The sequence below is a fragment of the Firmicutes bacterium HGW-Firmicutes-1 genome (assembly GCA_002841625.1).
Classification (GTDB): Bacteria; Bacillota; Clostridia; order Lachnospirales; family Vallitaleaceae; genus HGW-1.
Window position 1 is genome coordinate 115,343 of the sequence record PHAG01000003.1, and the last position, 115,343, is coordinate 230,685.

Annotated in this window: 107 protein-coding genes (2 of these 107 running past the window's edge); 15 read left to right on the top strand and 92 right to left on the bottom strand. The window is 33.6% G+C overall.

Translation table 11 applies throughout. From position 1 onward, the window contains the following. From CVU84_05210 to CVU84_05250, 9 genes are all read right to left on the bottom strand, one after another. Positions 1–839, bottom strand: partial view of a glycine--tRNA ligase gene (locus CVU84_05210; GenBank protein ID PKM95466.1) — the 5' portion only. 550 nt of this gene lie to the left of the window's left edge; only the first 839 of its 1,389 coding nucleotides appear in the window; its start codon is at positions 837–839; its stop codon lies off the left edge, out of view. Between the two features lie 359 nt (positions 840–1,198). Beyond that, positions 1,199–2,077 (bottom strand): hypothetical protein, encoded by an 879-nt coding sequence (locus tag CVU84_05215; GenBank protein PKM95467.1) that lies wholly within the window; start codon positions 2,075–2,077, stop codon positions 1,199–1,201. Position 2,078: 1 nt separating this feature from the next. After that, complete coding sequence (locus tag CVU84_05220; GenBank protein ID PKM95468.1) at positions 2,079–2,633, bottom strand: hypothetical protein; 555 nt, start codon at positions 2,631–2,633, stop codon at positions 2,079–2,081. Positions 2,634–2,719: 86 nt separating this feature from the next. After that, positions 2,720–3,460: a DNA repair protein RecO gene (locus tag CVU84_05225; protein ID PKM95469.1), complete on the bottom strand. Its 741-nt coding sequence runs from the start codon at positions 3,458–3,460 to the stop codon at positions 2,720–2,722. 380 nt (positions 3,461–3,840) lie between these two features. Next, a complete protein-coding gene (locus CVU84_05230) occupies positions 3,841–4,749 on the bottom strand; it encodes a GTPase Era (GenBank protein ID PKM95470.1) in 909 nt (302 codons plus the stop codon). Between the two features lie 204 nt (positions 4,750–4,953). Next, positions 4,954–5,466: a hypothetical protein gene (locus CVU84_05235; protein PKM95471.1), complete on the bottom strand. Its 513-nt coding sequence runs from the start codon at positions 5,464–5,466 to the stop codon at positions 4,954–4,956. Between the two features lie 79 nt (positions 5,467–5,545). Next, on the bottom strand, positions 5,546–6,511 hold the full coding sequence (locus CVU84_05240; GenBank protein PKM95472.1) for a hypothetical protein: 966 nt from the start codon (positions 6,509–6,511) through the stop codon (positions 5,546–5,548). Between the two features lie 60 nt (positions 6,512–6,571). Then, complete coding sequence (locus CVU84_05245; GenBank protein PKM95473.1) at positions 6,572–7,096, bottom strand: hypothetical protein; 525 nt, start codon at positions 7,094–7,096, stop codon at positions 6,572–6,574. A 73-nt stretch (positions 7,097–7,169) separates the two neighbouring features. Next, the gene (locus CVU84_05250; GenBank protein ID PKM95474.1) at positions 7,170–7,754 is read right to left on the bottom strand and encodes a methylase; all 585 of its coding nucleotides are present in this window, start codon (positions 7,752–7,754) and stop codon (positions 7,170–7,172) included. Between the two features lie 109 nt (positions 7,755–7,863). On the opposite strand from CVU84_05250, the gene CVU84_05255 reads away from it, so the two are divergent. Then, positions 7,864–8,757 carry a hypothetical protein gene (locus CVU84_05255; GenBank protein PKM95475.1) on the top strand — a complete coding sequence of 298 codons (894 nt, stop codon included), beginning with the start codon at positions 7,864–7,866 and terminating at the stop codon, positions 8,755–8,757. Between the two features lie 39 nt (positions 8,758–8,796). Beyond that, entirely contained in the window at positions 8,797–9,654 is an 858-nt protein-coding gene (locus CVU84_05260; protein ID PKM95476.1) for a hypothetical protein, read from the top strand. A gap of 102 nt (positions 9,655–9,756) precedes the next feature. Here CVU84_05260 and CVU84_05265 read toward each other — a convergent pair whose 3' ends face one another. From CVU84_05265 to CVU84_05295, 7 genes are all read right to left on the bottom strand, one after another. Then, the gene (locus CVU84_05265) at positions 9,757–14,097 is read right to left on the bottom strand and encodes a 2-hydroxyglutaryl-CoA dehydratase (GenBank protein ID PKM95477.1); all 4,341 of its coding nucleotides are present in this window, start codon (positions 14,095–14,097) and stop codon (positions 9,757–9,759) included. A gap of 252 nt (positions 14,098–14,349) precedes the next feature. Continuing rightward, positions 14,350–14,937, bottom strand: a complete 588-nt coding sequence (locus tag CVU84_05270) for a hypothetical protein (protein ID PKM95478.1) — start codon at positions 14,935–14,937, stop codon at positions 14,350–14,352. Between the two features lie 17 nt (positions 14,938–14,954). After that, positions 14,955–15,479: a hypothetical protein gene (locus CVU84_05275; protein PKM95479.1), complete on the bottom strand. Its 525-nt coding sequence runs from the start codon at positions 15,477–15,479 to the stop codon at positions 14,955–14,957. A gap of 377 nt (positions 15,480–15,856) precedes the next feature. Further along, positions 15,857–17,050 carry a tryptophan synthase subunit beta gene (gene trpB, locus CVU84_05280; GenBank protein ID PKM95480.1) on the bottom strand — a complete coding sequence of 398 codons (1,194 nt, stop codon included), beginning with the start codon at positions 17,048–17,050 and terminating at the stop codon, positions 15,857–15,859. Positions 17,051–17,494: 444 nt separating this feature from the next. Beyond that, positions 17,495–17,986 (bottom strand): hypothetical protein, encoded by a 492-nt coding sequence (locus CVU84_05285; GenBank protein PKM95481.1) that lies wholly within the window; start codon positions 17,984–17,986, stop codon positions 17,495–17,497. 105 nt (positions 17,987–18,091) lie between these two features. Next, complete coding sequence (locus CVU84_05290) at positions 18,092–18,559, bottom strand: hypothetical protein (protein ID PKM95482.1); 468 nt, start codon at positions 18,557–18,559, stop codon at positions 18,092–18,094. Positions 18,560–18,624: 65 nt separating this feature from the next. Then, entirely contained in the window at positions 18,625–20,028 is a 1,404-nt protein-coding gene (locus CVU84_05295) for a hypothetical protein (GenBank protein ID PKM95483.1), read from the bottom strand. Between the two features lie 122 nt (positions 20,029–20,150). Here CVU84_05295 and CVU84_05300 point away from each other — a divergent pair, with 122 nt between their 5' ends. Next, positions 20,151–20,921, top strand: a complete 771-nt coding sequence (locus tag CVU84_05300; GenBank protein ID PKM95484.1) for a hypothetical protein — start codon at positions 20,151–20,153, stop codon at positions 20,919–20,921. Here the strand turns inward: CVU84_05300 and CVU84_05305 are convergent. The 4 genes from CVU84_05305 to CVU84_05320 all read right to left on the bottom strand — a co-directional run bounded on the left by CVU84_05305 (position 20,896) and on the right by CVU84_05320 (position 24,592). Further along, positions 20,896–21,222, bottom strand: coding sequence for a hypothetical protein (locus tag CVU84_05305; GenBank protein ID PKM95485.1), 327 nt, complete (start codon positions 21,220–21,222; stop codon positions 20,896–20,898). The genes CVU84_05300 and CVU84_05305 overlap by 26 nt on opposite strands. Next, a complete protein-coding gene (locus tag CVU84_05310; protein PKM95486.1) occupies positions 21,219–21,701 on the bottom strand; it encodes a VanZ family protein in 483 nt (160 codons plus the stop codon). Before CVU84_05310 ends, CVU84_05305 begins: the two co-directional genes overlap by 4 nt. Before the next feature lie 363 nt (positions 21,702–22,064). Next, complete coding sequence (locus CVU84_05315; protein ID PKM95487.1) at positions 22,065–23,186, bottom strand: hypothetical protein; 1,122 nt, start codon at positions 23,184–23,186, stop codon at positions 22,065–22,067. Beyond that, positions 23,183–24,592, bottom strand: a complete 1,410-nt coding sequence (locus CVU84_05320) for a spore germination protein (protein ID PKM95488.1) — start codon at positions 24,590–24,592, stop codon at positions 23,183–23,185. The genes CVU84_05315 and CVU84_05320 overlap by 4 nt, the downstream gene beginning before the upstream one ends. A 148-nt stretch (positions 24,593–24,740) precedes the next feature. Here CVU84_05320 and CVU84_05325 point away from each other — a divergent pair, with 148 nt between their 5' ends. Then, positions 24,741–25,859 carry a spore gernimation protein gene (locus tag CVU84_05325; protein PKM95489.1) on the top strand — a complete coding sequence of 373 codons (1,119 nt, stop codon included), beginning with the start codon at positions 24,741–24,743 and terminating at the stop codon, positions 25,857–25,859. 81 nt (positions 25,860–25,940) lie between these two features. On the opposite strand, the gene CVU84_05330 is transcribed toward CVU84_05325, so the two are convergent. The 6 genes from CVU84_05330 to CVU84_05355 all read right to left on the bottom strand — a co-directional run bounded on the left by CVU84_05330 (position 25,941) and on the right by CVU84_05355 (position 31,627). After that, positions 25,941–26,642, bottom strand: a complete 702-nt coding sequence (locus CVU84_05330; GenBank protein PKM95572.1) for a hypothetical protein — start codon at positions 26,640–26,642, stop codon at positions 25,941–25,943. A 172-nt stretch (positions 26,643–26,814) separates the two neighbouring features. After that, positions 26,815–27,879 carry a hypothetical protein gene (locus tag CVU84_05335; GenBank protein ID PKM95490.1) on the bottom strand — a complete coding sequence of 355 codons (1,065 nt, stop codon included), beginning with the start codon at positions 27,877–27,879 and terminating at the stop codon, positions 26,815–26,817. 92 nt (positions 27,880–27,971) lie between these two features. Further along, a complete protein-coding gene (locus CVU84_05340; GenBank protein PKM95491.1) occupies positions 27,972–29,570 on the bottom strand; it encodes a sodium:solute symporter in 1,599 nt (532 codons plus the stop codon). A 36-nt stretch (positions 29,571–29,606) separates the two neighbouring features. After that, a complete protein-coding gene (locus tag CVU84_05345; protein ID PKM95492.1) occupies positions 29,607–29,786 on the bottom strand; it encodes a hypothetical protein in 180 nt (59 codons plus the stop codon). A gap of 28 nt (positions 29,787–29,814) precedes the next feature. After that, positions 29,815–31,422 carry a sodium:solute symporter gene (locus CVU84_05350; GenBank protein ID PKM95493.1) on the bottom strand — a complete coding sequence of 536 codons (1,608 nt, stop codon included), beginning with the start codon at positions 31,420–31,422 and terminating at the stop codon, positions 29,815–29,817. A 25-nt stretch (positions 31,423–31,447) separates the two neighbouring features. Continuing rightward, entirely contained in the window at positions 31,448–31,627 is a 180-nt protein-coding gene (locus CVU84_05355) for a hypothetical protein (protein ID PKM95494.1), read from the bottom strand. A gap of 377 nt (positions 31,628–32,004) precedes the next feature. On the opposite strand from CVU84_05355, the gene pyk reads away from it, so the two are divergent. Then, the gene (pyk, locus tag CVU84_05360; protein ID PKM95495.1) at positions 32,005–33,423 is read left to right on the top strand and encodes a pyruvate kinase; all 1,419 of its coding nucleotides are present in this window, start codon (positions 32,005–32,007) and stop codon (positions 33,421–33,423) included. Positions 33,424–33,970: 547 nt separating this feature from the next. Here pyk and CVU84_05365 read toward each other — a convergent pair. From CVU84_05365 to CVU84_05420, 12 genes are all read right to left on the bottom strand, one after another. Further along, a complete protein-coding gene (locus CVU84_05365; GenBank protein ID PKM95496.1) occupies positions 33,971–35,146 on the bottom strand; it encodes a YibE/F family protein in 1,176 nt (391 codons plus the stop codon). Positions 35,147–35,148: 2 nt separating this feature from the next. Then, positions 35,149–35,763 (bottom strand): V-type ATP synthase subunit D, encoded by a 615-nt coding sequence (locus CVU84_05370; protein PKM95497.1) that lies wholly within the window; start codon positions 35,761–35,763, stop codon positions 35,149–35,151. Between the two features lie 42 nt (positions 35,764–35,805). Beyond that, positions 35,806–37,185: a V-type ATP synthase subunit B gene (locus CVU84_05375; protein ID PKM95498.1), complete on the bottom strand. Its 1,380-nt coding sequence runs from the start codon at positions 37,183–37,185 to the stop codon at positions 35,806–35,808. Continuing rightward, a complete protein-coding gene (locus tag CVU84_05380) occupies positions 37,185–38,972 on the bottom strand; it encodes a V-type ATP synthase subunit A (protein ID PKM95499.1) in 1,788 nt (595 codons plus the stop codon). Before CVU84_05380 ends, CVU84_05375 begins: the two co-directional genes overlap by 1 nt. Positions 38,973–38,999: 27 nt before the next feature. Then, complete coding sequence (locus CVU84_05385; GenBank protein PKM95500.1) at positions 39,000–39,599, bottom strand: hypothetical protein; 600 nt, start codon at positions 39,597–39,599, stop codon at positions 39,000–39,002. Positions 39,600–39,609: 10 nt separating this feature from the next. Further along, the gene (locus tag CVU84_05390; protein PKM95501.1) at positions 39,610–39,918 is read right to left on the bottom strand and encodes an ATP synthase subunit F; all 309 of its coding nucleotides are present in this window, start codon (positions 39,916–39,918) and stop codon (positions 39,610–39,612) included. Between the two features lie 21 nt (positions 39,919–39,939). After that, complete coding sequence (locus tag CVU84_05395; protein ID PKM95502.1) at positions 39,940–40,365, bottom strand: ATPase; 426 nt, start codon at positions 40,363–40,365, stop codon at positions 39,940–39,942. Between the two features lie 67 nt (positions 40,366–40,432). Next, on the bottom strand, positions 40,433–42,361 hold the full coding sequence (locus CVU84_05400) for a V-type ATP synthase subunit I (protein PKM95503.1): 1,929 nt from the start codon (positions 42,359–42,361) through the stop codon (positions 40,433–40,435). Positions 42,362–42,376: 15 nt separating this feature from the next. Beyond that, the gene (locus CVU84_05405) at positions 42,377–43,444 is read right to left on the bottom strand and encodes a hypothetical protein (GenBank protein ID PKM95504.1); all 1,068 of its coding nucleotides are present in this window, start codon (positions 43,442–43,444) and stop codon (positions 42,377–42,379) included. Beyond that, entirely contained in the window at positions 43,425–43,736 is a 312-nt protein-coding gene (locus tag CVU84_05410; GenBank protein ID PKM95505.1) for a hypothetical protein, read from the bottom strand. The genes CVU84_05405 and CVU84_05410 overlap by 20 nt, the downstream gene beginning before the upstream one ends. Positions 43,737–43,818: 82 nt before the next feature. Beyond that, positions 43,819–47,235 (bottom strand): helicase-exonuclease AddAB subunit AddB, encoded by a 3,417-nt coding sequence (gene addB / locus CVU84_05415; GenBank protein PKM95506.1) that lies wholly within the window; start codon positions 47,233–47,235, stop codon positions 43,819–43,821. A gap of 138 nt (positions 47,236–47,373) precedes the next feature. Then, positions 47,374–48,447, bottom strand: coding sequence for a hypothetical protein (locus CVU84_05420; protein PKM95507.1), 1,074 nt, complete (start codon positions 48,445–48,447; stop codon positions 47,374–47,376). A gap of 110 nt (positions 48,448–48,557) precedes the next feature. Between CVU84_05420 and CVU84_05425 the strand changes: the two genes are divergently transcribed. Further along, positions 48,558–48,992 carry a hypothetical protein gene (locus CVU84_05425; protein ID PKM95508.1) on the top strand — a complete coding sequence of 145 codons (435 nt, stop codon included), beginning with the start codon at positions 48,558–48,560 and terminating at the stop codon, positions 48,990–48,992. A gap of 2 nt (positions 48,993–48,994) precedes the next feature. Here the strand turns inward: CVU84_05425 and CVU84_05430 are convergent, their stop codons facing one another. The 7 genes from CVU84_05430 to CVU84_05460 all read right to left on the bottom strand — a co-directional run bounded on the left by CVU84_05430 (position 48,995) and on the right by CVU84_05460 (position 56,134). Continuing rightward, positions 48,995–49,270 carry a hypothetical protein gene (locus CVU84_05430; protein ID PKM95509.1) on the bottom strand — a complete coding sequence of 92 codons (276 nt, stop codon included), beginning with the start codon at positions 49,268–49,270 and terminating at the stop codon, positions 48,995–48,997. A gap of 51 nt (positions 49,271–49,321) precedes the next feature. After that, positions 49,322–50,230, bottom strand: coding sequence for a diacylglycerol kinase (locus CVU84_05435; protein PKM95510.1), 909 nt, complete (start codon positions 50,228–50,230; stop codon positions 49,322–49,324). A 160-nt stretch (positions 50,231–50,390) separates the two neighbouring features. Further along, positions 50,391–51,035, bottom strand: a complete 645-nt coding sequence (fsa, locus tag CVU84_05440; GenBank protein ID PKM95511.1) for a fructose-6-phosphate aldolase — start codon at positions 51,033–51,035, stop codon at positions 50,391–50,393. Between the two features lie 55 nt (positions 51,036–51,090). Then, positions 51,091–53,067 carry a transketolase gene (gene tkt / locus CVU84_05445; protein ID PKM95512.1) on the bottom strand — a complete coding sequence of 659 codons (1,977 nt, stop codon included), beginning with the start codon at positions 53,065–53,067 and terminating at the stop codon, positions 51,091–51,093. A gap of 126 nt (positions 53,068–53,193) precedes the next feature. Continuing rightward, positions 53,194–54,396: a hypothetical protein gene (locus CVU84_05450; GenBank protein PKM95513.1), complete on the bottom strand. Its 1,203-nt coding sequence runs from the start codon at positions 54,394–54,396 to the stop codon at positions 53,194–53,196. 101 nt (positions 54,397–54,497) lie between these two features. Further along, positions 54,498–55,163, bottom strand: a complete 666-nt coding sequence (locus tag CVU84_05455; GenBank protein ID PKM95514.1) for a YigZ family protein — start codon at positions 55,161–55,163, stop codon at positions 54,498–54,500. An 11-nt stretch (positions 55,164–55,174) separates the two neighbouring features. Further along, complete coding sequence (locus CVU84_05460; protein PKM95515.1) at positions 55,175–56,134, bottom strand: hypothetical protein; 960 nt, start codon at positions 56,132–56,134, stop codon at positions 55,175–55,177. Between the two features lie 246 nt (positions 56,135–56,380). On the opposite strand from CVU84_05460, the gene CVU84_05465 reads away from it, so the two are divergent. Then, on the top strand, positions 56,381–56,635 hold the full coding sequence (locus CVU84_05465; protein PKM95516.1) for a hypothetical protein: 255 nt from the start codon (positions 56,381–56,383) through the stop codon (positions 56,633–56,635). A gap of 139 nt (positions 56,636–56,774) precedes the next feature. On the opposite strand, the gene CVU84_05470 is transcribed toward CVU84_05465, so the two are convergent. The 7 genes from CVU84_05470 to yunB all read right to left on the bottom strand — a co-directional run bounded on the left by CVU84_05470 (position 56,775) and on the right by yunB (position 65,617). Beyond that, on the bottom strand, positions 56,775–57,902 hold the full coding sequence (locus CVU84_05470) for a peptidoglycan-binding protein LysM (GenBank protein ID PKM95517.1): 1,128 nt from the start codon (positions 57,900–57,902) through the stop codon (positions 56,775–56,777). Between the two features lie 145 nt (positions 57,903–58,047). Further along, positions 58,048–60,141: a glutamine synthetase type III gene (locus CVU84_05475; GenBank protein ID PKM95518.1), complete on the bottom strand. Its 2,094-nt coding sequence runs from the start codon at positions 60,139–60,141 to the stop codon at positions 58,048–58,050. A 230-nt stretch (positions 60,142–60,371) separates the two neighbouring features. Then, positions 60,372–60,944 (bottom strand): hypothetical protein, encoded by a 573-nt coding sequence (locus CVU84_05480; protein ID PKM95519.1) that lies wholly within the window; start codon positions 60,942–60,944, stop codon positions 60,372–60,374. Between the two features lie 148 nt (positions 60,945–61,092). Then, entirely contained in the window at positions 61,093–62,421 is a 1,329-nt protein-coding gene (gene glnA, locus CVU84_05485; GenBank protein PKM95573.1) for a type I glutamate--ammonia ligase, read from the bottom strand. A 129-nt stretch (positions 62,422–62,550) separates the two neighbouring features. Next, positions 62,551–63,789, bottom strand: coding sequence for an aspartate aminotransferase (locus CVU84_05490; GenBank protein PKM95520.1), 1,239 nt, complete (start codon positions 63,787–63,789; stop codon positions 62,551–62,553). Positions 63,790–63,952: 163 nt separating this feature from the next. Then, positions 63,953–64,786: a diaminopimelate epimerase gene (locus CVU84_05495; protein PKM95521.1), complete on the bottom strand. Its 834-nt coding sequence runs from the start codon at positions 64,784–64,786 to the stop codon at positions 63,953–63,955. Positions 64,787–64,870: 84 nt separating this feature from the next. Further along, entirely contained in the window at positions 64,871–65,617 is a 747-nt protein-coding gene (gene yunB, locus CVU84_05500) for a sporulation protein YunB (GenBank protein ID PKM95522.1), read from the bottom strand. A gap of 205 nt (positions 65,618–65,822) precedes the next feature. Here yunB and CVU84_05505 point away from each other — a divergent pair, with 205 nt between their 5' ends. Next, the gene (locus CVU84_05505) at positions 65,823–68,435 is read left to right on the top strand and encodes a glycosyl transferase (GenBank protein ID PKM95523.1); all 2,613 of its coding nucleotides are present in this window, start codon (positions 65,823–65,825) and stop codon (positions 68,433–68,435) included. 35 nt (positions 68,436–68,470) lie between these two features. On the opposite strand, the gene spoVAE is transcribed toward CVU84_05505, so the two are convergent. The 10 genes from spoVAE to CVU84_05555 form a co-directional block, all read right to left on the bottom strand. Beyond that, the gene (gene spoVAE / locus CVU84_05510) at positions 68,471–68,827 is read right to left on the bottom strand and encodes a stage V sporulation protein AE (protein PKM95524.1); all 357 of its coding nucleotides are present in this window, start codon (positions 68,825–68,827) and stop codon (positions 68,471–68,473) included. Positions 68,828–68,844: 17 nt separating this feature from the next. Next, complete coding sequence (spoVAD, locus tag CVU84_05515; protein ID PKM95525.1) at positions 68,845–69,852, bottom strand: stage V sporulation protein AD; 1,008 nt, start codon at positions 69,850–69,852, stop codon at positions 68,845–68,847. A 57-nt stretch (positions 69,853–69,909) separates the two neighbouring features. Then, complete coding sequence (gene spoVAC / locus CVU84_05520; protein ID PKM95526.1) at positions 69,910–70,362, bottom strand: stage V sporulation protein AC; 453 nt, start codon at positions 70,360–70,362, stop codon at positions 69,910–69,912. A gap of 24 nt (positions 70,363–70,386) precedes the next feature. Next, positions 70,387–70,818, bottom strand: a complete 432-nt coding sequence (locus CVU84_05525; protein PKM95527.1) for a stage V sporulation protein AB — start codon at positions 70,816–70,818, stop codon at positions 70,387–70,389. Then, positions 70,818–71,438, bottom strand: a complete 621-nt coding sequence (locus CVU84_05530) for a hypothetical protein (GenBank protein PKM95528.1) — start codon at positions 71,436–71,438, stop codon at positions 70,818–70,820. The genes CVU84_05525 and CVU84_05530 overlap by 1 nt, the downstream gene beginning before the upstream one ends. Before the next feature lie 524 nt (positions 71,439–71,962). Further along, positions 71,963–72,691, bottom strand: a complete 729-nt coding sequence (sigF, locus tag CVU84_05535) for an RNA polymerase sporulation sigma factor SigF (protein PKM95529.1) — start codon at positions 72,689–72,691, stop codon at positions 71,963–71,965. Continuing rightward, positions 72,675–73,133, bottom strand: coding sequence for an anti-sigma F factor (locus tag CVU84_05540; protein PKM95530.1), 459 nt, complete (start codon positions 73,131–73,133; stop codon positions 72,675–72,677). The genes sigF and CVU84_05540 overlap by 17 nt, the downstream gene beginning before the upstream one ends. 19 nt (positions 73,134–73,152) lie before the next feature. Beyond that, positions 73,153–73,515 (bottom strand): anti-sigma F factor antagonist, encoded by a 363-nt coding sequence (gene spoIIAA, locus CVU84_05545; GenBank protein ID PKM95531.1) that lies wholly within the window; start codon positions 73,513–73,515, stop codon positions 73,153–73,155. Positions 73,516–73,742: 227 nt separating this feature from the next. Beyond that, complete coding sequence (locus CVU84_05550; GenBank protein ID PKM95532.1) at positions 73,743–75,113, bottom strand: hypothetical protein; 1,371 nt, start codon at positions 75,111–75,113, stop codon at positions 73,743–73,745. 150 nt (positions 75,114–75,263) lie between these two features. Continuing rightward, on the bottom strand, positions 75,264–76,562 hold the full coding sequence (locus tag CVU84_05555) for a bifunctional folylpolyglutamate synthase/dihydrofolate synthase (protein ID PKM95533.1): 1,299 nt from the start codon (positions 76,560–76,562) through the stop codon (positions 75,264–75,266). Positions 76,563–76,812: 250 nt separating this feature from the next. Between CVU84_05555 and CVU84_05560 the strand changes: the two genes are divergently transcribed. After that, positions 76,813–78,198 carry a protease gene (locus CVU84_05560; GenBank protein ID PKM95534.1) on the top strand — a complete coding sequence of 462 codons (1,386 nt, stop codon included), beginning with the start codon at positions 76,813–76,815 and terminating at the stop codon, positions 78,196–78,198. Between the two features lie 516 nt (positions 78,199–78,714). Here CVU84_05560 and CVU84_05565 read toward each other — a convergent pair. The 5 genes from CVU84_05565 to CVU84_05585 form a co-directional block, all read right to left on the bottom strand. Next, positions 78,715–81,357: a valine--tRNA ligase gene (locus tag CVU84_05565; GenBank protein PKM95535.1), complete on the bottom strand. Its 2,643-nt coding sequence runs from the start codon at positions 81,355–81,357 to the stop codon at positions 78,715–78,717. Positions 81,358–81,394: 37 nt separating this feature from the next. Then, entirely contained in the window at positions 81,395–81,613 is a 219-nt protein-coding gene (locus CVU84_05570) for a hypothetical protein (protein PKM95536.1), read from the bottom strand. A gap of 359 nt (positions 81,614–81,972) precedes the next feature. Further along, positions 81,973–82,566: a biotin transporter BioY gene (locus CVU84_05575; protein ID PKM95574.1), complete on the bottom strand. Its 594-nt coding sequence runs from the start codon at positions 82,564–82,566 to the stop codon at positions 81,973–81,975. 151 nt (positions 82,567–82,717) lie between these two features. Next, on the bottom strand, positions 82,718–83,128 hold the full coding sequence (locus tag CVU84_05580; protein PKM95537.1) for a low molecular weight phosphatase family protein: 411 nt from the start codon (positions 83,126–83,128) through the stop codon (positions 82,718–82,720). Between the two features lie 95 nt (positions 83,129–83,223). Continuing rightward, positions 83,224–84,498, bottom strand: a complete 1,275-nt coding sequence (locus CVU84_05585; GenBank protein PKM95538.1) for a hypothetical protein — start codon at positions 84,496–84,498, stop codon at positions 83,224–83,226. 834 nt (positions 84,499–85,332) lie between these two features. Between CVU84_05585 and CVU84_05590 the strand changes: the two genes are divergently transcribed. The 3 genes from CVU84_05590 (at position 85,333) to CVU84_05600 (ending at position 89,184) form a co-directional block, all read left to right on the top strand. After that, on the top strand, positions 85,333–87,507 hold the full coding sequence (locus tag CVU84_05590; GenBank protein PKM95539.1) for a DNA topoisomerase III: 2,175 nt from the start codon (positions 85,333–85,335) through the stop codon (positions 87,505–87,507). Between the two features lie 224 nt (positions 87,508–87,731). Beyond that, the gene (locus CVU84_05595; protein ID PKM95540.1) at positions 87,732–88,604 is read left to right on the top strand and encodes a pyridoxal 5'-phosphate synthase lyase subunit PdxS; all 873 of its coding nucleotides are present in this window, start codon (positions 87,732–87,734) and stop codon (positions 88,602–88,604) included. 4 nt (positions 88,605–88,608) lie between these two features. Next, complete coding sequence (locus tag CVU84_05600; GenBank protein ID PKM95575.1) at positions 88,609–89,184, top strand: pyridoxal 5'-phosphate synthase glutaminase subunit PdxT; 576 nt, start codon at positions 88,609–88,611, stop codon at positions 89,182–89,184. Between the two features lie 54 nt (positions 89,185–89,238). Here the strand turns inward: CVU84_05600 and CVU84_05605 are convergent, their stop codons facing one another. Continuing rightward, entirely contained in the window at positions 89,239–90,438 is a 1,200-nt protein-coding gene (locus CVU84_05605) for an aspartate kinase (GenBank protein PKM95541.1), read from the bottom strand. A 254-nt stretch (positions 90,439–90,692) separates the two neighbouring features. On the opposite strand from CVU84_05605, the gene CVU84_05610 reads away from it, so the two are divergent. Next, entirely contained in the window at positions 90,693–91,529 is an 837-nt protein-coding gene (locus CVU84_05610; GenBank protein PKM95576.1) for an EamA family transporter, read from the top strand. 182 nt (positions 91,530–91,711) lie between these two features. Here CVU84_05610 and CVU84_05615 read toward each other — a convergent pair whose 3' ends face one another. Both CVU84_05615 and CVU84_05620 read right to left on the bottom strand, forming a co-directional pair. Beyond that, complete coding sequence (locus CVU84_05615) at positions 91,712–91,933, bottom strand: hypothetical protein (GenBank protein PKM95577.1); 222 nt, start codon at positions 91,931–91,933, stop codon at positions 91,712–91,714. A gap of 529 nt (positions 91,934–92,462) precedes the next feature. Further along, positions 92,463–93,131: a deoxyribose-phosphate aldolase gene (locus tag CVU84_05620; protein PKM95542.1), complete on the bottom strand. Its 669-nt coding sequence runs from the start codon at positions 93,129–93,131 to the stop codon at positions 92,463–92,465. A 312-nt stretch (positions 93,132–93,443) separates the two neighbouring features. Here CVU84_05620 and CVU84_05625 point away from each other — a divergent pair, with 312 nt between their 5' ends. Then, entirely contained in the window at positions 93,444–94,706 is a 1,263-nt protein-coding gene (locus CVU84_05625) for a peptidoglycan-binding protein (protein PKM95543.1), read from the top strand. Positions 94,707–94,780: 74 nt separating this feature from the next. Here the strand turns inward: CVU84_05625 and CVU84_05630 are convergent, their stop codons facing one another. Together CVU84_05630 and CVU84_05635 are read right to left on the bottom strand one after the other, a co-directional pair. Further along, positions 94,781–94,936, bottom strand: coding sequence for a hypothetical protein (locus CVU84_05630; protein PKM95544.1), 156 nt, complete (start codon positions 94,934–94,936; stop codon positions 94,781–94,783). Positions 94,937–95,092: 156 nt separating this feature from the next. Next, a complete protein-coding gene (locus CVU84_05635; protein ID PKM95545.1) occupies positions 95,093–96,121 on the bottom strand; it encodes a thiamine biosynthesis protein ApbE in 1,029 nt (342 codons plus the stop codon). A gap of 233 nt (positions 96,122–96,354) precedes the next feature. On the opposite strand from CVU84_05635, the gene CVU84_05640 reads away from it, so the two are divergent. After that, the gene (locus CVU84_05640) at positions 96,355–96,765 is read left to right on the top strand and encodes a CBS domain-containing protein (protein ID PKM95546.1); all 411 of its coding nucleotides are present in this window, start codon (positions 96,355–96,357) and stop codon (positions 96,763–96,765) included. Positions 96,766–96,821: 56 nt separating this feature from the next. Here CVU84_05640 and CVU84_05645 read toward each other — a convergent pair whose 3' ends face one another. From CVU84_05645 to CVU84_05740, 20 genes are all read right to left on the bottom strand, one after another. After that, a complete protein-coding gene (locus tag CVU84_05645) occupies positions 96,822–97,517 on the bottom strand; it encodes a hypothetical protein (protein PKM95547.1) in 696 nt (231 codons plus the stop codon). Between the two features lie 89 nt (positions 97,518–97,606). Beyond that, positions 97,607–99,250 carry a hydroxylamine reductase gene (locus CVU84_05650; GenBank protein PKM95548.1) on the bottom strand — a complete coding sequence of 548 codons (1,644 nt, stop codon included), beginning with the start codon at positions 99,248–99,250 and terminating at the stop codon, positions 97,607–97,609. Positions 99,251–99,609: 359 nt separating this feature from the next. Continuing rightward, positions 99,610–100,098, bottom strand: a complete 489-nt coding sequence (locus CVU84_05655; GenBank protein ID PKM95549.1) for a hypothetical protein — start codon at positions 100,096–100,098, stop codon at positions 99,610–99,612. A 200-nt stretch (positions 100,099–100,298) separates the two neighbouring features. Then, positions 100,299–100,691 (bottom strand): CopY family transcriptional regulator, encoded by a 393-nt coding sequence (locus CVU84_05660; protein PKM95550.1) that lies wholly within the window; start codon positions 100,689–100,691, stop codon positions 100,299–100,301. 16 nt (positions 100,692–100,707) lie between these two features. Further along, positions 100,708–102,312, bottom strand: coding sequence for a hypothetical protein (locus CVU84_05665; GenBank protein ID PKM95551.1), 1,605 nt, complete (start codon positions 102,310–102,312; stop codon positions 100,708–100,710). Between the two features lie 346 nt (positions 102,313–102,658). After that, positions 102,659–104,062 carry a PTS mannitol transporter subunit IIBC gene (locus CVU84_05670; protein PKM95552.1) on the bottom strand — a complete coding sequence of 468 codons (1,404 nt, stop codon included), beginning with the start codon at positions 104,060–104,062 and terminating at the stop codon, positions 102,659–102,661. A 516-nt stretch (positions 104,063–104,578) separates the two neighbouring features. After that, positions 104,579–105,013 (bottom strand): hypothetical protein, encoded by a 435-nt coding sequence (locus CVU84_05675; GenBank protein ID PKM95553.1) that lies wholly within the window; start codon positions 105,011–105,013, stop codon positions 104,579–104,581. Between the two features lie 135 nt (positions 105,014–105,148). Beyond that, the gene (locus CVU84_05680; GenBank protein ID PKM95554.1) at positions 105,149–106,465 is read right to left on the bottom strand and encodes a hypothetical protein; all 1,317 of its coding nucleotides are present in this window, start codon (positions 106,463–106,465) and stop codon (positions 105,149–105,151) included. A gap of 73 nt (positions 106,466–106,538) precedes the next feature. Further along, entirely contained in the window at positions 106,539–107,354 is an 816-nt protein-coding gene (locus CVU84_05685; protein ID PKM95555.1) for a 2-amino-4-hydroxy-6-hydroxymethyldihydropteridine pyrophosphokinase, read from the bottom strand. Between the two features lie 26 nt (positions 107,355–107,380). Beyond that, positions 107,381–108,199 carry a dihydropteroate synthase gene (folP, locus tag CVU84_05690; GenBank protein PKM95556.1) on the bottom strand — a complete coding sequence of 273 codons (819 nt, stop codon included), beginning with the start codon at positions 108,197–108,199 and terminating at the stop codon, positions 107,381–107,383. A gap of 20 nt (positions 108,200–108,219) precedes the next feature. Continuing rightward, the gene (locus tag CVU84_05695; GenBank protein PKM95557.1) at positions 108,220–108,711 is read right to left on the bottom strand and encodes a hypothetical protein; all 492 of its coding nucleotides are present in this window, start codon (positions 108,709–108,711) and stop codon (positions 108,220–108,222) included. Next, on the bottom strand, positions 108,689–109,465 hold the full coding sequence (locus CVU84_05700) for a 4-amino-4-deoxychorismate lyase (protein ID PKM95558.1): 777 nt from the start codon (positions 109,463–109,465) through the stop codon (positions 108,689–108,691). Before CVU84_05700 ends, CVU84_05695 begins: the two co-directional genes overlap by 23 nt. 11 nt (positions 109,466–109,476) lie before the next feature. Further along, the gene (gene pabB / locus CVU84_05705; GenBank protein PKM95578.1) at positions 109,477–110,841 is read right to left on the bottom strand and encodes an aminodeoxychorismate synthase, component I; all 1,365 of its coding nucleotides are present in this window, start codon (positions 110,839–110,841) and stop codon (positions 109,477–109,479) included. Beyond that, entirely contained in the window at positions 110,841–111,428 is a 588-nt protein-coding gene (locus tag CVU84_05710) for an aminodeoxychorismate/anthranilate synthase component II (protein PKM95559.1), read from the bottom strand. Before CVU84_05710 ends, pabB begins: the two co-directional genes overlap by 1 nt. A gap of 25 nt (positions 111,429–111,453) precedes the next feature. After that, positions 111,454–112,113: a 7-cyano-7-deazaguanine synthase QueC gene (gene queC / locus CVU84_05715; protein PKM95560.1), complete on the bottom strand. Its 660-nt coding sequence runs from the start codon at positions 112,111–112,113 to the stop codon at positions 111,454–111,456. Positions 112,114–112,165: 52 nt separating this feature from the next. Further along, entirely contained in the window at positions 112,166–112,753 is a 588-nt protein-coding gene (folE, locus tag CVU84_05720; GenBank protein PKM95561.1) for a GTP cyclohydrolase I FolE, read from the bottom strand. Positions 112,754–112,755: 2 nt separating this feature from the next. Further along, complete coding sequence (locus CVU84_05725; GenBank protein ID PKM95562.1) at positions 112,756–113,424, bottom strand: putative 7-carboxy-7-deazaguanine synthase QueE; 669 nt, start codon at positions 113,422–113,424, stop codon at positions 112,756–112,758. A 12-nt stretch (positions 113,425–113,436) separates the two neighbouring features. Continuing rightward, a complete protein-coding gene (gene queD / locus CVU84_05730) occupies positions 113,437–113,859 on the bottom strand; it encodes a 6-carboxytetrahydropterin synthase QueD (protein PKM95563.1) in 423 nt (140 codons plus the stop codon). Continuing rightward, positions 113,859–114,632, bottom strand: coding sequence for a 2-hydroxyglutaryl-CoA dehydratase (locus tag CVU84_05735; GenBank protein ID PKM95564.1), 774 nt, complete (start codon positions 114,630–114,632; stop codon positions 113,859–113,861). The genes queD and CVU84_05735 overlap by 1 nt, the downstream gene beginning before the upstream one ends. After that, positions 114,633–115,343 carry the 3' portion of a 2-hydroxyglutaryl-CoA dehydratase gene (locus CVU84_05740; GenBank protein PKM95565.1) on the bottom strand. The gene runs 288 nt beyond the window's last position, so the window shows 711 of its 999 coding nt (coding positions 289–999); its start codon lies off the right edge, out of view; it ends in the stop codon at positions 114,633–114,635. It abuts the gene before it with no gap.

Genomic DNA, 115,343 nt, shown 5'->3' on the forward strand with positions numbered 1-115,343 from the left:
ATATCACTTGTAGCGTTGCTATAATGAGATAATTCTTCTGCGCTATGATCTCTTACTCTTATGCTATCTTTCTTAAGTCCAAGATTTAGCAACCAATTTGTACAGAAATCTTTCCAGTATGAAAACCACTCTAGATCTTTACCTGGTTCACAGAAAAATTCTAACTCCATTTGTTCGAATTCTCTAGTTCTAAAAGTAAAGTTACCTGGCGTAATTTCATTTCTAAAAGACTTGCCAATTTGACCAATTCCAAATGGTATTTTCTTTCTTGATGTTCTTTGAACATTTTTGAAGTTAACAAAAATCCCTTGCGCTGTTTCTGGTCTTAGAAATACTGTATTTTTTGCATCCTCAGTTACACCTTGAAAAGTCTTAAACATTAAATTGAATTGTCTAATGTCTGTAAAATTCTTTTCTCCACAAGTTGGGCAAACAATGCCTTTTTCATCAACAAAATTCTTCATTTTTTCATTTGACCAAGAATCTACTGCATCCTCCGCCACTTGATTTTGTTCTTTTAAATATGCTTCAATAAGTTGATCCGCTCTAAAACGTTCATTACATGACTTACAATCCATTAACGGATCACTAAAGCCTCCAACATGTCCTGATGCAACCCAAGTTTGTGGATTCATAAGGATAGCACAATCCACCCCCACATTATAAGGGCTTTCCTTAACAAACTTCTGCCACCAAGCTTTCTTCACGTTATTCTTAAGCTCTACACCAAGAGGACCATAATCCCAAGTATTTGCTAGACCCCCGTAAATTTCTGAACCAGGATATACAAAACCTCTAGCCTTTGCCAAAGCAACAACCTTTTCCATTGTTTTTTCCATAATGACCATCCTTTTCCCATTTAATTTTCTATACAATTATCTACTAACATTCAGTGCAAATTACTTAGCGATTTTCTTTCTTAGACAATAAAAAAGCATTCTTGTGTCCCTAACAAGGGACGAAAGAATGCTTTCTTCCGCGGTTCCACCCTCTTTGATACAAACAACTTGTATCCACTCTATGCTACCTATGTTTAAGGTATTAAACTGCTCCAAAGTGCCTTCATTAATTCCTTCGACTTAGCTTCCACCATCCTAAGTTCGCTTAAACGAAATGAATATAATTACTCTTCTTTATCAACGCAAATATCATTTAATTTTCGGAAAAATTATACCAAATATAGATTATTGTGTCAAGTCTATTCTAGTATGTCAATTGCCTTTTCCCACTCTTTCATATCCCTAGTTATACTTTGCTTTTGAACCTCTGCATAGTCTGAAAAACTTTTATATTGATTGCTCCATTCAATTATTTCTTTATGATTCAATGTATAATCATACATATCTAGTATGCGTTCGTACATTTGAATTAACAAGTTATGAATGATACCATCTGTATGATTAAACGTCTGAATAAGCCTCAAATCTTCTATTAGGTCTCTAGCTTCTTTTATTGAAACAATCATTGATTTTTCATCTAACGAAGCCCCACTTAAAACAGCCTTAGCATATTCATTATCAAACAATTTCAGCAAGTCATGATTCGCTTTTACAAAATCTTCAAGTGCTGTTTTATACTCTATAGAAGTTGGTTTTCCCGATAAGGTAACTTCAAGAATTTGATCATTAAAACTTTGAACATCATAATGCATTTTAAGTATATCCTTGTTTGCCTTTGCTACTTCATCTAAATAGTAAATTTCTTCCTTATACTTCGATAATATATCAAGAAGCATTTGATGTATTGCAATGTATTGATCTGTGATTTTCAGTTCCTCACAACTTAGAAGCGTTTTTTGTAAAAGGTCCTTTAGATTGTTTATACTCGTTTCTAGATCATGATAACCTAAGAATTCTAATTTTTCATTAAAATCGGAAAACTGTTGAGAAGAAGAATCTAAAATAATGTCATTCAATCTCTGCGTGCATTCACTCGAGAGCACTTCCATCTCTTCTAATGAATTAGGAATTGCAATCTTATGGATATCCTGCTTATAATTCTTAATGGGTTGATAACATCCAGCAAGAAGTACCATTAGCATCAAAACTGATGTCATTAAAACCATATGCTTTTTCATATTAGTTAACTTTTCTACCACATTGCACGCAAAAAACTGTACCAGCAGGTAACGTAGCCCCACATTCACAAGTGATATCCTCAGATACAACTTCTTCTTGTACGTCTTCTTCATTCACCACTTCAACAACAACCTCTTGCTCTACATAATCCATCTTATTACCACATTTGGGGCAAAATTTCACTTCCATAGCTACAGACGCTCCACAACTACATATAATCTTATCTTCATCGTCGCTTTCTTCATCTAGTGAATTTAAGGTATCTTCTTGTTTTTTAATAGCTTCTTCGATTCCATGCTCTTTTTGTTCTATTAACTGGTCAATCTCAAATGATCTAGCAATTACTGTCTCAAGCTCTTGAATATTCACGCTACCTTCTTTTTTCATCGTGTAAAACTTTTCTCCAGTAGCTGTAAAAATCTCAGTCTTTTCTTTCTTTAATGATGAGATTTCTCCTTTTAACTTGTTGGTTTCCATCATTGTTGAGGATTTAACGCTAATAACGGTAGTTCCTTTGTTAAAACCTTTTTTTACTTTATTAAAAAAATCAGCCATCCTTTTCCCTCCTAATATAATCTAATAATATGAGTATTCGTAACATAAATACTCTGATATATATGACCATTGGTGATTGACAATGGTTAATATTCTAGTTTCAAAAAATCCAAGGTCTTGAACTTCTTATTTAAATTATAATCAATAAATTGCTTCATAACAAGTTTAAATTGATCAAATGTAACGTGATCTAACTCAAACTTAAACAATTGTTCAATTGGATATTCCAAAATATACTCAAGTGTATATTGGGTACCCTTATTGATTAAAATGGCATTCTTATCATTCATACATTCATCGCACAAAATACCACCGTCTTTAGAGTTAAAGAAGTTGAGGTTCTCAGTTGAATTACATATAATACAATTGGTTACCCACGGTGAAAGTCCCATATAGCTCATTGCTTTTAATTCAAAGATCTTCACTATAAGTTCTAAATCAATATGACCGAGTTCTAATTGTTTAAGGGTTTTTAGTACTAGTTTCATAATCTCATGATCCGTATTGTTTTCAACAGAAATAAATTCAATGAATTCTAATATATATAAGCCGTATGTAAGTGCATCAATACTTTTGCGAAGATTGTGAAAAGGTTCAATTAAGATTACTTGGTTGACATTATAAGTATTCTTACCCTTATAAATATGAAAGTCTCCGTAACAAAAAACCTGACTACCGGCTAATAACTTGCTTTTAGACTTTTTAGCTCCCTTAGCAAAAGCAGTAATTTTACCATAGTCCTTAGTTAGCAGAATCAATCGCTTATCATAATCCCCAATAGGCATTTCATGCAAAACCAAAGCCTTCGTTACTATCTCATTTCCCATATTATCCCTTCTCTCTAAACTGTATATATTATATCACAAGAAAAACGGCTGTGCTAATAAAAATACTTATCATAATAATATAACGCAAGCTGTTTATTAAGCTTGCGTTATTCCATGGATATTTTATTTAACTTGACCTAAGGTAATTTTTCTATATTCTTGTAATTCACGCTTACATGCTGTGTAGGATAAGTAGTCTTCAATCTTCCCAGTTTTTTTAAATCGTTCCCATAAAATTCTTTCATTCATGACAATGCCCCCTATTTACATAATTTATTCTAACTATGTTTATAGGTTGTCCCGACATGAAATATATATACTGTGTAAAAATTACTATATACTTTTCTAAAAAATAGCTTGACATGATAAAACCGCTATTTCTAGTTCCTATTGTTATGACTATAACCAAAATTACGTAATAAAAAATCACTATCTCGCCAATCTTTTTTGATCTTAACCCAAATTTTCAGATTCACTTTTGTTCCTAACAAAGATTCCATATCTCGTCTTGCCATAGATCCTATTTTTTTTAACATTTCGCCGTGCTTACCAATAATCATCCCTTTATGAGAATCTTTTTCGCATACTATGGTAGCATCTATATCCATTATATTTTGATCTTCTCTATCCTTCATTTGATCAATAACAACAGCAATACCATGTGGTATTTCCTGTTGAAGTAATTTTAAAGCTTTTTCTCTAATTAACTCTGCAACAATTTGTCTCTCTGGCTGATCTGTAATCATATCCTCAGGAAAAAACTGTGGTCCCTCTTCAAGATACTTAAAAATCGCTTCTGTAATGGCTTCAACATTTTCAGTTTTCAAGGCAGAGACAGGGATTATTTCTGCAAAATTATATTTATCCTTATACGCATTCATTACTTCTAATATTACTGGTTTTTCGATCGTATCAATTTTATTAATCACTAATATAACCGGCGTTTTCACATTTTTTAGCATGTCAATAATATGAGAATCACCTTTACCAATTTTTTTATCAGGTTCTACTAACCATAAGATAATATCTACTTCATTCATAGTAGATTCAGCTGTCTCATTCATGTAACTTCCAAGCTTATGTCTGGCTTCATGAATACCTGGTGTATCTATAAAAATAATTTGTCCTTGTTCTGTAGTAATAATCGTCTGAATTCTATTTCTTGTTGTTTGTGGCTTATTTGACATTATGGAAATTTTCTGGCCTATCAATTGGTTCATTAAAGTTGATTTACCAACATTTGGTCTTCCTATAATTGTTACGAAGCCTGATTTAAATATATCTTTCACGTATATCCTCCTAAAACTTTAAGCTCATTTTAGACCCCCTTAAAGCAAGTCCTAATATGCCTTTCAATCAAAAATTATTAAACACTTTTATTTATTATTTATTAATAACAATAAAATATTCGTTAATAAAAAAAGTAACCTTTCAATTATAGCATACATTCATAAGAGGTGACAAGAAAAAAGCACCCTATTGGGTACCTATGATTAAAACCTTTCAAGCATTTCATCAACATTCCTTCGAACGTATTCATTTCCTGGAGAATTTCCACATACTCTGCAATGCATATCATAAGCTGAATTAATGGCGTTGCACGCGTCACATGCATAATGACCTGTCATCTTTTCGAACCATTTTTCAAACCCAATCTCTTTAATTGTTGCTTGAGAATCATGCACTTCAATTCGATGTGGTAAAACAGCTTGAAATTCATCAATCACATAACAAGGATAATCTTTACATTCAACACAAAACTCAATACCTTTCATGGATGCACACTCAATAATTTTACACGTTTTACAATGTCCTGTCTTATTTTCCGAATGACAACCTTCACAGCTAAATTCATCTGGATTGACTCCATTGCTTTCGGCAAGGTTTTTCAATCTTTCAGGGTCGTCATGGGTTCCAATAAAAATTGTACAAGATGGACAGAACAGCCCACAAACAGCTGCATATTTCTTCATTGGTTGTAGCGTGTGTTTTTCTTTTAAATCCATTTTATCCTCCCATTATTCCCAAGATATCCTTACTACTATATTATTACATTCCTTATCTTTTTTCAACAATTTTATTAAATCATTCAAAAAAAATTTCTTTTTTCTCTTTCCTGCTATTTGTGGCAAAACTATGTAAAATCATACCTATAATTACAATAATCATTCCGACAATTGAAAAACCAGAAGGTAACACACCTTTCAATATAAAGATTTCTCCCATGAGTGCAAAAATGACTTCTCCAGCTTGTGTTGCCTCAATTGCAGCAAGTTTATGAACTTCACCTTTGGCTAAATCTGTAGCTGAAAAAAATAGCAGTGTAGCAATAACTCCTGAACTCACAGCAACAATGATTGATTGGCTCATCTGAGAAACACTTGGTGCTCCAACCCTAGCAAATCCAATAATAGCTAAAACAATCCAAAAAGGCATACTTGCAATCGTCATACCAAGAACTCTTTGAAACGTATCAAGTTGATGATTACACACTTCCATCATTTTACGATTACCCAAGGGATAAGAAAAAGCCGCAATAACAACTGGAAATATTCCAAAAAGCAATTCTTTTAAAGAAAGAGTATTCATTTGTTCTATTTGTATCACTGCAATCCCTAATAGAATAATCGCCGAAAACAGGAGACCCTTAATCGGAATTTTCTGTCTATACTTTATAAATTGCCCATTTACTTCACTTTCTTTATAAAAAAAGGGGACTAATAAAGTACCCGTAATAATTGTTAATTGCCACATACTCGCTACTAACCATGATGGCCCATATGCAGCCGAAAAACATAGTGGCGCATAAAATAACCCAAATCCTATTGTACTCCAAATAATCCACTGAAATAATTGTTGTCTCATATGTATGATTAGTACTTTCAAATTTCCCCTTACTACTACTAAAACTACAAGAAACGGCAACATAAAAAAGTACCTAAGGGCGGCACTCCAAATCCAGTTACCGCCCGAAAGTTCCATTGCTCTATTCATTATAAAAGACATTGCAAAAAACATTGATGCAAAAATCCCTAGTATTATGGCTTTCAAAATATTCTCCTTAAAAGTGATCCTTCCTATCGTCTTTAGATTACTTAGTTGTATTTGCTATCAAAATTTATCTTTATATTTATCCCACCACTTCAGTGCTACTTCTGTAAATTCAGCTTGTTCTTTTTCATTAAAGGTTAACCCTGCTTCTATATATTCCCCATTTGTTATTTCTCTTAAGCTTTCATCTTGAGACGCTAGAAGTAATGCATAGAGAGTTAATCCTTTTTCATATGTGTCTGTAGTCTCTAAATTTTCAATCAGATATGGAATCGAAGGCTTTCCAATTGTGCCTAATTCCTCTGCAGCTGTATACCATACACTTGGTTCCTGTTCATCTCCATAGGTAGAAACAAACTTTTTGTCTTTAAGCTTATCTATATAATAAAGAACATTTTCTTCTTCCTTTGTACCTTCCTCCGAATCTTCACCTTCTTCAATTACTTCATCTTCTTTAACTTCATCTTCACTTGACGTATCTTCATTCTTTTGTTCATCAACATTGACTTTTTCTTTTATGTCATTTGATCTACATCCGACAACGATGAATGCGCATAATAGAATACTAACAATCAGCTTTTTCATTAAATCATCTCCTAATAGTATTTTTCTTCAAAGCACTTACATATATACTTCTATATAATAATACAATATACTCTTAATTTATGTCAATGATGTGATGGAAGATGGTTTTTTTATGATCTTTCTTCCACGGAATATTCACCGCTTCATAAGTATGCTGAGAAATAAGTGGTTGACGTAGGCCTTCCACAATCTCAAATCCTGTTATAATTGCAGAATGTTGAATGCGATTTTTTCTATTAAGATATTGTATTACGTCTCCTGGCATTAGTAGCTCAGCAATACTAGCAGAATATGCATCATTTCCTTCAATAATTATAGTTTTAGCTTTAATTCCAAAGCTATTCTCTTTTGTACATACCTTAATGTACCAATATAAAGATGCTGCAACAGACCAACAAATCGAGGTTTTTTTACCAATACACCACCATGGATGTGTAGCATGAAAATGATTTTTACACCCACCTGCCTGCAAGCATTGGGATACAAAATTGGTACAGTCATCTCCTTTATAGTACGGATATCGTGGATTTGCATTCATCCCATATGTAGTTGCATAAATAACAGCATTACGGCGATTATACTCGTTTTGCATTACAATCATATGAATTACTCCATTTTTATTATTATAATCCATTTTATTCGCCAAATCAAAAAACATTTCTATAACTTTAAATCAAATAATTTGACATTTAATTATTATTATCTTAAGATAATAATATGGAAATAACTATTTCCAAATATTAACATCTAATTAGGGGGTTTATTTTATGAAAAAACTTGCATTGCTTTTACTATGTATGATTTTAGTATTATCATTCTCTTCATGTAATAAGGATAAAGCTAAGGATAAGGATTCAGATGAAGAAGATCGTGTTGAAGAAAACCAAGACGATGATGAAGAAAGTGAAGACGAAAACCAAGATGATGATGATGATGAAAGTGAGGATAGTTCCTCTAGTCTTAGCATTTCAAAAGGTGATTATGATTTTAAAACTGGATTATCCACTTTTATTACTGACTATTTAAACACAAAGACACCTACCATCGATCTTATCGACGAGTCTGAGCAACCAGATGCTGTTATTTGGGATATCATGGGATTGTATACTGCTGACTTAACAATTATGGAAATACCTGCCTATGATGCACTTGATTTAACTGGATCAAAGGATAAAAAAGTAACTGGCAACCTCATGTTTAGTGGGTTTGAAGCAACAAAAGAACTCGATGGAGACAAAATTAAATTTGGTTATACGAATACATACGAAGAAGATGGATTTGGTAGTTTAAAAGGTGATACTGTTACATCAACAGGATATTTAGATACTAAAAAAAATATTCTCGTTTCAGAAGATACCACTACAAGAGAGGGCAATCTTATTTCAAAAACTGTTATGGAAATTGCTCGTTTAAAGCATGGAACGTTTTTAGTTCAACACATTACTTACAATAGTGAAACTTCATCTGACGGACAAAGTTGCTTGTTCTTACGCTCAACTACAGATTCTTTAACTGCGATTATCGCATCTGGAGAACCAGTTGTGGACTTCAACTACACTTCCTTGTTTGATCATGGTGATGTATCTGCTGAAGATTTGGCAAAAGACTTTACTACTGCTTTAACAATAAAGGTTGCAGATGGCGAAGTGACATACGAGTAAATATAAGTGAATCAATTTACCAATGAGGAGGATTGTTTAGTGAAAAAAATAACAGTACTATTTCTTTGCACACTTTTGATATTCATGTTAACCTCTTGTGGTCTTAAGGATTTATTAGAAGAAAAGGATAAAGACAAAGAAGCTAGCTTGGATCTTGGTGGAAACTCTAGCGACGATGAAGATGAAGGCCCTGGTGATGGCGACGAAGAGGAAGATGAAGAAGATAAAGATAAAGATGAAAATGATGACAAGGATAAGAACGAAACTTCTGGCCAACATGCAATCTATTGCAATGACACTGTTACCGTTACTGACAAAACGAGTGGATTTGAAACCAAATACACACTTGTTCTATTTGCCACAAATGAAGATGGACTAGAAGGTACCTATCACGGTAATATATCCTTAAATTATGGATTAGATGCATCTCAAATAAGCGGTCTTACTGATGCTCCTATCCAAGGATTAGGTGGTTTTAGCGTTTCTCTACAAGCTCAAGATGTTGAATTTGATGTAGTAAACTTAGATTTAGATAAATATGCAAATTACGGTACTGATGCTACTGGCGATGCCAAAGTAGTACCCTTAATCAATGGCACATCGATGGCATTGATAACAGCTAACATGAGTGGCTCCGGTCAACTAGGGATTGAAATAACCGGTAAAACCGATGCAAATGGTGGTACGATTACTGCAACTCAACCCAATGTATCAGCCGATGGCTCTGGCCCATTGGTAATAAAAATGTATATGAAAGATGGATTAGTTACAATTCAAATTCCTTCATTACAAAAAGCAATGGATTACCAATCCTTTGATGCAATATTGACCAGTAGCTCTGATATTATTAGTCAAGCTGAAGAACAAGCAAATGAAGCTTTTAATGGTGAGGAGTAAATTCTTTAAGCTAACTACTCAAATGACCGATTAAGATAGCCACAGAAAAAAGCCGCAAATACCAAGTAAAAAGAAGGCCCACCATATTTGTGAGCCTTCTTTTTATGCTTGTACTCTTTGCGTTGTTTCTTCGAGATTTGTTTCATCTAAATTTATTTCTTCGAGATTTGTTTCTTTAATAACTGGTGGTAATACTGCTTCTTTAATGATATTCTTTTTCTCTAAATTTGAAAATGCTACAGATAACATTAGCTTTATCCTATTTAATTGATTAACCTCACTTGCACCTGGATCATAATCTATCGCAACAATATTAGCATATGAATATTGCTTTCTTATTGGTTTAATCATTGACTTCCCAACAACATGATTCGGTAAACAAGCAAAGGGTTGAACACAGACGATATTTTCCACACCATGTTTTACAAGCTCTACCATTTCACCAGTAAGAAACCATCCTTCACCTGTTTGATTTCCTAAAGATATTAACTCTTGCGCATGTTTTGCTTTCTCTTCAATTGTTGTCGGTGCATTAAAATGCTTGCTCGATTTGAGAGCTTTTTTTGCAGGGCTTCTGTAAAGCTCTGCAATTTTAATAAATAAATTTGAATATACCCAAGTTTTTTTCTTACCATTTAGCTTTTCATATTTAAACTTTGCATTATATGCACTATACAAGAAAAAGTCCAACAAATCCGGCACACATACCTCAACGCCTTCAGCTTCTAGTACTTTAACGAGTTCATTGTTGCCAGTAGGATGATACTTAACAAGAATCTCTCCAACAATACCTACTTTAGGTTTAATAATATTCAATCTCTCCAGGTTATCAAATTCTTTAACAATAGCTTTCAAATTTTTCTTAAATTCAAATATGTTCCCATTTTTTAAATTTGCAATAGCCTTTTGTAGCCATTTTTTATGAAGTGCTTCTGTTGCCCCAACTATTTTTTCATAAGGTCGAGTAGCTTGAGTTACTCTCAGAAAAAGATCTCCATAGATGGTTGCAAGTGCAGCAGAATGAATCAGCTTTAAGTCAATCGTAAATCCAGGATTAGATTCAAGACCTGAGGCATTCACCGACACAACTGGTACAGTATCTATTCCAGCATCCTTCATTGCCTTTCTAATAAAGCCAATGTAATTTGATGCTCTACAACCTCCACCTGTTTGACTAATGAAAACAGATGTATTATTCAAATCATACTCTCCTGATTTTAATGCCTTCATTATTTGTCCAACTACTAAAATTGATGGGTAACAAGCATCATTATTTACATATTTCAAGCCTTCATCAATTGCACCTGTGTCCACATCAGGTAGAATAACAACATGATATCCTTCCTTTTTGAAGGCAGCTTCATATAAATCAAAATGAATTGGTGACATTTGAGGTGCAATAATTGTATGCGTTTCTTTATGCAGTTTCGTAAATATGAGCTTATCAGATTCAATTTCTAACTTCTTCGGAATAACTGCTCTTTTAATTCGTTCATCCATTGCAGCCTTTAAAGAACGCATCCTAATTCGAATCGCACCCAAATTATTCCCTTCATCTATTTTAATTAGGGTAAATATTTTACCATGTCGATGTAATATTTCATGAACCTGATCGCTTGTAACAGCATCAACTCCACAGCCAAAGGAAGTTAATTGAACTAGCTCTAACAGGTCATTATTTCCGACAACCTCAGCAGCAGCATAGAGTCTTGTATGATACGCCCATTGATCAAGAACCCTTAACGGTCTTATGGCATCATTTAAATGTGCAACTGAATCCTCTGTAAGAACGGCCATACCCAAAGTAGTAATAATGTTTGTAAGCCCATGATTGATTTCCGGATCAATATGGTAAGGTCTTCCTGCTAAAACAATTCCTTTTTTCCCTGTTTGTTTGAGATATTCAAGGACTTCCTCACCCTTTAATGCTAAGTCAAGATTAAATGCCTGCTTTTCCTGCCATGCAGCTTTTGCGGCATCAAAAATTTCCGTCTTACTAATCCCTAAATCTTTGAATTCTTCATATAGTCTCTGCGCTAAACGTTCATCCTCATCCATAGGTAAAAATGGATTCATAAATAAGATATCTGAATGCTCCACTTCATCAACATTATGCTTAATTGTTTCCGGATAGGAGGTGACAATTGGACAATTATAACTATTGTCAGCCCCTTCCTTTTCTTTTACTTCATATGGAATACAAGGATAGAAAATAAACTTAACGCCACGTTTGATCAAATGTATAATATGACCATGAACAATCTTTGCAGGATAACAAGCAGACTCGGAAGGAATCGTTTCAATACCTTCTTCATATATCTTTTTATTAGATGTAGGAGAAAGCTCAACTCTATATCCTAATCGAGTAAAAAATGTATACCAATAAGGATAGTTTTCAAATAGATTTAATACTCTCGGAATGCCCACAACTCCTCTAGGCGCTTCGCTTTCTTTTAAAGGCTTATATTTAAAAAGACGTTTATATTTATAATCATATAGATTAGGCAAATCCTTATTTGTAATTTCTTCTCCGGCACCTTTTTCACAACGATTACCGGATACAAACCTACTTCCATCAGAAAATTGATTCACTGTTAACAAGCAATGATTTCCACATAATTCACAACGCTCCATAACTACATTAAAGTCAAATTTTCCTAGTGTATCTACTTCTAATAATGTAGTTTTATAACCTTCCTCATAACGCTCCATTGCAATAATGGCAGCGCCAAACGCACCCATTATACCTGCAATATTCGGTCTTACTACTTCTCTTTCTGATATGATTTCAAAAGCACGCAAAACAGCGTCATTATAAAAGGTACCCCCTTGAACAATGATTTTTTCTCCCATTAGCTTAGGATCTCTTATTTTAATAACCTTTTGAACTGCATTTTTTATTACGGAATAAGAAAGACCTGCAGAAATATCACCTACGGTAGCTCCTTCTTTTTGTGCTTGTTTTACTCTTGAATTCATAAAAACAGTACATCTAGAACCAAGGTCAACTGGATTTTCTGAAGTTAGAGCTGCTTGAGCAAAATCTTTTATATCCAATTTAAGAGAATGCGCAAAAGTTTCTAAGAAGGAACCACAGCCTGAAGAACATGCTTCATTGAGCATGATATCGTCAATAATTCCATCCTTAATTCTTAGGCACTTCATATCCTGACCACCAATATCCAAAATAAAGTCAACACCCGGCAAGAAAAATTCTGCTGATTTATAATGGGCTATCGTTTCAATTTCTCCAATATCTATTTTAAGTGCTGCTTTAATAAGCGCTTCGCCATAACCTGTAACAGTTGAATTTAATATTTTGACTCCACGTGGAAGCTTACTATAAATATCCTTAATAATTCCTACAATTAATTCCAACGGCTTACCTTCATTACTTCCATAATGAGAATACAAAAGCTCTCCATCTTCGCTAATTAAGGCAATCTTTGTTGTGGTTGAACCTGCATCAACACCAAGATAACAGCCCCCTTTGTAGGAAGCTAGCTCCCTAGTCTTCACAACATTTTTTTTGTGTCTAGTCATAAATGCGTTATATTCATTGTCATCTTCAAACAGTTTAGGTAGTCTGTTCACCTCATGATTAGACGCTGTTTTCAGAACTTCTGCTTTGTGTAATACCTCAACAAATGGAATAGGCTCTTCCGTCATTGATTCCAGTGCAGCACCAACAGCAACAAACAGTTGAGAATGCTCAGGAACAATCGTCTGTTCTTCTGTAAGCTTAAGTGTTTCAACAAAACGAACTCTAAGCTCAGATAAAAAGTATAAAGGACCTCCTAAAAAGGCAACATGTCCTCTTATCGGCTTTCCACAAGCTAATCCACTAATTGTTTGATTTACCACAGCTTGAAATATGGAAGCAGCTATGTCTTCCTTTGAAGCCCCTTCGTTAAGAAGTGGCTGCACATCTGTCTTTGCAAAAACACCACAACGTGCAGCTATTGGATAAATTTGTTTGTGATTTCTTGCCATTTCATTAAGTCCCATAGCATCTGTTTGCAGCAATGCTGCCATTTGATCAATAAAGGCTCCTGTACCACCTGCACAGGTACCATTCATTCTTTGATCAATTGAAGACTTCTCAAAATAAGTAATCTTTGCATCTTCTCCACCCAATTCAATGGCTACATCTGTTATTGGAATTCTCTTTTCGATTGTTTTTGCACACGAAATAACCTCCTGAACAAAGGGTATCTCTAACCATTTTGCTACAGAAATTCCACCTGATCCCGTTACGGTTATTGTAATTAAACTATTTGGAAATAGTAAATAAGTTTCTTTAATGATTGATAATACTGTTTCGCGAATATCAGAATAATGCCTTTCATATTTGCTGTGTAACAGTTTACCGTCTATATTCAATGCAACAATTTTTACAGTTGTAGATCCAACATCTACACCTAAATGTATGAGTTCTTTCATAATTTTGCGCAAAAAAAGCGCTTCCCTCCTAAATCCATGATGTCAAGGATACTCGACTTTTACGTTTGTAAAAGTCTCGTAACCGAATGGAAGTTTCAGTTTCCGTTCGGTTAAATTAAGCGTCATTGTTCAGTCGTTAAAATTCTATTTCTTATCATACTACTTTGAACTATACTCGTCAATCAACAACATTTACAAATTTGTCATATTATTGTAAAGTTTTCAGCACAATATGTCAAGTTTTCCGGACAATTAACTTGTAAGATATTCTTTCGAAACAGCCTTGTCCATAATTTCAACAACATAATTCCATAGTTCCTGAGAACCTTCCTTCGTATGTTCATTTCTCTTTTCCACTTGCGTTCTTGATATTCCATGATGAATCCAAGCTTTCCCTTCACTCATATAATTCAAGATAATTGGTTGAACACGGTCTAGTGCTGCTGAAAACTTAGCTTCGTTCGTCTCTCTCTCTTCAAATTCATCCCAAAGGGCTCTCATTTCTAGCGCTTGATCCTTTGGTAAAAGGTTGAAAATTCTCTCAGCCGCTTTAACTTCTCTACTATACTTATCTTCATTTCCTATTTCGTCATACGCATAAGTATCCCCAGCATCAATTTCTACTAAATCGTGAATAATTACCATCTTTATTACTTTTAATACATCTATTTCCTTATTTGAATGCTCCGACAAAATAAAAGCCATCAAGGCCAAATGCCAAGAGTGCTCCGAATCATTTTCTCTTCTAGAACCATCTACTAAATAGGACTGTCTTATTATACTTTTTAACCGATCTACCTCAATAATAAATTCTATTTGTTTCTCAAATCTCTCTGTCATCATTATAGTCTCCTATCTTATCCTTTAAATTTAACACCACAATTTTTACAATATTCTGCATTCAACTCATTCTTAACACTGCAAAAGGTGCATTTCAATCCATCTCCAAATAATTCACCACATATCTCGCAATATTTAATTGGTTTCGTATGAATCGTTCTACAAACCTCACATTTATTTGAGTTATTTTTTTTGATTAGAATAGGGGTTACTGTCTGCTCATACGTATTCTTAATATTCTTGTAGTGAGAATAATTTTTTTCATCTTCCTTAGACATTCTTTCAAATGACTCTTTTGTTCTATTATGTTTCATGATAGAGCCTTCCGTATCTAATTTCCTAGCTGCTCTTTGATGAAGGAGCTCCGAAATCGTATCTTCACCATTTTCATCCGCATGTTTCCTGCCGCCCTTTTGAATCGCTGCATAAATTAGAGATCCAATTATAATTGCTATCCCAACAAAAAACAAAGGTGTAAATAAAATAGCAAAGCCAGTGATCAGCCCAATTGAAGCCTTCTTTTGATTTCCTAATGTGTTCATTCAAAATTCACTCCCTATTATTTCTACTAAATTTCTATATATTTATATTATATCATATTTTTTAAAAAAGCATCAGTATGTTTTATATACAATACTAATGCTTAAGGTTGTCGACAATCTAATTAATTAACAATTAACGAAACAGAGATAAAAGCATTTTTTCTTCTAGATGAATACAAAAGGCAGTAAGTGTTCATTTTTCGCTAGACCGGCCGAAGGGTAAGGCCAGAAAAATGAACACTTACTGCCAATAAATGATACACCTATCAGAAAAAATGCTTTTGTCGACAGTTGGAATCATCAGTATGTATATAAAACATACTGATGATTTTTTATCTAATATAAACTTAAACCTTTAGTATTAAATACCATGTTTTCTATTTTTGAACTAAACTAATATTGTTGTTTTGAATATATTGTTCAATTGCTTCTACATCTTTATCCCCACGTCCTGAAACATTTAAAATGACAACTTCATCTTTTGATAAGGTAGGAATAAATTTTAATGCATATGCAATAGCATGTGAGCTTTCGATTGCTGGAATAATACCTTCAACTTGTGACATTAGTAAAAATGCTTTTACAGCCTCCTCATCGGTTACTGCTTCATATTGAATTCTACCAATATCTTTGTAATGTGCATGCTCTGGCCCAACACCTGGGTAATCCAAACCTGCTGAAATCGAATATACCGGTTTCACATTTCCATCTTCATCTTGAATCATGATCGTATTCATACCATGAAGAACACCTTCTTTACCAAGTGTCATCGTAGCTGCATGCATATCCGTATCTAAACCTTTTCCAGCACCTTCAACACCAATGAGTTTCACCTCAGAATGAGAGATAAATTCTGCAAACAAACCAATTGCATTACTTCCACCACCTACACATGCTATACAGTAATCTGGAAGACGATTTTCTTTTTCCATTATTTGTTTGATTGCTTCTTCACCGATTATTTTTTGAAATTCTCTTACCATCGTTGGGTATGGATGAGGTCCAACTACTGAACCAATTATGTAAAATGTATCATCAATTCTACCTACCCATTGTTCAATTGCTTCATCTACAGCATCACTTAAGGTTTGTGTACCTCTTGTTACTGAAGTTACCTTTGCACCAAGAAGCTCCATTCTAAAAACATTTAAACGTTGTCTTTCAGTATCTTCTTTGCCCATAAATATTTCGCATTCCATGTTAAACATAGCTGCAGCAGTTGCAGTTGCAACCCCATGTTGTCCAGCACCTGTTTCAGCAATTATTTTCTTTTTTCCCATTCTTTTTGCTAATAAAATTTGACCAATTGTGTTGTTAATTTTATGTGCACCCGTATGATTTAAATCTTCGCGCTTTAAATAAATTTTCGCACCACCGAGGCGCTTCGTTAAATTCTCAGCGTAATAAAGTGTGCTTGGTCTACCAACAAAGTCTTTCATGTAGTACAGATATTCTTTTTTGAACTCCGGATCAGCAATAGCTTCATTAAAAGCTTGTTCAACCTCATTTAAAGCAGTAACAACAACATCAGGTACATATTGTCCTCCAAATCTTCCAAATTCATGTTTCATTGTAAAATCCTCCCTTTATTTTATAGTAAGAAAATCGGTGTCCTAGTGTCCTACCGTTTTCTAGGTTCCCAGGAAAATCGGCTGTTATTCCAAAACCCTCGTTACATATCCGCCGCTTTTCCAATTTGCAATAAAAAAACCCTCACAGAAAGCATATGAGGATTATATTATTTAATAAAAAACACACTCCTTCCTTATTGGGACGAAGTGTGTAACTCGCGGTACCACCCAACTTAAGCCAATAACTAGTAGCTTATCTTGATTAGATATTAAATATCCTATCTCTTAACGCGAGACTTACGATAACAGCTACTCTAGTTCACTGTACTCCTTAAGAGCCCATTCAGCATTGGTCTTGTATCGAGCTTCCACCACCCTCGAATCGCTATAAACAATCACAATAATGCCTACTATTTCTATCATCGGATTTAAAATTTATATATTTTATTTGTCATGTAATTCATCCCCACAGAAAGGGCAAAATACAATATTCATACTAAACGTTGAAATATCCTGATTGCAACTATCACAAAAACGTCCAGAAGCTTCAGTATTACTTGTCTTTAACAAATCATCATCTAGGTTAACAGCACCAAGTCTATGCAGTGTATCTTTCAAACTAAAAATTGAAATTGGCGTATGCAATAAACCATCAATTCGTTTTCCATTAAAGTCACTCAATTTAACTGTATTGCTTGAAGATAAAACGCATTTAGCCGATGGTTGTCCTAACTTAATTTGTTGAATAAGCTCATCACCAGTTGTTTCCTGCATAATATAATTCACAATAATAATATCTGGTCTAAACTGTTCAACTTCATATATAGCATCAAATTCATCTGCAATTTCAACTTCGAAGTCTAACTTACTCAACATGTCTCTTAGTATTAAACTCTCAAATTTGGAATCGTTTACTAGCAAAGCTTTTTTTTTCATGAAACCAACTCCTTGATTTGCATCCCCCTTTTATTATATCATAGAACAAAAAAGATATAAACATGGATAACACATGTATTTAAAGTTTCTCCAGATACACTCATATTAATACAATGTATTTGTTGGAACAATAAACAACCATGGTGCTGATAGGATGCTCATAATAATAGCCATTTTAAAAGCAATTTTTGTTGAAATTGCAACTCTTTGGAATAAAAATCTAGTCAAGAAAAAAGTGAGAACGGCACTTATTATGACAGTTGCAAGGTGTACGATAATTGAAATTCCATTAGAATACATATTATAATAATCCATGTCCTTTAAAGCTCTTGCAGTTAGCTGTAAAAAAACCAAAGAAACAATGTCAGCTGAAAAGCCCAAAATCCATGCCATGGTAATTGTTCTAATAAAAACCTCCGTTTTCATTTTAATACCATAACACTTGAAAATTATGTATATAAGGCAAGCATCGAACAATAAGGTTAAAATCAGAAAAAGAAAGATGAATTTACTCAAATACATTAGCATCCACATTGGTAAAACTGTATGCAACTCTATCTGACCATTTGTCATATACTTTACCTACTTCATTCATTTTTTGACCTTTTCAATCTATATTCAATATATCATAATATTGTTTAAGTATCAAGAATATTGCTAATCTTTATGATTCCTTCCTTAATTTTATCTTGATCAATACCTCTAAAGCTTAATATAAGGATAGGATTGTCATTTTTTGCTAATTGCATTCTATATTCAGAAATTCCAGCTATATGAACACCTTCTTTTTTCAATTTCTCGATAATCAACCTTTCATCTTTATTACTCTTTAGTTTCAGCAATATATTTAAACCCGAATTCATTCCTACAATTTCTACTTTACCCTGGAGCGTACTCTCTATACATTTAATAGTATACTCATTTTTTTTAGAATAATTAATCCTAATTTTTCTAATATGCTTCTCGAAGTCTCCAGTATCCATCATATTAGCCAATGCAAGTTGTTCAAGTTTTGATGCTGTTTGTGCATACTTATTCTTATCTTTATGATAACAATTCATTAACTCATCTGGTAAAATCATAAAACTAATCCTGATTGCCGGAACCAACACCGTTGAAAAAGAGCCTAAATAAATTACTCTATCATGCTGGTCCAGACCTTGCATTGCAGGAATGGGCTTTCCTTCATATCGAAGCTCACTATTATAATCATCTTCAATAATATATCCTTTATTCTCATTTGCCCATTTTAACAATTTACTTCTGGTGTCAATGAGCATAACTGTGCCCGTAGGAAATTGATGAGATGGACTTACATAGCAAAGCCTAGTATTCATATTTTCTAATTGCTTAATATGAATACCCTTTTCATTCACCTCTAAAGGAAGTATTTTAATATTATTATCTAAAAAAACATCTTTTGCTCTGCTAAACCCTGGGTCTTCCATCGCAATTTCATGAATATTATCTTTTTTCAAAATCAGTGATAAGATATTTAGTAATGGTTGAACGCCTGCACCAATAATTATATTTGATTCACTTGCATTCACTCCTCTTGTTCTATGAACATATTTTACGATTGCTTGAATGAGTGCTTCTTCCCCTTGGACTGAACCAAAGGTATATAACTTCTCTTGTTGGTAATTTATAATAAAATTAAGATGTTTCTTCCAATTATTAAAATCAAAATTTTTCTCTTCAACATACTCACTTTTGAAATCATAAACATAAGAATGCATTTCCTCCTGATTTTGTAAAAAGTTAACATTCTTTTTTGTTGTTTGGGTAAATATACCTTCTAATTGATTCACATAGTATCCCCTTTGAGGCATACTATAGATATACCCTTCAGCTAATAACTGTTGGTAAGCATTCTCTACAGTTGTTCTACTAATCCCTAAATGTGATGATAGTTTTCTCACTGAAGGCAATTGATCATTTACCGTCAATCTATTGCTGATTATTTCGTTTTTCATATACTGATAAAGTTGCATAAACATTGGTACTTTATCTTGATAATTTATAAGTGGTGTAAGCTCCATCTTTTCTACTCCTTTATCATCACTGAACTGTCCCTCTTGATTTCTAATAATCTGACCCTTTCACAAAGGACACTATTCCTTTATAGTATATACAAATAATATTAACGAAGCAAGGAGAAAAAATGAATAGAATTAATGTAAAAACAATTGCCTACACCGGTATTATGATGGCTTTGGTATTTCTTGGAACATCATTTATTAAAATACCAACACCAATAACAGGTGGTTACATTCACCTTGGTGATGGCTTCGTATTACTTTCAGGCTTAATACTTGGACCAGTTTTTGGAGCTTTTGCTGCAGGAATGGGCTCTGCTCTTGCAGATATTATGGGCGGTTATGTTCCTTGGGCATTGCCTACCTTCCTAATCAAAGGTTGTATGGCTGCAATTATTGGCTATACCGCAATAAAAAAAGACAACATAAAAGTTATCTTATCGCTTACTACTATATTTGCATTTATTTGGACTGGCTTCAATTTCTTATTAAGGTACTTTCTTTCAACTCAAATATCAGTCAATTCTGTAGAGTTAGCTAGCCAAGTCAATGCGGCTAATACGTCTGAATTAATTAAGATGTCCGCCTCACTTCAAGACAAACTTCTCATTGCAGGCTTATTGATACCCTTGATATTAGTCATTCTATTATTGGCCTTAGGAAAGTTATCATCAATTCGCTTTACACCAGCATATAGTTTAGGCTTTATTATATCAGGCTCCTTAATGATTGTTGGTTATTATTTTGCAACCAATATTATGTATGGCAATTACATTTTACCAATCTTTGATATTCCTTTGAATATCCTTCAATTCCTTGGTGGTATTATCATTGCTCATTTATTATTACCAGTATCCCTGATCATTCAAGCTACAATGAAAAAACAAGTACTATAATATGTAGAACGATTGCAATTGCATTTAATACGATTCCCAAATGTGAGAAAAATTTAAATCTATCTTTTTGGGTTTCTCCGATAATACCATAAACTATTCCCACTAGGCTTAGTGCAATTGCAATCGTTTCTAATATGCCAATCTTATTTTGTATAGCGATTATGCTTCTGTCCTCAAACGCAGACGTCCATACAGCTAAACCAAAAAAAACAGCCGATAGAAATCCTAGTATAGAAGATACAATTCCATGACCGTTATGAATTTTTGTTGTTAATCTCAACAGATTTTTTTTGTCTTTCATGTCTTTCCTTTCTTAGGATGTCGTAACAATTCATATATCCTATATAATAAGTTATATATTACAAACCCAATCGCACCTCCAAAAGTATTCAGAATAATATCATCTACATCAAAACTACCTACTACGAATTTAAATTGTAGTAATTCAACAATCAAGCTCACGCATGCAGAAAATAAAATAACCTTCCAAAAAGATCTTTTCTTTCTAAAAAGAATGGGTACAAAAAATCCCATAGGCATAAAGGCTACTACATTCCCGATAATATTGATAATCAAAGTCTTTGTATTCACATAGTCTCTATAAATAATATAATTCGAAATCGTTTTAAAGGGTAGCAAATTATATTCTCTAGGCACTCCAAGCGTTCTACCAAAAGATGGGGATAGAAAAAGCAAGTATGCTAAAAAGAAAAGATATAAATAAAACAACAAAACGCAAAGCATCCTTGCACTTTTTTTAAATTGAACTGAAAAAATCATGTATTTCCTCCAACACTTCAAGCCTATCCAATAAGATGATTTTTTGCACGTAACGCCTTCGCACCGAATACGATGGAAATTGTTCCGACTGCTATTCCAATTACGATTAAGATAATGCCCACTACAATGCCTGCCGCACCAGCATCAGCAATCTTTTTATATATTTTTTCGTTATATTCTACCACTCAAATTCACCTCTCTTACGTATAATCAATCATAAGCCTTCATTCATCATTCTATTATAGCACTTTACAAATGAAATTCAATTTAATTTTTTATTATTCACTAGAGAATCATAATTCATATATACTGATATCTTAACATATTCGAAGTATTGATACAACGGCATATGTGTTTTGTAGGTTAATTATCATTAAAATTCTGTGTATTCGGACTACCTTCAATATACACCTCTACTTTAATGTCTATCTTGGTTCTTCCAAGAACATCTTTACTAGATTCCTTTGGATATTTTCTCATAAACGTTGCTTGTACGTCAAACACATCAATACCCTTATTTTTATATTCCTGAAACAAAGCCTCACTCTCTTCGGTAATCTTTTTCTTCACTTCAGCTTCTAGTTTTTTCCGAATTTCTTGATCTGTTAAATCAATGATCTTTTGAGTCTCATTAAAGGATAATTTAAATGAAAGCTCTTTACTAAAGTGAATCACATTTTCTATTTTTCCATCATATTTGATCTCTGTTTTTATTTTGTTTTCAAGTAATGTTAAGGATACATACTTCCCCTTCATCTGCGGATTAGGTATCGTGATAAATCCATTTGTCTTTTCTTCCATGGTAAGAGTATACACTCTCATATCATGTTTTGTTAATTTATCTACCATTTTATCTTCTACAATAACAGCTCCTTCGTATATCACAACCTCTGATGGCTCTTCTCCCTCCATCTTAATTATATTTAAAATATCTGTTTTAGCTCCAATCGTTCTTAAATTGGCATATTCAAAAAGTCTTTCCGGATAATGAATAGAAATGGCAAACTCATTTCTTACCAATTCTTCTAAATATAATCCTAAAAATTCTTCTTGTCTAATTTTGGTATCCATAAGCTTTTTGGGATCCCCTTCATAAATCATTACATAAGGTCTTAATAGAAATTCTTGATCCCTAATAAACATACCCAAGAAATTGTCTATTCCATACTTTGCAGCCTTATCGGTAAAAATAAGCATTTTATTATGTATGGTATTCACTCTATAAGAAGCCTTTTGATTAATATCTGATATGGCTTCTGATATCGTATCTCCTCTTCCTTCAAGTATAAATCGGGCACCCATTTCACCCGCTTTCTCTTGACTATAAAGCGAACGAAATAACTCCATAGTAACAATAGGCTTGTTATTCTCATCTATATCAATTATCGTTACAAGCGTAAACATGGTAAGGTTGGCATCTTCATAACTCGCGCACCCTACAAAATAAAATGTTAAAATTATCATAAAAAATATTATTTTTTTCATCTTTTTTCATCCTTTGTTAAGCTCGAATTAGAAATGTTATGCAAAAATCCTCGACTCATAACATCTTTTTTCTTATACTTACTTAGAGTACCTAATGGAAATAAATAAGGATAGCCACAAGTTGTAATCCCTGCAAGATGAGAACAATAAATTGCAAACATAATATAAAAACCTGGTAGCCCGAATATTGTTGAAGCAATAATGAATAAATTAGCCCATAAAACAATTGCAAGTGACATGGTGGGAATCAAAAATGTTGTAATCGCAGATAAAGAGACAACTAATACAGTGATTGTAGACGCAAGCCCCGATGCAACAGCAACATCTCCTAAAATTAGTGCTCCAACAATACTAATGGATTGCCCAATTGGTTGAGGAAGTCTAATACCTGCTTCTCTTAACACTTGAAAAAAAAACATGAGTAAAAGAACTTCTATAAATGTAGGAAAAGGGACACCGGCTCTAGCAATCGCTAATCTAAAGATCAGCATTCTAGGTATAAGACTAAAATGGTGGGTGGTAAGTGCAATATATAAGCCAGGTAAAAGCAATGCAATTCCAAAGGCTATCCACCTTAAAGCTCTGATGTAATTTGCTACATATATATTCAAATTATAATCATTAGGAGATTGAAAGTTTTCCAAAAAAAAGAAGGGTGCTGTTACAGCAGAAGATTCCCCCTGCATCAAAATTCCAACTCTACCTTCGGAAACTTTGGATACAAAAATATCCGGCTTTTCCGTATATCCTATCGTATCAAAGGAAGAACTTCTAGTTTCCAATTGCTCAATGATGTAGTTGCTCTGGAAAGTAAAATCAATTTTCATTTTATTGATTTCAGATCTAATATATTGTACAAGTTCCTCTTGGGCCACATTTTTAATATAGACAATAATCACATCAAATTCAGCTTTTTCTCCAATATAAATTTTTTCAAATTTTAAATCTTTGTCCTTAAGTCTTTTTCTTATCAGTGAGACATTAATTAAAATATTCTCAGTAAATCCTTCTCTTGGCCCTTTTAATACCGCTTCTGCTGGAGGGATTTCAATATTCCTAGAGGCAAGCTTTTTAACCTCGCAACAGATAACATCTTCCAGAAATTCAAAAAGAATTACCGCATGTCCATTTAATAAATGTGTCACAGCATCCTTCTCATTTTTGATATTTTCTACAACATTATTCGTAATAACTTGGCTTTTATAGACCTCAATGTCTCTAGAATTTATTTTTTTATCTAGCAATGGTACTATAATATTCTTACTAATTTCTTCTCCATCACAAATTGATGTCATGAATACTACATACACACCCCCAAGTTCTAGTTCAAGTGGTCTAAAGGTAAGATCAAAATTACCTCCCAGTTGATTATTTATATAGTTTATATATTGTTTATAAATTTCCATCACCCACTTCAATTAAATTAAGTAACCTCCTTGGAATTGGCTACACCTTACATCAAACATAAGATTATTGTTTCTCTATCATAAGAATAATATTCAAATATTGGGAAATGATTTAAGCAGTATTAAATTTTATTGGGGGTACTCATTCATGGATAAATTTACTTCTAAGCATTTAGGATTTGTTATCGTTGGGGTTGCTGTTGTTTCTTTAAAATCCTATCCATCTTTATTCACTAGAAATGGTGGCAGAGATACCTGGATCGCTATGGGAGTAGGATGTATATTGTCACTCTTTTATCTTCTATTTATGTTGCATATTTTTAAAAAAAGCAACTATCTCAGTCTAGTTGACATTTATACTGCTGCTGTCGGCAAATGGATCGGCCGTTTATTCTTATTTTTATTTATAGGGACTATTTTTTTAACTTTAGTTGAAAGTGCAAGTGTTGAAGCCAACTCTATGCATACCAATATGCTCCTTGGAACCCCGAGTTGGATGTTGCTATTGTTCTTCATTCCTCCAGCACTCTACACCGTGAAAAAAGGTATTGCTTCCATAATGACCATTACCTTAATTTCAATGGTTTTAGTCAGTTTATCAGGAATAAACCTATCCATTCTAACTGCCTCCTATAAACACTTTAATTATATATTACCTATATTAGAAAATGGAGTTACAAAAGGGCTAATTCTTTCCATGTTACAGATTTTAGGTGTTTATGGTTGTGTCTCTATAATATTCCCCTATATTACTGATATAAAAGATCGAAAGCATATGATCAAACATCAAATGATTGCTATGATCTTTGTAATTCAAATGGAATTTGTAGCAATGGCTGGGGTTATAATGACTTTTAATATTGATTTGCTCAATACGATGTCCTATCCTAAACTTCTTCAAACCCAACTAATCAGTCAATATCAATTTCTAGAGTTTGGAGAGCTTTTTGTTATGCTCCAAATGGTTGGTGGCTGGTTTATTAAATATGTTCTAAGCTTTGTTGCACTTGTTAAACTAATCGAATCCATAAAACTCGAAATTAAATATCTCTCCTACTGGGTTAGTGTTTTGTGTTTTGTTTGTTCTTCTTTTATTTCACGCAATTTATTTTTACTTTTTGAGTTTTTAAATTATTATTCCTATATTTGTCTTATCAACTTTATTATTATTCCATTTCTTATATTTATGATTTATGCTTTAAGAGGCTTTCCGAATGCTGCACCTCTCCCGGCTCCAGAAACGCATCATTCAAAAAAACTCCGTTGAGCATTCAGTTAAAAAAACAAACAACGTTACTCACGTTGTTTGTTTAAATTTTATTCTTGTTATGCTATTCATTCTTTACTACTATATCGTCCATTGATCATGAATAATCCCTACTAAATACCAAGTGCCATCCACATCTTCAAATACTAGCCTTAAGCTTTTCCAGTCCATACCTGCATATTGGGCATCAAAACCAGCAAAATGGAATTCAACAAAGCTCTCATTTGGGTATGCTTGATTTAGATTATTAACCATGTTACCTGAAGTACCAATAATTGTATTGTTTCCTATCGTATTCGCATTTACAAAATCAACATCATAAATAAATTCATCATAATAATCACTAAAGGTAGCATTGATTGGATCTCCACTACCATCATATTCACCCCAAGTATAAACTTGAGTGTTTTCTAGAAGTCCCACCATATCTTGAGCAGTAAAAACCAAATTGGTCTGTATTTCTATATACGAATAGGGTGTAATTCTTACCCCTTTATCCGGGTGAATATAGTTGGCTAAGCTATTCATATCCTTGTTCTTCAATATGTTTATTACTGTGAAGGCTTGATTGAGCACTGAATTAGATCCAGTATTTAATTGCACTTCATATTCAGCTACTTTCTTTTCTAAGGCCTGCATTTTTTCATCATTTGTTTTAATCATTGTATTTAACGTATCCACTTGCTCTTCTTTAAGCTTAAGTTCCCCTTTTAAGCTTTTCACTTCATCTTTATTGGTACATCCAGCCAAATACATACTGATGAATAATAACACTAAAATCATATAATGCACTTTAAACTTCACATCAATTCCTCCTAATAGTTTCACTGTGTATGATAACATTCTAAGCATTTTTTGTCGAATTGTCTAGCTTAACTTTATTTCTTTAATGCTAATATCACCTTAACCCAAAAAAATTATCCCCCGAATTGAAAGATAATTTTTTATAGCAACATTACTTCACTAAAATATATTCATCGTTAACCAAATCCCATTCATAGATTTCACCTGATAATCGGTCAAAATAATACCATCCTAATGTGGCAATATGATCTTCATAATTTTCAAATACTCTAAGCACATAAAAGTCTCTGTTATTCATCGTTTCCATTCGATCTTCTGATACACTAAATTTCTGATATTTCCCAACCAACTTATCAGCAAGTATGTTGATTGCTTCTTCTGAGCTATAGCCATTTCCATTATTTGAAGAAGTCGTACTCTTTGAGTCAGTATTTCCAGAAAGTGTATCGTCATTAGAATTGGCGTTTTCTTTCGTCCATTTGCTGGAAAAATTCTTACCTCCAAAATCTTGAATGCAAGTCAATGAATCACCCTTTACGATAATTTTCATCAAATAATCTTCATCGACGCCTTCAAGCTCCTCGAAGTAAATATGAAATGTCATTGCATTTTCATTTTCATCATATGTAGTAGAATCATAGGATGAAATGGATAAAAATTCGCTTTGCATTACCCCGACCAAAACTTTGCCTGGTTCAAAAACAAGAATATTACCATTACCATCCACCCATGGTTGGTTATTTAACGATTTAATAAATTGATCTTCTTTCATCCTAGAAGGTTCATTTGCATTAAGTTGTGCTTCTTCGGATTGTTCAGCCTTCTCTTCATCTGCCACATTTTCGGATTCTTTTTGCTGTAATTCTTCCAGCTCAGCTTTTATTTTGCGACTTTTTGTTTTGCTGTAGCCTTCTTCTAATAATTGAATTGCTTCATCAAAGTCCCCGTCTTTCACTAACTGTTTTGCAAAAGCAGTATAGGTATCTTCTAGACCCTCTAAGGCTTCACCATTTTTGTTCTCAACGTCTAAGACCTTTTCAAATGCAGGTATTGCTTCTTTATAATCCTCTTCCAATAAATATTGATTCGCTCGATCAATAGCTTTATCAATTTTAACTGTTTTAATAATAGATGGAATAAAGAATGCTAATCCGATACCTACTGATAGGCAGACTCCAACTAATACAAATATAATAATTAATTTCTTGCTTTTCATTACAACCCTCCTCAATAATCAAAATTAGAATGAGTTTATTATATTATACAACTAACAAATATAATACAAGTAATCGGGTTATTTTGCAATCTTTATTTGATTCCATTAAAGCAAGTATCAATATGCTTGTTTTCGAACTTTGACTTCGTCATGAACGCCACAACTAAGGTTACTAAAATCGAAATAGCAAGTGAGATAATAATTGGATCTACAACAGCTAAATTATTGCCAGCAGGAACTAAAGTATCTTTACCAAATAATAAAGAACAAATCTTTAACACCGCAGATTCCTTCGTATGTATAAACATCATCCATAAAACACTTGTTATAAATCCAGCACACATTCCTGAAACTGCTGCTACTTTAGAAAGCTTTTTAAAATATAACGCTCCTACATATAAAGGTAAAAAGGCAGCGGCACATACTCCGAAGAAGAGTCCAGTACTTATGGCAATCGCACCATCCCAAATGGTTGGCAAAATATATGCTAGAAGCATAGTGATTAATATTGCTACTAACATACCACCTCTCATTACAAGCATCAATTTCTTTTCATCATCATCTTTTGGTGGAAATAAATCTCTTCCAACCGCAGTACCAATGGCATGGAACTGTGAGCTGATTGTAGACATTCCCGCAGCAACAACTACAACAAAGAAGACAGCCATAAACCATTCTGGCATAAAGGTTTGTAAAAATACTGGAATAACGTTATCAGTTCCTTTGGCTGCAACTACAGCTATTTGGCCAAATTTTTCGAAAAAATATACATTTGAAAGTGGTCCAACTATAAAAGCAACACCTGTCATCATCAATATAAAAACACCACCCGCTGGAACAGCTCTATTGATTTCGCGATTGCTTTTTACCGTCATAAATCTTACAACGAGCTGTGGTTGTGCTAAAACACCAATTCCTACTCCCATAACAATAGAAGAAACAACAACCCACCAATTTGTTGATAAGAAGGTTGGCATCGCAGTCCAACCATTGAATCCTGGTGGAACTTTTAATTGTTCAAGCACAGCTGGATTGCTCATTAAGTTGGTCAACTTTTGATGTGCTGCACTTACACCACCTAATCCATGATAAACAGAAATAAGCAATATTGCCATACCTATAAACATAAGACTACCTTGGAAAGCATCAGAATACATAACGCCTTTTATTCCACCAAAGAAAACATAGATTGCAACAACAATTGCAAAGAAAAAAAGCGCAGCGTTATAGTTAACGCCAAGACTCCACTCAATGAATTTTGCCGCTCCAATCATAACCGCAGCTGTATAAACTGGCATAAGGAAGAATATAACCGATCCTGCAAACTTTTGAATAAATACAGATTGATACCTTCTACCAATAAATTCTGGAAAAGTATGCGCATCTAAATTGTGTCCCATTTTCCTTGTTCTTTTTCCAAACAATATAAATGCAATCATGATTCCAAAAAAGATGTTCATAAAGGTTAACCAAAGTAAACTCATACCAAATAATGCTGATGTACCTCCGAATCCAATGATGGCTGAAGTACTAATAAAAGTAGCACCATAGGACAAGGCCATTACCATTGGATGTATTTCTCTTCCGCCAATCATATAATCTTTAGAGTTTTTGGTATGCCTATAGCCTAAGTACCCCAGATATCCAGTAACACCTAGATATAAAAATGTAAATAGTACCTTCAATGTCATAATAATAATCCTCCTATGATCGATCCCTTTCTTTTATTATAATAAATCATTAATTTTGTTCTCATTTTCTTCCCAGATTAACTCCTCATTAATCTCATCAGTTTCTTTTTCTTGCCCCTTATTCCAATTTATTACCCCATAAATAACACAAAATAATGCACACAATACACATAAAGTAAACACGAGGAAAATATTAAAATCTTGAATACCTAACATAATCTTTCCACCTTTCAAATTAAACTCATTATTTTATTCCATTAAAACAAGTCTCAATATGTTTATTTTCAAATTTCGACTTAGTTATAAGAGCTACCACAATTGTTACTAAAATTGAAACGGTCAGAGAAATAATAATAGGATCTACAACTGCTAAATTGCTGCCTACAGGAGTTAAGGTATCTTTGCCTGTTAAAAAAGAACAGACCTTTAATACTGCTGATTCCTTCGTATGTATAAACATCATCCAAAGTATACTTGTAGTAAACCCAGCACTCATACCTGCTATTGCAGCGTATTTCGAAAGTTTTTTAAAATACAAAGCGCCTATATATAAAGGTAAAAATGCTGCAGCACATACACCAAAAAATAGTCCTGTACTGATTGCTATAGCACCATCCCAAATAGAAGGCAAAACAAAGGCAAGGAGAACCGTCATCAATATGGCAATTAGCATACCAATTCTCATAACCAGCATCATTTTTTGCTCCTTTTCTTCTTTGTTTGGAAATAAATCTCGGCCAACTGCAGTACCTATCGCATGAAACTGGGAACTTAAGGTTGACATTCCAGCTGCTACTACTACCACAAAAAATACTGCCATAAACCACTCTGGCATAAACGTTTGAAGAAATAATGGTATAACATTATCTGTTCCTTTTGCAGCAACTACTGCTATTTGTTCATATTTTTCAAAGAAATAGACATTTGATAAGGAACCTACTATATATGCAACTCCAGTCATTATTAAAATAAAGACTCCTCCTGCAGGAACGGCTCTATTGATTTCACGATTGCTTTTCACTGTCATAAATCTTACAACCAATTGTGGTTGTGCCAATGCACCTATACCTACCCCTAAAATAATAGAAGATACTACAATCCACCAGTTCGTAGAAAGAAAGCTTGGCATTGAAGTCCAACCTCTAAAACCTGGTGGTACCTTTAGTTGTTCTAAGACAGCAGGATTACTCATTAAATCGGTCAATTTTTGATGTGCCTGCGATATTCCACCCAATCCTTGATAAACCCATACAAGTAAAATGATCATACCAACAAACATAAGCCCACCTTGAAAGGCATCTGAATACATTACCCCTTTTAGTCCACCAAAAAAAACATATACACCTACAATGATTGCAAAGAAAAACAATGCTATATTATAGTTGACACCTAAACTCCATTCAATAAACTTAGATGCACCAATCATTACTGCTGCTGCATAAATTGGCATTAGAAAAAAAATGACTAAGCCAGCAAATTTTTGAATGAAAACAGATTGAAATCTTCTTCCAATAAATTCTGGAAAAGTATGCGCATCTAAATTGTGTCCCATTTTTCTAGTCCTTTTTCCAAAAACAATAAATGCAATGATAATTCCAAATACGATATTCATTAGCGTTAACCAGAGCAAGCTCATCCCAAATACAGATGATGTCCCACCAAAACCGATGATTGCAGAAGTACTGATAAAGGTTGCTCCATAGGATATAGCCATAATCATTGGATGGATTTCTCTACCCCCAATGAGGTAGTCATTCGAATTTTTGGTATGCTTAAAACCTAAATAACCAAGAAATCCTGTAATTCCTAAATACAATATTGTGAAAATAATTTTTAAAGTCATAACAATAATCCTCCCATTTTATTGCCTTATTCTATTATAATAAATCATTTATTTTGTTATCTTTTTCTTCCCATAATAACTCTTCCTTTATTTCATCCATTTCTTTTTCTTGACCTTTATTCCAGTTTAATACACCATAAACAACACAAAATAACGCACTTATTACACATAAAGAAAATACTAGGAAAATATTCAAATCTTGAATGCCTAACATAATCTCCCCACCTTTCGAAATTAGCTTTACCGCTTTTTAACTACGTCACTTTAAAGCACTATATTATTAAATAGTATATATGAATTCCCATTTTATGTCAATAACTTGAGAAATTTCTATCCAAAAATAAATCTCAATTGAATCGACTTTTTAAGCAAATTATCTTATGTTTTTTTCCTTGGATTTGCTTTTCATGGCAGATTTTAAATAATGTCTAATTTAGTAAGTAAAAACAATATCAATTAGGAAATTTCTTACAAAATACTTTCCAAATCAACCGTAACCACTAATTGAATTGCTACTAATGTTGATATAAATATGGTATAATAGTACTGAGCGCGTTGCTCTATTACGTTTTTAAAGGAGTAAACATTGTTATGCATAAAACCAAAATTATTTGTACTATAGGGCCAGCCAGTGATACACCGGAAATTTTCAGAGAACTCGTATTAAATGGTCTTAGCATTGCAAGAATTAACTTATCTCATGGAGATCAGCCTTATATTCAGCATAGAATTAATGTAATAAAACAAGTTAGAGAAGAACTTAATATTCCTGTAGCCATATTATTAGACACACGTGGCCCAGAAATCCGAACAAAAAGTTTTGTCGACGGTAAAGCTACGCTTGTAGCTGGCAAAGAAATCACCCTATATAATGGTGATTTTGATGGAACAGAAGAAAGCTTCTGCATTACCTATAACAAATTATATAAAGACGTTTCTAAAGGCAATATTATTTTATTAGACGATGGTTTAATTGAACTGGAAGTTATCGATGTGAAAGACAAGGCGATTCATTGTCTCATCAAAAATGGTGGCGTTTTAAAAAATAAAAAAGGCATTAATGTACCAGGTGTTTTCATTAATTTACCTGCATTAACCCAAGACGATATTGATGATATCCTTTTTGGAGTTAAGCTTGATGTGGACTTTATTGCTGCTTCTTTTATTCGAAAAGCAAGTGATGTTCTTGAAATCAAAGAGCTTTTAACAAAAAATGGTGGCGAAGGCATCCAAATTATCTCTAAAATCGAAAGTCAAGAAGGCGTAGATAATATTGATGAAATCATTGCTGTTTCAGATGCAATTATGATTGCTAGAGGTGATTTAGGAGTCGAAATACCAACCGAACTGATTCCTTTAACTCAGAAAATGATTATTGAAAAATGCAACATTACTGATGTACCTGTAATTACTGCAACTCAAATGCTTGATTCTATGATTGTAAATCCTAGACCAACAAGAGCAGAAGTATCTGACGTTGCCAATGCTGTACTTGACGGGACAGATGCCATCATGCTTTCTGGTGAAACAGCTGCTGGCGCTTATCCAATAGAAGCTGTAAAGGTTATGAGAAAAGTTGCTCAGGCTTCAGAAGATTCCCTAAACTATAAACAAATGCTAATAAGAATCTCTAAAGTTCAAGACAATAATATAGCAAATGCAGTAAGCTACTCTACTTGTAGTACAGCTATGAATTTAAATGCGAAAGCAATCATTTGTCCGACACATAGCGGAAAAACAGTTAGACTGATTGCGATGTTTAGGCCAAGTGTTCCTATCATAGCTTTAACAACAAACGAGAGAACACAAAGACAAATGCAGTTGAGTTGGGGCGTTATTCCTATTCTTATTGCAGAAGAAACTTCTTCTGATGTTTTGTTTTATAAATCTATTCAAAAGGCAAAATCTATGGGCCTAGTGGCTCCAAAGGATTTGGTTATTATAACTGCTGGTATTCCTCTTGGGGTAGCTGGTTCGACGAATCTTATGAAGGTTCAGGAAGTTGAGTAAAAAGTGATGAAGTAGTTATAAAGTAAAGTTGTCGACAAAAGGGTTATATATACATGTTTTTTCCGCTCTGTTGCACCATCCTGGTGCAAAGTCGCGCGCTGCGCCATCCATGGCTCCGCTGTCAAACATATATATATAACCCTTTTGTCTCTGTAATGTTTCCTATTAAACAAGAAAATCGGCTGCGCAGCGTTAAATAACATTGTTATTTATACGCCGAGTTAAAACTCTCGTTACCTATCTGCCACTTTTCCAATTGCATATGCATATCTATCCTTGTAAACAAAAAAATAGCTAGCTATTAGCATAAAATATTACTAGTAAAGAAATCATTATGAAATAATGATACCGGTTTTTGACAATTCAATGAGAAGCAGAGACAAAAGCATTTTTTCTTCTAGATTAATACAAAAGGCAGTAAGTGTTCATTTTTCGCTAGACCGGCCGAAGGGTAAGGCCAGAAAAATGAACACTTACTGCCTAATAATGAATACACCTATCAGAAAAAATGCTTTTGTCGACAGTCTAACTCATTATGTTGTCTATTCTATTGCTTTACCTCTTCAATGGTATTAGGTGCGTTTTTTGATTTGATTGCTCTGTTAAGATAAGCGGCAACGATGGCGGTGAAAGGTATTGTGATAACAAGACCAATGGTGCCTGCGAGGGCTCTTACGATTTCTACTACGATCATGTCGTAATTTATAGTTTCTATCAGTGGCTTATTATAAGCAAGTATTAAGATTAATATGTTTAGGGAGGAGCCAGTATACGCTAGAATTAAGGTGTTTACCATTGTACCCATGATGTCTCTGCCTATATTCATACCTGATTGAAATAGTTGCTTGATTCCCATATTAGGATTTGCTGCTTTTACTTCAACAATTGAGGAAGATATGGACATACTAACATCCATGACTGCGCCTAAAGCACCTAATAGGATTGATGCAAAAAGAAGGCCACTAAAATTAAATTGCGTACCTTGGGGGATAAATGTAAGTTGTTGAACCTCTTCATAGGTAAAACCAATTAGCTTTGCATAATTGCTGAAGGTATATGCTAAAACACCTGCTACAAGCACACCTGCTAGAGTACCAAGGATGGAGGTTAAAGTTTTTTTGCTAAAACCACTTATAATCATGATAGTCGTAATTGAAATTAACGTAGCAATCAGAACTGACAATATAATTGGGTCATCTCCCAATAATATTCTTGGCAAGAAAACCTTTAGTACCAATACTACAGTTAATATAAGTGAAATCAATGCTTTTAAACCTTTTAATCTTCCTATAGCTACTACCAATATTATAAAAATCGCAATTAAGTAAATAATAAATCTGTCTCTTTTATAGCTTACTATGTAGGCATTGGATACGATGGTTTTACTTTCATCCAATTCAAGATATAGCAAAACCTCATCACCTACATGGGCTTCAATATGAGGCGTGGAACTTTCAAAAACATCCTCAATATTTATTTTTTGATCTTTATAACGTGCATCTGTTATGATCGCAACATATTTTATGCTTGTGGTTTCATAGCCCGTATTGTTCTTTGTTGTTTTACCTAATTCTTCAGTTATTTTCGCGCTATACAGTTCGCCCTCTGGGTTCAAATGGTTCCCTTTGGTTGGTTGTATTAGAACCCACACTAAAATACCAACAGCTAAGATAGCAATTCCATATTTCATCCATTCTTTTTTTAGATTCATTCTCTTCACCATACCTAACTGCTGTGTCTTTTGATAATTTTAAGCCTTGTAAATTCTTCTCGTTCCTTTTCTTCTAAGGCATTTTGTATATCTTTTGTTAATTTCTCATAACGTGGAATCATAATATTTGTTAAGGCATTGGCTCTTTTTTGAGTTCTCTTAATATTGATTGCCAATCTATAAATAGCATTTTCAAACTCAGCCAAATCTATTGATAAATGCTTCACTTTTTCAAACTTATGATAGGCATCGTCCAAAGAAATGGTGGTTCTTGCAAATCCATACTGTGGTTTTAAAGACTCTTTGGGCATGCTCAACATTGGTATTTCTACCCCCATTATACTTCGAACCTTTATTTCCACTCGATCTTCTTCCTCAACTGATTGTCCAATTTGTTCCACAGTATTAATACCAATAGCAATATTTGCTTGTTGTAAGGCTTGATATGCCTGTCTAAAAGTGGTATCAATTTGAGCTTGAATTTCTTCAGCCTTAGCTATCAATGCCATCATTTCAGTAACCAAAATGGTTCTTTTTTTGTCTAATAAGTCATAGCCTTGTCTCGACAAGGCAAGTGTATTTTTTGCAACTATTAAATTACCCTTGGTTGGAAATAAAGTGTTTTCCAAAATGCATCACTTTCCTTTTTATAACGGATTGGGTTAGTTCATTTAAGCTTTGGGTTTATAATATTTATCAAGCACTTCCTCACCCATTCGGTCTAGCTCTTCTCTTGGTAAGAGTCCTAACAACTCCCAACCAATGTCTAAGGTACCATCCATAATTCTATTCTCATCTTTTGTTTGAGCTACAAATCTTTCCTCAAAATTTCTGCCAAAAGTCATATAGCGTTTATCCATTTCAGATAATTCATCTTCCCCGATAACGGATGCCAATGCCTTTACTTCCTGTACATGGGCATAAGAAGCAAAAAGTTGATTCGCGATTTGCGGATGATCATCTCTTGTAAATCCATGACCTATACCATCCTTCATAAGCCTCGACAAAGAAGGCAATACGATAATCGGTGGGTAAACACCTTTTTGATGTAATCCTCTGTCTAGAACAATCTGTCCTTCTGTAATATATCCTGTTAAATCAGGAATAGGATGCGTAATATCATCATTTGGCATAGTGAGTATTGGTATTTGTGTAATAGAGCCTTCTCTATCCTTTAACATACCTGCACGCTCATATAAAGAAGCTAAATCACTATACATATAACCTGGAAAGCCTTTTCTACTAGGAATTTCTCCTTTTGAGGACGAAATTTCTCTAAGAGCCTCACAGTAAGAAGTCATATCCGTTAAAATAACCAAAACATGCATATTATGTTCAAAAGCTAAATATTCTGCAGTTGTAAGAGCACATCTAGGTGTAACAATTCTTTCAACTACTGGATCATTTGCTAGATTTAAAAACATAACAACCTTTTGTAAAACTCCACTTTCTTGAAAGCTTCTTTTAAAGAAGTCTGCAACGTCGTTTTTAACTCCCATAGCAGCAAAAACGATGGCAAAATCTTTATGCTCATCAGAAGAAAGTTGGGCTTGTTTTACAATTTGAACAGCCAATTGATCATGTGGCAAACCATTACCTGAAAAAACAGGTAGCTTCTGTCCACGTATCAGTGTCGTTAATCCATCTATAGCAGAGATTCCTGTCTGTATATAATTTCTTGGATATTTTCTGGAAATTGGATTAATGGGATTTCCATTTACATCCCAGTAAACATTTGCCATAATATCGCCTAATCCATCAATAGGCCTTCCAAGTCCATCCATTGTACGTCCAAGTAACTCTTTTGATAGCCCCATTTCTAAAGCTTTTCCAACAAATCGTGTGCGAGTATTAGAACTAGACATACCTGTGGTGCCTTCAAAAACTTGTATAACGGCAATATCATCTTTGATTTCGATGACTCTACCTGCTCTTCTTTCACCATTTTCAAGGGTAATTTCAACCATCTCTTCATAAGAAGCGTCTTTAACACCTTGAACGATTACTAAGGATCCTGTAACTTCTTTGAGACCTAAATATTCAATATTCATCAGCTCTTCATCCTTTCGAAGCTTCTGTAACTTTCAATTAAACCATTACATAAGTCATCAATTTTAACATAAAGCGTATCAAAAGCTTCTAAATGTTCGTTGTCAAAATTATATTTCATTTTTACAAGTTCATCAAAAATACCAGTTTTTCTAAGCTGAGATACTGGAATACCTTTCATTAATAAATTTGCACCTTGTTCATGTAGGTATAAAATTGCTTGCATCATTTTAAATTGTTTTTCTAATGGTACAAAAGTATCCACATCATGAAAAGCATTTTGTTGTAAAAATCCTGTCCTAATTAGTTTAGATGTTTCTAATACTAATTTTTGCTCTTCAGGTAAAATATCTGCACCAATGAGCTTAACAATTTCCATGAGTTTGCTTTCTTCCTGTAATAGTCTTGCTATTTCATTTCTTACCTTGAAAAATTCAGGTGAAACTTGTTTTTCATACCAAGCTTCTAAATCATCTGTATATTCACTATAACTATTCAACCAGTTAATCGCTGGATAGTGCCTTGAGTAAGCCAATTGTCGATCAAGTGCCCAAAAGCACCTTACAAATCTCTTTGTATTCTGTGTAACAGGCTCCGAAAAGTCTCCACCTTGAGGAGATACTGCTCCGATAATGCTTACAGAACCTTCTGATTGGTTTAAGTTATCAACATATCCCGCTCTTTCATAAAATTGTGATAATCTAGATGGTAAGTATGCTGGGAACCCTTCCTCAGCTGGCATTTCTTCAAGTCTACCCGAGATTTCTCTTAGGGCTTCTGCCCAACGTGATGTTGAGTCTGCCATAACAGCCACATGATAGCCCATATCTCTAAAATATTCAGCAATTGTAATCCCTGTATAGATAGAAGCTTCACGAGCAGCTACTGGCATGTTTGAGGTATTAGCTATGAGAACGGTTCTGTCCATTAAGGGTTTCCCTGATTTCGGGTCAATGAGCTTTGGAAAATCTTCAAGTACTTCCGTAATTTCATTTCCTCTTTCACCACACCCAATATAAACAATGATATCCGCATCGCTCCATTTTGCTAACTGATGCTGCGTCATTGTCTTACCTGTACCAAAACCACCAGGTACAGCAGCTGTACCCCCTTTGGCTATAGGAAACAGTGTATCAATAATACGTTGTCCTGTTACTAAGGGTTTATCTAATCTTCTTCTATGTGCGAAGGGTCTTGGCTTTCTTACTGGCCACAGTTGAAAAAGCTTCAAATCAATAACCTCATCAAATTGGTTTTTAATTTTTACGATAACATCTTGAACTGCATAAGATCCATTTTCAGCAGCAAAAATAACTGTACCTTCTACACCAGGCTTAACCATAATTCTATGTTGTACTAGGTCAGTTTCTTGTACCAGAGCATAAATATGTCCACCCTGAACTTGATCTCCTTCATGTACTACTATGTCAACATCCCATTTTTTATCTAAATCCAAGGATTCTGTGTCCAATCCTCTACTAATAAATGATCCTGATTTTTCTTCAATTTTCTTAAGTGGTCTTTGAATCCCATCAAAAACACCACCTATAATGCCTGGCCCTAATTGTAAGGACAAAGGTTCTCCACTCGAATAAACAGGTTCCCCAACTTTTAATCCAGTGGTTGACTCATATACTTGAACAATAACATTTTCATTTTCTAGGCTGATAACTTCACCAATCAATTTCTCATTGCCTACTAAAACCATTTCAAGCATTTTAAATTGATTGCTACCTCTCACTGTTATAACTGGTCCGTTAACGCCTGCGATTTTTCCTTTTTGTTCCACATTCACACCTTCTTTGTTTCATACTTTTTACATTTCCACTTGAATTTGACAACGCTGCAAAAATGATGGTTTTTGATCTTCTAATCTCTTTGCATAAGAGTCATCAATAAATAACCGCTTGGTTTTATTCATAACCTTGCAACCCCCAAGCATTTCAATGTTTTTATTTTCTATCTTAATTTGTTCAGTAAATATCTCTTTTAATCGCTCAAGAAATTGTTCATCAGAGTAGCTAATGATGATCTCAATCTCTCCTTGTCCAATTGCTTCAATATTTTTTTTAATTGTATCAACTAGCTCATCAAAGTAACCTTCACTTTGCGTATGCGTTTTTAATTTTTCTTTAGCAGACTGAAAAACAGTATGAATAACTTCTGTTCTTTTGTTTAATAATTTCATTTTATTATCCATAATTACCTTAGACATGATTTCATTTTTTTCTTTATCTATTTTCTTCAAACTATTTTGGATAAGCGAATAGTTTTCAGTTAAGTACTCTGTCTGCCTTTTATCATATTCTATTTTATTAGCATGAATGATGTCTCCAAGCAACTCTTTTTTTTGAGCTGCGACATCCTTCATAATATCATTTGCAAAGCGTTCTAATTTTTCTTCTATAATTCTCATGATTTACACCTCATATCTTGAGTCCGATCGCTTCTCGAACATATTTAGTAATAGAATCAGGTGTTCTACCCGTTCCGTGTCTATCAGGTATTTCAACCACTAAAGGTATATGATAATTCAACTTAATATCACCAATAAGATCAGGAACCATCTTGCCTAACTTTTCGGTAATCATTAACACACCCACTTCTTTGTCTACTAGCACCTTAGCAATGGCTTGTCTAACCTCTTCAAGTTCATGAACCACTACGCCTTCAACGCCCGCAAGTCTAAAGCCTGTTCTTGTGTCAACATTATCGCTGATTAAGAACATTTTCATAAAATCACTCCTATTTTGTCATTATTGACCTAAAATCATAATAGATATAATTAATCCATAGATTGCAATACCTTCTGCAAGACCAACAAAGATTACTGTTTTACCAAGTAATTTTTCGTTTTCGCTAATTGCACCGATTGCTGCAGAACCTGAAACAGCTACTGCAATACCTGCACCTATTGATGCTAACCCTGTAGATAAAGCTGCCGCTAAATATCTAAACCCATCAATATTTGGTGTTCCTGCAAGCTCAGATCCTGCTGCTGATGCTGTTCCACCCCCAAATAAAGCCACTGCTGCTACAATCATAAGAACAAAAAAGGTTGATAAATTTACTCCTAAAAACTTTTTGACTCTATTCCCTTTTAATTCACGTTTAATACCATAGATTCCTACTCCGATCGTACTTAAAACCAATACAACTGCTAATACAATAATGATTTGCATTTACTTTTCCTCCTTGATATCTTAAGTCTTTCATTTTTAATTTTTATGTTGTTCAAATTTCTTTTTCTTAGATTTTCTTTATAGCTAAAAAGGGTTTGAATTCACTTCCTTCACCTTCAAAAAATCTACTAAATAGTTCATAATATTCAAGCCTTAATCCTTGTATCCCTACAATTAAACCTTCTAGCGCAATGATTAGAATATTACCAAATACCATGACAGCGAATTTTCCTGGTCCTCCCGCTGCCTCTGCAACCATATCAGATAACATATGAAAAGCAATGATTAGTCCGACGTGATTTAAAGCAAAAGCCCCAATTCTCATAAAGGAAATGGTGTTACTTAGTATAGCTAATATTGTTTCTATGAGTTCAAATATGGATTCTATGAAAAATCCCGTTTTATCCTCAGGCAAAAATTCTTTTCTCGTTTTGAGAAATTTTTGCAGCGGATGAGACATTAAAATAATTGCAAAAGATAGTACAATCAATAAAATCGCCGGTACTACTGTAGTTTTTAGTGCCAATGCTTTGCTCAAAACCACAAACATAATAGAGAAATAAGCAACAATGCCCACTACCCCATTTCTGTCAAAAAGCAATCGACCCATATCCTTTTTCTTTATGGCATTTATAACATTTAACACCATAGCAATTACTAAAAGCAATGCTCCAAATCCAATAGCGATAATTAGTATTGGTATTTTGTGATCCATTGGATTAATCATTGGTATGAAAGGCAATGTATGCCGTAAAAACTCTTCGTTTCCAAACAAAGATCCATAAAACAAACCTGAAATCATAGAACAAACCCCTAAGTAAATAGCTATATGTCCTAACGCAGATCCTGATTTTTTATATATATAATAACCTAATAGGGCGATCACTAGACCCTGACCCAAATCACCAAACATTACTCCAAACATAAACAAATAGGTTATCCCAACAAATACTGTAGGGTCAATTTCATGATAAGAAGGAATACCGTACATAGATACCAAAGCCTCAAAAGGTTTGAAAAATCGATTGTTCTTAAGCTTGGTAGGTGGTTTCAACCTCTTAACTGTTTCTTCCTCTTCTACTAAAAAGGAATATGCATCTGATGTCTTCATTTGTTTCACAAAAGCATCTAGATGGCTATGTGGAATCCATCCTGTAATATAAAAGGTTTCTTGTGAATGTACCGCATAATTACGTACAGTAAAAATATGATTCAGTTTAGCTATAATCCCATATAGTTTGGAAATTCTCAACTGATGATTTTGATTAAAGATATCAATCTTTTCATTAACCTGATTCAGTTCCTCCCTTAACGTCATTAGATCACTCTCAATGCCTTGGAGTGCTTCTTTAGGGTGGCCTTGCACCTCATCAGAAATCCTAATTCTAGTAAAATATAAGGAAGCAAACAAGCTATCAATTTCACCTCTAACCATATTAGGCATAAAATACATGAGAAAGACATCATCAGCTTCTCTAAACACCTCAATTACAATAAGATCTAAATTATCATTATACTGTAAAATACGTTGAAAGGATTCTTTTGGCATTTTCCCAAATCTAAATTTCATATAATCTAGCTCAAATAATTTATCAACTTCAACATCAAGATTTTGAATTGGTATGATTTGTTTCTTGATTTGTTCCTTATGTTCTACTCTTGCTTCTAAAGCTCTTTTTCTTTGAATTAAGCTATCAAAAACTTCAATATGTTCATCAAGGTCTGCCTCAACTGTCTCAAAGTCCAAAGAATCATGAACATCTTCATCAATGGAAGTTATATTAATATTCAAATCCTTACATAGTACTGATGCTTTTTTCAACAACACATCATATGGATTATATACGTCAAAAGGCATCAAACCTTTTACAGAATCTAATATCGAAAAAGCTTTAACCAGTTGAATCTCGAATGGTGTGATATTGTTCATTACAAAAGCATCGATTTCCTTTAGCGGTCCTGCGACGTTAATAAAGTACATTTTTTCTACAGCCACTATTTAACCTCCTTTCTATAATTTATGCCCAATCAATTGTTTTCTGATCTCATCAGGTGACACTTGGTAACGTACGCCCTCAATAATAGCAATGATATTATCAATTTCCATCTCTTTTATTACAATATATCCAACAATAGGTGCTAGCGAGTATGGAAAACTCTGTATGTTTTTGTACTGTACCTTTAACAAATACTTGATAAACTCATGTTCCCATTGATTAGGATCATTGCCTATATAATTTTCATAATAGGTTGTTTGGACGATTTCAATAACTTCTTGACTATTGTTTGCTTCGACCATCTTAATCAATTCTTGTTTGTTTAATTTAAAGGATAACGGAATTAAATAACGATAAAGTATTTCCTTATTAAGATCATAGTATTTTTTACCTCTATAGATCCATAGAATATTCCTCAAATCAGCTTCTGCTCCAATAATCGAACCAACGATCTCACGGTCCTTACCCTTAACTTCTTTGCTAAGCTGACTCTTTAATTTATTATAGTAATACATATCTAAAGCCATTTCTGCAGAAAACAAATCAATATGAGTTTCATCAAGTAACAATGGTTTTAAGATATCATAAAAATTCGTTCCTTTAACGCTTTGTACCAGCTCACCCACTGTTTTAGCCTTTAACGTTTCATTAAAATTGATTTTACTATACTTGCTAATAAAAAGTGTTAGTTTATCAATTTCTTCAAGTTGTTTACCCATTTGAAGCGTTCTTAACATTTTTTTTAAATCTTCAATCTCTTGCTTCCTATATACATACCGATAAATTAATTTGTCGTTTCCTTTTAGATATCTTGCGATTTTTAAAGAGTCAGAAATTTCAGCTCTATATAGGAGCATTTCGAGATTCCCTCTATGAATGTTTTTTTCATTCAAGTCCTTTAAGCTTTCTCCATAATAGGTATTGCTTTTAAGGTAAGAAGCAACTTCTGAAACACTACCTTTAACCATCATATTTTTATAATCATCTTCTGAAAGCATCTTACCTTTCATAGCTCTAATTTTAGAACTAAGATGACTATACTTAAAAATCTTTATCATAAAATCACCTCTTAAGAACGGCATCTACTAGGCTTACAGCCCATTCTTCACTCTTTTGTTCATATAACTTTTGAATGTCTTGCATTTTTGAAACACAAAAAGCTTCTTTCACTTGGGCTTCTTTTTTTACTTCATTTATTTCTGCTTCCCTTATGGTATTTATCTTTTTGTTGGTATCCTGAAGTAAGGACTCTTTCATTTTTTTTAAGCTTTGTTCTAATTCATTTTTTCGATCTAACTTCTCCTGCTCTGCACTGTCCATTACTTTTTGAGCTTGATTTTCAATATAGATAATCTTTTGAATCACTTCTTCCAAGAATTTTCAACTCCTTTTACGGTTAGATTCTTTACACTATTTATTATCATATCAAATTTCGACAATGAACTCAACAAAAATATCAATTTTTTTGTAACTTTTCCCATATTTCTGTTTTGGTTAATTCTTTAAGCTGTCTATACTCGTTTCCTTTTATTCCCTTTTCAAATCGACAAATTGATAAATACTTGCAAAAATCGCAACCTGTTTCAGTCTTTCTTTTGTAGGGATGAACAGCTAGATTGCCATCTACAATTGATGTACCTAATTCTTTTACTTTATCTGATACAAATTGTTTCAGAAGATCAAACTGTTCAAGGGAAGCAACTGAAGAGTTTTTTGTTAACTCTCCATTTATTGTTAAAGCTACTGGAATGATATCCGAGGCTTTTTCAATGCTTGCATCTATTTTTTTGATGATGTGTTGTTGATCAAGTACCAATCCCTTAAGCTTTAATTGCTTCATAATCATTCTTTCGATTTGCTTCTTATTTCGATCAGTAACATCTTTGATAATTGGATCATCGATATGAAAGTAAAAAACACCTGCAGGAATGACCCTCTTATGATCATCTTCTGCCTTTTTTAGTGATGTAACCGAATTTAAATATACAAATAATTGAAGCTGTAATCCATAATATAGAGCAACAAGATCAAAGTTCTGATTTCCTGATTTATAATCAACAACCGTTAAATAAAGAGCATCGTCCTCTTCATATCCATCTACCCTATCTACTCGTCCATTCAGCTTCATTGTTTTATTATTCGAAAAATCAATCGTCAGGGCTTCAAGCTTATCAGCATCAAATCCAAGCTCATAATCGATAGGCCTAAACTCCCCTTTGGCTATTTGATTTGCAATTGCCCATAAGGCTCTTTTGGTTACTCTAGTTAATCGTTTTACTAAGTACGTGTTTCTAGAATTACTTGTAAAAATCCCTCTGCTTTCTGCATCAATCACTTCACTCACTGCTTCTTCAACGAGTGCATCTCTCATTTCGTCTTTAAGGCCTTTCCAGTCCAAACCCCTACCTTCAATTTTTCGTGAACATTTATCGATTGCCTTATGAAATAGAATTCCAATATCTGGCATTTTTATGGAATAATCTAATCTTTCTTGCAGCCTAAGACCATAATCCATGAAATGTGAAAATGGACATTTTGCAAAAGCCTCTAGTCTTGATACACTATTATTTAGCTCATTACCGTAGATCGCTTCGACTGCTGTAGGACACAAATCAAGCTCATCATTTTTATCCGTTAAAGCTTGTTCAAAATAGCGAATAATATCGTTCCAATTTTCTTTTTTATAATACCAGCCATATAACTGTTTCAATTGCGTATCATCGGTAATAGATTCAATACTTTTTAGTTTATCAACCATTTGATAAAAGGTGGGCTTGGGTTTATTAATGATACATCTATTCATATAAATCTCGTCAAGATCAAATATTTGCATCTGTGGATACATTTTTTTAATAGAATAAAATAATAAGGATGGGCGCATTGGCTTACCTTGTAAATCAGACTTTGAATAGCTTAAATAAAGTTTTTCACTCACTCTTGAAAGTGCCATATATATGCTAAATTGTTCTTTAAAAACATTTTCCTTATTGTCTGGGGCTAATTGAATGCCTAATTTCTTCAATTGTACCCTCTCAGAATCCGAAATAATATTAGGTTTGTCTATTGTTTTAGGTACTTTACCTTCATTGAATCCTATCACAAATAGAGCCTTTGTTTCTTTAAGCCTTGTTCTTTCTAAGTCTCCAACAACCACTTGATCTAATCCTGGTGGCACTAACCCCATCTCGCATTCTTCTAAACCAGCTTGAAACAAGGCTGAATATGTCTTTGTATTCATTTTTTGATCACCTAGTATTTCTACTGTTTGATCGAGTATTTCTATAACCATTCTATATATTTGGGCGTATTCCTTTTGATACAACAATTGTCCTTCTTCTTCAAAATTGGCTTCTAGCGTATTAATTCTATTCTCAATATCAAGTGATCTCATAAATTGGAAAACACCCTTCGTTATTGTTTCAACTGTACTTTCTTTTGAATGAATAGCTTCCTTGAGTTTTATGAGTGGTATTACTATTATATCCTTTACGTTATTAATAGTGTCCATTATGCTTTTTGCATATTCAGAATCTTTGTTTATGCCGAGAAATGGGCGTTCCCAGGTTGTTATCCAAGCTTTTTGCCCTCTTATTCCATAGGCTAAAACATAATTTTCAATACGGTCCATTGCCTCTTGATCAATATTCAAAAAACCAGTTTTAATATATCTAAACATATTTGCATAATCAAAATTCTTATTGATAATATCAAAGGCTGCTGTTAACAGTTCTACTAATGGATGAAGCAATATAGCTTTCTTTTTATCCATAAAATATGGAATATCATATTGAGAAAACATTTGTTTTATAATTGTTTCATATCCGATAAGATCTCCTGATACTACTGCAATATCCTTATACCTATATCCTTTTTCATAGACTAGTTTCATAATTGAGTCTGCTACATATTGTATTTCTTTTCTCATGTTAGAAGCTTGACACATCATAAGTCCATGAGGCTTATGTAAAAAAACTTCATATGGATATCTATATATGTTTTTTTCTAAATGTGCTATTTCAAAATTGTTTTTATATCTATAAGGTTTCTCATCTTCAATCCACTTGATTGGTGCAATTTCAATGTGTTCTTTTGTCGTTATTTCAAGCAGCTGATGAAACACTTTCTTACTTTCATAAAACAATTGACTTTCATCTTCAAGATCATCTATTTGTTCTCTTGAATCAAGGGTAAGTACAATATTTACATTCTTAGACTTTTTTAATAATTCTCCAATAACCTTAACTTGGATAGGTGTAAATCCGTAGAATCCATCTATGAAAATATCAGCATCTTTTAACCATTCATTTTTAAAAATCCCTTCAATAAGTAGATCCATTGTATTTTCAGTCGTTATATATTTCTCGTTCAAATAATCCTTATATTCTTGTAGTAAAATTCCTGCATCCTTGATTTTTTCTTTGAGTAAGGTACTTGTTACTTCTTCTTTTACCTTTTCGAAACTATCATCCTGCCAATTATATTGATATAACTCTGTAAGCAGTCCCTTTAATTCCTTAACATAACCCTTTTTTCTTATATTACTATATGCGATGGTATATTTTTCTTTAGATTCTTCAACAATTTTTCTAATTACCATGCTCTTACCTGTTTCTTTTAAAAGAGTTTTATTCGCTAATGCAAGATCATCATATATTCTATAGGCAAGTCTACCAAAACTTAACACCTCAATATTCATGATACCTTTTCTTGGATGAAGCTGAATGAAGTCTTGTTGCGTCTGAAGTGTAAATTGTTCAGGAACAATAACCAAAAAGGGTGAACTTGTCTCTATCAAAGACTTTTCAATCATTAAATTATGAATATAATGCGTTTTACCTGCTCCTGAACTACCTAAAATAAATTGTAATCCCATTATTTCACCTCATAATGCATCATTGGTTTATCATTTGTTTTTCTTCAAAGTTTTCAAAAAACAATAGGGCACAAGGCTAAACACTGTTGATTAGCTTCGTGCCCCTTTGCACCTATAATATACTATTATATTCTTATTTTAGTATAAATACAACTCATAGTCGTTTAATTTTTCTACATTGACTTTATCTTTACTCTCACTTGGTACAGCAATTCTATTTGGATTGCCATCTGAAATATATTTTACGTCCTTATGGTTTTCATAGTAATTCAACCACCATTCCAGATCACCTTCTTCACCTTCTGAACCTCTAACTCTTGGACAATTATAAGGATCAAAATCAATGTGTATAGGTGCTACCATAGGACCACTTGGCCCTTCTCTAAAGCCTAGAGAATATTGATAAGGATTCCCTTCATAGGTACCATTAACAACAAATTGCCTATATGCATCTTCTGGTCTAATTCCATGAGGATAAGTAATGGTATCTACAACATAACCTGGTAGAGCACTCTTAATTAATGTATCTACCTTACCAATTTCTTCTTGAACTTGTTCGCCTGTAAGTTGAGATAGCTTAGGGTGAGTATTGGTATGGTTCCCAATTTGATAGCCATTGTCTACCAACCACTTTAAGCGTTCCTCATAGGTTCCAGCTCCTTCAAAAGCACCTTTGCCTCCGTTAATAAAAAGAATAGCTTCTTTTCCAAAATCTGGATGCGCTTTGCTAAATTCTTCAATTAAATAGATTGCGGTACCTTTTTTGGGAACCAAGTTACCACCAACCTCTTCTAATGAAAAAGTTGAGCTTAGTCCATCATCAAAAGTCAAAACGATTGGTGTAAATCCTGCTGGAATACTAATATTACTATTTTTATAATCCTCCATAGAAATCAAACGATAACCGTGATCGTACATAAAATTAAGATCTTTTATAAAATCCGCTTCTGTTCTATGATAAGGGGGTCTATCTTCAATACCATGATACATAACAACCATAATGTGTCCAGCCTCATAGGGCATAACTTCTTCATAATTAATCTCTACTACTGGTTGACTAGCCTCTTCTTGTTGAATATTCTCTTCTTCAGGAAGCGCTTCTTCAAATGTTGTATCATTTTCCTTTGGTGTTATCTCTTGCTGTTCCTTTGAACAACCCATTAATGTGAAAGCAAGTATTATTATTATGCTACTAATTATTTTCTTTTTCAAGATAATACCTCTTCTGTATTTTATTTTTTTGACTTAATGACTTTGTTCATATTTTCATGTCCCTAACAATACACTATAGTAATTAGAAGTATTTAAGTTAAGGAGGCTTTATGGGTTCAACTAAAATTTTAGTATTTCGTTTGAAGGAAATCATTTATACCGTTTTGTTCATTGCCTTGGGTGTACTCTTAATATTGTTATTGGTTTTTATGTTCTCTAAAAAAGAAAAATCTACGCCTACACTCGAATACGTACCAGGAGTATATTCCTCATCAGTTTTACTCGATAATCAGCCCATTAATGTTGAAGTTATTGTAGATAGAAATCATATCAATTCTGTGAAATTAATTGATTTAAATACTACTACCGAAACATTATTCCCACTACTAGAAGAAGCAATGAGCAACATTGAGACTCAATTAACAAGCGATGCAACAGTAGATACTTTGGAAATCAAATCTGAATTCAAGTATACCTCAGCATTGCTTCTCGAAGCCATTAATGGAGCACTGTCAAAGGCGTCGGTTGAAGCTGTACATAAATAAGGCTATAACTTCCAATTAGCCCAGTATAAATCAAGTTCTTCATTAACGATTGCAGCAAAATAACGGTCAATAATATCAAATAGCTCAGATTCATCTTCTAGCTTTATTGTAATAGAATTAGCACTCTTGCTGATTCTTTTATTTTTATCATTTGTTGTTGTAATATACTGATCAAGCTTTGCTAAAAAAACGTCTTTATGTTCCTTTGTGATTTCTTCATAGCCATTCATTTCACCCATTAATTCTTCGATAAATTGTTCTTGTGTAAATTTTATCATATAATACCACCTCGTATTCATCAATTATCTATAGCCACTAAGGTGTAGCTATCATGTTACATTGCAATTGCCAATTACCTTAAGCTTTTTTTGCAAAACATCAATTCTTAAAGGAAACTTTGGTCCAAGTTCGCCATCAATATCTGATTCTTCAAAAGATTCTAAACCTTCAAGACATTCAATATTCATCTTTTTGATTTGACAAAACACTACGTTTTTATCATCTAAATGTTCACCTGTAATTATTTTTCGAAATAAAGTTGGCAAGTAATTAAGAGCACATTCTTTTATGCCAATAAAATCCATATAACCATCATCTAAAACTGCATCCTTGGCTAGTTTATTAAAGCCTCCAGCACTTGAACCATTTAATAATAGAAATAAGAAAAAATAATCATCTATAATTTCGTCGCCAGTATCAATTTTAAACCTTATTCTTGTGAATTTAGGTAATTGTTGTACGCCTTTAATGTAATAAGCCAACTTACCTATAGTGTTTTTTAATTCAATGTCTATGTTTTGGGATATATTCGTAAACAAACCTCCACAACAAACATTAATAAAATACTCTCCATTCACCTTTCCAACATCAATTTCTCGTATGTTCATTTCGGCTAAAAGCTCAAAACACTCCGAGAAATTAAACGGAATACCTAAATGATTTGCAAAATCATTGGCAGTACCAGCCGGAATGACACCTAATGGTAAATCAATATCATTTTTCATCATTGAGTTAACAATTTGATTTACAGAACCATCACCACCTGCTACTATAATAGCTTCACATTCCGTTAGATCCTTTTCAAGTAAGCAAGTTGAAAAATCACTTGCATCTTTCGTTCTTTGTATACGAACATCGTAACCTTTATCTTGAAATACCTCAATAAAATAATCTATTTTGCTCGGAAAAATTCTTGCTCCAGCCATTGGATTATAAATCAACTGCACAAACTTACCCATTCGTTATCCCTTCTTTCTATAATATCTATAGGTTAAAAAATAAGGGTATACCTTCTCTCACCCTAATCATTATAACATATTTCCCCTAAAATCCAAAAAAATTTTTATGCTGAAAAAGCCTAAAACCATACTTGCATTTAGGCTTTTCTTCATATTTATATTATTTTGGAACGCTTTCCCAGTCCTTGAGGAATCTTTGTATACCTGTATCAGTTAATGGATGTTTAAGCATTTGCATAATTACGCTATAAGGAATTGTAGCAATATCAGAGCCCGCTTTAGCTGCATCTAAAACATGAATCGGATTTCTGATGCTTGCAGAAATGATTTCTGTTTCAATTCCATGGATATTAAAAATCTCAGCAATATCAGCAACCAAATCCATACCTACTGAACCGATATCATCAACTCTACCTAGAAATGGACTTACATAGGTTGCTCCAGCTCTAGCAGCCATGAGTGCTTGAGGAGCTGAAAAAATCAAAGTTACATTTGTTTTAATTCCTTCTTTTGAGAAAATTTTAACTGCTTTTAAGCCCTCCTGCGTAATTGGGACTTTGATAACAATATTTTTATGAATTTTACATAGTATCCTACCCTCACGTACCATACCTTCTGCATCCAAGCTTATCACCTCGGCACTGATAGGCCCCTCTACAATTCCAACTATCTCTTTCACAACTTCTTCAAAAACTCTTCCTTCTTTTGCAATCAAAGAGGGATTCGTTGTTACTCCACAAATAATTCCCATATCATTTGCTGCTCTAATTTCTTCAACATTTGCAGTATCAATAAAAATTTTCATATTAAACTCTCCTTTCGATATTTATTTATTGTGATCAAACAGAAATATGAGTAACCTATAGATTAATCAATAATTCAGCTTGTTTAACTACGTTTTCCACCGTTAATCCCATCAATTTATATACTTCATTTGCTGGTCCCGAAGCTCCAAAAGTATCAATTCCCATTACTTTTCCATTACTTCCCACATATTTATGCCAGCCCATTGTAGATCCAGCTTCAACTGCCATGATCTTACTATTTCTTGGTAAAATTGCCTCTTGATAAGAACTATCTTGTTCCTCAAACAACTTCCAAGAAGGCATACTAACTACTCTTGTAGAAATACCTTTTTCTTCCAATACTTTTGATGCTTCATAAATCAATTCAACTTCTGATCCAGAGGCTACTAAAATCAATTCTACATTTCTACTTTCTTCTTTAATGGTATACGCTCCTTGATAGAGACCTACTCCAGTCGTAGCATATTGGGTTAAATTTTGTCTTGATAACACAAGTGCAGTAGGCGTTGATTTACTTGTTAAAGCGCTATACCAGGCTGCTGCTGTTTCATTCGCATCTGCTGGCCTAATCACATTAAAATTTGGAATGCTTCGTAGCATCATAAGTTGTTCTATTGGTTGATGAGTTGGTCCATCCTCTCCAACTCCAATGCTATCATGTGTCATAATATAGATAACAGGTAATCCCATTAAAGAGGCTAGTCTCATAGATGGCTTCATATAATCACTAAATACAAAAAATCCAGCTACATATGGAATCAACCCTCCATGTAGAGCAATCCCATTTGCCATAGCTGCCATAGCATGTTCCCTTACACCGAAATGCAAATTAGAACCGCTATTGTCTTCTTTAGCAAAGTGTCCCCTATTTTCCATAATTGATTTTGTTGAAGGAGACAAATCAGCAGAACCACCAATGATATTTGGTACTATTTTTGATAATTTATTTAACACTTCATAAGAAGATACTCTAGTCGCTTTTGTACCTTCATATTTCCAGAAATCTTCATTCTTTGCTATATCTTCTAAATATTCATTATTTAGCCATTTTTGCAACTCATTTGCAGCGTCAGGATGCGCTGACTCATATTTACTATATAATACATTCCAGGTAACTTCTTGTGCTTCTAAATTAGAAATAACCTCATTCATATGTTGCTTCACCGCAGCTGGGATTGTAAACGGTTCCTCCGTCCAGCCAAAAAATTCTTTCGTTGCTATGATATTAGCATCTCCAAGTGGTTCACCATGCGCTGCTGCTTTTCCTTGCTTAGATGGGCAACCATACCCAATTAATGTATTTACCTTTATTAATGTAGGCTTATCAGTTTCTTTTTTTGCTGCTTCAATGGCTTTTTCTATAGCGTCTGTATCATTTCCATCCGTTATTTCAATTACTTGCCAACCATAAGCCTCAAATCTCATTGGTACATTTTCTCTGAAAGCAATATCTGTATTTCCTTCTATCGAAATTGAATTAGAATCATAAAATAAGATTAGTTTTCCGAGTCCAAGGGTACCTGCTAAGGAAGCAGCCTCACCTGATATTCCTTCCATTAAACATCCATCACCACATAAAGCAAAGGTATAATGATCCATAATGGCAAAATCTTGACGATTAAATTTACTTGCTAGATAACTCTCAGCCAATGCCATTCCTACTGCAGTAGCAATGCCTTGACCAAGTGGCCCAGTTGTCATCTCAACACCCGTGGTATGTCCAAATTCTGGATGACCAGGTGTTTTACTTCCAAGTTGTCTAAACTGTTTGATGTCATCCATTGTAAGACCATATTCAAATAAGTGTAACAATGAATATAAGAGCATTGAGCCATGACCTGCTGACAATACAAATCTATCTCTATTAATCCACTTAGGATTTTTAGGATTATGTTTCATTTGTTTTGCCCATAGGGTGTATGCCATTGGTGCAGCTCCCATTGGTAATCCTGGATGCCCGGAATTGGCTTTTTGAATAGCTTCCACAGATAAAATTCTGATAGCGTTTATCGTTTCTTGATCTAGATGCATTTGTTATACTCCTTCTGATATGTGAAGCTTTCTGTATTAGAAAGCTAATAATAACAAGTTTTAATAGGAAATAGTTTACAGCTGTATATTAATACACTAAAGTTTCGCTGTCAACCTTTTTATGGACTAATGCCTTATGATTCCAGAGACCTTTGTTTTAAATATTGGCAGATCTGGATTTTGTTCAATCAAATCTAAAATCTCTAAAAGTTTCTTAGAGTAGTTTCTAACAGTTGTACCTTGTTTATCCGTTTTGCTACATTCAATCATTACTAAATTATAAATTGTAGTTACATCAACTGGTGCTCTATAATGATAATGGCTACCATGAATTGCCATAATTTTTTCAGTAATTTTAAAGTAATCCTCTTGTTCAAAAGCTTTTAATTCTATGACTGGTTGTCTTAAGTTTGCAATCTGAACTTTGCCCCCCGTAATTGTTGAACCAATACGTTGGTTTAAAGCATCATAGCTTTTAAAACCTTTTTCCTCATTCATAAAAAGCTCTTTCGTACCAGCAAAAACAAACCCACATTTTTCGAGTTCTCCTGTTCCACAGGCGTCCATAATGTATCTAATATTCGCATAGGTTTTCAGTCTTGTATCTGACCTATTACCCATTACCATTTCAAGCTCGTCTACAAATACCATTATTCCAGTATATCCTATTAAGGTTAATAGTGAAATAAACCCTCTAAATACATTAATTGCATTTTCAATATCAACAGAACCCTTTACATTAAGGCGCTTTTTAAGCTCATAGGAAACATTTTTGTCTCCCTTAATCCAAGAAGCTGCAATATTTGATAGTTCATAATCATTGTTTATTTTAGCTCTTATATAAGTTAGTAATACCATGGCAAAAGCATTGTTATAATCATTTAAGGTTGCAATTACGCCATAGATGTCTTTTGTTGCAGAATTTATTTCTTTTTCCTTTTTTATGTTTTTAAGCCAGCTTTCAAAGATTTCTTCAAAACTTGTTCCTTTGCTTAAATGGTCTGACTTAATCTCAAGGTTACTCATTATTGCAGTATATAAGCCATCAAATTTGCTGAAATTAAAGCCACCTGTAATAGATAAGGATGCCACTACAAAGCCTTCACTTAATGCTTTTTGTTTTAAATAATTAAGCATAAAAGACTTTCCTGTACCGTATTCACCTTTGATAAACTTTACAGCGCTGAAACCATCATTTTTAATTCCCTCAAGTAAATAAGTTAGTTCTTCAAGTTCTTGAGTTCTTCCAACAATAAGCTCATCAAGTACAGTATCTGGTATAACGCCCATTCTTAATGCATTTAGTATTTTTGGTGTCTGATCCTTCATATGATTACCGTCCAGCTTTTTAGATTTGCTTTATCAACACTAACTGATTATACCAAAAAAAAGGCAACATTAATAGTTGCTTTCATAGTTTTTTCTAAAAATCATGTCAAATTATTTACTATTAATAATTTCTCATTTACTGTTGAAACATACCGATAACCTTCTGAGACAATGTGACATTGCCCACTTGTAAGCTCAATTATGTCATTTTTTATTTTTTCTGAAAGACTGTGGTCTAAAAAAAGCTTCACTATAACTTTTTCTGAATACAAAGTATCCTGAATGATTTGATTGCTCGTATGTAATAAGTATTCCACCTTAGGCAGCAGGTTATAATCAATTTCTAAATGAACCTTCTCACACAAAGCACTTTCATATATGTTTGCTTCCTCTAGACATGTCTTAATGGCTTCCGTATAAGCCTTAATTAATCCACCTGTTCCTAAAAGGACTCCACCAAAATATCTCGTTACTACTGCTACAACATTTTTCAGTCCTGCACCTTTCAGTACTTCAAGCATTGGTTTCCCTGCTGTACCCGATGGTTCTTTATCATCATTGAACCTTTCAATAGACTGCTCATTTAATCCAATAATATAGGCGAAACAATTGTGATTAGCATCATAATATTTCTTTTTAATGCTTTGAATATATTCTAATGCTTCGTCTTCAGATTTAACTTCTATAAGGCTGCACAGGAATTTGGATTTTTTATGAACAATTTGTTGTTGGGTTTCTTTTAGTACTGTCTTGTATTTATCAAGCATACCTTCATCCCCTATTTATCTTGACTATTATATATTTCTACCAATTTCATTTTATTATATAGATCATCAACTTCTTTTCTTTGACAGATCCTTGGATAATTTGAATATTGTGTAGCGCCTTTCACAGCTGCAATAAGTTTTATCAATTTTTCTGGTTCATATTTTCTTGCAACACCCATTGCTAATACTCCAGCAATTAAATCTTTACTTTTTGAATCATCAGGTTCTTTAACGAATATGCCATATTTTGCACTACATATTTTGTTTTTAGAGATTAAATATATATTTTTATTTTGATTATTATCATAAATCAAATATTTTATTTTATAGGTTAATGCAATCCCTCTTAGCGCTATTAATAGCAATTTTTCTTCATGAATATCCTCAAGCTCTAGTTCAGTTAAATCATTGCTATTGATTACCGCTGCATATGGATGTAGCTCTAATGTTTTCCTTAGTTCTATTCCTGATAACGAAATCACTATTTTTTGATTGTTAAGCTTTGATATAAGCATGATATCTTCAATGATTTTATTTGTAGAGCCATCTGGTATCATTTTGCTACTAATAAGAACTGTATTCGCATCTTTAATATTATTTTGAAACTTATGTTTAAGGTTCTTCATGTCGTGATCGTCAAAACCAAAATTATCATCTATAAAGGTTGTTTCTGTCATATTTATAGAATCAATTATTTTAAGCTCGGAACTTGTTTCTGTCTCTTTCCATAGTAAATCCGATTTAATTCTGCTTTTATCCATGTAATTTTTAATATAACGACCACCAATACCTCCTGCGATACCTAATACATAAGGTTCACCCTGGAGCAGTTTAATGATATATGCTGAATAAACCGCACTATCGCCTACTACTAGCCTGTAGTCTTGAATGTTGTTTGCTCCATTTATTTCTAGGCCGTCGACTATGGCTGTTTTATGAACAAATAAATTTAATGCTACTATCAGAACCACTTTTCTTCACCTCGTGTAAAAATTAATAAATTATCAATGTTACAAACCTCCGCATTTGCTACGGTTAAAATTATTATAGCTTAGTCGTTATGGAAATACAAGTGAATAACATTTTCTGTTTTGTAAATATTGGGAATTGAAAATTATGTGCTTTATGTATCCAATGTTACAAAATCTTCGCATTCGATTAAAATGGTACCTAAAAAATAGAATGATTACGTATTGTATATAAAGGACGGTGATTATATGGGTTTTGAGACTTGTAAAAATTGTGGAACTCTATTGAAAAATTCTAGAAAAGAGATAGGATATTGTAGAGATTGTCATATGAATCATATAAAAGAATATGTGATATTGAGAGAGTATCTTGAGACTCATCCAAATGCTTCGGTTATGGAGATCGTAAATCAAACAAATCTCTCTTTTCCAGTAATTAGTAGGTTTATCAAAGAAGAAGCGGTAGATATAAGCTCTAGTAAAAACAAAAGAATTATTATATAGACTAAGATTCAACCTCAAAATATGGCTAATTTTTAGTTAAATTTTATTGCATATATATTTTTTAGGTGTTTTATGCTAGTTTGTTAAAAAGACTATCTTCCCAAAGAATTTTCTTCTTGGAGAGATAGTCTTTTAAAGATTATTTCATGCCTGCGGCAGTTTTAATATTTTCTTGGTGCTTTTGATCTATTAATCCATCCTTATGTCTCGTACTGTTTTTATAATGGATATCAAAATGTCCATGCATATCATTTCCTTTTATGTAATCATAGTTTGGACCTGCACCATAAGCATCGCTTCTCCAGCTGGTTTGTACACCACCTGCTGAGTAATCGTTGCCTGCATGTGGCATTCCTGATACACTTGCTGCTACTCTTCTATTTTGATATTCAATAATTACAGGTCTACTTGTCCAACTAAAGCTTCCACCCCAGATTTCGCGCATGATTTTTGTATCGTTTGCTGTTAGCGTTTCTACATCTGCGTGATTCGCTCCAATCGTTCTTTTGGCCATAAAAGATTTTCCTGTATAAAAGTCAATTATTTTGAATTCAGCGCCAATAGGTATTAAATATTGGACAGCTGTCCACCAGTCTAAATACTCCCCATAATTAGAGCTTACTACGTCCATTTTAGGGATTTGATAAATAGGTATGGATACTTGTTGACCAATAGATAGGACCGTACTTGTAGTAGCTTTATTGAGTCTCATCAATTCGGTGGTGGGTATTCCATATTTTACACCTAAAGACCAGAAGTTATCTCCAGCCTTAATCGTATGTGTTAAGTAGGTAACTGTTATTTTTACATCTTTTGGAGCAGGATTTATTGGAGTTGTTATGTTCGGTGATGAAATTTGAACCGTTGAAGTTTGATTCGGTGAAAAACTAGGTTCTTGAATAGGGATACGAAGTTTTTGACCAATGTTGATTACTGATGATTCAGATAATCCATTAAATTTAAGAAATCCTTGTAAAGATATTCCATATTTCTTGCTCAATAACCAGGGAGTATCCCCAGATTTTACTTCGTAAATAAAATAATTATCTCCGTCAGGTATTTTAATTTGGTTGCCAGAATATAAAACTGCCTGTTCATTTGCTTGATTCAATTTCATTAACTGACTTAAATTAACTCCAAATCTTTGACTAATCTTCCAGTAAGAGTCTCCATGCTGTACCTCATATGTTGCAGCATAATTTGTATTTGTGCCTAAAATAGAAACAGTTGCCGCCAAAATCAAAAACTTTTTGAATCTTTTTTTCATAATCGGTCCTCCTTTGATGTCGTGATTATTATTTCGACATGAGAACCATATTTCTCCTTGCACAAATAATGGCAAAAAGGACATAAAAAGGGACCTGAATATTACTTAGGTCCCTTGAAAAGCTAAAAACATTTATTAAATTTTATTATACTCTAAATAATAAATCTGTATATGTTGGGTATGGCCAGTAAGCTTCGCCTACTAATGTTTCTAACGCGTCACATGGTACTCTTAAAGCAGACATAGCAACGAAAACTTTTTCTCTAAATGCAAACGCTTGATCTTCCATATGAGATATACTTGTTGCTGCTTCTATAACTGCTTCTAAATCCGTTACTTTATTTTGAGCATCAGCGATTAATGAAGATATTTTTACTAGTGAATCTTCTTGTGCTGTAGTGACTGCACTTGCAACTGCCGCTTTGATTGTGCAAATTGAATCAGCAAGTGTTGTAACATATTCGATACAAGCAGGAATGATTTCTTTTCTAGCCATTTCTATCATTGTACGAGCTTCAATGTTGATTGTTTTTGCATATTCTTCGAACATAATTTCTTGTCTAGCATCAATTTCTTCTTTGGTAAAAATTTTATGAGAAGTAAATAGCTTAACGTTTTGTTCGCTATCAAAGTAAGTTAATGCTTCAACTGTAGATTTGATATTTGGAAGGCCTCTCTTCTCTGCTTCAACAACCCAATCTTCTGAATAACCATCACCATTGAAGATAACTCTTTGATGTTCTTTGATTAACTTTGTAATGATTTCAATTAATTTTGCATTGAAATCTTTAGCTCCATCTAGCTCATCCGCAATTCTCTTTAAATGTTCAGCAACAATTGTATTTAATACAATGTTACAACCTGAAACAGATTGAGCTGAACCAACCATTCTAAATTCAAATTTATTACCAGTGAATGCAAATGGTGAAGTACGGTTTCTATCAGTAACATCTTTTGGTAAGATTGGAAGTGTAGAAACTCCAATGTTTAATACGCCTGCCTCTATACTTGCGCTTAACTTTCCAGCAATAATTTGTTCAACGATATCGTTTAACTGCTCTCCTAAGAAAATGGAGATGATAGCTGGTGGCGCTTCATTTGCACCTAATCTATGGTCATTACCTGCATTCGCAGCTGACATTCTTAGAAGTGGAGCATATTCATCTACAGCTGAAACAATTGCTGCTAGGAATATTAAAAATTGTGTATTATCATGTGGTGTTTTTCCTGGTTCAAGTAAATTCACACCTTCAACAGTTGATATTGACCAGTTATTGTGTTTTCCTGATCCATTCACGCCTGCAAATGGTTTTTCATGTAATAAACATACTAAGTCATGATGATTTGCAACCTTACACATTGTATCCATTACTAAATGGTTGTGGTCTGTTGCAATATTTGTTGTTGAGAAGATAGGCGCCATTTCATGTTGAGCAGGTGCAACTTCATTATGTTTTGTCTTTGAGGTAACTCCAAGCTTCCAGAGTTCTTCATCTAATTCTTTCATGTACGCAGAAATTCTTTCTTTGATGCTTCCAAAATAATGATCGTCTAACTCTTGGCCTTTAGGAGGCATAGCACCAAACAATGTTCTTCCACTGAAAATCAAATCTTTTCTGTCTTGATATAATTTTTTATCAATTAAAAAGTATTCTTGTTCAGGTCCAACTGTTGTCAATACTTTTTTTGTAGTTGTATTTCCAAATAATCTTAAAATTCTAAGTGCTTGTGTAGATACTGCTTCCATTGAACGTAATAATGGTGTTTTCTTATCTAATGCTTCTCCTGTATAAGAACAAAAAGCTGTAGGTATACATAATGTGTCATCTTTAATAAACGCTGGTGAAGTACAATCCCAAGCTGTGTAACCTCTTGCTTCGAAAGTTGCGCGGAGTCCACCATTTGGAAAGGATGAAGCATCTGGTTCCCCTTGAATCAATTCTTTTCCTGAAAATTCCATAACAGCTCTACCATTGCCGTTTGGAGACAAGAAAGAATCATGTTTTTCAGCAGTTTTCCCCGTCATTGGTTGGAACCAATGTGTATAATGTGTTGCACCTTTTTCAATTGCCCAATCTTTCATTGCATTTGCAACAACATTTGCAACCTCAAGCTTAAGTTGCTCTCCATCGTCGATAATTCTTTTTAATGCCTTGTAAGTATCTTTAGGAAGTCTTTCCTTCATTACTACATCACTAAAAACATTTGATCCAAAAATTTCACATACATTTGTACTCATAGTTCGTATCCTCCTTAAAATCCTAAAATTAATCTAGTTTCATATATTTGAGTGTGCTTGTTATATTTAATAGAGCACAATTCAAGACAAAATCCAAAAAAAAAAGCACTCAAGCAACCCTTGAGAACCCCATTGTTCTTAAAGTATAAAATCATCACCGATAATACTTCCTCGATAATATAGTAGTACTATATCATAATACTAATAAAAATGCAAGCATAAAAATCAATTTAATCATCATACATAAGAATAATTGCTTCAGCAATTTTAATCATTGAAATACCTTTGTCCATACTTTGCTTTTGTATTCTTCTATGCGCCTCCTCCTCTGTTAATTGCATATTTTCTATTAATAGCTTCTTTGCTTTATTAACCAGCTCTCCTTTGTCACGACCGCTTTTAAGACTCGCCACTTCATTTTCTAATTTATAAATGCTTTTTGAAGTCTTAATAAGAAGCGAAATTGTATTTAAAAGAAGTTGCTTATTACTTGGCTTAATCAATGGTGCAAAGGTAGGCTCTTGGCTAAGATTTACAAAATAGTGCAATTCATTAGATGAAATCAAAGCTATTACAGGGCAAGTTTTTTCTGAAATAAGTACTTCTGATATTTCATATCCACTTATCCCTCTCATTGAGTAATCTACTACCACTAAATCTGGATACACCGTATTCACGCGTCTTAAGAGTTCATATCCATCCTTAGTTTCTCCGATTACATTAAATCCATTTTCTATTAAGAACTGCCCAAGTTGCCGCGAGATCTTCTCATTTGAAGATCCAATAATGACTCGTATACTCATTAGCAATACACCCTTTATCAGTCTTTAGATACTTATAGTCGTCTTATTTCCATTCGCCAATTATAAAACTTCTTAGAATCAATGTTACAAAACCTCCGCATTCGCTACGGTTTCGTAACCGAATGCAAGCTTCGCCCATTCGGTTAAATCAATAACTCGAAATATACTTTTCTATTTCCCATTCATGTACCTGCGAAGAATACTCTCGCCATTCTATCATTTTTGCTTTTTCAAAGCTTTTATAAACATCACCTAATGCTTCTTGAATCACTTCATCATTTGAAAGTTCAATAATTGCTTCTTTTAAATTACTTGGCAAATGTTGATCGAGGTCGATTAGCTCCTTAACTTTTGTCAAACGTTCTGAACCTTTTATTTCTGGTGGTGCTATTTTATTTTTAATACCATTTAAGCCAGCTTTTAATATTACAGCTATAGCTAAATAGGGGTTACATGATGGATCAGGACTTCTAAGTTCTATCAATGAATTTTCGTCATTCGTGCTTGGAATTCTAATCAATGGACTTGTATTTACTTTAGACCATCCAACATAGGTAGGTGCTTCAAAACCTGGAACCAATCTTTTATAGGAGTTAACTGTTGGGTTTGTAACTGCAGTAATTGCCTTAATGTGATTCAGCAGTCCTCCTACGAAATAATAAGCTGTTTCAGATAATTTGTTTTCATCTTTAGGATCATAAAAAACATTCTTACCATTTAAATCATTTAATGCCAAATTACAATGCATTCCCGAACCATTAACCCCATATATTGGTTTTGGCATAAAAGTCGCATGAAGACCATGCTTTTGAGCTACTACTTTGACTGCAAGTTTGAAAGTAATGATATTATCTGCTGCTTCTAATGCATTACTAGCTTTAAAATCAATCTCATGTTGGCCATGTGCTTCTTCATGATGGGAGGCCTGAATTTCATAACCCATTTCTTCAAGAGTTAAAACCATGTCTCTTCTTACATTCTCTCCTAAATCAATTGGTCCAAGGTCAAAATATCCAGCTTTGTCATGAGTTTCCGTTGTTGCATGACCACTTTCATCTGTATGAAAAAGAAAAAATTCAAATTCAGGGCCTAAATTCAATTCAAAACCCATATCATTGGCTTCTTTTACAACATTTCTCAATGCTCCTCTTGGATCACCACCAAATGGAGTTCCATCAATTTTATAAATATCGCAAATAAGTCTTGCAACCTTTCCTTGATGTGGTCTCCAAGGGAAAATAGTAAAGGTAGATAAATCTGGTCTCAAATACATGTCAGATTCTTCCTCTCTAACAAAACCAGCAATAGATGAGCCATCAAAAATGATTTCATTGTTTAGAGCTTTTTCTAATTGTTCAACAGTTATGGCAACATTTTTAAGTGTACCTAAAATATCAACAAATTGAAGCCTAATAAATTTAACATCTTCTGTTTTAACTAATTTTCTAATTTCATCTTTTGAATACGAATTCTTCAACACTATTGTTTCCTCCTTATTGTGCTATTACCTAGTAAACTTTAAACCAAAAGGCATTTCATTTCTTACTAACAAGAAATCATTGAAATGCCTTCGTTTGTATTCGGTACAACCTAATTTATGTTAATGTTAGAAAACAAATTCAACATCTGATAATCTAATGTGAATTTCTTCAATTACGTCTTGTTCTTCTTGAAGATCATACGCTAAAAATGTCACGGAGAAGCGAACAAATGCTCCTGCATCATCCCAAGGAACAGTGGAAATCAATTTTTCTTTAATTAAATATTGTGAAAAGTCTTCAGCAGTTTTAAATTTAGGACCACCTTTCACACCTTTAGGAATGGATACATATAAGTAAAATGAACCTTTTGGCTTTTTAACTTCAAATCCTAATTTTTTAAGAACATTCACCAACATATCATGTCTTCTTGAATATTTAGCTGAAGTTGCTTCCGTAATCCAATGATTCTCAAGGGCATAAATTCCAGCTATTTGTATTGCTTTAAATTGACCTGAATCATTATTATCCTTAACTGCTGCAAACGCACTCACTACAAGTGGATTGCCAACAACAAAAGCAATTCTCCAGCCTGTCATATTAAAGGCCTTTGATAAGGAATGAATCTCAACACCAACTTTTTTTGCACCAGGAATGCTTAAGAAACTTAATGGCTTAACTCCATCAAAGGTTAATGCTGCATAAGCGGCATCATGAACAACAATAAGATTGTTTTCTGTTGCAAATGCTACAACCTCTTTAAAGAATGCTTTAGTAGCTGTTGCACCTGTTGGATTATTAGGATAGTTAAGATAAAGTAACTTAGCTTTTTTTAGTATTTCTTTTGGTATTGCTTTTAGCTCAGGTAAAAAATTATTTTCTTTAAGCAATGGCATGTTATAAACATCGCCACCTAACCATTTTGTCATTGTGCCCATAATAGGATAACCTGGAACTGTCATTAGCGTGATATCTCCAGGATTGATGAAGGCTTGGGCCATCATTGCAAGAGCAGGCTTAGATCCAATTGCATGGTTCACCTCAGTTTCTGCCTTTATACCTTTAACACCGTAAACATTATCTAAGTATTGTGCTGCTGCAAGTTTAAATTCGTTAATACCATTGTCAGCATAATTTCTATTTTCCCACTTTGAAGCTTCAATTGCCAATGTTTCTACTACACCAGGATCAGCCATAGCATCTGGTTCACCTACACCCATATCAATAATATCCATTTCAGGGTGAGCTAGCATTGCTGCTTGTCGTGCTCTTTTAATTTTTTCGAACTTATAAAGAACTGTACCTTTACCAAATTGATCTCCACCAATTCTGTCTGCAAAAAGCTGTTGAACATAATTATCTGCCATCTAATTGCCTCCTTTTTCTCTTAAGTTATATATTAATAGTTGAATGATTCAAATTTATGAAACACCCTAATAATCATAAATTATACTAATAATTACCAAACATTACAATACTTTGTTGCAATAAATTCCCAATGGTAGTCATCACAAATGATAAATACCAATTTTATAATAACCAGAGTCCTTCAAAAACTGTCTGAGCAGGTCCTGTCATAAATACGTGGTTCGTGTTTTCGTCCCATTCAATCATTAAATCTCCACCGATCAGGTGAAGAGTAGCTCTTCTTTTCGTTACTCCATTAAGAACGCAAGCAACCAAAGTAGCACAGGCTCCGGTTCCACAAGCCAAGGTCTCACCTGCTCCTCTCTCCCATACTCTCATATAAATGTTTTCTTCATCAACTACTTGTGCAAATTCTACATTCGTCTTTCTAGGAAATATTGGAGCAATCTCTACAATTGGTCCGACTGTTTCTAATGGGAATTTCTTCACATCATTTACAAAGGTTACTGCATGAGGATTCCCCATTGATACACAAGTAAATCCATAGATCGTGTTCAATACTTCCAGTTGTTCGTCAATAACAGGCTGTTTATTTGAAATAACCGGAATAAGGGATGCTTCTAGTATTGGTTCACCCATATCCACTTTAACTGAATATACGTTTCCTTCTTCTATCATTAAATTAAGAATCTTAATACCTGCCAAAGTTTCTATCGTAATCGTGTCCTCTTTAATCAACCCTTTGTCATATACATACTTTCCTACGCATCTAACAGCATTGCCACACATTTCAGACTCAGATCCATCAGAATTAAACATTCTCATTCTAAAATCCGCATTATTTGAGGGAAGAATAAGTACTAGCCCATCTGAACCAACACCAAAATTCCTATTACTCATTTTAATCGCTAATTCTTTAGGATTCTCTATGATCTCATCGAATCCATTTATATATATATAATCGTTGCCACAACCATGCATTTTAGTAAACTTCACTCTTACTCCTCCTTAGTGGTACTATTTAATAACACTATCTATTATAAACCACTTTTTATTAGATTTCAAGAGTTCTACAAAAAGTTATTTAACAATGTTAAGTATTTCATCTTTTGGAACATTTATATATTGATCAGGCACGTTCCCATTAATTACACGATCTACTAAAGTTAATTCCTGGCAAACCTCTACTTGTGTCTTATTTAGCGGAACAACAATTTGAATAGTCATTTCAACATCAATCCAAATTCTATGGTTTATTTGATTTATACCTGTTGCTACAAAACTACTCTTATAGTTCGTAGTAACCTTACCATATGGTAAAATGCTTACATTAATATTGGGTCCAAAATTCGAAAATACGCTTTCCCCCAATAACCGTCCAATAGGTATTGACAATACTTCTTTATCAAAACTCTCAATTTGTTTATTTATTTTGTCAACAATTTCTGAGTTCATTTGATTGATTAATACTGTATTCACACCGAATGATATCACTTCACCTTTTTCATTATAATAGTATGTAACCAACCCTTCTGTACTCGCGTTATATTCTTCAAATGTTTCGTCTACAGCTTTATTTATGATACTATTGGACATCGTACTAACCTTCATATTTGACATTGCAACAACTGTTGGCATTAGTTCGTTTTCTATATATCGAACAATTAAAACAATAAAAGCCATGAATAGGATTAGTGTAAACATTGACTTGAATCTATTACGCTCTTTTCTAGGTTTTCTACCTTTAATCACTTTTTTTGCTAAAAAGGGATGTATAAGATATGCTTTCTTTTTCTTTTTCATTACAATCACTTCTTTTGAAGTCATTATTATATATTATGCTTCTTTTTAGTTTAAGTTCCATTTAAGAGGCAAAATTTTATTGGAAAAGCATGTATTTTTTGTAACACATTATTAACAAGCTTACTTTTTATCTATATGAAATATTAAATTTGTACTAAGAATTGTTATTTTGCTTTCCCAATTGGTTATTATTTGATATAATGATTTTGTTTGAAAAGGAGGAAGAGCAATGAATTTCGAAAAAAAGTCTACCAAAAAGAAACAAGAAGCAATCAATTCGGCACCAAAAAAAAGAAACAAAAAAGTTGGTGTTACATTAATAAAAGTATTTGCATTTTCTATCTTACTAATTGGAATTATTGGAATAGCAACCGGTCTTGGAATTGTTAAGGCCATTATTGATTCAGCACCACCATTGGACTTAGATGATGTAAATCCAGAAGGCTATGCTACTATGATTTATAATCAAGAAGGCCTTGAAGTCCAAAAGCTTCATGGAGATGATGCGAATCGTATATACGCACAGCTTGATCAAATTCCTAAACATATGCAGGATGCTGTCGTTGCGATTGAAGATGAAAGATTCTGGAACCACAATGGAATAGATATTCAAGGTATCTTCAGAGCGATCTATAGAAATATTAAAAGTGGTGACATAACTGGTTCAGGTGCAAGTACATTAACTCAACAGATCATCAAAAACAATGTGCTTTCAACAGAAAAGAAATTTGAACGTAAAATTCAAGAGCAATATTTAGCAATTCAATTAGAAAAGGAAATAGATAAAAAGCAAATTTTAGAATTGTACTTAAATACTTCACCTTTTGGACGTGGTACATTAGGTGTTCAGGCTGCTGCAAATGCTTATTTTAATAAAGATATTTCTCAACTGACAATTGCAGAAGCAGCCACAATTGCAGCAATTACACAAAGACCTACTTATTACGATCCAGTAGTCAATCCTGAAAACAACAAAGATAGACAGAGAATTGTCCTCAAAAAGATGCTAGAACAAAATTATATTTCTCAAGCACAATATGATACTGCATTAGCAGAGGAGGTTTACGCTCATATACAAATTATTAATCAAGATATTGGATTACAATCTGATTACTCTTACTTTGTTGACGAAGTAATTCGAGAGGTTTTGGAGGATTTAAAGGTTCAAAAGGGTTATAGCGAAAGTGAAGCCTTCAACTTAATCTACCGTGGAGGTCTAAGTATTTACATGACCCAAGACTTAGCCATGCAAGCAATTGTAGATGAAGTGTACACTAAAGAGGATTATTTCCCTCCTGCAAGCGAAATGTATGCAGTCAGAGTTATGTATACCGTATCTGTTCTAATGTCAGACGGTACAACTAAACATCATTACGATGAATCAGAATTTAGTACCAAGGAAAAAGCAGATGCTCATATTGAAACTCTTAAGGCAGAATGGGCTAAAGAAGGCGATGAAATTATAGCTGAAAAATCATTGTTCATTCCTCAACCTCAATCCGCTATGGTTATTATGGATTACCATAATGGTCATGTAAAAGCAATTGCAGGTGGGCGTGGCGAAAAAATTGGTAACCAAACCTTTAACCGAGCAACCCAAGCAAAGAGACAGCCAGGTTCAACGTTTAAAATAGTTGCTGCTTATTTACCTGCAATTGATACTATGGGGTATACTTTAGGAACTGCTATTGATGATGTCCCTTTCACAGTATCAACCGGTGGAGGTTCCTACAGTCCTAAGAACTGGTATAACCATCAAGCATTTAATTATAGAGGTTTGACTCCATTAAGAACTGCAATAAAAGACTCTATGAATATTTGCGCAGTAAAAACGCTTTATGACATTGGTCCACAAACTGGATTTGATTATTTGATTAATTTAGGTTTTACCACTCTGGTAGATACTGAATTAGTCGATGGCAAGACCTTCACAGATAAAAACCTCGCTCTTGCATTAGGTGGTATTACTCATGGAGTTACTCCTCTTGAGTTGACTGCAGCATATGGGGCTATAGCAAACAATGGAGTTTACATTGAACCGGTGTTTTATACTAAGGTATTAAATCACAAAGGCGAAATATTATTAGAAAAAGAACCTATCACAAGAACAGTTATGAAGGAAACTACATCCTTCTTACTTACTAGTGCTATGCAATCTGTTATTACTGGCGGAACTGGTACCTTAGCTAACTTTAAGTCAATGCCAATTGCTGGGAAAACTGGAACAACTCAAGATGATGTTGACTTATTGCTTACAGCATATACACCATATTATGTTGCTACAGTATGGATGGGTTATGATCAACCAAAAACAATGAATTATAGCTTCTCTTATCACTCTGTAATATGGCGTGATGTTATGCAACGAATACATGAAGATTTACCTTACAAGGATTTCCCAAGACCAAGTGGCATCGTATCAGCATCTATCTGTACAGAATCTGGAAAATTAGCTGTTGGTGGTTTATGTGATCATGATCCAAGAGGTTCAACTATTGTTTCGGAATACTTTGCCTCTGGTACAGTTCCAACAGAAAGTTGTGATGTTCATATAAAAGCTACTATTTGTGAAAGCTCTGGCCTATTTGCTACTGAATATTGTCCAGCCGATACAAAAAAAGAAAAAATATTTATTCAAAGACCTGAACCATTGGTACCCGCTAATTGGGATTCAAGAAATCCTCCGAGAATTGCCGATCATCAATACGAATTACCTGATTCCATGGTAGGAGAGTACTGTAATATTCATGGTCCAGCATTTGAAGTTCCTGTAGTAGAATTACCAAGCGAAACAGATTTTGATCCATTGGATTTTCCCGAAAATGAAGAATCAGAAGAATAAAAAGATTAAACCAAAAAAATAAAGCCCAAATGGCTTTATTTTTTTGGTTTTGAATTAAATATTATGGAAGCTAAATAACCAAACAATATTGCTGCAGTAATTCCTGCCGATGTAGCCTTCAACCCTCCTGTAAACACCCCCAGCAAGCCGACTTTATCTACTTCCTTCATAACTCCTTCTCCTAATGCATAGCCAAACCCCATAATAGGCACAGTAGCACCAGCTCCACCAAAACTTACTACAGATTGGTATAACCCTAATCCAGTTAATATTGTACCAATTACAACATAAAGTACAACAATCCTTGCAGGTAATAACTTTGTTCTATCCATTAATACTTGAGCAATGGCACAAATAATGCCTCCAGTAATAAAAGCTTTTATATATTCCATACTTTTCACCTGTCATTTTAGTTTTCTAGTACTACCCCGTGGGCAATGCCCGGGATGCTTTCGCCTTCATTAGAACTTACCGGGCTGAGCAATGCCCCAGTAGGTATAAATAAAAGATTGTTAATTTCTTTGTCTGACATTTTCTTTAATATATATCCAGCGAGTGTAACAGCCGAACAACCGCAACCGCTACCTCCTGCATAAGTATTCTGTGTTACTGCATCAAATATTTCTATACCACAATCAATATAATTACTCCCTAAGTCATATCCTTCTTGCTTAACCAATTCTATTACGAGCTTTCTTCCATACTTACCAAGGTCACCTGTAGCAATCATATCCAAATCACTTGGTTGCTTTCCAGTGTCTTTTAGAAAGGTTACAATCGTATCTGCTGCTGCTGGTGCCATAGCTGCTCCCATATCCATAGGATCCTTCGCACCTAGATCTATAATCTTACCAGGAATGGCATATGTTATTTTAGGACCATCACCTACTTTAGAAACGATTGCTGACCCACTCCCAGTTACTGTCCATGATGAAGTTGGTGGTCTTTGACTTCCGTATTCAAGTGGAAATCTAAACTGCTTTTCTGCACCACAAAAATGGCTAGAGGTTGCGGCAACACAGTAATCTGCAAAACCTGCATCTACAGTCATAGCTGATAAAATTAAAGATTCCCCCATAGTGGAACATGCACCATAAAGTCCAAAAAACGGAATACTCAATGCTCGCAATGCAAAAGTACTTCCAATCAGTTGACTAAGCAGATCGCCTGAAAAAACATATCTTATATCAGAAAGATTCAGATTCGCTTTTTTTATTGCCATCAGAATTGCTTCCTTTAAAATTTTACTCTCCGCTTTCTCCCAGGAGTCTTCTCCCCATAGAACATCTTCCAAAACTTGATCAAAGTAGCTTGCCAGTGGACCTTCCCCTTCTTTAGGTCCAGTTATCGCAGCATGGCTAATAATTTTGGGCATATTATCAAATTTAATTGTCTGTTTACCAACTTGGGTACCCATTTTTTCCCTCCATTCTTATATTCAATTAGCCTGAATTCAGTTAATTTCAGCAATTCACTAACCACCAAATATAAAGTATACTAATCCAACCACCACCGAGGAAATAACACCATAGACAATAACTGGTCCAGCAATTGTAAACATTTTTGCTCCAACTCCAAGTACATATCCTTCTTTTTTAAATTCAATCGCCGATGAAACGATAGAATTAGCAAATCCAGTAATTGGAATAATAGAGCCTGCTCCGCCAAATTCACCCAATGAATCATATAAGTCCAAACCTGTAAAAAGTGCCCCAAGGAAAATAAGAAACATGCTTGTTATAATTGCCGCATCATCCTTACTAAAATCCCAATACTTTAACAAATTTATAATACCTTGTCCAAAAGTACAAATTGCACCACCAACCACAAAAGCCTTGAAACAATTAATTAGAAGTTTTGGCTTTGGAGAAGTACTTTTAACCATCTTTTCAAACTCTTTTTTCTTTTCCGAACCACTATTTTTCATATTTCACTGCCTTTCAATATAATTTTAATCAGTATAAAATCCCTGGACCAAATAGTACAATAGCGAACCCGTCATTTTACCAATAGCTAAACATAACATGAGAAAAACCAATCCCTTTTTCAAATAAATTCTTCGTGTTAATATAGGCACAACATCAAGTACCTCAGCAATGGAAACAGCAACGCTTCCTACAAATACACCTGTAAACAAACCAATTAGCATCAATCCAATTGGTCCTAATCCAAACTGGATAGGAGTTATTAACGTGATTCCTCCAAAAATACCTCCATATAAAATACAATCCTCATAAATAGACATCGACTTTTCTGTTTTCGTTTTTTGTGCCATTCTTGGTATAACACCAAGTATTGCTATAAATGCAAAAATACCTCCTGAAATTACTACTCCACTTCCAAATCCAATCATGACTAGCACAATTATTTTTAAAATAAACATTATTTTTCTCCTTCTTTTTCTTCCTTCAGGGTTTCAATAATGCTATCATCAACTTGATTTTCATAAAGCTTAAGCTCAACTTCAATGGGTGTCGGATCATTTGTAAACTTAATTTTAGAGAAATGATTAAAAAATACTGAAATTCCAACTGCCAATCCAATTGAATAAGGAATCTCTATCAAATAAGGTTGAAGACTATTACTACCGAGAAACATATCATAAAACTCTGTAAAAACCTTTGGCAATTGAGTATCCGTGTGAAAAGCCATAATAGCAACTGCACTTCCTGTAATCAATACTGCTCCAACGAAGCCTATTTTAAATAAAGTAAGAAGTTTTTTTTCTTTTTCTTGGTTCTTCTTGTAGCTAATAATAGTATCTTTTTCTCCTAAACTGTGAATAATAACTTGATTGTTTTTTTTATGAATGGCTTCAATGATATCCATAACAGAAATCAAATAATTTTTCGAAGTATCTTCTGGTATAGTAAATAACTTTATTTTTTTTATTTCTTCTATCAATACTATAGATCCTTGTAGCTCTGCAACGTCCTCTACAAATACGACTTTCTTACTAATAATAGTTGCTTTCTTTACTGCTTTCAGATAGATATGATCCATGATTGTACTTATATCAAAATTCCTTCATAATATTTTTCTTCCCTATCAATGAGCTGAGTATAAGTAATGACAGAAAGAGTTATAAGAGTTAAGACAACCAAGATTATCATAACGATTTTTTTCATATCATCCCTCCATTGTAAATAGATTGTTTTTATTGTAATCAAATTCAACCTATAATATACAGGAAAACCGGAAAATCGGCCTTCCAAATTATAACTTAGGAAAATCGGCACGTTAAACTATAACCCTCATTTCCTAAATGCCGCTTTTCCAACCGCTGTACACAAAAACCTTCTACACCCTTAGGAAAATCGGCACGACAAACTATAACCTTCGATATCTAAATGCCGCTTTTCCAACTGCATTCGCTTTCCTCCTATTCTCTCTTCCTCCTATACTCTCTTCTTTCTATTCTCGCGTTTCCAATTACTCTAAACAAATAAGAACCTCACCTATCTAACCCTGCCATAATAACAAAAAAAAAGACACATCTGTCTTCAATAGTTTTGCATCTTACTCCGTTATGATAATTTTTTCTTCATATTTTCAAGAATCTTCTTCTCCAAACGAGATACTTGGACCTGTGAAATCCCAAGCCTTGCCGCAATTTCAGTTTGCGTTTTATCTTGAAAATACCTTAACAAGATAATTTCTTTCTCTTTAGGTGCCAGTTCAGCCATAATTTCCCTAAGAGCAAGTAAGTCAACCATCTTACTACTTTCATCTTCTAAGCTTTTAATTTTATCGAGCAAATAAATTGGATTACCATCTCCTTGATAAATTGTTTTATGAAGTGACTCAACCTCTGTTGCTGATTCAAGCGCCATAACAACTTCTTCAACCGAGCTTCCAATTTCACCTGCTATTTCCTCAATAGTAGGTTCTCTGCCGTATTGATTATTAAGAACTTCTCTAGTTATCCTCGCTTTACTTCCCATTTCTTTAAGCGACCTACTCACCTTAATCATGCCATCGTCTCTTATGAACCGCTTAATTTCTCCAATAATCATAGGAACTGCATAGGTAGAAAATTGTACTTGATAAGATAAATCAAACTTATCTATTGCTTTTAATAGTCCAATACAGCCTATTTGAAAAAGATCATCTAGCTCATATCCTCTATTTGAAAACCTTCTTACAATGCTCCAGATAAGACCAATATTTTCTTTAACTAATGTCTCTCTCGCGTCTAGATGTCCTTCTTGAGAGTGAATTATTAATTGCAAGGTTCCTTTATTCATTACATGCATCCTCTTTTGTTGCACGAAGGCTAAGTAAAGTTTTTTTCATCATAACCGTTGTACCACAACCTTCAACAGATTCCACCTCTACACTATCCATAAATGCTTCCATCACTGTAAATCCCATTCCCGACCGTTCTAAATCAGGCTTGGAAGTAAACAATGGTTGCCTTGCTTCTTCAACATTGCACATACCTTTCCCATGATCTTCAATCTCAATATAAACAACATCATCTAATATCTTACAATAGATATATACTTTTCCTGGATACGCTTCGTACCCATGAATAATTGCATTTGTAACTGCCTCTGAAACCGATGTTTTAATATCAGATAATTCTTCCATAGTTGGATCAAGCTGAGCTACAAAAGATGCAACAACAACCCTTGCAAAGCTTTCATTTTGTGATTTACTATCAAATTCAATTTTCATTTCATTTTCAAATTTCATTGTTATCCCCCACTTTCTTTTAGACTAATCTTTTAATAGCATCTTGAATACTTTCATAGTTTTTAACCAATCTATAAATACCTGAAAGTTTTAATACTCTTTGAATATGATCATTAACATGAATAAGTCCAACATCACCACCCATTTGCTTCATTTTTCTATATCTTCCCATAATGACGCCAATGCCAGAACTATCCATAAAAACAGTATTAGAAAAATCAAATATTAACACTTTTATCGAATTCATATCAATAAGCTGATCAAGTTTATCCCTAATTTCTTCAGCGTGATGATGGTCAATTTCAGCGTCTAACCTAACAACCATATTCCTATGCTTAATCTCATATGTTAAACTCATAGGTCTCTCCTCCTTATAGTTCATTACAAGATATTATTATAATCTATCGAAGGCTTGTTTACAATATATATTTTTATAAATTGCACACCATTTAATCTATATTTATTGTATTATTATCTTTTATTACATGTTAATTCATTTTTCATCATTTTTTTCACTATATTTCCCTTTTGTCAAAACATTTTTTCCAACGATTGATCCAAATAAAAAAGCAAAAAAATATCACCATCTGGTGATATTTTGAATGTTTTTTATTGTAACTGTGTTAATTGCCACGTAGCATCTGTTATCTTGTTGGAATTGGGATAATTGGTTATCAAAGCATTAAAATCTTTCTTTGCTTCTTCTGTATGCGCAAGTTTGGTATGTGTAACTGCTCTATAGTATAATGCTTTATCAGAGTAATATGCATTTTGAACTAATTTCAAGGATAAATTAAATTGTTCTATTGCTTTCTCATAATTTGAGTTACGCAAGCTGTACCCAGTATTGTATGCACTCACTGCAACTTTTTCGTAAACTTCATTTTTTAATGAAACATACATTTCATTGAAGGCTGTTTTTTCAAGCTTAGTTGCATCAATACTATATAAAGCTTCTGCTGCGTTAACCAGGTCATTATCGGTTTTAAATTGTAATGCTGCTAATAACTTCGATGAATCGGCTTGAACGTCCTGTAGTGCCTTTAAATCAGTTTTTAGCTGACCTTGAGCTTGCTCCAATGCTTGAGCTTTAGCCGTTTCACTTTCAAGAGCTATTGTCTTTTCCTTTAATGTAGTTGCATAGGTTGCATTTTGCTCTGTTAGGGATAAATTATCACTTTTTAAAGCTTTTAATTTACTCGGTGTAATCAAAAATATTGCAACCGCTAAACCAATTATTACACCTACCGCAACAAGAATGATTTGATGCCAAGAAGAAGTAACAAAGATAGGTACTCTTTTTGAAAAAGGTGAGTCCTCTTGCACGTTTCGTTCGTGTTCATGATCAGCTTCTTTCACAGGCTCATTTACGGTTATTGAATCATAATATTTTCTAGCTATATAATTATTTTTATCAATTGTCAAGATCTTTTGCAAAGTACTTTGAGCCTTTTGAATTTGCTGATCCTTAATGTAACATAATGCAAGCAACGAATACGCTTTTATGAACTTCGGATTTAAGCTAATTGCTTTTTTTAATTGAATGGCTGCTAAGTCTTCATTTGATTGTTGAACATGTTGAAGTGCTTGATTGTATCTTTTTATTGCACTACTTAATTTTTCTAAATGTGTTTGGTTTTCTTGGATATTTTTCAAATAGTTTTCTGCGAGGTTATCTGTTGGCTGTAGGTTCTTACTAATTACCCATTGTTGAAGTGCTAAAACAGTTTCACCTATCTCGAAATATGCTAATCCCAAAAGATTTCTTGATTCAATATTGTTTTTATCATATCGTAAGCTTTTTTGTAAGGTGTTAATAGCGCCGCTTAAATCACGGACCTTTGTAAGCTGTAAGCCTTGATTAAATAATGTCTTAGAAATCTTTTTAATTTTATCATATACTTGAAAGGATACTCTGCAAGTTTCGCAGAATCCATCGTTATTTAAGCCGTGCCCACATTTAGGACATAAATTCGTCATCTGTCACACCTACTTTACTTATCATTTTTTATTTCTTTTACCATTTCACTTAAAATATCTGCCATATCTTTAGTATTGTAATCATAAATTGCTTGTTCAGCATCTTCTATTTCTAAACAAGGCTTAAATTTTTTAATTTCTTCTTCAAAATTAATCATTTAACAAACCTCCTGCAACTATTTTTTTAATTTCTCCTACAAGATAAAGCGAACCTACACAACATAATAAACGGTCTTCCCTCTTATAATTCTTCTTAATTGCTTTTTCTATATCAATTTCTATTTCAATATTATGGAATCCATATTTTTGAAAGCTACTCTTCATTAGGTCGAATTCTAAGCAACGATCATCCTTTACCTTTGTGAGTACAATATTTTCGATATTAGTACATCTACTAAGTTCTTGTACCATTAAATCATAAGCCTTGTCTTTCATTGCTGTAAATAGTATTGTAATCTTCCGGTCCGAAAAACATTCTTGAATATTTTCGACAAATGATTTAACTCCACTTTCATTATGAGCACCATCTACAACAATCCAGTCATTGATTAATTCCATACGACCAGGCCAGTAGAATTTTTGAAATGCTCTCTCTATAGCTTCAACACTAATTGGATATTGATCTCTTAAAACTTCAACAGTGTTTAATGCAGTTGCAACATTAATAATTTGGTATGTAGCGCAAGTGTTTAGAGAAATCTTATCATAATAATAATACTTGTTATTTATACAAAAATCAATGCTTTTATCCGTCCTTTTTATAATTCTATGCTTGAGTGGCATAATCTCATAGAGCTTTGAATTTTTTTCATTACATATTTGTCGGATTACCGATAAAACATTGTCCTCTTGACTGGAAATTACAGTTGGACATCCTTCTTTAATAATGCCACCTTTTTCTATGGCTATTTTCTCTATAGTATCTCCCAAGACTTCGATATGGTCCAATCCAATTTGAGTGATTACTGTAACCAATGGGTGTTCAATAATATTTGTCGCATCTAATCTACCACCTAATCCTGTTTCAAGTACAACTAGCTCAACTTGTTTGTCCAGAAAATATAAAATAGCAATTACAAATAATGTCTCAAAATAGGAGGGGTGGTGAAAGCCTGCTTCTTCCATTTCATCAATAACCTTTTTAACCCTATGAAAGGTATTCATGAAATCAACATCACTTATATCATCATTATTCATTTTAATACGTTCATTGATCTTAACTAGATGCGGAGAAGTGAAGAGTCCTACTTTAAGATTAGCCTCAACATATGCATAAGATAGCATGGTGCAAACTGAACCTTTTCCATTTGTTCCAGCAACATGTATATACTTTAACTGTAGATGCGGATTGCCTAGTCTAAATAATAATTCCACTATATTTTTATGCCCCGATTTTTTACTAAATAACGGTATAGATAGTATATATTCAATACATTCAGCGTAATTCATTGAAGTAGTTCTCCTTATATTTATGCTCCTTATTCATCATTCCTTTGCATAAACTTTATCATTTATTGTAATTAACTTCAATGCTTTTCTTCCATAATATAAATCTGTGGATATATTTTTATCTTTTTTAGCCTATAATATAAGTACTATGTCAATTTAACACTTTATTAACAATTCTATCCCTATTTTGCCTTGATTTTAGATTACAATCAATATTATAATATCATAATTTTTACGAGGAGGAATTAGCATGGATGAGCAAATGAACAATAATCCAAAGACAAATCAAGAAGATGAAATCCAAAACGAAACCCACAATGAAACCACACAACCTGAGCCAGAATCAATAGAAGATAACCCCGCTCCCTTAGATATTCTAATAGAGCCTGATACTTCTATTATCAATAGCAAGGAAAAGAAAAAAAAGAATCCTTTATTAAAAATTGCTGCATTTTTCATTTTATTTACTTTCCTGGGAGGACTATTATTCGGCGGCGGTTATGTATCAGCCTTATATTTTGGAGATCAATTTATTTCAGACTTTATAAAAATTGATACCAAACAAAATGACAATAACAATGTGGTGCAAATCCGACAAATCAATCCTGAAGTAGCTAAAGATATTCAAGCTCTTTATACAGCTCCAGTAGTAATATCTGATGCAGTGGGCCCTTCTGTAGTTACAATTACAAGTACTTTTGAAGACAAATTTACGTCCTTTAATGGTTCAAGTTATTTCAACGAAGGTTCAGGTTCGGGAATTATCTTTGACATTGATAATGAAAATCTATTTGTAGTTACAAATCACCACGTTATTGATGGTGCTTCTAAAGTGGATGTTACTTTCATGGGTGGAGATACCTTCAAGGCAGAAATCCTTGGTTATGACTCAACAATGGACATCGCAGTCCTTTCCATCGATTTAGATGACATTAGCGAAGAAATTATGGCAAAAATTGCTGTAGCATCCTTTGGTAATTCAGATGAGCTTAAGGTTGGTGAGCTTGCAGTGGCTATTGGTAGCCCCCTTGGCAAGGCTTTTAGCAATTCTATAACCGTTGGTGTCATTAGCGCAGTAGATCGAGTTATAAGCATCGATAGCGCTGACCTTAAACTAATCCAAACCGACGCAGCTATAAATCCTGGAAATAGTGGTGGCGCCTTAGTAAATACAGATGGTTTAATAGTTGGCATCAATACTGCAAAATACATCGACACGGATGTTGAAGGAATGGGTTTTGCTATACCAATTAACACCGCTCAACCTATTATAGAAAAAATACTTAAATCAAAAGATGGATCTGATATTGCAAATCATGGTTCTGATGACAGACCATTTTTAGGCGTAGGCATATCAGACATTACTGAAGAAATCTATATAGAAACAGGTGTACCTTTTGGTGTATACGTTACCGAAGTTTATGAAAATAGCGGTGCTGATGAAGCTGGTATTAAACCAGGAGATGTTATCTTTGCAGTTGGTAATGATAAGGTATTAAAAGCCAACGACCTAATTACCTATATTAGCACTTATAAAGTCGGTGACACAATACCTTTAAGTATTGCTCGAGATAGTGAAATGATAGATGTAAAAGCTAAATTGTACAAATATAGCGAGGTAATGGAAACAGAATAAAAATCTATAAAAGTATCTCTGTTTTGATTAGAACTCAAATAAAACATGCCGAGATAATAAATCGGCATGTTTTGTTTGAGTTCTAATTATCTATCAATTAACGTTACAGAGATAAAAGCATTTTTTCTTCAAGATTAATACGAAAGGCAGTAAGTGTTCATTTTTCGCCTGACCGGCCGAAGGGAAAGGCCAGAAAAATGAACACTTACTGCCAATAATGAATACACTTATCAGAAAAAATGCTTTTGTCGACAATCTGAACATACCGAGCTTATAAATTGGCATGTTTTGTTTTATAATATTTTAAGTTCGTTATTGATTTGTTTCCTGAGGATGTATAGGTTTCATTTTTCTTGCCTTTCCCTTCGGCCGGTCTGTCGAAAAATGAAACCTATACATCCTCATCGAATATCGTAAGGAAGCCGGCGGTATTTTTATGGCAATTCATTAAGCTCATTTTGCACATAATAGCTAAATAAAAATACCGACTGTTACATTTGATTACTTAACAAGTGATTACTTAACTAATCCATTTAGTCTCTCTACAACTTGATCCATCATTTGGGCATACTTCGCAAGCTTTTCCTTCTCTTCCTGAATAACTTTTTCAGGAGCCTTACTTACAAAACTCTCATTAGAAAGTTTTTGATTAACTCTATCTAATTCCTTTTGAAGTTTTTCCTTTTCTCCAGTCAATCTTTCGATTTCTTTTTCAAGATCTACAAGCTCTGTAAAAGGCATATAGATCAATGCGTTTGGAATGACAGTTGAAACTGCATCATCATCAATTCCATCCTTTGTTGCTTGAATAGTTACTTCACTGGCATAGCCAAGGGTTGCAAAAAATACTTGTCCATCAGTAAATACTTTACGTGTATATTCATCTTCTGATACTACATATACCTTTGCCTTCTTAGAAGGTGGTACGTTCATACCTGTTCTAACATTTCTAATAGATCGTACTGCTTCTTTGATTAGACTTATTGCATTTTCTTCTTCTTCAAAATGCCAAGCTTCTGTATATTCTGGCCATGCTGAAATCATAATTGATGGCTCTGTAGTTTGAAGCGTTGTGAATATCTCTTCTGTGATAAATGGCATGAAAGGATGCAATAATTTTAAGGATTGGATTAGTACAGTTTTCAAGGTCCAAAGAGCAGCCTCTTTTGTTGTATTTTCATCACTATAGAGTCTTGGCTTTACCATCTCAATATACCAATCACAGAATTCTTCCCAAATAAAATCATAGAGTTTTTGAACAGCAATACCTAAATCATAATGATCCATATTATCTGTTACTTCTTTTGCAAGTGTATTTGCCTTTGATAAAATCCATTGGTCGGCTGGTGTTAGTTGGCTTAGCGGTACTTCTCCAACCACTTGGTCCTCAAGATTCATCATAATAAATCTTGAAGCATTCCATACCTTATTTGCAAAATTTCTACTTGCTTCTACTCTTTCATAATAAAAACGCATATCATTTCCTGGGGCATTACCTGTAACAAGTGTAAATCTTAAGGCATCTGCACCATATTGTTCAATTACTTCTAAAGGATCAATCCCATTGCCAAGTGACTTACTCATCTTTCTTCCATCAGCATCTCTTACAAGCCCATGAATAAGTACTGTCTTAAAGGGAATCTCTCCCATAAATTCTATACCTGAAAATACCATACGTACAACCCAAAAGAAAATAATATCATATCCTGTAACCAAAACGCTGGTTGGATAAAAATAATCCACTTCTGGTGTTTTCTCTGGCCAACCTAAAGTAGAAAACGGCCATAATGCTGAGCTAAACCATGTATCTAAAGAGTCCTCATCTTGCGTAATATTTGAGCTTTGGCATTTATGACATTTAGTTGGAGCTTCTTTTTGAATCATAATCTCACTACAGTTACCACAATAATAAGCAGGTATCCTATGACCCCACCAAAGTTGTCTAGAAATACACCAATCTCTAATATTTTCTAACCAATGAAGATACGTCTTGCCATATCTTTCTGGCACGAATTTTAAAGATCCATCTTTAAGTGCAGCAATTGCAGGTTTTGCTAGCTCTTCCATTTTAACAAACCACTGTTGTTTAATGAGTGGTTCAATGACTGTATTACATCTATCATGGGTTCCTACATTATGGGTATGATCTTCTATTTTTGCTAATAGGTTTTCTTCTTTTAATTGTTCAACAACTTGCTTCCTTACCTCGTATCTATCTAGACCTTGGAATTTACCACCATTTGCGTTAATTGTTCCATCATCATTGATTACGTTGATTTGGGGAAGTTTATGTCGTTGCCCAATCTCAAAGTCATTAGGATCATGGGCTGGCGTAATTTTAACAACACCCGTTCCAAAAGTTCTATCAACATAATGATCTGCAATTACAGGAATTTCTTTGTTAACAATTGGAAGCATTACCTTTTTACCGATTAGGTGTTGGTATCTTTCGTCATCAGGATGAACAGCTACTGCAACATCACCTAACATAGTTTCAGGACGAGTTGTTGCTAATTGTAGAAAACCATCTTCTCCTACAATAGGATATTTAATATGGTAAAAATGTCCTTGCTTTTCCTCATGTTCAACCTCTGCTTCAGAAATAGTTGTCTGGCATACTGGACACCAGTTGATAATTCTTGAGCCTTGGTAAATATAACCCTTTTCATAGTATTTTACAAAAACTTCTAATACTGCATCTGAGAGTCCTTCATCTAAAGTAAACCTTTCTCGCTCCCAATCACAAGATGCACCTAGTTTCTTAAGCTGATCAATTATAATACCACCATATTCTGCTCTCCACTCCCAGGCCTTTTCCAGGAAGCCTTCTCTTCCAAGAGATTCTTTTGTTTGACCTTCTTCTGCCATTTTCTTAACTATTTTTACTTCTGTAGCTATACTTGCATGGTCAGTTCCAGGTTGCCATAATGCTTCAAAACCTTGCATTCTTTTCCATCTTATTAGGATATCTTGAAGTGTATTATCAAGAGCATGTCCCATATGCAACTGACCCGTAATGTTTGGTGGTGGAATTACTATTGTATATGGTTTTTTTTCATTGTTTGCTTCTGCGTGAAAATAATTGTGATCAATCCATTTTTGATATAATCGATCTTCAACTATAGATGGATTATATACTTTTTCTAGCTCTTTACTCATACTATGCCTCCTAAAAGCGATTGCTTATTCTTTTTTATTATTTAACAAATATTATTATTATACCACCAGCTAAGACCATAATTGCACCAATTGCTCTGACGGCAAACATTGCATTATTAACTAGCATTAAAAAATCTTTATCTTCTGTACCCTTTGGATCGTTTTTAATTGTCCTGTCGTTGCTTTTAGAAACAATTCTCGCCCCAAAGAACAAAATAGCTCCAACAATCATTAGAATCATACCAATTATATACATCTTATACCTCCTTATATCAATGTTACAAAACCTCCGCATTCGATTAAACAAAAAAAAGTTTTATCATCCTCTAAAAGGACGACAAAACCGTGGTACCACCTTAATTCTTAGTTCAATAACTAAGCTCTCATAACGTATAACGTCGTCACACGATTCATCCTACTTATGTTCAGACGAATAGCTCCAAAGCTACCTTCAATCAACACCTATTCTAGAAAACCTTTCAGCCTATGGGTTCTCATCTCTTTAGAAGGTCTTGATGTACTCCTCTTTTTCATTGCATTTGTCATTATAATTACTTATATACTATAGGATAGGTATATTTTTGTCAACAATAAAATAGGAGAACGTATTTGATATTATAATCTTCTTTGTAATAAACTATTTGCAGTGAGTACCTTTACAATTACTGGTGCAATGGTACAAAGAATAACACAAGATACTATGTCTCCAATAATGCTTAATGAAAATCCATAATATACTGCCATCTTAAACGTAAATGCCTTCGTAAGGTATAATGAATTTATAACATAAAGATAAGGAACTCCGCACATATAGATAATTATTATCGCGGATAGACCTGCAATAATATAAGTTGTAAATGTATTCTTCTTTAGCTTTTCTACGATTAACCCCGCAACATATGCAGCTAAAGCAAATCCAATTAAATAACCAAAGGTTGGTTGAAATACGTAACCAAATCCACCACCATTGGTAAATACAGGTACTCCAATAAGTCCAATTAAAAGATATACCAACTGAGATAATAGTCCTAACTTGGAGCCTAAAAGTATTCCTGAAAATATAACAAAAAACAATTGCATTGTAAAAGGTACAACTGGTAACGGAACTCTAAGCCATGCACCAATTGCTGTTAAAGCAGCAAACATTGCTGCATATGTTAGATTTCTAGCATTCTTTTCAACTTTAGAAATGATCAATGCAAATATCATAAAAATGACTGCAAATACTACTATAGATACTATCCATGTCCACATAATCGTTAACCTCATTCTTATTTTAGTTTACAATCATTATACAAAACACCCCTCGTATTGTCAACTATTTTCCAAATCAAGTTGACGCTTCGAAGGGCAATTATGATTATATCTTAATATCATTATTTGAAATCCGTAATGCCAAATCTTTGATTTTTTCCTCAATAAGCTTTACCGTCTGAGTAAAAACCTCATCACCTTTTCCTGTAGGATCATCTAATCCCCAATCCTCAACATGCTTAGATGGTAAGTAAGGACATACAACATTGCATCCCATTTTAATTGCAATATCTATAGGTGGAATGTCTTCTATTAACTTAGAACGATGAGAAGCATTCATGTCTACACCATACAAATCCTTTACTATTCTTACAGCATCTTGATTAATTTGTGGTTTTAACTCTGTACCAGCAGAATATGATTCGAATATATCTGACGCAAATAATTTTCCTAGCGCTTCAGCCATTTGAGATCTACAAGAATTGTGAACACAAATAAAAGCTACTTTTGGTTTCATAAAATTACCTCCTTGAAAATTGTACTATATATATATTGTGATAATTATTCTCATTTGTCAATCGTTATAGGAATTCTTAACATATACTTTACATACTAAGAATTCTTATTAATCATAATATTTAGTATGTACTTGTCCGTCTCTTCCATACCTTTAGAGCCAATATAGGTAAGATTTTCTATGCATCTTTCAATATCTTCATCAATAATTCCGTCATCTTTTGATATTTGCATGTTGTTTAGAGATAAGAGCATCGCGTTAAAAGCTGACTCAACTACTGTTGCAACTTTTAATGCACAACCAGTTTTCGCTCCATCACAAATCATACCACTCACATCACCAATTACATTTTTAATGGTTGAAAATATTTGATGTAGGTTACCTCCCATTAACAGGGTCATCCCGCACCCAGATCCGATAGCCGCTGCAATTGCACCACATAATGCAGATAACCTTCCTAATCTTTTCTTAATATGAATCGCTACCAAATGACTTAGTATCAAAGCCCTCGCTAAATCTTCATCAGATTTTTCCAACCACTCCGCTACAGCAACCACTGGCAAGGTTACGGTTATTCCTTGATTACCACTTCCAGAATTGGTCATTACCGGTGACATACACCCATCCATTCTTGCATCTGAAGCAGCTGCGGTAAGACGTATTGCATAATTTTTCATATCATCTGCTAGTAAAAGGTTATCTATATTTTTTTGAAAGGTTTTACCAACTTTTAGACCATAATCCTTATCCAATCCTTCTAGCGCAATACTCTTGTTCATATATGCACCTTCAAGAATAAACAAAATATCTTGAAGGGCTACATTTTGTGTAAAATCATAAATTTCTTTGATACTCGTCTCAGATCTCATTACCTCATCAAGGTTTTTTATTGTTTGTTCTTTAGCTAAAAGTATTTCGCTATCTCTTTTTACATAAATGATGTTCGTATGATTCTCCTGTATGATTACTTGAGCTGCATGTTCTTTACCTGAAACTATCGCCTCTATGTATAGCTTGTTTTTGCTTTCTGATATTTCAATTTCAATCATTCCTTTGCTAATTAACCCCTTAGCCAAATCAACATCTTCATGTTTAACACTAGCCAAAACTTGTAGCCCCATAGCTTCATTGCCTATAAGACAACCAAGTGCTGCAGCGATATGAATACCAACCTCCCTAGTTCCGGGAATACCAACACCCATTGCATTTTTTATTATATTTGGACTTAGGCTTAAGACAATTTTCTCAACAGCTTCTCCAAGAACAGCTCTTGCTTTTGCAACACATAAAGCAATTGCAATCGGTTCTGTACAGCCAGTACCTGGCTTCACTTCTTCATCAATTAATTTGAGATATCCAATGGAATCCATAAATTATCCTTCTTTCTCTAATGATTAGATTATTCATTTTAATAATCTGTTCTATTCATGACAAATATAAAGTTTTTTTTCATATATGCAACTAAAATCTGACATTTATACATATACTATAGTATCAATATAAAGGGAGGTCTTTTTGATGAAGATAACAAAACGCCTTGACACTAAAACCATCCTTAATTTGACATTTTTTTCTAATATTAAAATCAACTTGCCAGTTATTCCACAATTTCAAATCAAGCCTCTTCATTTAGTAATATGCCTCGAAGTTTTCATATTACTTATAGGCCATATTCAACTAATTCCATAAAACCCTTTACTGAGATTATTCCACTTCAGACTGTCGACAAAAGCATTTTTTCAGATAGGTGTATTCATTATTGGCAGTAAGCGTTCATTTTTCTGGCCTTACCCTTCGGCCGGTCAGGCGAAAAATGAACACTTACTGCCTTTCGTATTCATCTAGAAGAAAAAATGCTTTTATCTCTGATTTGTTAATTGATAGTCAATTAAATTGTCAACAACCGGAAGCGGATTATTCCGCTTTTTTTATCCAGTAGGAAAGTTCTACTTTCCACGAAGCATAGAACAAAGCGTTAGATAGCATAAATTATTATGTAACGCGCTGACAAGCGCTTTGTTCTTAACTGAAAACCTTCATGTGATTGTTTCCTTTGATTGTTTCCTTTTTCTTTACTCCATTGATTAAATATGTTTTAATCATATTGTAGGTTTTATACATAGACCTGTCAACAACCAAATGCGTATATATAGGAGTTAATCAATTTTACTTAGCTCCGAGAATTTCTAGAAAGGAACTTATCTATGAATAAAATATTAGTACTAGCTGAAAAACCTTCCGTTGGAAGAGATCTCGCGAGGGTTCTTAAATGCTCAAAGAAAGGAAATGGTTACTTAGAAGGAGACTCCTACATCGTTACTTGGGCCTTAGGTCATCTTGTTACTTTAGCAGATCCTGAAAAATACGATGTCAAATATAAATCCTGGCAGATGGAAGATTTGCCTATGTTACCCGCGAACTTAAAGCTTGATGTGATTGCAAAAACGAGCAAGCAATTTCATGCTGTAAAAGCACAAATGCTAAGATTAGATGTTAAGGATATCATCATTGCTACAGATGCAGGACGTGAGGGCGAACTTGTTGCAAGATGGATTATAGAAAAAGCAGCTGTCAAAAAGCCTATCAAACGATTATGGATATCTTCAGTTACGGATCAAGCCATTCGGAATGGATTTAATTCCCTTAAACCAGGAGCTCAATATAATAATCTTTATAGTGCTGCAGTAGCTCGAGCTGAAGCAGACTGGTATGTTGGTTTGAATGCAACTAGGGCATTAACGTGTAAATACAATGCTCAACTTTCTTGTGGTAGAGTGCAAACTCCTACTCTTGCCATAATTGCTGGCAGAGAAAGAGAAATACAGAATTTTAAACCTGTAGATTATTATGGTATAACTGCTGCTGTGAATGGTTTCACACTTACTTGGCATGATGCTCAAACCAACGAAGCAAGAAGCTTTGATAAAGCCAAATGCGAAAGAATATTAAAAGAGACAGATCATCATAAATGCGAAGTTGTCTCAATGACAAAAACTCCAAAAAAAACTTACTCACCAAAGCTATATGATCTTACTGAACTTCAAAGGGATGCCAATAAATTTTTTGGTTTTTCTGCAAAAGATACCTTATCAATTATGCAAGCCTTATATGAAAGACACAAAGTATTAACCTACCCAAGAACAGACTCAAGGTACATTACTACCGATCTAGTTCCTACTCTAAAAGATCGCTTAAAAGCATGCTCTATCGGTAATTATGCAAAATTCACAAGAAAACTTTTATTATCACCAATCATGGGAAACAGCTCATTTGTAGACAATAGTAAGGTATCAGATCATCATGCAATTATTCCAACTGAAGAAACAGTATTGCTCTCTAATTTATCAGACAAAGAGTTTAAAATATATGACCTCGTTGTCAAACGTTTTCTTGCTGTTCTATATCCACCTTTTGAATTTACTGCAGTTACTATAAAAAGCAAAATTGGAAAAGAGTTCTTCTTTGCCAAAGGAAAAATTGTTCAAGAAGACGGTTGGAAAGCAGTATACGGTAACACCGTTGAAGATGAAGGAGATGGAACTGACCAACGTTTGCCAGAAGTAAAGCAAGGCGACGTTTTGCCTTTGGTTTCTCTTGAAATGACTCATGGAAAAACAAAACCACCTTCCCCTTTTAATGAAGCAACCTTACTTACTGCTATGGAAAGCCCTGCAAAATATGCCAATAGTCAAAATTCCGAGTTGATGAAAACCCTAGGTGAAACTGGAGGTCTTGGTACTGTTGCGACCCGTGCAGATATTATTGAAAAGTTGTTCGATAGTTTCCTAATTGAAAAAAGGAATAATACAATTTATATGACTTCTAAAGGTTTTCAGCTACTTGAACTAGTACCTGAAGAACTTAAGTCGCCATTGCTCACAGCAAAATGGGAGCAAAACTTAGGATATATTTCAAAAGGCACCTTAAATAAAAATACATTTATCGATGAAATGAAAGCATATACACAAAAGATTGTACTGGACATTAAGAACAGCACTGATCAATTTAAACACAATAATTTAACTGGTAACAAATGCCCAGAATGCGGAAAATTTATGCTCGAGGTGAATGGTAAGAAGGGAAAAATGCTGGTATGCCAAGACAGAGATTGTGGTTATAGAAAAAGTGAAGTTATTGTCACAAATGCAAGATGCCCTAATTGTCATAAAAAGCTTGAGTTACGTGGCTCCGGAGAAGGACAAATATTTTTCTGTAAATGTGGCCACAAAGAAAAGCTTACTGCTTTTAATGAGCGCAGAAAAGGAAGCAATCAGAATGTTTCTAAAACCGATGTTTCTAAGTATCTTAATCAACAGAATAAGAAGGAAGAACCTATTGTTAATTCTGCGTTTGCGGACTTATTGAATAAATTGAAATGATCATTGCAAGGTGTGGTGTATAAAAAAAGAGATATGAAAGGATGACTTCAAAGTTCAATTGGAGTCATTTTTTTGCTTCTATAGAGTTATAGTTAGCATTGTTTTTTGCTTCGTCCATTAGTTAAATGTAAACTGTCCTTTTTAAATAGTGATAATTGTCACTTTTAGAAAGGACAATTATGTATTATTATTTATTTATTAATAAATTTAGGAGGTAATAAAAGATGAATGAAAGATATAAATTAAATAAGAATCTTGCTCAGATGTTAAAAGGTGGGGTTATTATGGATGTCGTTAATAGAGAACAAGCAATCATTGCTGAGAAGGCAGGAGCTGTTGCAGTTATGGCTTTAGAGAGAGTTCCTTCTGATATTAGAAGAGATGGAGGGGTCGCTAGGATGTCTGATCCTAAAATGATAAAAGAGATCATGGAGGCCGTTAGTATTCCTGTTATGGCTAAAGTAAGAATTGGTCATTTTGTTGAAGCGCAAATATTAGAAAGCTTAGGTGTGGATTATATCGATGAAAGCGAGGTGCTCACGCCTGCTGATGATTTGTATCATATTGATAAGGCTAGCTGTGAGGTTCCTTTTGTTTGTGGTGCTAAAAACTTAGGTGAGGCTCTTAGACGAATTGGTGAAGGTGCTTCCATGATTAGAACAAAAGGCGAAGCTGGGACTGGTAATGTTGTTGAAGCTGTTCGTCATATGAGAACCATTAATACGGAAATTAGACAGCTTCAAGGTTTACCTGTAGAAGAGCTCATGACTTATGCTAAAAATTTATGTGCTCCTTATGAGCTTGTAAAGCAGATTGCAGAAACTGGTAAGCTGCCAGTAGTAAATTTTGCAGCTGGAGGTATTGCTACTCCAGCAGATGCAGCACTCATGATGCAGTTAGGATGTGACGGAGTATTTGTTGGCTCTGGCATATTCAAGTCTAATAATCCAGAAAAGCGTGCGCAAGCCATTGTTAAGGCCGTTACTTATTATAATGATCCTAAAATTCTTGCAGAGGTTTCAGAAGATTTAGGAGAAGCCATGGTGGGTCTTGAAATTGATAACCTTGAGAATCAATTTGCAAAAAGAGGATGGTAAAGAAATGAAAATAGGAATTTTGGCGCTTCAAGGTTCCGTTATTGAGCATATTCAAATGTTTCATGAAATAAGTGGCGTTGAAGCATTCCCCTTGAAATATGAAGAAGAATTAGAGCAAGTTGATGGCATTGTAATACCTGGTGGAGAAAGTACTACGATTAGAAAGCTCTTAATAGACTTCCATCTTTTAGAACCACTTCAAGAAAGAATAAAGAATGGATTACCTGTATGGGGAACATGTGCTGGCTTGATTATTCTGGCAAAAACTGTTGATGGGTTGAAGAATCCATCAATTGGCACAATGGATATATGTGCTCATCGAAATGCATATGGCAGGCAGAAGGATAGTTTTATTGTGGAGGCAATGATACCTCAAATAAGTGAGGGTCCAGTTCCACTTATATTTATAAGAGCACCCTATATTTCAGAGGTTGGTCCTCATGTTGAAATACTTAAAATAGTTCATAATCATATTGTAGCAGCTAGGGAAAAAAATATGTTGGTAACAGCTTTTCATCCTGAACTAACACAAAATCTATCAACACATAAATATTTTTTATCTATGATCAATAACAAATAAATAATAAACAAGCTGTCTCAAATAGATCATCAAATCTAAGGAGACAGCTTGTATTTAGTCTAGCTCAAACACTTTATGTAGAGCCTCAACTGATTTCTCAAGGTCTTCCTTTTTTACAAGACATGCTATTGTAGATAAAGAGTCTGCTGTTTGCAGTATTTCCACACCAATCTCAGATAAGCATTTAATAATTTTTGCCATTACACCAGGTACACCCGTCATTTTTTCACCGATCACAGTAACTTTACAACAATTCTCGATAAAGGAATAGGTAGCCGTGTACCCTTTTAACACTTCTAGCACAACCTTCTTCTTTTCTTCTTCTATGGTAAATACTCTTCTCTTAGGAAAAATATTGATAATGTCAATAGAAACATTTTTATCGGCCAATTCGCCGAAAAATTTCTCATCATCAATATCACCCTCCACTAAAAATTGAGCTCTTCCTACCCTATGTGCAATGCTCGTAATGAGCTTTTCCTTTGTCGAGCTCTTTTTATCTAATTTGTTATATTCAGTTATATTCGTTCCATTCAGATTATTAAACGTATTTTTTATGATTAAAGGCATTCCTGCTCTTCTTGCAATTTCGACTGCTCTTGGATGTATGACTTTTGCTCCGCTATCTGCCATTTGAAATACTTCTGAATAGCTTATTTCATCAATCAAATTAGCTGTTTTACATATCCTTGGATCTGCGGTCATGATTCCATCTACGTCAGTATATATTTCCACAGATTCGGCACCTAGTGCTTCTCCTAATAGAACGGCTGATGTGTCACTTCCACCACGTCCAATTGTAGTAACTTCATTGTTGGTTCCTCTACCTTGAAAGCCTGCAACAATAGGAATAAATCCTTCCTTTAACACGGTCATAAGGTTACTGGTATCTACATCTATAATTTCAGCATTTAAGTGATTATTATTGGTTATGATTCCAGCAGTCCCTCCAGTCATTGAATATGGCTTTACGCCTTCTTTAAGAAGCATATTTGATAACACTACAGTAGAAATTATTTCACCACAAGACATTAATAAATCCATTTCTCTTGGAGAGATTTTGGTGTCTTTCGGTCCAATTAAATTTAATAGAGTATCCGTTGCATAGGGTTGCGGAGATCTACCCATCGCAGACACAACGACCACTACCCCATCATAATTATTTTTTGCTTCTAATATTTTTTTAATTGCACATTCTCTATTTTCTTCTGTAGCTAGAGAAGTTCCACCAAATTTCTGTACTAATATTTTCATATAACACACACATCCTTATCGTATATTTAAATATGTTTATTTATAGTCTATTTTGAGCATTCCTTTTAAATGCTATCATAGAACTGAGTTGTTTTCAACTACTATAGACTAACTAAAAAAATAATAGTGACTTTTGTAGTATAGAATCTATCCAAATAGTAACTAATTACGGGTTTTTATATTGACATTATAGATAAATTGGTTCAATATAAAAAGGATTGTTATTGATTTATTACATAAAATGGAGGTTCATCATTAAAATGACTCAAAAAAAAGCAGTCATCTATATGGTTTTGGCAGCGATACTGTGGAGTACCGCTGGTATGTTAATAAAACTCGTTGACTTACATCCAATGGCTATCGCTGGCATGAGAAGTGGAATTGCAGCAATCGTAATGTTGCCTTTTATTAACCTTAATAAGGATTTATTCCAAAAAAACAAACTCTTGGGTGCAATCTTATATTCTTTGACAGTAATCCTATTTGTTAATGCTAATAAACTAACTACATCTGTCAATGCAATTTTCTTGCAATTTACAGCACCTATTTGGGTAGCTCTTTTTTCTAGATGGTTTTTAAAAACCAAGATTCGTCGTTCGGACTGGATTACTATCATTGTAATTTTTTTTGGAATGGGATTGTTCTTTTTAGATAACTTAAGTACAGGTAGATTAATTGGGAATATAATTGGCTTAATAAGTGGTATAACTTTTGCTGGAATGATCATTGCATTTAAACAAGATGGTGCTCCCATTGGCACCGTATTTATTGGTAATGTATTCAATGCCCTTATATGCTTGCCATTTTATTTTTTAACAGTACCAAATACAGAAAGTATCATTGGACTAGTTCTTTTAGGAGTCTTTCAAGTTGGCCTTGCCTACATACTATATACAAAAGCAATAGGCCATTTAAGCGTAATTGAAGCTATATTGATCCCAGCCTTGGAACCATTGCTTAATCCTATTTGGGTACTCTTAATCATCCACGAGAGTCCAAGTTCAAAGGCAATAATAGGAGGCATCATTGTTATTTCGGCACTAATTACTAGAAGCATATACCAGGCAAAGAAAATCGGCTATGTAAATTGAAATTCTTCAATACATTTCTGCCGCTTTTCCAATTGCTTATGCAATGCTTTATATCAAAAAAGAAAATCGGCTATGTAAATTGAAATTCTTCATTACATTTCGTATACGTCTGGAGTAAAAAAATACCCCTACTATTTTCCCGTAAAAAACGAAAAGATAGTAGGGGTATTTTGTAATAATGATTACATCATATCTTCTATTAATTCACTAATAAATACAAAAGCCGTCGCACCAAACACGATCATAATTACTATCATAATAACTGTTATGATTAAGTATGCAATAGCAAAGTTCTTTTTATTCCTATTAATCTTGCTGCTAAATGCCCAGATAAATAACAAAACAATATTGACCAATGGAATAAATAATAATAAAAATGTACCCAGATAGCTTAAAACACTCATTGGCTTAGTTAAATCTTCAGGTAGAGCTTCCTTTTCAATCTTTTGAATTGGTTCAGCTTTTTCCTTAACAACTTTTTCCTTCTTTGTGCTTTGTTTTGCTTCTTTTTTTGATTCAACCTCAAGAACAGTAACCGGTGCTATTATTGGTGCTACTACCGGTGCAGTTGGTGCTACTACCGGATCTGCTACAAAAACAGGTATTGGTTCTCTTACTGATTTCGCATCCTCAACTTTACTCGAATTCTTATTGCCGCAATTTGGACAAAATAGAGATTCATCTGACATTTGCTTCCCACATTGTTCACAAAACATAATTTGTTCTCCTTTCTTTCACCCTTTTGATAACACAAGAAAATCGGCTGCGCAGCGTTAAATAACATTGTTATTTATACGCCAGTTGCAACTCCCGCTACCTATCTGCCGCTTTTCCAATTACATATGCAGAACTTTCCTTATCAATAAGAATATTATAAATACGCTCAGATGTCAAGAACTGTCTGTTATTCCGTAATCATAAGACAACTTGTCATTAATACCCACTCTGATCTTTATTCTTTTGGTTGTTAACAATGGCAATTCCAGCACTTGCGCCTATTCGGTTTGCTCCTGCTTCAATTACAGCCATTGCTGTTTCATAATCTCTTACCGCTCCTGAAGCCTTAACACCAATTTCGCTTCCTACAGTTTTTCTCATTAATGTTATATCATTTACCGTTGCTCCACCTGTGCTAAATCCAGTTGAAGTTTTTACAAAATTTGCTCCGGCTTTTACAGATAATTCACAAGCCTTTACTTTTTCCTTGTCTGTTAGTAAACAAGTCTCAAGTATGACCTTCACGATGGCTCCTTTAGCAGCCTTAACAACAGCTTCAATATCAGCTAAAACATAATCATACTTTTTATCCTTTAAGGCACCAATATTAATAACCATATCTATTTCATCTGCTCCCGCTTCAATAGCCTTCGTAGTTTCAAAAGCCTTCACCTCATATGAAACAGCTCCTAGTGGAAAGCCAACTACTGTACAAACCTTAACATCAGAACCTGCTAATTGTTCTTTAACAAGCTTGGTGTAATATTGGTTTACACACACAGAAGCAAATCCATATTGTTTTGCTTCCTCACATATAGTTATTATTTCATCATAAGTAGCATTTGGTTTTAGAATAGTATGATCAATGTATTTTGCAACGTTCATAATAGTACCTCCGTTTTCTTTATCATATTCTAAGTTTAAAGGTTATTAAAAGTTAAGTCAAATATTTTTTATGAATTTATATGTATAATCCCATTGATTATGGCAAAACTATTTACTACAGGAAACCTAATTAAATAGATTGTTCGGTTGTAAGGAATTTATTTTTGCCAATGTTATAGGTTACAAGGTTTCCTGTTAATATGTTCTCCCCCCACATGAGAAAGTGTCTATATACAAAATAGACACTTTCTTTTATTTTATCTCATATACTATAATGAATATTTAATATAAAGGTGTCTTATGCGACGACGCATGATCTATCCAGCTCAAAATGAAGTACAGTCTCTAGGTCAGTTAACAGTGAATGTTCGGACCGAAGATGGCTTTAATCCCATTAATGGTGCAAATGTTTCTATTTCAAGGACAGGAGCAAATGGAACAATAGAGGAATTGGCTACCGACAGTTCAGGTCAAACCCCAGTCATTGATTTACCAGCTCCACCAAAAGATTATAGCCTTGAGCCAAACAATCCCCAGCCTTATTCAGAGTATACGGTTACTGTAGATGCTCCTGGATATGAACGGTTTATTGTATCAGGGACTCAAATACTACCTGATACAACTGCCATTCAAGACGTACCTGTTATACCTCAGTCTCAAACTACAGTATCAGCCTTACAACAAATATTAATCACGATTAATCCTCACACTTTATATGGAAATTTTCCTCCTAAAATTCCTGAGAGCCCTGTAAAAGAAGATGTTGAACAAGGGTTTATTGTACTAGAGCGACCTGTAATTCCTGGAATAATTGTAGTACATGAAGGTCCTCCAGATGATCCATTAGGTCGAAATTATTACGTTCCATTTAAAGATTATATTAAGAATGTAGCCTCCTCAGAAATATATTCTACTTGGCCTGTTAGTACAATTCAAGCTAACATACTCGTTATACTTTCCTTTACCTTAAACCGCGTATATACAGAATGGTATAGAGCTAAAGGAAAAAATTTTACAATAACCAATTCAACTGCTTATGACCAAGCCTTTTCATATGGTAGAAATATATATAGAAATATCTCAGCAGAAGTTGATGCACTTTTCGTAAATTATATTTCTAAGCCTGGCATAAGGCAGCCTTTATTTACTCAATATTGTGATGGTTCTAGAGTTGAGTGCCCTACTTGGTTAAGCCAATGGGGTAGTAAATACTTAGGCGATCAAGGTTATACTACTCTTAACATACTAAAGAATTATTATGGCCAAGATATTTCCCTAAGTACCGCAGCTAGAGTAGCAGGTATCCCATCCTCTTTTCCTGGAACAAATCTACAGGTAGGCTCTAGAGGTTCTGCAGTAAGGACGATTCAAAACCAACTCAATAATATCTCAGACAATTTTCCAGCCATACCTAAGATAAGAGTAGATGGTGTATTTGGTCAAAACACTAAAAATGCAGTTCAAACCTTTCAACGAGTTTTTTATCTACCGCAATCAGGCATAGTAGATTATCCAACATGGTATAAAATTTCAGATATTTTCACCGCAGTTGAACGACTTGCAGAGACATCCTAAATCAAAATAAAAAAAGCGACATACATACACTTCTTAAAATGTATAAATGTCGCTTTTCTGTTTGAAGTATCGTTTTATTTATCTAGTGCACCGCCAGTTTTCTTATTGATAAATGCTTTATGGCTTTTTCCAATATTCTTGTCTGGTCGCACATTAGCATCATTCGCTAAGCTCTTTCTTTTCTTTTCTTCAATTAATTTCTTCATCATTTCCATATTTTTATCTGACATCGATTATGCTCCTTTTGAATTAAACGATAAATTTTATGATTCATTAGTATTAAACTAATATTATCCTACCTTATATTCAATCTAGTAATTATCTAACTTTATTATACCACAATTCATTCTAGTTTGTATTGCAAACCTTTTATTAATTCTTTTAAATTATTGAATTTGATATCCTTCCCCAGTATAGGAAAAGAGTTTTTTTGCTCCTGTTGTCATATATATTTTTTTGTCTGTTGAAATAAAAATAGCTTCCACATCATCTAGTTGCTGTGTAAATTCCAATCCTTCTTCAATTCCCATTGAAAAAACTCCCGTAGATAAAGCATCAGCATACGTTGAATTTTGTGTGATAATTGTTACAGATGCCAATTCATTATTTACTGGATAACCAGATGACGTATCAAGAATATGGTGATACATGATCTCATTTTCCGTAAAATTTCTTTCATAAATTCCGGATGTTACAACTGCCGTATTTACCTTTTCAACGATACCAACGTAATCTTCGCTCGTTTTGTATGGGTCCCTTATTCCTATTTTAAATGCTTCGCCTTCTGGCTTTGAACCATGGCACAAAATATTCCCTCCAAGATTAATAATTGCATGTTGATAACCCATTTCACCCATTAATTTAGACATTACATCTGCTGCATACCCTTTTGCTATGCCACCTAGATCAATCATCATTCCATCTCGCTTAAGTTTTACTGAATGTTCTTTCTCGTTTAAGATTACATCATCTATGCCAATTAAAGCTAAAGATTCCTCGATATTGTTTTGAGTTGGTACTCTTTCATTCTCAAAGCCAATATTCCAAAGCTTCACCAAAGCTCCCACTGTAATATCAAATCTATTATTCGTTAGTTTTGTATATTCCACTCCTTTTTGTATCACATAAAAAGTTTCATCACTAACAACTACTGCTTCCTTACCAGCCAGCTTATTGATTTGTTCAACCTCACTATTTACTTGTTTATTTATCGTCATTTTTTTCTCAATTTCTAATAGTTGATCAAATAATACTTTAAATTCAGCTGCATCTACTATTTCCTTTGAATAAATTGTTATACTAACGATAGTACCAAGTACAAAACCATCCTTAGAATACTTTTGATAACTATTATTATTACATGATGTTAATAGTATTAAGATAATAATCATTATTGAAAGAACTAATTTTTTCATTTGTTTCTCCCGTTGTTATATTACGTCTTTTCGCTCTTATATCATTTTACAGAAAACATTCCTATTCTTCAAGATAATTTTTAGCCAATTTCAATTGCTTTCCAAATTTATTTGCATATTTTTATTTATAGTGCGAATACTAGAGAATGCAAGCACAGGTTGGAAGGATTAACATTACATGCCATCCTTGACTAAATGCGTAATAAAATAAGAAGATGAAAGGAATGATATAATTGAAAGCACAAGAAATAATGACAACAGAGGTTGTTTCTGTTGATAAAAAAACTTCCATACGAGATGCCGCTATGAAAATGGCAGAATCTGATGTTGGTTCAGTTGTAGTAAATGATAACAAGTCCTTAGTGGGAATTATTACTGATCGTGATATCGCCATTAGAGGTGTTGCAGAAAATTCCGACTTAAACAACGTTACTTGTGGTGATGTCATGTCAAAAAATGTTGTTACAGCAACTTCTAATACAGACATGGAAAAAGTAATCGATCTTATGTCTGAACATCAAATAAAACGCATACCAATTGTAGATAATAATAATGTTGTAGGTATGGTATCGTTGAGAGATATTTCTCAAACAATAGAATGGGATGATGAAGCAGGCGAAGTATTAAATGATATAACTGATTAGTAATATTACCTATCCTCATAAAGGTATGGCGTTTGCCATACCTTATTTATTACGTGCTATTCAAATAAAACGATATCTAATGCCTCATAAAACTCTGCTTTAATATATTTAGTTCGTGTTAATCCTTTATCCTTTTGAAATTTTGTCACTGCTTTTTGCATTCCTGCACCATATTTGCCATCAACCCATCCCGTATAGTAACCAAACTCTTTTAATCTCTCTTGAATTGCATAGACGTCTGAACCAATTGCACCCGGCGCTAATGTCCTAAATCCATTTCCAAATGGACCATAAGCCCCTTTAATAATAGTAACTTCTGTACCAACACGAATTGTTTTTTTCAGTTCATCTGCATCTTTATTATACATACGAATACAGCCCTTAGAAAGAGATTTGCCAATAGACCAAGGTTCATCCGTACCATGTATACCGTATTGACCCCAGGGGACGTTAAAACCCATCCACGTTCCCCCGAAACCCTCACCCCAATTTGCTTCAGATACAATTTTCCAAGTGCCTATTGGAGATGGTGTCAACGCAGTTCCCCCTGAAACAGGATATGTCTTATGCAATTCATCTCCTTTGAATAGGTACATCGTATTATCATCCAAATCAACGATTATATGATAATCATTTTTATGTAGGTTTATAGAAAAAACCGAAACAATATTATAATCGAGAAAATTAGTACTGAATAAATTAAGTAACAAAAGTATAAGAATTAGTGTAAGTATTCTTTTTAGCAAAACCATAAAGTTCTCCAAAATAGCAATTAATATATTTTATGTAAAATATGCCTCTCTTAGAATAAATCTAAAAGAGGCATATTGTATTTTGTTTCTTATTGTAAGAACATTTTGATATCTTCGTCTACTGTCGTTGTTCCACCAATTCCAAAGGTTTCAACCAATACCTTCACTACGTTTGGAGATAAAAAGGCAGGTAATGTTGGTCCTAAGTGAATATTTTTCACTCCTAAAGATAACAATGCCAATAATACGATTACTGCTTTTTGCTCATACCATGCAATATTGTAAGCAATAGGTAATTCATTAATGTCGTTAAGCTCAAATATTTCTTTCAATTTTAGAGCAATTACTGCTAATGAGTAAGAATCATTACATTGGCCAGCATCTAATACTCTTGGAATACCACCAATATCTCCTAGTTCTAATTTATTGTATCTATATTTTGCGCAACCTGCTGTTAAGATCACTGTATCCTTTGGCAATTTATCTGCAAATTCAGTATAATATTCTCTTGACTTCATTCTACCATCGCAACCTGCCATAACAAAGAATTTTTTAATAGCACCAGATTTTACTGCATCAACAACCTTATCTGCTAGTGCAAATACTTGTGCATGAGCAAATCCACCAACTATGCTACCGGTTTCAATCTCTGTAGGAGATTGTAATTTTTTAGCATGCTCAATAATTGCTGAAAAATCCTTAATGCCATTTTCATCTGCATCAATGTGAGTACAACCTGGATATCCGGAAGCGCCAGTTGTATATATTCTTTCAATATGAGAAGTTTTTGGAGGAACAATACAGTTTGTTGTAAAGAGAATCGGACCATTAAAGGTTTCAAATTCTTCTTTTTGTTTCCACCAAGCATTACCATAGTTACCAACAAGATTTTCATATTTTTTGAATGCTGGATAATAATTTGCTGGAAGCATTTCACTATGTGTATAAACGTCTACCCCAGAACCTTGTGTTTGCTTTAACAATTGCTCTAAATCTGCTAAATCATGACCTGATATTAATATTCCAGGATTGTTTCTTACACCTATATTAACCTGTGTAAGCTCTGGATTACCATATGCTCCTGTATTAGCCGCATCTAACATTGCCATAGCTGTAACACCTAGTTTACCAGTTTCTAGAGTAAGAGCAACTAATTCATCTGCACTTAATCCATCATTTAATGTAGCAACCAATGCTTTTCCAATGAAATTATATATTTCTTGATCTTCTTTACCAAGATTATAAGCGTGATGAGCGTAAGCTGCCATACCCTTAACTCCATATATAATTAATTCTCTTAATGAACGTACATCTTCATTCTCAGTGGCAAGTACACCAACTTCATTTTTAATTGCTTTTGCTTCAATTTCAGCATTTGAATTAACCATAAACGTTGCTGCATCCGGAAGATTACCAACTTCTACTCCATTGCTTTCAAGTGTAGCCTTAACACCTTCTCTAATTGCAATACCTTTTTTGATTTCTGCTTCAAATACTACATCATCAAAATTAGCATTCGTAATTGTCATAAATAGTGTATTCATTGTGTAAAGATCTGCTTCTGGAAACCTAAGTCCAGCAGCTTTTCCCTTTTGAGTTAATACTGAAATTCCCTTTACCGTATATATTGCTAAATCCTGTAAGTTTGCTACATCCTCATTCTTCCCACAAACTCCTTGAATCGTACACCCGCCATTCAAAGCCTCTTGACATTGATAACAAAACATTCCCATTTTATATTTCCTCCTAATAATAATTAATTGTTATTTCTGTAACACAGAAGTACTTATTCCCTCGTCGCCTCTGTGTCTCTGAAATCATTATACCAACTCTCCTCACTAAAATCGGTAGCTCAAGATACATAACGTCAAACTAGATAATATAAATTTAAAGAGGCTATTTAATCATTAAGTAGAATAAGAACAAAGCGCTTGTCAGCGCGTTACATAATAATTTATGCTATCTACCGCTTTGTTCTATGCTTCGTGGAAAGTAGAACTTTCCTACTGGACAAAAAAGTAGCTATCTCACCATAGAATCATCTTCTATCTTGAGATAACTACTTCATATAAAAATCCAAATTATTATGTAACTAAAAAATAGCCATCACTGAAACCAATTTATCTTTCGCTTTCTTCGGAAACTTAACAAGTGTCTGTCCACTTTTTGCAAAATATGCCTGTTTTGATACTTTACTACCATTTGCGCACCACGCAGCAAAATGTTCGCAATTATTTGTATAAATCTTATACCCATCAAATGGAGTATTTAATCTACTATATGCTCTTTTAACCACTCGTTCTCTAGAAAACTTATGATACATCTCAGTATCAATCTTTTTTTCTCCATCTTTTAGAAAATCATCCATAGTGGTTTTTTTAATCGTACCTTCGTTGGTATACAATATACTATCACATATGAAATGAATTACATTTCCATCTTCAACTTCTATTCCATAATGACGATAGAGTAAAGTTCGAGCGATCAATTGATCTAATTTCCCTGAGCGGCTAGATCTTCTTGGGTTAAATGATTTTAAGCCAAGGGGTTTTCTTACAACATAGATGATATCGCCTTCCATACCACTCCTCCTATTCTAAAATCTAATAATAGATTAGACTATTCTAACCCTTTTGTCAAGTAAACATAGGTCCCAAATGTGAGCCTCTTCTATTTTATTATATATTCAGTTGAAAATCAATACATCTTTAATTGGGAATCAAATAATCTCCATACTGGTAGTATATAGCAAAGAGATTATTTGTAAACATGATATTTTAATTAATCCTCTTGGTCATCTTTTCTACTATTGATCAAATCCATCAATCTATCAAGTACGTCATCTGATAAAGATTCTTTATCATATTCAAGTAATGCTACAACTGCCTTTTCAACCGAATCATTATAAAATGTATTAATTAAATCTTTAATAGCAAATTTTTCCGCATTTTCTTTTGGTGTTGCCAAGAAATATATATATTTTTTGTTAACACTTTCATACAATAACAATCCTTTATCTACTAATATCCCTAGCAATGCTCTTACAGTGGAATAACTTACTTTATCAGGTAATTCATCTTGAACTTCTGATACAGAAGCTTTCACTTTTTTATAGATTATACTCATTATTTGACTTTCTCGTTTACTAAGATAATCTTGTGTTTTTTTCAACATACCTATCAACTCCTATCTATTTATATTCTTGCCTTTCTTTTAACTTAGAATTACTACTAATTAATTTATCTTTTTCTAAAAAATAGAAAGGTGCAATGTTCTCACTTCCATAATTAATCTTATAACAAATTTGCCCCATATGATCATATCCAATAATATCACCTTTTTGAACAAAATCACCTTCTTTTAGACTTGTTTCATTAATACATCCGTATATTGAGCTTAATTTATGTTTATGTTGAATAATTATTGTTATATTGGTTTGTCCAGAGTAACTAGTAACACTGTCCAGCCTTTTAATGATACCATTTGCAGAAGCATATATTGGAATATTACTTAATGAAGTGATTTGTTGGGCATTAGAATTGATATAACTCCATTTATCATTCTTGCTATAATAATTTAATGCTTCTCCTTCTCCATTTTCACCCAGTGGTGAAAAGGTTGGAATATCTTGTGGTAATGCATCAATGATTTTCATATCATTATCTTCATAATTAACTGTTACTAAGTCATTATTAAATATTACATCAAAAACTCCTGATTCACTATTCTCATTTGCAAAAACGAAGTCTATTGTATAAAATGATAGCACGATTGAAATAACGAAAGCACTAACCCCTGTTACTGATTTTGCACGTAAGTTTTCTTGCTTCTTTGTATCAATTATTTTTCTAATACGTCTTTCTACTCCTGAATTATTACTCATACCAGTCATCATATTATTGATCAATCTTTGTGATGAACTCATTCTGATCATTTCAATTAAATGAGTTGCATAAATATGTGGTGTAATTCCAGATTTTATAACAAAATCATCACATGCACCTTCTCTTTCTTCCCTAAGAATTCTACCAGTTTTAGAAATTAAAGGGTTAAACCAAAACACTGCACACAAAGCTTGAACAAATAAATTATGGATACTATCAAAGTTTTTTATATGAAACATTTCATGTGTAAGTACGATGATCCATCTTTCATCTGTCCATAGCGCACATTGACTTGGTAATATGATTAACGGTTTAATTACTCCAAATGTAACAGGTGAAGAAACACAACTACTTTCAATGATTTTTACTGGTCTTTTGATTTTCAACGTTTTTTTAATACTATTTATCAAATTATCTTCATGATAATCATATGCAATGATTCTATCGCAATTCTTTACTATTTTATGTATTCCATATAATCCAATTATGATTCTAAATGTACAAAACAACACGCCAATAAGCCATACTATAGGTAAAATGGTAGGCAAGTATGTATCTGTCTTCGGTTCAATCGCTTGATAATCCTTATTGTATTTAATATCAATACTATCTTCAGAAATAGGTAGTTTCCGATATACGATATACGAATTATAGGACAAATATGGCTCAACGGTAAATGTAATCGGGTTTGTTACAGGAATTACATAGAAAAACAAAGGTATTATAATCATTCCAAGTATTGAAACCAATAATAATTTGTATATTTGTATTGATGAATATTGTTTTCTTAACCTATACAATGAAATTGCAATCAAGATACCTACGCTTCCTTTAATTGAAATTTCCACAAAATAAATAAGACAATTATAAAGCACTTGGTTTATTTCAGACAAATCAAATAAACGATGCATACTTTCCTTCCTCCTACTATTATTTATATATTCTTAATGTATTAAAGTAATTGGTTTGATATGAAAATTGTAATATTCACTTATTATAATAGTTTCTCAGGTGAAACCAAAGATTTGTTTGATTTGTTAAATTCCTATCTCTATAAAATGTCCTGTTAAAATATTAGCACTATTTATTCTTATTGTCAAGATATACAAAATGTTCAGCTTATACAAAATTACGGGCATTTTTTTCATCCTGTAGTGAAACCATGTCCTTGTAAACAAAGAGTTGGCACAACATATCTCACTGATCAAGAGAAATATATTGTGCCAATATATAAATTTAAGGATTGCCTATAAACGTTTACTTTACCTCAGCAAGTAATCTATCCACCAAATCACCGTACTGTGTATTATTCATAAAATTCTCAATCGATATATGTTCTGCATTTGGAATCTTACTTACTGCTCTACTGGTTAATTTACTATGTGTAATAACGATATCTGCATCATTTGGAATATTATCTATAGCTTGATTCGTAACCTCAATATCTAGTCCTGCTGCCTTCACTAGGTTCCTTAATTTTGATGCTCCCATTGCGCTTGAACCCATTCCTGCATCACATGCTACAATAATTTTTGATACAGATGACTTTAATAATTGTTTTTTTTCTACATTACTTTTTTTCCCTTTTAAACTAACCATTTTTTCCTTAGCTTCATTGAACTCATCATCATCTTCATCTTCTTTAGCTGTTTTTTTAATGATCACAGACGATATAACAAAACTTACGCCTGCTGCTACAACAACACTAATTAAAGTTTTTAAGATTCCATCTCTTGTAGACATTGCTAATAATGCAAAGATACTACCAGGTGTTGGTCCAGCCACTAACCCATTGTTTAACAAAACATTCATAAAAACACCACTCATGCCACCAGCGATTGCTCCAATGATCAATAATGGTTGCATTAAAACATATGGAAAATATATTTCATGTATTCCACCTAAGAAGTGGATTATTACAGCACCCGGAGCTGTTTGTTTTGCTATACCCTTAGCAAACATCCAGTACGCCAACAATATGCCAAGCCCTGGTCCAGGATTTGTTTCTAATAGGAAAAATATTGATTTGCCCGTATCTAATGCTTCCACTGCTCCTAACGGTGCAAATATTCCCCAATTAAGCGTGTTGTTTAAGAATAAGATCTTTGCTGGTTCTATTATGATTGATGTTAATGGTAATAATCCAGCATCAATGACAGCTTGAGTAGCATTCCCTACTGCAGCACTTGCATTGGTAACAAGTGGCCCAAACAATACGAATCCTAACATTGAAAGCAACATCCCTGAAATACCTGCAGTAAAATTGTTTATCAACATTTCAAATCCCGAAGGAATTTTCCCTTCAAGAAAGGCGTCAATTTTTTTAATAACAAAACCACCTAATGGTCCCATTATCATTGCACCTGAAAACATCGCAATTTCCGTGCCAAAGATAATACCAAAGGTTGCAGTAGCTCCAACTACTCCACCTCTTACACCGCCTATTAATCTCCCGCCTGTATAACCTAATAATAATGGCAATAACCATTTCATCATTGGTGTTACAAAGGTTGCAAATGTAGCATTTGGTAGCCAACCAACGTCAATAAATAAAGCTGTAATTAAACCCCACGTAATAAACGCCCCAATATTAGGCATAACCATAGCACTTAAAAACCTTCCAAACTTTTGGACTTTTACTTGTACTGTTGACTCATTCATAACAAATAACCTCCTCAATTTTTAAAATATACTTTGTTACTAACCAAAAATAGTATTTCATTATGTATTTGCACTACTTAGTAACAATCGTAATTTCCATGCTTAATTGTGAAAATTTACTTATGCTAATATTTTAGCACATCATTTTCGTCTCGTCAATGATTTGTGCTATTTTTTTAGCACTAAATTTTAAAATGAATTTAAGCATGGAATGTTTGTAGCTAAAATACGCCTTAGAAAAATAAATTCTATTAAGCAAGCATACACTATTAAGTTTTTCTTATGAAGGAAATTCGTGTTGGGAAATATAAGACTTAATAAACAAAAAGAGAAAAGCACCTACGATCGGTGCTTTTGTAAAAGGATGAGGGGGAGAGTATTTAATATGTAAGAGGTAACTATTCTTACAAGATAATAATACAACAAATATATGTACATATTGTGTTGAAATTGTGAACTTTTTGTAGCATTTATTGTTATATTCGAATAATGTGGTGTATCCTACCTCTAAAGCCATTAATTACATATGTTTTTATCTTGATTTTTCTTTACTCCACTTAATAAAATCACTAAACCTATAGCTACTATTCCTAATCCCAGATAAATATCATGGTCTATCCACCATACAAATTTATTAAGCATCCAGAAACATCCTAACCCAATCAAAAATAATCCTATCAAATTACTGTTTTTTTTTTGGTTTCCACTTTTTACTTTGTTTCCATCTTTATCAAATACTTCAACGTCCTCTTCTTCTTCATCAAATGCTTTTTCTGGCATTACGATTGCACATACAATATATCCAAGTATAAGTGTAAAAAATGAGGCAAATCCAAGAATTACAGCTCCTATTCTTACGAGTGTAGGATCTACGTTAAAGTACTGTGCAATGCCTGCACAAACACCTGATATCATTTTATCATTTGATGATCGATATAATTTTTTTTCCATTACTCCACCTGCTTTCTAATAAGTTATAAATCAAATTTGTTTGATATACCTATTATACTTCAACCTTTTTAGTAAATGATTCAAATCAGATTAAAGATTCATTAAAAAGCAAGAATTTATTATAAATTGATTTCACTAATTCAATTTATCCAAACTTACTACATAATTATTTTGATCCCAGTTTATCTTTTTACCAATACATTCAGCTATAAATCTAACAGGTACAAGAACTCGGTCATTGATAATTTGTGCTGGTACATCTAAAGCTATAACCTCTCCATTCAAGGTAGCGGTTTTTTCGCCTAAAGTAAGTTTAATTGATTTGTCACCAATATTCCCCACCAATTCTTTCGTTTCTTGATTAAACTCAACAGTTCCTCCCAAGGATTCGAAAATTTTTCGAACAGGGACCAATACTCGGCCTTCAACTAAGAGTGCTTCTTGATCAAATTGAATGATATTGCCATCAAGCACAACTTGTACCTGTGGATTTTCACCCTTTAGTACACTTTTCTCTATTTGTAGTTTGGTAACAGTAACAAGTTCTAAAATGTTGCTATCCTTTGATAATAATAGATTAAACTCCCGAAGTATTTCTGTAGTATGACTATCTGTTGACCAATGAATACCATCTTTTGTAGTATAATATACGATTGGTGCATCATAAGAATAATCGTTTTGATATGCTAAGATAAACTTTTGCCCTGTATAAACTATATCGATAGCTGTTCCATAAACACCTTTATAACCTATCGTCTCTTTCCATATTTTTTGTTCACGGTCATAAACTTCGAGCCCATTTTTATAATTAGCGCTTCCCCATTTAGGAGAATAATGACTTACAACAATGACCTTATCATTTACACATAAGTTTAGGGCAATTAATTCTGACTTACTGCTACTTTCTAATACTGCAAATTGATTCCAATTGATTAAATCCTTAGAATTAAAAATGGTACCCTTCGTGTCAATTGACCAGTATTGCTCAGAATAAAAGAGAAGATCTGCATATTGTAGTTGAACCTTGATCCACTCTCGTGCATCGTTAGAAATATACCTGACATTACCATTTCTATGACTTGTACTAACAACAAACTTATTGTTTAAAAGTCTAATCGAAATACTGTCTGGTACTTTTTCAGTCTTCTCTGATAAATCAACTTGATTATTCCATTTCTTTCCATCGGTAGAAGTAAGAACAACATGATTATACATTGAATCACTATATTTCATAATGCCTACAGCGTAGTACATGCCTTCTTTATATATACTTTCTAGTGTTAAATTTTCATAATACGGGTTATCCTCATTAAATATTATAACTTGGCTAGAATCCGCTTTCGTTGGTAGGTAAGTTACATTCGAAAAAAGAACAGTTAAAATAATTAATATTGCTACTTTACATTTTACATTGTGATTTTTCATATTGCATCTCCTATTTCTTGTAAGCATTAACAGCTATTCCTTCCTAATTCTATTAAACTTACTCCCATAAGTCAAGAGAATCAGCTTTACTAAGTAAAAGCTAATCTTCTAATCTGCTTAATAACTGCCCAATTCTCTCATGTAACATTGGGTGAATAACAAATGATGCAATATCATTTAAAGGTTTCAATACAAATATTCGTTCATGCATTCTGGGATGAGGTATAATTACTTCTTCAAAGGTAGTAATCATATTATCATATAATAATATATCTAAATCTATTATTCTAGGACCCCACGTAAACGTTCTCACTCTCTTCAATTCCCCTTCAGTATCAAGTAAAAAGCTCATTAATTCTTTTGGAGTATACATTGTTTTCACTTCTATAGCTCCATTTAAAAACTTATCTTGATCTACAAATCCAACTGGATCAGTTTCATAAAAATTAGATGTCTTAGTCACCTTGTTTTTTTCTGATTTTTGAATTCTGTCTATCGCTTGTTTTAGATTCTCTTGCTTATCTCCTAAATTAGAACCCAAGGCTATATAAGCTGTATGCCACTCGCGTTCAATCTCAACTGCTGCATATTCAAGCATTTTACCGATAGGTGCCCATGGTTTTTTAACCGTAAGCTTTACTCCTTGTACTCTATCATATGTCATTAATATGTGATCACTTAATTGCTCAGCAGCTCTTTCAATTAAATCATGCTTCTCTTTTTTAAATACACGCTCTAATTCTAAGCAAAGCTGTGCATAATTCACAGTAGCAGTTAGTTTATCGGTCAGACCAGCTTCTAATAAGTCGATTTTCAACTCAACAGAAACTAAAAATCTTTGTCCTAAATCCTTTTCTCCTTGATTAACTCCGTGAAAGGCATATATTTCCAAGTCCTTAATAATAATTTTGTCCATCTTTTCCTCCATTGTTTTACATACGCTTACTTAGCTTCACTATTTCTAATGATTGCGTCAACCATCATAGCTGTCCTTTTATTTTCTAAAACATCATGAACCCTTATAAATTCAATGCCCTTCATAATTCCAATAGCAGTTGTTGCTAACGTTCCTTCTAGTCTCTCATTTACTGGAAGATCTAACGTTAATCCAATCATAGATTTTCTTGAGGTTCCAAGTAATAATGGATAACCCATATCTTGAAATAAATCTAAACACCTCATTACTTCAATATTATGTTCAAGCGTTTTTGCAAAGCCTATTCCCGGATCTAGTATCATATTTTCTTGCGTAATTCCAGCAGACTTAGCTAATAGTATACTTTCATTCAAATCTAATTTAATATCATTTATCAGATTTTTATACTCAGATTGATCTCTATTATGCATAATACAGCAAGGCACCTTATATTTTGCGATGACTTTAGCCAATTCTCTATCCTTCTTTAATCCCCATACATCATTAACCATACTAGCCCCTGCTCTTATTGCCATTTCTGCTACTGAAGCCTTCCAAGTATCAATCGAAATAGGCACATGAAGTTCCTTACTAAGGGCCTCAATAATGGGTATAACTCTATAAAGCTCTTCTTCTGCAGTTACTTGTTTATGTCCTGGTCTTGTAGATTCGCCTCCAATGTCGATAATGTCCGCACCCTCTTTAACCATTTTCTTTGCTCGTTCAACTGCAGCATCTATAGTAATAAATAATCCACCATCAGAAAATGAATCTGGTGTAATATTTAAAATTCCCATAATATAGGTTCTTTTTCCTATGATAAATTCTTTCGTTCCAATGTTCAATTTTCATCACCTCTTACTTTTTAATAAACGATCTGGATATTCTTTTTTTCATCAGACCAATCACATAAATGAATCATCTTACAATCATAACATTTTCTTGAAAGCTTATCAGCAACGTATAAAATACCTGAAAGACTTTGAGCACCTTCTACAGAAGGATCTCTATGAGATAGAATCGCTAATTTCATTGACTCAATTTCCTCATCCTGATAACCTGCATCAATAAATAGTTGAGTACAAAATGCTGCACTTGCAAGCTCATGAGAAATACCCTTCTCATACTGTTGCCATTTACCAATGTCATGTAATAAGGCCGCACCATAAATGATATCCTTCGGAATTCTCAAACTATTCTCTAGACTTATGATATATCCAATCCTTGCAGTATCTAAGAAATGAGTTAAATCATGAGTACAAAATGAGCGATTTACTTCATGACCTGCAATTTTATTTATATAATCTCGGTATATTGGATGATTTAGGAGTTTATTAATTCTCTGATTCACAATTATTTACCTCCAAAAATTTCCTGTATTCTATTTGAATCTCATTAACAATAGCGCTCGTATTGACTTGAGCGTCTTCTATTTGAACGACTTTCATAATACCCACTAGGCTATTCGTTACGAACACTCCATCACTTTTCTTAACTTCCTCAAGGGTATAATGACCTTGAATCACTTCATAGTTATTGATAATCCAGCTTCTTAGTACTCCTGCCAATAAACCACACTCTATTAAAGGGGTATATATTTTATTCTCTTTAACAAAAAAGAGATTTGTCATACTTCCTTCGGTTATTTCATTTTCATTGTTTAAAAACACCACTTCATGAAAGCCTTCCTCTGTAGCCTTCTGTTTTTCAAGCATATTATCAATATAATTGGTTGATTTAATATAAGTTATATGTGATCTAGGATTTCTCCTTATATTACTTATTTTCAAGGAAAAGCCTTTTTGGTAGTCTTCCTTTTGATAGATAATTTCTCTTTTACTAAATAGAGTATTCTTATCTGAAACCGTTATTTTTATAGCGCAATTTTCAGTTGATATTCGCTTTATTTGATCTCTCGTGTATTCTTCCTCAATGTATTTATTGATATTTAATATCTTTAGTCCTGCATTTAATCTATCTAAATGTTCTTTCAATAGGATTGGTTGATTATTTTTAACTAATATAGTTTCAAAGACACCAAGACCAAAAAAGAAGCCGCTATCGAGATGTATTACTTCCTCTTCAGTTATATGGTCATTAATCATAATCATTCTATTACCTCCTATATCTTTTGTGTTATACTTGCAAATAGCGCGCTAGCTTTATCCAACGTTTCTTGGTATTCTTCTAAACAATCGGATTCCCATGTGACTCCGCCACCAACACCAATAAAGACTTGTCCATCTTTTTCAACAATTGTTCTAATTACAATATTCATGTCTGCATTGCCGTCAAAACCTAAATACCCAATACATCCTGTGTAAATATTTCTTCTTGTTGGCTCTAATTCCTCTATTATTTGCATTGACCTTATCTTTGGTGTTCCTGTGATTGATCCTCCTGGGAAACAAGCCTTAATGCAGTCTACTGCAGTACAGGAATCCTTTAATTGTCCTTTTATTGTTGCTGCCAAATGATATACTGTTGCATAGGCTTCAAGCTCAAAAAGTCCTTCCACTTTTACGGTATAGGGTCTACAAACCTTACTTAAATCGTTTCTTTCTAAATCTACGATCATTAATAATTCCGACTTATCTTTTTCACTATTCAACAATGCTTCCTTATTTCTTTCATCCTCTTCAATTGTCTTACCCCTTGGTCTCGTTCCTTTAATAGGTCTGGTTTCTACATGCCCGTTGGTTATTTTCAAGAATCTTTCTGGCGAAGATGATAATATATTAAATCCATCTAACTGCATGATTGCACTAAATGGTGCAGGATTAATGGTTCTAAGCTTTTTATATATAGTTAGTGGCGCTTCATCTATATCTGTTGTAAACGTATGCGTTAAGTTCGTGATATACACATCTCCATTTTTGATATATTGTCTCACCTTCTCAACAGTATCAATATAAGACTCTTTTGTGAATTTGGAATGAAATGCGATCTCTTTTGATAAACCTTTTTCAAAGGGGGTATTCACTAAGTCTGTCATAATTTTATGAATAATGTATGTAATTGACTTTTCTTTAACTTCTTTGATTCCTAACGCGCTTGCAAATACCTTTCCTTGTTTGTGGTCATATATAATTACTGTATCGTAAAAGTTAAAATAACAAGTTGGTATGTTTAAGGTTTCTTGAGATAAATTTGGAATTTTTTCCAAGTCTCTTACTAGGTCATAAGAAAAATATCCCATGCCTCCCCCAATAAATGGTAGCCCCGATTTGTTAACAACTTGATATTCATTCGTTATTTTATTTAGCTCTTCAAAAATATCGCCCTGAAAAGCATTGTTATTTATAATAACTTCTCCGTCTTTATACCGAAAAGTCAAGAATGGGTTAAACGCTAGGAATGAGTATTGTCCTAATCGCTCATCCTCCAAACTACTGTCAAAAAAAACCACTTCCTCTTCATGATTAAATATGGAGAATATCTCATATGCACTTCGTTTCGTATCTATTTCTACAATCAAAGGTTCTATCACCGCAAGCTACTCTCCTTCTTACACATATCAATATAGTTGTGAATCATTGCATGTCCATGTTGTGTTAATTCGGCTTCTGGATGAAATTGCAGCCCTTCAATATTGTATTCTTTATGTCGAATACCCATAATAACGCCATCTTTGGTTTCACAGCTCACCTCAAGACAACTTGGGATTGTTTTCTTGTCAACCACCAATGAATGATATCTTGTCACCAAAACACCTTGTTCTAAGTTCATAAAAATACCCTTTTCATCATGGAAAACCTCAGAGAGCTTACCATGCATCGGGCTATTACCATGAACAATGCTTGCTCCGAATACCTGTGCAATTGCTTGGTGTCCTAAGCAAATACCCAATATTGGAATACGCCCTTTAAATACTTCAATAATTTGTATAGACATCCCTGCTTCATTAGGTGTTTTTGGTCCTGGTGAGAGAATAATACCCTCAGGTTGTAAATGTTCAATCAAGTCTATCGTAATTTCATCGTTTCTGTATACAATTATTTCTTGGCCTAACTCTATAAAATATCTAACTAAATTGTAAACGAAAGAGTCATAATTATCAATCATTAAAAAAATGTTAACTACCTCCTTCCAATTAATATTATTTATTAAGACCTTCCATAAATAAATGATACCCCTTGCTTCTTAGCTTACAAGCTGGACACTCTCCACAACCTTGACCTTTTATGCCATTATAACAGGTTAGCGTTTCATCCTTAATAATATCGAGTACACCTAAATCATATGCCATTTCCCAAGTCTCTGCCTTATCAATCCACATAAGTGGTGTATGTATTACAAACTGATAATTCATTGAAAGCTCTAAGGTCACATTTAAAGATTTGATAAAAATATCTCGACAATCTGGATAACCACTATAGTCACTTTGAGAAACACCCGTAACAATATGATGTATATCTCTTTGTTTTGCAAAAATTGCACCAAAAGTAATGAATAATAGATTTCGACCATCTACAAATGTATTTGGTGTGCCGACATCAGGTGCATCAGTGTCCACCTTTATATCAGATCTTGTCAAAGAGTTTGGTGCCAATTGATTCAATAAGCTCATATCTAGAATATGATGTTCTATACCCTGTTCTCTACATATGTCCGTTGCACAATTCAATTCAAGGCTATGCTTTTGTCCATAATCAAAGGATATCGCAATGACTTCATGAAACCTCTCCTTAGCCCAAAACAAACAGGTCGTGCTATCTTGACCACCGCTAAATATTATGACTGCATTTTCTTTTTTCATATTTAATCACCTTTACTATTCAATTTAATAGTTGCGTTTGTTTATTTACGCATTATTTATAGAGTGCAAACAACTTACTCCATAGAGCTGTGTCAGAGTTAAATCTACCCTTTAGGGTAGTTGTCGTCGTCTTGGCATTGGTTTTCTTAATTCCTCTTGCACTCATGCAACCATGCTCACCTTCAATAATGACTGCAATATCCTCTGATCCTGTAACCAATTCCATGATTTCAGCAATATCAGTTCCTATGCGCTCTTGAAGTTGAAGTCTACGTCCTACCATATCAACAATTCTTGCTATTTTGCTTAATCCTATAATTTTCTTGTTTGGTATATAAGCAACTGCCACCTTCATATTGTACATCAAAGCCAAGTGATGTTCACAATGACTGATAATATCAATATCCTTCATCATAACCATATCCTTCGAGTCTACTTCAATATCTAAATCTTCTTCAAAGGTTTTATCAAACATTGTAGCCAATTCTTTATTTGAATAATTCATTCCTTCAAAAACTTCAGCGTACATATTAGCCACTCTTTTTGGTGTATCCTTTAGCCCTTCTCTATCAGGGTTATCTCCTAATGCAATCAGTATTTCCCTTACATGTTCTTCAATCTTAATTAAATCTATTGCCATTTTTATACCCCTTTCACGTCATTACCCCAAATTATTTTGTGTAATTGGAGCTGTAACGTTACGTGATTCAATAAATTGTCTTTCAACCATTCAACAATTTCTTCTGGTGTTATCTGACCAAATACTGGGCTTATATATACATTGGTATTTTGCACCAATTTAAATTGATTCATTAATTGTTTTGCTTTACTTAAATCAGATTCGCTTCCTACAACGAACTTAATTGTATCATCCTTTGTGAGCTTGCTCAAGTTGGTAAGCATCATATGCTCTTCCATACCGCTTGAGGGAAGCTTATAATCCATTGTAATAAAAACATTCTTGTTTTTAATTTCTTTTAAAGGTAAAATTGGAGCACTACCGTTAGTTTCTATTTCTATCCTTCTATCCTGTATTCTTGAAAGGTATTCCACCAACTCAATGAAATGCTCTTGAATAAGTGGTTCTCCACCAGTTAGGGTAATGTTAATGATTCCTGAAGCCTCAATATACTGATCAAGCTCTTCCTTTGTCATTATTGTAAATAAACAGTTGTCATCATTTGCCCAACTAGTATCACAATAGCTACAGCTTAAATTACAACCCTGAAAGCGAATAAATAATGCTAATTGGCCTGATAATCTACCTTCACCATTTACACTGATAAACTTTTCAACTACTTTATAAGTCATATCCTAGTTTCCTCACATTTTCTCATATATTGCACTGTTCGTTGGAGTTTCAAATACTGTAGCTCTTTTAACGTGATACCCTTTTTCTTCCATCTTATTGTAAAAATATTTAGCGAAGTTTTCAGCAGTTGGTCTAAAATCAACTTTAATAATATGAAAACCATCTTCTAATAAACAGTTTAATGTTTCTTTTCTCATAGTGCCTTCTTGAAGAATCAATCCATGATCAAATACATCTACTAGTGCTTTTACATCGTATTTTAAATCTGAGAAATCTGTCACCATGCCTTCTAACTGTCCTGATTCAATGAGTTGATCTGTTTGCACCTCAATGATTACCCTCCATCTGTGTCCATGAATGTGTCGACATTTTCCATCATATGCAGCAAGAAAATGGGCACTATCAAAACTGTGTTCACTTTGAATAATATACATTAGTTTACCTCCTTTTTGCTATGTGTTTTTCCATAATAACAACAGCCAATTGCACCGTTATATTCAGGATCTTGAATCGTTATGATTTCTTGATAATTGTTTTTTAAATAATGTCGGAGTGAGGCATTATAAGCTACCCCTCCTGCTAGTATTAGACTTTTACTTTTAAATCTAGATAATAGTGGCTTCAAGCGTTTATAAAGAGAATAGTTTACACTTGCACATAATAATTCCATGGAAATGCCTTCTGCTATTTTTCCAATCAATTCAGATTCAGAAAACACAGCACAAGTAGCATTTAATTCTATTGGGTTTTCATAATAAGAACTCATTTCATCTAATGAAATCTCTAATACATTGGCCATATTTTCTAAATATCTACCACAGGATGCAGCACATTTTTCATTCAGTTCTAAATCTGTAATAATACCCTTCTCAACTTTAATAATCTTTACATCTTGACCACCAACATCAAGTAATACAAAATCCCTTTGATCAGATTGATACAACGCACCATATACATGTGCTTTTATTTCGTTAATCGCATGAAACATATTTAAATCAGTGTTATTTCTTCCATATCCGGTTGAAATAGCTACATCTATTTCGTCTATTTGTAACTGTTCTAAATCAACTATAAGCTTTCTATCGTAGTTACAATACTCTCGATAAAAAGACATTGTGCTTATCTTTTGCTTCTTAATTATATTTCCTTCTTCCATCACAACTACTTTAACAGCTCTACTACCTAAGTCGATACCTAGTACTTTCATTTAATACGCTCCTTTCAAATCTGATAGCATATCTAAAAAAGCCTCTAGCCTTAGTTTCGTCCGTGCATCTAGGGAATTTTGTTGATCTCCTTCAATATTCAAAATTGGCAAGTCGATTGTTGCTTTGATAATAATATCATCTATGGCTCTATGGCAAAAGGCTTGTGTATAGTGAATCAACCCATCTAACTTACGCTCTTTTATTTGTTTATTTATTTCCTTAATTCTAAAACTACTTTCATAAGGATAGGTATAATCATTGTATTGATCAAATATATTTTGAGCCTGCGCTGCTCTTGGAAAAGAAAATTCTCGTTGAACTTCATTGTATATAATACTTGCATCAAATTGTTCCACAAAAGAATATAAATCAGCTGTCATTGGTGGTACACCAATATAACCAAGTCTTAGTTTTTTCTTTATAGGCTCTCTTAAAGTCATATCTTCAATGGCTTTCTTTAAGGTATTTGCATATTTCGTCGCATCTCCTTCAAAATCACTACAATTTACTAGATATAAATGATTTTCAAAACCAGATACCTTCAACTCTTCGTATGTAAGTCGATCTACTTCATGTGCTAATGCTCGAACTTGATTGAATTCCACTCTCTTTTTCTCAACCTCAGTTATATCTACCTTTAATAAGTTCATCAATTTTCTAAGTTCTGCTTCTAAATCTTCCTTTGCATGACTTTGAGGGTATGAGAAATC

Excerpts from the sequence above, each read along its gene's own strand:
- CVU84_05670 (PKM95552.1), bottom strand. The coding sequence starts at position 104,062 with ATGAATGAGTCAACAGTACAAGTAAAAGTCCAAAAGTTTGGAAGGTTT.
- CVU84_05590 (PKM95539.1), top strand. The coding sequence starts at position 85,333 with ATGAATAAAATATTAGTACTAGCTGAAAAACCTTCCGTTGGAAGAGAT.
- tkt (PKM95512.1), bottom strand. The coding sequence starts at position 53,067 with ATGCATCTAGATCAAGAAACGATAAACGCTATCAGAATTTTATCTGTG.
- fsa (PKM95511.1), bottom strand. The coding sequence starts at position 51,035 with ATGAAAATTTTTATTGATACTGCAAATGTTGAAGAAATTAGAGCAGCA.
- CVU84_05425 (PKM95508.1), top strand. The coding sequence starts at position 48,558 with ATGGGTTCAACTAAAATTTTAGTATTTCGTTTGAAGGAAATCATTTAT.
- CVU84_05685 (PKM95555.1), bottom strand. The coding sequence starts at position 107,354 with ATGGACAAAATTATTATTAAGGACTTGGAAATATATGCCTTTCACGGA.
- CVU84_05340 (PKM95491.1), bottom strand. The coding sequence starts at position 29,570 with ATGACATTGAAGGTACTATTTACATTTTTATATCTAGGTGTTACTGGA.
- CVU84_05550 (PKM95532.1), bottom strand. The coding sequence starts at position 75,113 with ATGACGAATTTATGTCCTAAATGTGGGCACGGCTTAAATAACGATGGA.
- CVU84_05300 (PKM95484.1), top strand. The coding sequence starts at position 20,151 with ATGAATAGAATTAATGTAAAAACAATTGCCTACACCGGTATTATGATG.
- CVU84_05680 (PKM95554.1), bottom strand. The coding sequence starts at position 106,465 with ATGCTTACAAGAAATAGGAGATGCAATATGAAAAATCACAATGTAAAA.
- CVU84_05595 (PKM95540.1), top strand. The coding sequence starts at position 87,732 with ATGAATGAAAGATATAAATTAAATAAGAATCTTGCTCAGATGTTAAAA.
- CVU84_05490 (PKM95520.1), bottom strand. The coding sequence starts at position 63,789 with ATGGCAGATAATTATGTTCAACAGCTTTTTGCAGACAGAATTGGTGGA.
- CVU84_05330 (PKM95572.1), bottom strand. The coding sequence starts at position 26,642 with ATGATTTTAGTGTTATTATTCATCAGTATGTATTTGGCTGGATGTACC.
- CVU84_05600 (PKM95575.1), top strand. The coding sequence starts at position 88,609 with ATGAAAATAGGAATTTTGGCGCTTCAAGGTTCCGTTATTGAGCATATT.
- CVU84_05665 (PKM95551.1), bottom strand. The coding sequence starts at position 102,312 with ATGCATCGTTTATTTGATTTGTCTGAAATAAACCAAGTGCTTTATAAT.
- CVU84_05625 (PKM95543.1), top strand. The coding sequence starts at position 93,444 with ATGATCTATCCAGCTCAAAATGAAGTACAGTCTCTAGGTCAGTTAACA.
- CVU84_05570 (PKM95536.1), bottom strand. The coding sequence starts at position 81,613 with ATGTATATAATTGGTATGATTCTAATGATTGTTGGAGCTATTTTGTTC.
- CVU84_05395 (PKM95502.1), bottom strand. The coding sequence starts at position 40,365 with ATGCAAATCATTATTGTATTAGCAGTTGTATTGGTTTTAAGTACGATC.
- CVU84_05355 (PKM95494.1), bottom strand. The coding sequence starts at position 31,627 with ATGTTAGGCATTCAAGATTTGAATATTTTCCTAGTATTTTCTTTATGT.
- CVU84_05220 (PKM95468.1), bottom strand. The coding sequence starts at position 2,633 with ATGGCTGATTTTTTTAATAAAGTAAAAAAAGGTTTTAACAAAGGAACT.
- CVU84_05295 (PKM95483.1), bottom strand. The coding sequence starts at position 20,028 with ATGGAGCTTACACCACTTATAAATTATCAAGATAAAGTACCAATGTTT.
- CVU84_05635 (PKM95545.1), bottom strand. The coding sequence starts at position 96,121 with ATGAAAAAATTAGTTCTTTCAATAATGATTATTATCTTAATACTATTA.
- yunB (PKM95522.1), bottom strand. The coding sequence starts at position 65,617 with ATGACTTCAAAAGAAGTGATTGTAATGAAAAAGAAAAAGAAAGCATAT.
- CVU84_05275 (PKM95479.1), bottom strand. The coding sequence starts at position 15,479 with ATGAACACATTAGGAAATCAAAAGAAGGCTTCAATTGGGCTGATCACT.
- CVU84_05270 (PKM95478.1), bottom strand. The coding sequence starts at position 14,937 with ATGACAGAGAGATTTGAGAAACAAATAGAATTTATTATTGAGGTAGAT.
- CVU84_05405 (PKM95504.1), bottom strand. The coding sequence starts at position 43,444 with ATGCCGTTCTTAAGAGGTGATTTTATGATAAAGATTTTTAAGTATAGT.
- CVU84_05525 (PKM95527.1), bottom strand. The coding sequence starts at position 70,818 with ATGTTTATTTTAAAAATAATTGTGCTAGTCATGATTGGATTTGGAAGT.
- CVU84_05655 (PKM95549.1), bottom strand. The coding sequence starts at position 100,098 with ATGGAAGGCGATATCATCTATGTTGTAAGAAAACCCCTTGGCTTAAAA.
- CVU84_05700 (PKM95558.1), bottom strand. The coding sequence starts at position 109,465 with ATGATTATGATTAATGACCATATAACTGAAGAGGAAGTAATACATCTC.
- CVU84_05605 (PKM95541.1), bottom strand. The coding sequence starts at position 90,438 with ATGAAAATATTAGTACAGAAATTTGGTGGAACTTCTCTAGCTACAGAA.
- CVU84_05225 (PKM95469.1), bottom strand. The coding sequence starts at position 3,460 with ATGGGAAATGAGATAGTAACGAAGGCTTTGGTTTTGCATGAAATGCCT.
- CVU84_05450 (PKM95513.1), bottom strand. The coding sequence starts at position 54,396 with ATGAAGGATCAGACACCAAAAATACTAAATGCATTAAGAATGGGCGTT.
- CVU84_05650 (PKM95548.1), bottom strand. The coding sequence starts at position 99,250 with ATGGGAATGTTTTGTTATCAATGTCAAGAGGCTTTGAATGGCGGGTGT.
- CVU84_05675 (PKM95553.1), bottom strand. The coding sequence starts at position 105,013 with ATGGAAAAAAAATTATATCGATCATCAAATGATAAAATGATATCAGGT.
- CVU84_05645 (PKM95547.1), bottom strand. The coding sequence starts at position 97,517 with ATGGTTTTGCTAAAAAGAATACTTACACTAATTCTTATACTTTTGTTA.
- queC (PKM95560.1), bottom strand. The coding sequence starts at position 112,113 with ATGAAAAAAGAAAATGCAGTCATAATATTTAGCGGTGGTCAAGATAGC.
- CVU84_05615 (PKM95577.1), bottom strand. The coding sequence starts at position 91,933 with ATGAGTGTTTTAAGCTATCTGGGTACATTTTTATTATTATTTATTCCA.
- CVU84_05455 (PKM95514.1), bottom strand. The coding sequence starts at position 55,163 with ATGCTTGATAAATACAAGACAGTACTAAAAGAAACCCAACAACAAATT.
- CVU84_05530 (PKM95528.1), bottom strand. The coding sequence starts at position 71,438 with ATGGATCATATCTATCTGAAAGCAGTAAAGAAAGCAACTATTATTAGT.
- CVU84_05465 (PKM95516.1), top strand. The coding sequence starts at position 56,381 with ATGGGTTTTGAGACTTGTAAAAATTGTGGAACTCTATTGAAAAATTCT.
- CVU84_05325 (PKM95489.1), top strand. The coding sequence starts at position 24,741 with ATGGATAAATTTACTTCTAAGCATTTAGGATTTGTTATCGTTGGGGTT.
- CVU84_05620 (PKM95542.1), bottom strand. The coding sequence starts at position 93,131 with ATGAACGTTGCAAAATACATTGATCATACTATTCTAAAACCAAATGCT.
- folE (PKM95561.1), bottom strand. The coding sequence starts at position 112,753 with ATGGCAATAGATTTAATTAAGATTGAAGAACATGTAAGGGAAATACTG.
- CVU84_05630 (PKM95544.1), bottom strand. The coding sequence starts at position 94,936 with ATGTCAGATAAAAATATGGAAATGATGAAGAAATTAATTGAAGAAAAG.
- CVU84_05365 (PKM95496.1), bottom strand. The coding sequence starts at position 35,146 with ATGGTGAAGAGAATGAATCTAAAAAAAGAATGGATGAAATATGGAATT.
- CVU84_05310 (PKM95486.1), bottom strand. The coding sequence starts at position 21,701 with ATGATTTTTTCAGTTCAATTTAAAAAAAGTGCAAGGATGCTTTGCGTT.
- CVU84_05285 (PKM95481.1), bottom strand. The coding sequence starts at position 17,986 with ATGAAAAAAAAAGCTTTGCTAGTAAACGATTCCAAATTTGAGAGTTTA.
- sigF (PKM95529.1), bottom strand. The coding sequence starts at position 72,691 with ATGCATGTAATGAATAAAGGAACCTTGCAATTAATAATTCACTCTCAA.
- CVU84_05585 (PKM95538.1), bottom strand. The coding sequence starts at position 84,498 with ATGGATTCCATTGGATATCTCAAATTAATTGATGAAGAAGTGAAGCCA.
- CVU84_05725 (PKM95562.1), bottom strand. The coding sequence starts at position 113,424 with ATGACTTATAAAGTAGTTGAAAAGTTTATCAGTGTAAATGGTGAAGGT.
- CVU84_05215 (PKM95467.1), bottom strand. The coding sequence starts at position 2,077 with ATGAAAAAGCATATGGTTTTAATGACATCAGTTTTGATGCTAATGGTA.
- CVU84_05430 (PKM95509.1), bottom strand. The coding sequence starts at position 49,270 with ATGATAAAATTTACACAAGAACAATTTATCGAAGAATTAATGGGTGAA.
- CVU84_05265 (PKM95477.1), bottom strand. The coding sequence starts at position 14,097 with ATGAAAGAACTCATACATTTAGGTGTAGATGTTGGATCTACAACTGTA.
- CVU84_05735 (PKM95564.1), bottom strand. The coding sequence starts at position 114,632 with ATGAAAGTACTAGGTATCGACTTAGGTAGTAGAGCTGTTAAAGTAGTT.
- spoVAD (PKM95525.1), bottom strand. The coding sequence starts at position 69,852 with ATGGGTACCCAAGTTGGTAAACAGACAATTAAATTTGATAATATGCCC.
- CVU84_05250 (PKM95474.1), bottom strand. The coding sequence starts at position 7,754 with ATGTTTTTTGATTTGGCGAATAAAATGGATTATAATAATAAAAATGGA.
- CVU84_05470 (PKM95517.1), bottom strand. The coding sequence starts at position 57,902 with ATGAAAAAAAGATTCAAAAAGTTTTTGATTTTGGCGGCAACTGTTTCT.
- spoVAE (PKM95524.1), bottom strand. The coding sequence starts at position 68,827 with ATGGAATATATAAAAGCTTTTATTACTGGAGGCATTATTTGTGCCATT.
- CVU84_05580 (PKM95537.1), bottom strand. The coding sequence starts at position 83,128 with ATGAAACCAAAAGTAGCTTTTATTTGTGTTCACAATTCTTGTAGATCT.
- CVU84_05255 (PKM95475.1), top strand. The coding sequence starts at position 7,864 with ATGAAAAAACTTGCATTGCTTTTACTATGTATGATTTTAGTATTATCA.
- CVU84_05375 (PKM95498.1), bottom strand. The coding sequence starts at position 37,185 with ATGAATATTGAATATTTAGGTCTCAAAGAAGTTACAGGATCCTTAGTA.
- CVU84_05345 (PKM95492.1), bottom strand. The coding sequence starts at position 29,786 with ATGTTAGGTATTCAAGATTTTAATATTTTCCTCGTGTTTACTTTATGT.
- CVU84_05435 (PKM95510.1), bottom strand. The coding sequence starts at position 50,230 with ATGGGTAAGTTTGTGCAGTTGATTTATAATCCAATGGCTGGAGCAAGA.
- CVU84_05320 (PKM95488.1), bottom strand. The coding sequence starts at position 24,592 with ATGGAAATTTATAAACAATATATAAACTATATAAATAATCAACTGGGA.
- spoVAC (PKM95526.1), bottom strand. The coding sequence starts at position 70,362 with ATGAAAAATAGTGGTTCGGAAAAGAAAAAAGAGTTTGAAAAGATGGTT.
- CVU84_05245 (PKM95473.1), bottom strand. The coding sequence starts at position 7,096 with ATGAAAAAGCTGATTGTTAGTATTCTATTATGCGCATTCATCGTTGTC.
- CVU84_05505 (PKM95523.1), top strand. The coding sequence starts at position 65,823 with ATGAATTTCGAAAAAAAGTCTACCAAAAAGAAACAAGAAGCAATCAAT.
- CVU84_05235 (PKM95471.1), bottom strand. The coding sequence starts at position 5,466 with ATGGATTTAAAAGAAAAACACACGCTACAACCAATGAAGAAATATGCA.
- CVU84_05660 (PKM95550.1), bottom strand. The coding sequence starts at position 100,691 with ATGTTGAAAAAAACACAAGATTATCTTAGTAAACGAGAAAGTCAAATA.
- pyk (PKM95495.1), top strand. The coding sequence starts at position 32,005 with ATGCATAAAACCAAAATTATTTGTACTATAGGGCCAGCCAGTGATACA.
- CVU84_05475 (PKM95518.1), bottom strand. The coding sequence starts at position 60,141 with ATGAGTACAAATGTATGTGAAATTTTTGGATCAAATGTTTTTAGTGAT.
- CVU84_05305 (PKM95485.1), bottom strand. The coding sequence starts at position 21,222 with ATGAAAGACAAAAAAAATCTGTTGAGATTAACAACAAAAATTCATAAC.
- CVU84_05315 (PKM95487.1), bottom strand. The coding sequence starts at position 23,186 with ATGAAAAAAATAATATTTTTTATGATAATTTTAACATTTTATTTTGTA.
- CVU84_05540 (PKM95530.1), bottom strand. The coding sequence starts at position 73,133 with ATGAAATTTGAAAATGAAATGAAAATTGAATTTGATAGTAAATCACAA.
- CVU84_05555 (PKM95533.1), bottom strand. The coding sequence starts at position 76,562 with ATGAATTACGCTGAATGTATTGAATATATACTATCTATACCGTTATTT.
- queD (PKM95563.1), bottom strand. The coding sequence starts at position 113,859 with ATGTATATTATTCAAAGTGAACACAGTTTTGATAGTGCCCATTTTCTT.
- CVU84_05290 (PKM95482.1), bottom strand. The coding sequence starts at position 18,559 with ATGACAAATGGTCAGATAGAGTTGCATACAGTTTTACCAATGTGGATG.
- trpB (PKM95480.1), bottom strand. The coding sequence starts at position 17,050 with ATGAAACATGAATTTGGAAGATTTGGAGGACAATATGTACCTGATGTT.
- spoIIAA (PKM95531.1), bottom strand. The coding sequence starts at position 73,515 with ATGAACTATAAGGAGGAGAGACCTATGAGTTTAACATATGAGATTAAG.
- CVU84_05385 (PKM95500.1), bottom strand. The coding sequence starts at position 39,599 with ATGAGAATTATAGAAGAAAAATTAGAACGCTTTGCAAATGATATTATG.
- CVU84_05575 (PKM95574.1), bottom strand. The coding sequence starts at position 82,566 with ATGATATTTGCATTGATCATTTCTAAAGTTGAAAAGAATGCTAGAAAT.
- CVU84_05390 (PKM95501.1), bottom strand. The coding sequence starts at position 39,918 with ATGAAAATGTTCTTAATCAGCGATAATGTTGACACAAGAACAGGCTTT.
- CVU84_05565 (PKM95535.1), bottom strand. The coding sequence starts at position 81,357 with ATGAGTAAAGAGCTAGAAAAAGTATATAATCCATCTATAGTTGAAGAT.
- CVU84_05560 (PKM95534.1), top strand. The coding sequence starts at position 76,813 with ATGGATGAGCAAATGAACAATAATCCAAAGACAAATCAAGAAGATGAA.
- CVU84_05480 (PKM95519.1), bottom strand. The coding sequence starts at position 60,944 with ATGAGTATACGAGTCATTATTGGATCTTCAAATGAGAAGATCTCGCGG.
- CVU84_05335 (PKM95490.1), bottom strand. The coding sequence starts at position 27,879 with ATGAAAAGCAAGAAATTAATTATTATATTTGTATTAGTTGGAGTCTGC.
- addB (PKM95506.1), bottom strand. The coding sequence starts at position 47,235 with ATGGGATTACAATTTATTTTAGGTAGTTCAGGAGCAGGTAAAACGCAT.